We start from the raw sequence: 85,698 nt of genomic DNA on the forward strand, positions 1-85,698 counted from the left end.
ACACTGTCATTGTTCCGTTATCATTGAGTGTTATTTCTTCTGGAATTTGCTGTGCAAATGCTTCGTTCATTACTTCAACAGGCATTGTTACTACACCTGATTCAGTATTCACACTCATATCTGTTGGAGGTGTAATGGTAACTGAACCCTCTGCATCTGTGCTGGCGAAATCAACATTCTGAAAAGTTGCAGATTCATTAACCGCAGATGCTGTTGCCGTTGATTCAATATTTGGATTAACAGTTGTAGAACTTGCAGAATCAGCAGAACTCGAAGCTGTCGGCGTCGACGATGGTGTCGGCGTACTGGTATCCGCTGCAGGCGTTGCACTTGCAAAACTTGGCGTACTTACAGTTCCTGCACTGGCTCCTGGAATACTAAATCTTCCAGTTGATGAATAAAGATGACGATCGGGACGCGAACTAAAATCTGATCGCGTATGATGTCCGTTATCACGAAGATTGTATCGTGAACTTGTTTGACTTTGTTCAGTTTGAGAATAGTTATTTGAACTTACAAAATTAGCTGAAGGTGCAGGAACCGTAAAACTTCCATTGCTGTGATACTGAGTACCTGCAGGCAATGTTACAGTTAGATGCCCTGATGGTTGTACTTGAAGCATTGGTGGTAAAATTTGATTAACAACATTATTTTCAAGACGAACATTACCAGTCGTTGCATCAAAAGACATACCGGGTTGCAAAACTACTATGACCGTACCATTCTCAGTTATTCCAGCTTGAATTCCAGAGGGAATTTCATAGAGGTGCACAGATCCAGGAGGCATTTGAATTGTATTTGTTGCCGCATCAAAAACTGTTCCCTCAGGAGTCGCGATAGACGCACTTCCATCAATATTTAAAGTTAAATTTTCAGGAATAAGTTCTGCAAACTCTGCATTAACAGTTGCTAGTGGTATTGTTGCAGTACCCGCTTCTGGGTCAACGACTACTTCTGCCGGCGGCTCAACTGTTATTGAACCAGCAGCATCGCTTGTGATCCATTCTGGTCCATTGAGAACGTAGTCTGGTTCTGGTGAATTTATAAAATCAGCATCTGCTGTTGGTATCGTAAAACTACCATCGCTATAAAATTGCGTAGTCGCAGGCATATCTACAAGAACTTGTCCGTCAGTAGTCACATAAACACTAGGAGGAACAAATTCATTGACCCAATAGTTATCTACTTGAATGGTTCCAGTGTTTGCATCAAAGGTCATTCCATCCGGTAAATACGCAGTAGCTGTGCCATCGGGGTTTAAATAAACCTCTACTTGAGAAGGTAATTCACTAATATTTATAGACGCTGCTGAAAAAGTAAGTGCATTTTCATTTGCGTCAAAAGTTGTACCCTGAGGAACAACTATCTCCATAGTGCCATCATCTTTAAATTCTACTTCGCCTAGAATTTGATCAGAAAATTCTGCTGACAAAACCTCAACAGACATCGTTACAATTCCAGTTTCAGCATTAACCTGAACACCTTGAAGTGGTTCAACAGTTACAGCACCATTAGCTTCAACAGTAACCCACTCTGGTCCGTTGACTGCATAATCTGGTTGAGGCTCTTCTAAAAATGTTGAAGATTCAGCTGAGATAATAAAACTTCCATCTGATTTAATTTCAGTATCACTTGGCAACGCAACCATAACTGAACCATCAGTTTGTACTTCAACTTGTGTGGGAATAAGTTCGTTTGTCCAGTAGTTATCAACTTCGATAACGCCAGTGTCTTCATTAAATGTCATTCCATTTTGCAAGTAGGCTGTGATTGTTCCATCTTCATTAAGTACTGGAGCAACTGCTTCTGGAACTTCTGCCATGTGCACACTTTCAGCAGGCAATGTAATAGAATTTTCTTCTTGGTTGAAAACTGATCCCTCAGGAACAGCAACAAGCATTGTTCCCTCATCACTTAAAGTTATATTTTCAGGTAGCGGTAATTGTTCTGGAACTGCTGAAGCTGAAAATTGCAACTGGCCATTTACAACTTCAACACCTTGAGGAGGCGTAACGGTGTATGAACCGTCTCCATTTGCAATTGCAAAGCTTGAATCATGTACATAATCAGGAGCAGAGATGTCTAAAAAAGTATTATACTCAGCAGCGATTGTTAATTCTTTACCATCTGCAGAAACTTGTGTCTCAGGAGGTAATTCCACGGCAACTGAACCATTGGGTTGAATCACAACCGCATCTGGTACAACTTCATTTGCCCAGTAATTATCAAGAGTCACTGTACTAGCTGCAGCATCATACGACATACCATCCGGCAATGTTACAGTAACACTTCCGTCGGGTGCTGTAATTGCAACAACACCTTGAGGAATTTCACCAAGTTTTATTTCTTCAGGTGGAATCGTCAATGCATTTGTCTCAGAATCATATGTTGTTCCTTCAGGAACTTTTACATCCATTGAGCCATCATTGTTAATTGTGACATTTTCTGGGAGTGCGAGCAGTCCGTCTACTCCTGCGTGAGGAACAACGGCAATGCCCTCATCAACAACAACTGCTGACGGAACTTCTAAACTTACTGAACCATCAGCATTTGCTGTTGCGAAATCTAGTTCAGATAATGATTCAGGTACTGGTGTATCAAGGTAGCCAAGAGATTCTGCTGGAATCACTAACTCACCTGAGTCTAAAACAACAGTTTCAGGTGGCAGAGTTACATCAACTGAACCATCGTCTTGAATTTCAACATATGAAGGCGCAATTTCATTTGCTAACTCATTATTGATAACCAAAGTATTTGACTGGGCATCAACAGTTACGCCATCAAACGGATACACAACACTTGTGGATCCATCAGGATTAACAAATGCATTAAATTCTACGGGAATCTGTTCAATCTTTACTGTATCGGGTGGAAGAATAACCGTATTTGATTCAGCTAAGATTTGTGTTCCTTCAGGAAGATCAACTTTTAATGAACCATCTTCTTGAATTTGTACAGCTTCAGGAAGTGGCAAAAAATCATTTGCTGCATCTACCGGGAAATTTGCAATACCTTCGTCTATAGTCATTCCCTCAGGTGGTTGAAGTTGAACACTTCCATTATCTAATGGTGTTGCCCACTCAGACTCTTTCCAAGACTGCACTTCTTGATCAACATAATCTTGACCACTTGTATCACTGATTGAATCTGCAGATTGATTAAGTCCCTGTGCTGCGGTTGCAACAGAGGGTTCTTGTGAATTGTTTTCAGGTGACGTAGCTACAGCTGTATCAACTTGTGAAAGTGTTTTTGCTGCAGATTTATCTGATTCTGTATCATCGGATGTTGAACCTGTATCAACTTTTTTATCAAAAAAATCTTTGGAGTGATCTTTGAATTGCCCTTTGTGTTCACCTTGATTATCGCGATCGCCACCATGTTGATGTGCGCCACCTTGGCCATGTTGCCCGCGCTGACTGTTATCATTTTTATCCCGTGAATCGTTGTCTTGCCCGTGTTGATTAGCACCACTGTGATCAAGCTTATCTATTTTTTGACCATCTAATGAAGTCTCAACAACTTTACCATGCTTTTGCGAACGATCATCATCATCACCCATGTCTTGCGCAGCACCTGGGTCAACAAGACCGCTGACCATACTGGGTGCAATTCGGTCTTCAAGTTTTACGACTTGTAGTTTGCGCACTGTCTTTTTCTTTTTTGCGGGTGAAGCTTTTGGTTCTTCTTTTTGACGACGATCTTTTTTCGAGCTGCTGGATTTTGACATTGTTGGGCCTTTCAATATGTTTATATTTTAAAAGTGATCACTAGAACTGTTTCGACATCATACTGAATTTCTTAATATATACCGCGCAGTAATCATGCATTTTAATTTTTAAAAAATAATTTAGATTTTTTTTCAATACGAAGGACTAGTCTACTTAACAATAATAGCGCTAATTACCATCAACGAATTTCAATTAAATGTCGATGAACTATCTATAGAGGAGTATTTTTTTAAAATGGCGTTATCGCTGAAGAAAAGAAATTTGAAGGTCGCGGGTTCTACTGAAGAAAATGCAACTGATGCAAAAGGCACTGATGCGGTAACTCAGCTTCAAACACAAGATGAATCACCTCAGCAAAATTCAATAGAGCCAACACATCAATCAGAGCCCCTTGAAGAGGGAATCGCAAATAAAAAAATACAAACTCTTCACCGCCTCAATCTTCTCTATCAAGAAAACAATATTGATATAGAAAAACTGATGCAAAAACTTTTAGTCCTTGTCGTTGAAAATATGGATGCTCAAGGCGGCTCACTATGGGTTTATAATAAAGAAAAAAATAATGTTACTTGTAAAGCAGCCACCGGCCCTGGCAGTGAAGGAGTTCTTAATGTTTCAATACAATCAGGAAAAGGAATTGTAGGTTGGGTGGCAGAACACCATAAACCCACAATCAGTAATGACACCGGCCAAGATCGACGTTTCAGCAGTAAGACGGATAATCAAACACACCATACCACGCAATCAATTCTAGCGAGCCCCTTAATATGTCGAGGTGAACTCGTAGGTGTTATTGAAATTGTTAATAAAACTAAAGGTGAAGCAGAATTTAACGAACAAGATCAAAACTTTCTTTTTGATATTTGCGTACCAGCAGCGATGCACATCATGAGCTCTATAGTCATGAAAAGACAAGATGACCTCATTAGAAAGCTTGATGTTTTACACGGACTTCAAGAGTTATTTGGTTCCACAATGGAGTATGAAAAACTTGTAAATCTGGTACTTCAAAAAGCTGTTGAATTATTAGAAACAGTTGCAGCCTCGGTGTGGCTCCTCGATGAAGCAGCTGAGAATGTTGTGTGCCTAACAGCTGAAGGGCCAACAAAAGATAAAGTTATTAAACTCGCAGTTAAAAAAGGCGATGGAATAGTAGGATGGGTTGTAGAAAATAAACAATCTTCGTTGGTAGAAGATTGTTCAAAAGACCCTCGGTTTTTAGCTTCTCTAGATGAAAAAACAAAATTCGTTACAGAGTCTATGGTATGCGTTCCTCTTACTGCAAAGGGTGAATGCATTGGCGCTATTCAACTTATTAATAAACGCACAAAAGGACAACTTTTTTCACAAGATGATCTTGAGTTCGCAGAAGTCTTTGCAGCCAATGCTGCAATGTTTATAAAAAATGCAAGTCTCTATGCTTCAGAAAAAAAGGCCAAAGAACTTTCTGCGCTTATTACAATTAGTAAAGAAATCACCGCCACTTTAGATATCAATGCTGTTTTAATGTCGATTGTAAATCTATCAGCCGACGTGATACCATATGATCAAGCAGCCATTTCACTTTTTCACCCCATCGAACAAAAATTTATCGTTAAAGCCATTAAGGGTTTAGAGTCCGTTGATCAAGATTTACCAGAAACACAAAGTTTAAATCGTATTCATAATTTGGTAGCTCAAGGCAAAGGTGAAGTTACTATTAATAGCCTAAAAGAGTACACAGACACTGCTGAATTTCAATCACCAGAAATGAATGGATACTTCAACAGCCAAAATCTCCAATCTTTTTGGGCTTACGCACTTAAAGATGACCAGGGCATTGTTGGTGTTTTGACTATGCAATCCAAAAAAATCAATATGATCTCTGCAAATAAAAAAGAATTACTTTCTCTACTTGTAAGTCAATGTACCGTTGCCTTACGTAATGCAGAGCTCTACACAACGATTCCAAATGCTAAGGTTTTTGAATCTCTCAAATCTGGCTTGCTTAAAAAATTCTTAATGTTTCGACAATGGCCAATTAGAAAGCAATGGCATTTTGTAGCAGCTGTAGCTGTGGTACTTTTATCTTTAGTATTTTTAAAAGTCCCATATCATGTATCAGCAAATCTTGAAGTGGTTCCAGTCTCTACAACATATTACTCAGAAGCCAATGGCATTATTGGTTCAATTTCAGTTAACGAAGGTGCGCGCGTTAAAGCAGGTGATCTTTTAATGCAACTTAATGTTTCTGACTTGATTATTCAAAAGGCAAGTAAAGAAAGTACCCGCTCAAAAGTTAAGTCTGAGATGATTAAACTTTTAGTCGAAGAAAACATCGCCGAATTTAAAATTAAAGAAAATGAAAAAATATCTATGGATTATGAAATTGAACGCTTGACCCTGCAAATTAAAAATGCCGAAGTTCGCGCCCAACACCCAGGCGTTGTAGTTACTGAGAAGCTGGGCGAACTCTTAGGCAAGCCAGTATCTTATGGTGATGAGCTCATCAGAATTGCACGCTCTGATGCAATTTATATAGAATTTGAAGTACCAGAAGAAGAAGTGGTTAATATACAGCCAGACCAAGAAGTTAAATTCAAAGTTTACGGCTTACCTGGTGTTAGCTTTTATAAAGGCTTAAAACTCGCCTCCGTTGGTGGAGAAGGAGTTCAATTAAATGAGGCTGATAAAAACAAGTACTTCATAGCACGAGCACAAGTAAAGAATGTTGAAAAAACTCAGCTACGCCCAGGCATGACAGGCCGTGGTCAAATTTATGCCGACAAGCAATCATTAGGATTTGTGATCTTCAATAAACCATTTCGCTTTTTATCAATGAAGTTCTTCTAAGCTCATTTGGCAATTAAATTTATTTGAAAAATATGAAATTGATTTATTTAGCCGTTATCGATTCAATCTTAAAATTCAAGATTTGCAATCATTCCGGGCTTTAGAAGATAGGTGCCATCTTCTGACTTTTTGACATTGCTGGCATCAAGCTTTACACGAACCGTTTCACTAGGCGAATCAATGACGGGACTTACGAAAGTTACAACTGCTTTGAATTTCACATCTTTTAACTCATCAACAGTAAACGTTAGTTCACTTCCCGTTTTAATTTTAATCGCATCAACTGATGAGATATAGGCCACCATAACGAGCTCGCCAATTTGTACAATTTGAAATGCGCGATCACCGGCTTGAGTTGTTTCACCGGCCTCAATATAGCGACGTGTGATCACACCATCAATGGGAGCGGCGATATGTGTATTGATTAAATTTATGTCACGAATTTCTAAAGCTGTTTTTTTGCTGTGATATGTATCTTCTTTTAGTCTTATCTCCTCACGAGATACGTATTTTTTAAGGCGTCTAGTTTTAACAAGGTCATCACTAGCTGTTTTAAATTCCATTGATGCAAGCTCACGCTCAGCGCGCGGTTGTTTATCATCAATAACAGCCAACTCTTGACCTACTTTTACTTCACCCCCCTCATCAACACCAACGCTTTTAATCTCACCAGAAGCTTTTGCTTTCACAAAAATTTCTTTTTTACCAAAGATAAGGGCCGTCGCTTTTGATTTCATTTTAATTTGTGGAACTGATACAGACTCAGGGACATGAGGTTCCAAGACTTTAGCTTCGGGCTCAGTGTACGCCACTGCTATGCCTGTGAAGAATGTCAGAATGTAGAAAATCCATTGCAAAGACATATTTATCTACTTACCTCAGTAAAAAAGATCTAATCTAAAAAACAGCATAAATTTTCGCACAACATAGCGAGCGACTGATACAGACTTTGTACCAACCTCAGCTACACCTGTCATACCCGGTCGCAAATCACCGGGATTCCTAAATAAGATTTCGGCACTATACTGCTTAGCTTTAGGATTTATTGTGTCAGGCCGACTAAGTGTACGAATACGAGCCACTTGCCCTACGTAAGTCTTGAAGGGCGAACTCAAAACCTTAAATTCAACAGTATCATTTTCAGCAACAAATCGAACTTGATCTTCTGGAATTTCAATCACAGCTTTTAGTTGCGCTACTCCATTAACTCGACAGAGCTCATCACCCGCTTTTATAAACGTATTGAGTTTTCGAATGATGTCATTACATGAAATAACGCCCTCTTCTTTTACTCCTTCAAATGTCAGTTTAAGTGCATTCACTTGGCGATCAAGTTCTTTGAATTCTGCCTGCTTGGCCACCATTTCACTTTCTAAGCCTGATTTATGAGTAAGATCATCACGCATCGCTTGTTTTACTCGAATTGACATTTTATCAACTGCTAAACTTTGAATAACGCGATCATAATGAAGCGAAGTATTTTCTAATTCTGCAACTACCTGCCCTGGTTTTACAACATACCCGTCATCAACTAATAATTTTCGTAAAAATCCGTCTGAGCCTGCACGAATTACTTGAGTAAACGTTGGCTCTAGTAAACAGTGACCATTGACTGTATAAGAAACAGGAATCAAAAATAGACTTAAAAAAAACAACAAACCGAATGCTGCTATTTTTCTACCTTTAGGACTTTGAAAAAAAACTTTGTGCGAGAGCAAAAATTGAATTAAAAAAACACCAGCTTTTTTCATATGACTCCCAAATAGTTTGTACGCAACCCACATTGAAACAACCACTCCAAAACCAAAATAATTCTCAGTCAAAAATGTTTTAGCTAAGAAAAATAAACCCAACGTCAAACTTGTGACCCACATTAAAGAAAGAACACCATAAGTGAAAAAAATTATTTTCTCTCTTCTTGTTCCTGGAATCTCTTCTGGCTTTTGAAAAAATATATAGCGACTTACAAAGTATTTAACATATGAAAATGACGAATCACGAAGATTTGGAATTTCTAAAAAATCAGCCAACAAATAATAACCATCTAGCTTCACCAACGGGTTGAAGTTAAAAAGTACTGTGGCTGCAGTACAAACACTTACAACTTGAAGACTAAGGGTGTTGAGCAATGTCTGTGGAGGAGAAATAAACCAAATATAAACAAATATTGTCCCCACAGCGAGCTCAATAAAACTCCCCGCCACTGTTACCATGATTTGTTTCCATTTTTGATCAAAGAGCCACGCATCGTTAACATTGCAATAAAGGCAGGGCTGGAAAAACAGCAATAAAACACCAATCTCATGAACTTCCCCACCATAATACTTACAAGTAAGACCATGACCAAGCTCATGAACACCGATGATGGCAAAAATTGTAATCCATAGTAAGAGCCAATTAAATGCCGACATTTCACTAAATGAAAATACCTGCCTAACCCCTTGCTCAAAACCATTCCAATCATAAAATATTAATGAGGCTGCAAGTATCATTGACCCAATTGCTAAGACAAAAAACTTTTTGGTCCAAAAAAATCCAATATGCGGAATAATTTTGTTAAAAAATTTATCAGGGTCTATCACAGGAAATCTTCTGTAAAGCAATGTTCCCTTTTGACTTAACAAACGGCTTTTGCGCATCTCTTTCATTTTTTCAATGAGCATGATATTTTGATCACGCTTGGATGATTCAAGAAGTTTCATCTCTTCGAGTTTTTGTTGATAGTCTTTTAGTGTGCTATGATCGATCTGTAATTTTGATTCCGTAGAATTGTAAGCAACAACCATTTCTTCTAAAGTGCGCGTGCCATCGAATAAAGATATTACCTTCCATTCTTCCTCATCAAAACGGAAGTACTGAGTTTTAAGCGTGTCTTTAATAACAAAGCTTACACGCTCACTCATCACTTGACGTGACACCTTAAGATCTGATCTTAAGGCCGGTGCTTTAGGCACAAGTTTCTCCCAGCGTAGATTCGGTACACATCAACTTATCGACCTAAAAACGGTCACACTCAAGGCCAGAAGTCTGGCTTTACCTCTCATCAGTATCTTGTCTTTAGGCCAATTTCTTTAGACTCGACCAGCAAGGTCATGCAGCAGAAGGGCTTTGTCTTTCATAATATAAAGATGAGGGAAATGTATTTTTTCATAATATGCATAAGTGTGTCATTCGCGACTTCTAATTCTTTTGGATCCTCCCTATCATTACGCCAAGCTCTTATTGAAAGTTTAAAGCACAACCTTAATATTAAAATCAGTAATCTTACTGCTGAAGAAAAAACAGCACTCGTCACAAAAGCTTTGGGTGAATTTGATCTCAACCTTAAACTTAGCTACACACAAGACCACAGTGACACACCCTCATCTTCAAGCCTTGATGGTGTCACTAGTTCGGTAATTAAAAACACCACAACTTACACAGGCGTATTATCTAAAAAAACAATTTGGGGCGGAGAGTTTACTCTCCCCTATGATTACGCAACTTCTAATTCCAATTCTACAAACACTCGCATACCACAAGATCATACAACCTCATTTGGCATCACATTATCACAACCCCTTATCAAACCCTTTTACTTCGGATATTTTTCTCGCAATCATGCGAGCGCAGAATACGATTGGGAAATTGCCCAGCACCAACGATATGAACAGATCATTGATTCATTGGTAAAAACTATGGGTCTTTACCTTGATACTTTAAGAGATTCTGAAGCTCTTTACATTAAAGTAAAAGCAAAAGATTTTTCTGAACAAACACTTGAATTTACAAAAGCTAAACTTCAGCTTGGTAAAGCTTCACATGTCGACAAACTTGTTGCTGAGAGTAAATGGCAAAAAGATTCTGAAGATTTACGTGCCGCGAAGACTTCACTGCAAAATAAAACTGAAGAACTGGTTTTAAATATTTATGGCACTACTGACACACAAATTCAATTAGCACAAAACCTCAAGGCCCTTGAAGTACCGCCACCCAACACCGAAATGGAAGTAGCCATCACTGAAGCCTTAAAAGCTCGTTCAGAATTGAGATCAGCAGAAATTGCTGTTAACAAAGCTGATGCAGCAGCAGGTGCAGCATCGATTGAAAGATTACCTTCAGTCACGGCAGACGGCAAAGTGATCTATAAAGGTTTAGCTTCAAATTTTGATGACTCTCAGTCACAAGTCAAACAAGGGCTACGCCCGTCTTATACAGCGGGTGTTAAAATCGAGCAGCCCCTTTTAATGTATACATCTCGAGGGGAGTATCAATCAAAGTCACTTCAACTTTCACAAGAAGAACTAAAACGACTTCAGATTCGTCGTAATATCACTCTTGAAGTACGTAAACACATGCGCCAACTTCATACAAATTGGTCACGCTTAGAAGTACTCAGAGCCGTTGTCAAAGCTGAGAACTATAAACACGAAGGTCAAATACAACGTTATCAGCTAGGTAAGATTTCACTTTTTGAGTATTACCAAGCCCATCAAGATCTGGTGCAGGCCGAGTTTGAGTTAATAGATGCCCAAACTTCTTATATTAGATCTCTATACTCACATTTTAAGTCTCGAGGTCGCCTTCTCAAAGAACTTGGACTTTCAATTAATTCAAATTAGCAAAAACTCTAGTATTTTTAGCACTCTTGATATTCACTAATAGTGTGCAAAATTCACTTTTCACAATTCAAAGTAACCCTTCAAAGAGGTGTTATGAAGCTTAGACACTTAAGTATGCTTTTGTGCATTTGTTATTCAATTACTGCGGCAACTGACCCTGTGACTCCACCAGATAATTCTCACTTAAGCAATTATACGATCCCTCTTTTTTTTGATTTTGCACAAAATGGAGGTGAATTATCGGGCTATGAATTTCACTATGTCCTTAAGGGTTCTGACGCTATTGAGATAGCGGATATTTCAATAGCAGATAATTCTATTTCGTTTGAACTAAAACAAGATACCAATGATAAAGAATCTTATATTGCTCAGTTCACATGGCCAACAACTTTAATTACACACGGTGATATTGAACTCATACATGAGGCTAAAGCTTTTTATACCCAAAAAGTTCCATTAACATCAGATCAAGTTTCTTTTTCGTCGAAAATAAAATCAGACGAGTTAAAATCATGGCCACAAAATTTTCCATTTAAATTTTGCATGAAGAATTTTGTAGATGAATATAAAAGATCTTTTTGTTCTAAGAATTATATCTTAGTTAACAACAAAGACATTTATGCGATAAAGACTCCATCAGGTTTTAAAAAACAACCTCAAAAAATATTAATCAATGATCAACCCGCAAGCATTCACGGCCCTATTGTTGCCAAAGAAGAAACTAATAAGATTAATTTTAAAGCCTACTCATCAAATGGTGAGGAGTATGAATTCGATACTGCCCCACCCAGTCAATCTCCAGAATATTTTGATGTGATTCAATCTCCTGATCAAAAAACCATTTCTATTCGAGGTAGAGGCACACGCCCCATTGAACCACTAGCTGATAATAACGATCACGACTGGCGCGCCGTCATTGATGCAAACAAACGACATCTTCGCTTTCGAGGCCTTGGCGAATTTTCTTGGCGTCAATCTCTAAAGCCCACACGTGTATTACCAAAAGAAGAGCACCGTATTTTTTTACAAACAAAATCACGTAAGAGCACTTATAGTAGTCAAGTTTTACTTCAAGGGGCATTTCTTAATAAAGAAATCAGCGACATCACATCTCTAGAACACCAAGCCTCAATAACCGCTGATAAAACATTTGATTGGAATTATTCATCTCCCAAAAAAGCTAGTGTTAATCGCGCAAAAATTAAAATTCTAACTAAAAACAAAGAAGAATTTGGCAGCTATTTTGATATTTACAGAGGTTTACCCTATGAGGCGATTTTACGATTTACAGGCCTTAAAACAAGTTCATCTCAAGTATTACTAGCAGGAGAACTAGCAACCAATGCGTGGCTTGAGCAAATTTTCGGTTGGAAAAACTCATGGTTAAGCGTTCAAAGATGGGGCGCATCTGCAAGATATTTTTCAGGCCTAAATACGGCAACAGATAGTTTTGAAAAAGCTGTAAAATTTAACACGCTCAATTTTGATTTGAAATACAACTGGAAACCAGGTGTTTGGAATCATGATCTTATTTACGGAACCCACTTCAGTTATCAAAGTGTCAACTTCACCGCTACTTCAGCTTCAATGCTAGGTCTTGGCGCATATTATGGTATGCTGCTACCGAAATTTATTGATAAATTATTGCCATTTAAGCATCCAAAATGGATCAATGCGCAATTTGACTATTATCTGATGCCCGCAACTTCTGCAGCCACACTGAATAGAAATTTTAATCTCTCGAGTCACTTAAAAATTTATTTCACACCATTTCAATTTATTGAAATGGGGCTTGCCTACCGCTCTTTTGATTTTAAAAATAATGTCACAAAACTATTCACACAAACATCCGTTGGATCAGCATCCCTAGGTTACGGTTTAAACTTTTAATAATAAAAGAGACTCATAAATGTCAGGGCCTGAAATTACTTACCGAAAAGCGAATCTCAGTGATTCTGCGATGATTAAAACATTTCAACTTGCCATGGCATGGGAAACTGAAAAACTAAAGCTTGATGAAGCAATACTCATGCAAGGTGTTTTGGCAGTTTTTAATTCACCAGAATTAGGGCAATACTTTGTGTGCTCGCAAGGCGATAATTTAGTAGGTGTGTTGATGGTTACAAAAGAATGGAGCGACTGGAGAAATGGCAACGTATGGTGGATCCAAAGCGTCTATTTTAAACCAGAATTTCGCGGCAAGGGTTTATTTTCAAAAATGTATTCGTATATCCAGAATTTAGCAAAATCAGACGAATCCGCTCGTGGCATTAGACTTTACGTAGATCACTCAAACAAAAACGCCCAATTAATTTATGCAAAAATTGGAATGAATGGTGATCACTATCGGCTATTTGAATGGATGAAGACATAACCCCCGCCATAATAAACATAATTATATCAAGTATTTATCTATCAAAATTAGAATCAAGTTAAACGATTATAAAAGCAGACTTAAATCGAGAATTATAACTTTAAATTGTCGCAGTCAAACTTCTCTCTCTATAATAAAACAATGGAAAATAACCCAACCAAGATTCAAAGTTCTTTATCTAAAAACCATCTCACATGCCTTTGTGGCGAACTCAATTCAACTCCTTACTATAATGCCGGCGAAATCAGCGAATTATTTAAAGGCTATCAACTTGTCAGTTGTCATTCATGTGGTCTTGTAAGAACTGATCCAAGCCCTATTTCACAAAAGCAAGATGCGGAAAACCTTTACGACGACCCGCTTTATTACGCTCAAGCGATGAATGAAAAAGATTTTTGGATCGGCAAAGCCCGTCTTGTTTTGAAAGACCTCAAAGGAATTTCACCCAATTCAACTTTGTTAGAAGTGGGTTGCGGAACCGGGTGGATTGTTAAAGCGGCCAGTGAACTAGGCTTTAAAGCTAAAGGGATAGATATAAATCGCCATGCCATAGAATTAGGGCGTGAACATTTTAAGATAAACTTGGAAAGAAAATTTTTAAATGAAGTAAAAGAAAAGTTTGACGTTATCGTGGTCAATCATGTGCTTGAACATATTCTTGATCCAAAACAATTTCTAATTGACGCCCATGAACGTTTAAACCTTGGGGGTTATTTATTTTTTGGTCTACCAAACCTCAACGGAGGTATCCCGACTACACTGCGCCTACTTAATAAACTTCCTGCAGGCCCAGGCTCGAATTGGCTTTGGATTGGTTACCAACCCAATCAGCATATATGGCATTTTACTCCCAAGACAATCCGTGATTTTTTAGAACGTGAAGGTTGGCAAGTGACAAAAACTCGCACCAATTTGAATAATGCCTACGCATCTGTACCCGTGACAAAGCTTCGCCACCGCTTTATTCAAAAAATATGGAAGGTCTATGAAAAATTTCATTGGGCCGATGAAATGGGAATTCTTTGTCAAAAAAAATAACCTCATGAGAAATTCTCAATGAAAATATTTGTTCATTCAGCTTCAGATAATTTAACTGACTGGCAATCTCATGGTGAAGGGCTCATCTGCTTTTCAATTCTCAACGGCTTAGCTGAGCGAGGCCACGAAATTCATGCTTATGCCCCCCACTCCGCAGTTAAAGAAAAATCTCAGTCACTTAAAATTTATAATTCCAAAATTAAAACTTCTTTTGGTTTTACTCAATTTTGGCAACGTGGTTATGAAGCCAATCAACTTTTTGATCAACTTTCAAAGACCCATCGATTTGATCTTGTTTGGCGTATGAATCCTTTGGGAAATCACTGCCCGGTTGTCCCAAAGCACGGGCAATTACCTCTAGTTCTCGGCCCCTTTTATTACCCATGGCTTGACAATCAGAAACTAAAATCACGTTTTGGCTTTTCACTTTTTGAATTAGCAAAGCCCCTGGCACTTTGGGGTTGGAAAAACGTTATAGATGAAGCAGATTTCGTTTTCGCAGCCACAAAACCGCACGCGCTCGAAATTAAAAAAACTTATTCAAAAGAAAATGTCGATGAGCTTCCGTTGATTATCAACATCCCAAGTCAGGTGAAAAAATATTCTCTTTCTCCAAATCAGGAGATCTGTCTATCTTTTGTGGGAAATCTCGTTCCCAATAAACGACCTGATGTATTTATCAAAATAATTAAAGCTATACGTGAAAAAGCAATACCGGCTCGTGCCAAGCTGATAGGCAATGGCGTCATGATGCCAGAACTTCGAGAGCTAGCGAAAAAACTTAAAATTGATCAATGGATTGAATTTATGGGGCAAGTTCAAAACGCAGAGGTACCAAAGCTTCTTCAGAGCACAGATATTTTCATCTCAACAGCCATGGGCGAGCCCTATGGCCGCAATATCGTCGAAGCCATGAGTGGAGGTCTTGTTGTAATTTGCCATAAAAGCGGAGGAGCAGCAGACTTTATTCGCCATAATGTTGATGGAATGTTAGTAACAGACTCTGATGAAAATGCATTTGCTCAATGCGTAGAACTTATTCTTAAAAATGAAAGTCTTCCTCAAACTCTAGGCACTAACGCCGCCACCAAATCAAAAAACTGGACAAAAGAAAACGTACTATCAGCTCTAGAAAAAACTCTTACAAATTTGATAGGGCAAGTTAAGTGAATCGAATTGGCACAAGGTCAGTTGGATGCTTATAACAAGCGCAACTTAGAAACTTTTTTAAAGTACTACAGCCCTAATGTCGAAATATTCGATTTTCCGAACGCTCAAGCGCGTGTGACTGGAATTAGTGAAATAAGAAAAATCTACGAAAAGCTTTTTGCAGAAAATCCTGAACTTCATTGTGAGCTTGTAAATCGGATGGCACTTGGGTCTGTTGTTATTGATCATGAGAGTGTAACTGGACTCGTGGGCCGCCCGCCAATCAAAGCCATTGCCATCTATGAAATCAAAGACAATTTAATACAGACTGTTAGATTCATTAAATAAGTTTATTCTAAAAAACATTTTAAATTGACATCATCACCGTCCTTAGAAAAAATAAAAAAATTCGTGATGTCATTAGCACATTTGTTCATTTTGCACTATTAGCGGACGCATGTTTTCTTTACTCGTTGATTTGGTTTCTTCTTTTATAAATGCCCTGTAAAAATCAAAAGCGATATTATTTTTTCACAGAAGTACTCTACAAATTGTTTTGCCATTTTATTTTCATCAGCCGCATTTAAATCAGTTGCCTTTTTTGCATCCAAGTTTTGCCATCTAACCCATTCTTCAGCCATTTCTGATAAGCTTATTTTAGCTTCTCGTGTTAAGAAGCGAATTGCTTTTGAAATGCCAACTACATTCATTGCAGAGATGAGTTGATGGCCATGTTTAAAATCTTCTTGAGATAATGAGGGGCTAGAACGTAAAAAATAAAAAGGTTCTTTATCATAAACTAATTTTAATGCGCCAGCTTTTCGCCATAGTTCTGTGCCGGGCAAAATCATAAGTGGGAATACTACTATCTTATAGGGGTTTAATGATGCTGCAAAATCAATTGAGTTTCTAAACGATTCAAGTGTTTCGCCCGGCAAACCAAAAATGAGTTGAACTTCAATCCTGAGATTAAATTTTGTAAGATTTTGTATGCCGCGAATAAATGGTTCTGTTCTCAGTTTTCTCTCTACAGTTGTTAGTGCATTTTCGTCAGTGGTTTGAAGCCCCACTTCTATAAAAGTAAAATTTGCCTCTGAGAAAAGACTTGCCATTTCTTCGTCAACAAATTCTGCCCAGATCTCTGTGTGAAATTGAACTTTGTTAGTGTTATGCTCAATAATAAAACGTAATATTTCTTTGGCTCGCTCGCCATGCAAATTAAAAATTGGATCCATCAGATATATTTGTGACACATCTTTTTTGAGCCAATATAAAATTTCAGCTTTTACTCGTGTCAGATCAAATCTTCTATTTCGAATTGAATAATCTTTATTGTAAAAACAAAAACTACATTTAAACACACACCCACGCTGTGTTTCTAAACAAATAAACCGCTTATCGAAAGTTCCGTATTTGTCATTGTGTGGAGAAGGGAGAGAGTTTAAATCTGACATAATGATGGCATTCATATTTTCATGTAATTCATCACCATCACGATATGAAATACCTTTCACTAAACTTAAATCATCAGAGCATTTAAAGACCTCAATGATTTCGCTCAACGGAACTTCCCCCTCACTTTTTACTATGGCATCGATGTAGGGGTGCTTTTTTAGAACATCAAGTGAGATGGATCCAACTTCTGGACCACCTAATATTATTTTTAATTCAGGATCTGCTTTTTTAAGAAGACAACTTGCATTCATTAAAGTTTTTATGTTCCAGATATAACAAGATAAACCCACTACCTTGGGTTTTGTTTTTAAAATATCACTGACAAATTCATCAACGGATGTGGCTGGATGGCATTCTAAAATCGAGACGTCTGATTCTAAATGGCCTTTTTTTTCTACCAGATATGCTTTTAAATAGAGAAGTGCTAGTGGAGTAAAATCAGGATTACAGTGAATTGTTGCTAATGTGATTTTCACCGATCTATCTCGATGTGAGCTTTTCAGTGTTGATAAGAGATTTCATAGCCATGATTCATCTTCGCGAGTGTGATATTTCATAGCAAGACTATTTAGTAGCTGAGGCGCGTTAGAGAGTCTTTTTACTCACGAAGATCTTGTTGCGAAATGTTACGAAAATAACCCTCTCAAATTGTTCAAATATCCGCGACTGATATGCGGCCTACGGTGGTGTTTATGTGGTGACAGCAATTATTGTATTTGGTCCTCGCGCATAATTTAATTATGTTCGTGCGCTGCGTGTTAATATTAACTTACCCAAACCTATTTCAGTTTCTTTTTCTTTTGAACACAATCTAGAATGAATGCAACATGGAAAAGTGCCTGTTTGTTCTCGCCATTTTAACTTTTTTGCAATCACCCAATGCCCTGGGCGAATCTGAAACCCAAACCCAAACATGGTTTATTATCAGCGCCCCTCAGAGTGCTCCAACTTGGAAGTTACAAGCCATCAAAGAAACAACTTTAACTTATCTTTCAGATATTAAGTCGATTCATATTCTCGAAAATACCGCGCAGGCAAGTTGTAATGGCCAGACTGAATGTATTTTGAATACAGCTGAATCACAAAGTGTGAGTCTTGTTATCTTTGGCGAACTCATCAGTAACAAACTACTACTTAAAAGCTATGCCTCTCAGAATCATGCTCTCATCCAAGAAACTGAAATACCCCTCGGACAAAATTTAAGTCTTGAGGAGTTTCACCACAAACTCTCACAGTTTACCAAGTCCTTTAGTCAGATTCCAAATAAACCCAACAAAAATCAAAATCAGCCCTGGCCACTTATATTTTTCTTAATTGGTGTTTCGGCCGCAGCAATCGTCATTAAAAGCATAAGTTTAATTATAGATAAGATTTATCCTCTCTTTAAACAAAGAGGTAGAATTGCCCTTGTCACCTTGGGCCTAGCTGTTGGCATTTTACTTGTGAGTGGATTGGTTACCAGTATTAAAAAATCTATCGGGTACCACCCGATTTACTTAAAACGTATAAGTCATTTGAAAAGCGCAATAGAAATACAACGAAATCAGAGGAGAACTCATGGCACAAGCAAGTATTAAATTTCATCCAGGTGGATCCGGTGCGGGTTTAACTGGTCTTCTCGGATGTACCATCTTTTTTGGATTAAGTACCCTTCTCTTTATCACTGAGAATTATTTTGCTTCTTTGTTGTTTGTTTCTTTTGCCCTACTTTTCTACGTGACAGGCCGAGATATTACAAAAGTTATTTTATCTTCATTTACAATCTTTTTCTCGAACAAGCATCTTATTCCAAATGCCAATTATCTTGAAGAGACTGTAAATGCATTAACCGATACCCTTCAATTTACGAGAGACTCAAAAGGTGAAATAAAAGTGGGCCCATTGAATCAGGGTCAAAAAATTACTCTTCCAAATAATCCACTCGTTAACGATATTCAAAAACTTCTCAGTGAAGGCAAAGGTGTTGATTATGTGGAGTATGTGGCTCACTCTTACTACATCGAATGTCATGAGCTCTATGATTTTACCAGCGCTAACCTCGATTTTGCAGCAGTATCGATGCCGATTTTTGGTCTCATCGGTACAATTATCGGTCTTATATCGATGTTCGATAATCTAGGAAGTGTAATCACCATTGAGGCTTTATCACCTCAATTGGCTATGGCCCTAAAGACCACTCTTTACGGCGCATTTTTCTCAGCAGTTTACAAAATTATGGGTTCACGTTTTGAAAGACGCATCAGAACTCTTGATTATGATTACGAAACATTTTTCCGTGCTATTGAAGTACTTTTAGAAAACAAAGTCGAAATCGAGATCGGAAAATGAAAGTATACTCAAAAGCCTCACGCATCAGAAAAAGCAGTGAGACTTGGCAGGTAGTCTATATTGATCTTATGACTAATATGATGGTGATTTTCATCATTCTTTGGGCCTTGAATCAAGTAAAGCCACAGAAAGCCTCGAGCAGAATAGGTGATACCACTAGCCATATGGTTAACTTAGCAGGAGATGTTATTTTTGCGCCTAAGAGATCTTCTCTTTCTACAGAGGGAATATCCATTTTCAAAAACCTCTTTGGCAAAACAGATGATAACCCTGTGCTTAATTTCAACACTGGTGAATTTACTAAGCGCTATCTTGTTATCCACGGTCACACTGATGGTGATGGTGATAAAGACAAGAATTTTCAACTAGGATTCGACAGGGCGTTAGAAACCTATCATCAAATGAGACTCTATAACAACGAGGCCTCAGATCATGTAATTCTTTGTTCTCATGCTGACAACTCACCTCTTCAAGAAATCAACTCGTCGAAGTCCGCTCCGACTCGATTTTCGCCTGTGGAATTACGAGCCATCAAGGCTAAAAATCGCCGCATCACCATCGAAGATAAAATCGACAGCCGAGTACAAATTCAGTGAAGATGACTATGAAGACCTCATCACTTTTGTTTTTTATAACTGTACTTACCCTTGCCTCGTTTCATCAGGGGCGACTTGATATTAAATACTTATTAGATTTATCAACACAGACAACACTGTTTATCGGTTTTCTCACAACTTTCATGGGATTTGGCCTCATCGTGCTTTTTGATTTAGACAAGCCTAACAACTCTTATATTCGTAGTACTCTTTCTTTTTTTCTTTGTTTTAATATAAGCCTCATCTGTTTCAACAATCACACGACGACACTTCTGCTTGCGGCACCACAAAAACTTACTCACGGTGGACCCTACTGCCAAACAGAAAGTAAATTAGTTGCAAAAAAAAATGACAAAGTGGCGCCCGGTTGCGGACTCATCAAGCGCGCCTTTGATTTAGGACTTACTAAAGACATGGGTTCTTGTGGCGACAACATTAATCAAGAAGCGCTCACTATCTGCGAATTACAACAACCTGACGAACCTTGGTTACACTTTTCAGCTCGTCGCTTCAACGAATTTATGAGCGGCACCGGCAGCAACTGGTTGCGCTTTAGCTTTTGGAACAAAACTTTCGACATTTTTTTAGAGCAAGTAGCCCATACCCGATTTCTCTTAGGGAATATTGGTCATGTTGTTGAAGGATCTCCAAAAGCCTCACATCATATATTCACCAATCTCCCCGCACCAGAAGGTAGTGATAATGATAATTGCTTAAGCGCTTACCGCGAACTTTCTTATGCAGTGAAAACAAATCTTCGCGACAAAGATATCAACAGTCGCATTCTCGAGCATATTTATGGGCAAATGCTATTTGATCCGCACTTTGAAACAGCAGTTGGTTTTTGTAAAGAATATGCCATACACTGGGATTCTCCCATTGACAGCTGCGCTCGTCTTGCTCAACAGCCAGAGGTTTTTTTAAAATCTCAAGGTATCGATCAACAGATTATAACTGTTTTTAATCGCGCCGCCGAGAGACTTGATTCCCTCAGGTTGAAAGTAAGTATCAAATCAATCGTGAGCGGTGAAAGACCTCTACCTCCTCCTCCGAAGTCTGGTATTTCCTCTACAGACAGAAGACCAACTGCCTACCCCAAAGAAGAATCAGTGATGAGCTTTCAATGTTTTATAAAATCCGAAGCAGGCAGTAAATCAGCAACAGACAAAGCTCAAGATTTTCCTTTTCGACTTTATAAACACAAATTTATAGCTAAAGAGACTAGATTTATTCCCGAAATAGATCCTCATAAAACACAAGTTGTGATGTACAGGTTACTAGCTCAAATGTTAGCTGAAGATTTTCATTACAATAACCCTATCGTTGCCGATAAAGTGGAGGTCGATCCACTTTTTTTTGATAAAACCAAATATCCACTTATGAGCCTTGAGCTACTTAAATACACAGATATTTTCATTGGCAACGATTGGCTTCATGATCGTGCGGATTTACTTGAGGTGTATCCGTACTATCATCATCTAAACTATTTCATTGATCAATTTCGCGAAGAATACAGTACTCAAAGGACGCGATTATGAGACTGGCTATAATAATTGCCTTTTTTGCATGTACTGTACAAGGCGCTCAAAACTACACACAAACCGCTAGAGAGTCTTTTCTTAACCAATCCCTTGAGGCTTTTAGCAAAGCAACTTTAAAAAATACTCAAGATCTCTTGGCGGTTCTTGATTTCAACGAGAAACAAAAATGTCGCTCTTTTTTTGGATCCACGACTTTGAAGTGTCTTCAAAAAGTAGCTGAAAGCTATTGTCAGACTGGCACGCCTGATTGTCGTTTAATTTGGGATTTAGCTGCTACCAATAAAATTAATGAAAACTCATTCACTACGCGTGAAGAAAGATTTCATATTTCTGAAAACACGGACAACTACCCTGTGGCCCTAGCAAAAGCCCTACGACTTAAATACGCACAACTCACCACAAGATTTCTTTTAGCTACAAAAAAAACATGTAACGAAAATGACAACTCTTGTTTAGCTCAACAGATTAATCAGTACTGTACTAAGAATGCTGACAATTTGAGATTGCCATGGCAGGCCTGTACTTCAGCTATTATTTGGTATCGAGGGATAAGCGCTGCAAAATAAACAAGGAATTCGATTCGAAAACGTCTCATCCTTGGGTATGACGCTAAGCTAACGAAAAAGGTACCGGGTACCGGAAATGGTGGAGCTGATCGGGATTGAACCGACGACCTCTTGCATGCCATGCAAGCGCTCTCCCAGCTGAGCTACAGCCCCACATTTGTGAGAGAACTGTTTCTAACCCTGATGCTGCGCGTTGAGCAAGTAAAAACTCACTTGAGAAATTACGGGTTTAGGTACGATACTATTGTTATCAAACTTTGACAGAGGACACACATCATGAATTGCAGAGAAAATAAATTCATCAAAATCCTAATCATCATTATGGCAATTAGTTTTAGCACCACCTCACAAGCCAAAGACATGACAAGCAGATTAGGCATTGGTTACTCTGATTCCTTTAGCGTAAGTACACTACCAAGTATTGCTGTTAAATATTATCCATCACAAGATCTTGCCCTTTCTGCTGCCTTGGGAATCGACACCAACTCAACAAACTCAGCCACAGGCAATTCAAATTTTGGGGCAGGCGTTAAACTTTATAAAACAATTTTTCCAGAAGACAATATGAACTTCTACATGGGCGCAGGCGCAGGCCTTGTTAGTATCAGCCCCACTGCAGGCGGTTCAGGCACAACAAATTCTGGTTTTGAAATGAGTGGTTTTTTTGGAGCTGAATTTTTTATTCCAGGCATTGATAGTTTGGGGATCAATTTTCAAGCTGGCATTGGGGTGACATCTCTTTCAACGGGAGTTCGTTTTCGAACAATCGGAGAACACCCTCTCAAAGCTGGGATGTACTTTTACTTCTAAAAACTACCGTCTAATTAAGCGACATCTGCCAAAGGGCTAGTCGTAGGTCGTGTCTTAAAGTGGTCTTTGGTCCTTTCCTCTTGGCTTTTGGTTTGCTTTATTAAAGGATTAATAAAGGGGGTTTAATCATTTGCGCGCTTTAGTTCATTCATTCATCATAGCCATTCTTCTGCAAGCCCCACAGGCTTTTGCTCAAGGAGATTTCGTTCAAGATCAACCCTCTTCACAGGGTGAAGGTGGTGATACAAATTTTGATCCTTTCAGTGACTATGCCGAATTTGAAGAAGGAAGCGAAGAAGAAGCCGATGTTAACTTTTTTCATAATGGCCGCTTTTTCACATTAGGAATTTTAGCAGGGCATCAATCATTCACAGATGTTTTAGGTGAACTTTATAAACCCACATTCACATACGGTGTTTTTGTCAGCTATTTCTTTGATCTGCGTTTTGCCCTTCAAGCAGGTTATATCACAGCGGATCACCCCTTAAGTATTCTCGATGGCCGTACTCAACGAGAATACAAAGGAAAAGTAGGGCTTTCTCGAATGCAATTTGATTTTAAGTATTATCTCAACACACAAAATGTGACTCGAGGCCTTGCGGCATTAAATCCGTATTTACTAGTGGGTGTTGCAAACTACTCACGCACTTACACGTTTGAAGGTGTGAGTGGCTACGTTCGTGATGCGTGTTGGGGTGTTCAAGGTGGTGCGGGTATTGAAATCCCCGTCTTACATAACAAGATGTTCTTTGGAGCTCAGTTCACTTATCACTATATAAGTTTTCCTGATAAAGGAGCGCCCATTGTCATCAATGGCAATCAATCAAATATTACACCCACAGGAGATGCTCTGAATATTTTAGGAATCATTGGGGCAAATTTTTAAACCAGGATTTTTTAAATCACGTTTTTCAATTACACTTTATAAAAATGCGATTATCACCTGCACCAAAAATAAAATTACAAGAAGTACAGGAACAAGATATTTCACAGCACTAAGCCAAGTTAGGTAGAGCCTTACAGTGACAAGACTTGTTTCATCTACAAATTCTTTTTTCTTCACATCTTCTGGAACTTTGGTGGCTACAAATAGAATTATTCCAAGTGTAACTACTGGGAGCATCCAATTAATGATTACTTGATCAATAATCTCGAGCAACCCTCTTTCGCCGATTCTAATATTCTTAAATGACGAACCTGAAAATGCAGAGATAAGCGCTAATATAAAAGATACTCCAGAAACAACTCCGGCTGCTTGGGGCCTCTTAAGATTTCTTTGATCCATAAGATACGCAACTAAACCTTCAAAGAGCGCAATACTAGAACTTAATGCCGCAAAATAAAGACATACAAAAAATGCAAGTCCCACCCAGTAACCTAAAGGAAGAGTACCAAAAATGACAGGCATGGTTTTAAATAAAAGTGCTGGCCCCGTACCTGAATCAACACCTGCAGTAAAAACAATAGGAAATATAATTACACCTGTACAAAGTGCTAAGACTGTATCGATACCTGCTACAAGAACAGCTTCACTGGGTAATTTCACTTCAGCTCGCAGATAACTTCCGTAGGCGATCATCGCGCCAAAACCTAAACTTAATGTGAAAAGCGCATGACCTAAGGCTTCAATAACTGCAGAGCCAGTGAGTTTTGCAAAATCAGGATAAAACAAAAATCTTAAAGCCTCAGGTGCGCCAGGCAAAAACAAAGAGTGTACGAGTAAAAAAATCATAATGACAAATAAGATGGGCATAAATATGCGTGATGTTTTTTCAATACCGTTTTGTACACCACGAGCTACAATGCTTGTTGTAATTATCAAATGAACACTTGCAAGTAATACTTGTAAATAACCACGCACCGTTAGTTGATCAATGATATTTCCGGGCTGAGAATTTGGCTCTGTAAAGCGCCCCATAATTCCTTGAATAACAAAATGTATCACCCAACCACTAACCACAGTGTAATAGCTCAACACCACAAAGCTGGCAATAATACCAAGAAGGCCAAACCAGGACCATTTTTTTTCTGTGCCCACCCAAGGTTTGTATTTAAAAGCACCGACAATATTAAATCGTGTGAGTTTTCCGAGCATGAGTTCGCATATCAGGGCGGGTAAACCAATGGCTGCTACAAAAAAAATGTATAAAAGTACAAAAGCGCCACCACCGTTAACACCGGTGACGTACGGAAATCGCCAAAGTGTACCCAAACCCACAGCTGAACCAATTGCAGCCATGTAAAAACCAAATCGGCTTTGAAATGCTGCGCGTTGTCTCACAAGTTTTTCTTATCTCCGTAATGAGTATTTTGAGACTTAGAAGTACCTGAGCGAGTTTTCTTTGGATAAATACGAATTGGAATTCCGACAAGATTATAATTTTTCTTAATCTGCCCAATAATAAATCTTTTATAAGAATTGGTGATTCCACGAGGTTCATTAACAAACGCCATAAAAGATGGAGGGCGTTGTTTTGTCTGTGTAATGTAATAAAACTTAATATCATTACCTCTCCAACTCGGAGAAGGTGCTTGACGAATGACCTGAAAAAAGAAATCATTAATATCTCGAGTAGATATCTTTTTATTGAGTTGTTGCCATACAGCTTCAATTTTTGTGAAAAGACCATCAACACCCCGTTTAGTTTTTGCACTAATGTATTCAACGGGAATGTCGCGATAAAAATGAAATGTGTCTTCAACGTGTTGACGAAGTTTTTCTCTAAATTTTGGAATTTGTCTCTCAGCCAAATCAATTTTATTAACGACTAAAATAACGGCTCGATGATGCTTAAAAGCCATCTCAACAATTCGAGCATCTTGAACCGACGGGCCAAGCAGACCATCAACAACGACTAATAAAATATCAGCTTCAATAACACTTTCTTCTGCCTTATAAGCTGAAACCATTTCTACATGATCAAGTCGTTTTGCATGACGTCTAAGCCCTGCTGTATCTACGAGAACAAATTCTTGATTATTACGAATAAAAGGAACCTCAATACTATCAATAGTGGTACCCGCCACAGGGCTCACGACAACACGCTCTTCGCCTAATATTGAATTTACCAATGTGCTCTTACCGGCATTGGGTTTACCAACGACTGCGAGCCTGATAGTTTTTGATTCTTCTTCTTCTTCTGGTTGTGGAGTTTGACCTTCGACAACCCAATCTAATAATTCATCAGTTCCAAATTTATGCTCAAAACTTGCAGCTATCATTGTCTCAAAACCAAGTTCAAAAAATTCACTTAGTGTCATATCGTTTTTAGTCGGATTATCAACCTTATTCACCACAGCGATAAATGGTTTATTAAGTCTCATAACAAATTGAGAAAGATCTTTATCTTCTGGGTTTAAACCATATTTTCCATCTAGCACCAAAATAATTTTATCTGCAGCTTGAGCAGCTTCTAATGCTTTTTTACGAATCTCACTGCTCCAAGCTTTATCCCCGCCCTGACTAACACCCGCTGTATCATAAATAAAAAATGAAACGCTACGCCATTCAGCAACACCACGATGTACGTCGCGAGTAACTCCTGGTTGATCTTTTACAACAGCTTTACGAGTACCCGTAAGTTGATTAAAAAGTGTGCTCTTACCGACATTTGGTCTTCCGATAACAGCCACCTTCAGCTTTGCAATAATGGGTGCATGCACAGCTGTAGGTAAAGGTGTCATTATAGGTTCATCATTTTGTTGCGACATAACCGAGTTCCTCAAGCCAATTTCTATCTTTGAGCCACTGTGGCTTAACAATGACATGGAGTTTTAAGAATATTTTATGGCCAAATATTTTTTCTAATTCATAGCGTGCACGGGTTCCGATTTGTTTTAGTGTTTGCCCACCCGCACCAATGACCATTCCTTTATGACTATCTTTTGAGAGCATAATATCGGCTTCAATTTTAAATAATTTCTTTTCTTCAAATGATCTTAAAACCACAGCTAGACCATAAGGGATTTCTTGATGAAGCTGTTCAAAACAGTGTTTACGAATAGTTTCTGCTGCTAATTCGCGCATGCTTTGAGGGGTGAAAATATCTGTGTCGTAGTACTGAGGGCCTTCAGGTAAGTGTGAATAAATAAGATCTTTTAATTCTTCTAAGCCCTGCTCACGAACTGAACTTATTAACTTAAGTGGAGCGCTTGGGATCCATTGAGGCCAGAGCGTATCTCGTTTATTAATCATATCGGCAGTGACGTACTTATCAGATTGAGTTGCAATGTAGATCACTGGTTTATTAATACCTTGAGCAATTTGCACAGCCCAAGGTTTTTCTTCTTTATTAAATTCCCAAGGTGCAATTGCCGCGATGACAACATCGACATGCCCCAAAGATGCTTGAAGCTCTTGCTTTAAAAATGGGTTTAAACCCGCATCTGAATCGATGATTCCTGGGGTATCAACAAATACCATTTGGAATTGATTGGGTTGAGTCAAAATTCCAAGTGTTCGTTTTCGCGTTGTTTGCGGTTTTGCGGTTACAATACTAACAGATTCTTTCACTAGTGCATTTACGAGTGAACTTTTACCAGCATTAGGAACTCCAATGATAGTGATGTAACCAGACCTAAAATTTCTCATATACTTTTATCCTCAAGAACAATGCGTGCGGCTTCTTGTTCAGCCTCTTTACGGCTTCGCCCAATGCCTTCACCTAATTTTTTCTCACCTAAATGTACAGCCACTTGAAATGTTTTTTGATGTTCAGGCCCAGAAGTTGTTACGATTTTGTAGTTGGGTACTACTTTATGCTTACTTTGAATTATCTCTTGAAGCCTGGTTTTATAATCTTTGAAAAACGGTTTACCCATTGAAAGTTCTTCGATACGTGTGGCAAACAATTTTGCTACAACGTGAGTTGAGGCTTTGAGATCCGAATCAAGATAAACAGCACCTAAAATCGCCTCTAATGCTGAAGCAAGAATTGAATTTTTCTCTCCACCTTTTGAGGCAATTTCTCCATGCCCCAAGACTATAAAATCACTGAGTTTCATTTCTCGCGCGACCTCGGCTAAGGTGGCTTCGTTAACTAGTGAGGCCCTTCTTTTAGAAAGCTCCCCTTCAGAGGCGTGAAAATCACGATCCATTAAGAGACTGCTGATAGCTAAATCCAAGACAGCATCACCCAAAAATTCAAGTCGCTCATTATGAGCGAACATCTCTTGAGATGATGTTTTTTCATGTGCAAATGACTTATGAGTCAGAGCTTCTTGAAGAAGACGTGGAGTCTTAAACGTGTAAACTAATTTTTCTTGTAAGGTAGTCAAGGGTTTCAAAATGAATTCCCTAATTTAAAGTTAATCAAAATTAAAATTGTTTTAGCACAGTTTTTAGGTATTTGCGACTATACCGGTGAGAATTTGCTCAGAATTTTTTAGTGGTGAAAGACCTGTAATTTCTACCTTGAGTTCACGATTTATGTACTGAGAATGATCAAATTCCGCTATTTGCACAGGCCAATAATCACGAGAAAGCCCTTGAGCCCCATGACTTGGATTTTCTAAGATCAATACATCTTTTATGAGCCCAACTTGTTTTTTTGCTGATTCTTTTTGACGCTGTAAACTTAATGCCCTTAAACGTTTTGCTCGCACATGAATTTCATTTGATTTCAAATGATCAACACGTTTTGAAGCCGTGGTTCCGGGTCTTATGCTGTAAGGAAAAACATGAATGCGTGTCCATGGTTGTTTTTCTAAAAAAGAATACGTGTCGTTAAAATCATCGTCTGTTTCACCAGGAAATCCAACAATGACATCCATGCCGATGAATCCATGGGGCATGACACTCTTAAACTCAGTAAAAAACTGTGCGATATCAGCTTGTGTGTATTTTCTTTTCATATTTGAAAGCACTGCTGAGTTTGCACTTTGAAGACTCACATGTATATGGGGGCAAAGCCTTGGATTACTCTTAAATAGGCTCCATAACTTTGGTGTGACTTCAATTGGTTCAAGACTTGAGAGTCGCAATCTGGGAATTTTAGTTTCGTTTAATACAGCCTCAACTAAATCTGAATAATTAAGCACACCATCTTCATAATCACCGCAATGCACACCTGTGAGTACAACCTCTTGGAATCCTCGCAAATGTAAATCACGTACGCGATGAATCAAGTGATCTTTAGTAAGACTACGTGATTTTCCACGTGCAAAAGGAATAATACAAAAGCTACAAAAACTATTACACCCATCTTGAATTTTTAAAAATGCCCGAGTGCGAGAACTTTCTATACCCCCACCCTCATCAAGCTCATCTTTTTTAAAAATATTGCTGTGAAATACACGCTCACTGCTTTTGCCACTGAGATGATCTTTTACGATTTGTTCAAATTCAGTTTTGTGCGAGTTTCCGATTATTAAATCAGCACCAGTCAAAGTCTTTAACCGATCAACATCCACTTGGGCAACACAACCAGTGATCACAACCGTTGTGCCAGGATGCAGCGCCTTTATTTTTTTTACGTAACGATGGGTTTCAAGACTACTTTTTTCTGTGACAGCACAGCTATTGATAATATGAACTTGGGGGTTCTCACCACTTGCTTTGAATCCAGATCTCTCTAATTTCTGCTCTAAAAGACTTGTGTCGTAGGTGTTAACCTTACAACCCATCGTGACAATATTAAAAGTTGTTTGAGTGTCAGTCATTTGAAGTTATGAAGCAATCCATCCGCCGCCTACAACGGTATCGTCTTTATAAAAGACAGCTGCTTGGCCAGGGGTTATGGCTCGTTGACCTTCGTGAAAATCAACCCATATTTCACCATCATCTGCTTTTCTTAAGCGAGCTTTTGCGCCTTCATGTCTGTGTCTGATTTTTACAACATACTCATTTTCAAAATGCGGCTCTTGCATCCAATTGAGCTTTCGAACTTTCATGCTCTTAGAAAATAAAAGATCTTCAGGCCCCACATATACAGTGCCCGACTTTGCATCTATTTTTACTACATACAAAGGTTTACTGTGATCAAAACCAAGACCACGCCTTTGCCCTACTGTAAAACCATGAATGCCAGTGTGAGTGCCGATTTTAACATTCTCTGGAAGCATCATGATATCACCTTGACTTAAAAGATCAGAACTCACTCGTGATTCAATGAATTTTGCGTAACCAAGTTTTGATACAAAACAAATCTCTTGGCTGTCTTTTTTCTTTGCATTTAATAAATCAAATCTCTGCGCATGCATTCGCACTTCATCTTTTGTCATATCACCAACGGGAAATAAAAGATGTTTAAGTAATTCTTTATTGAGCGTAAAAAGAAAATAACTTTGATCTTTTAACGGATCTCGTCCTTTAACCAAAACGTGTTGGGAATCACCTGTTTCTTGAACTTCTCCGAGTTGAACATAATGACCCGTCGCAAGATAATCACAGCCCAACTCTTTCATCTTCACAAAGAGATGATCAAACTTTAAAAACGTATTACAGTTTACACAGGGGTTGGGTGTACGACCTTCAAGATACTCATGAACAAAATTATCAATTACATAGGCTTGAAATTTACTTTCACAATTCATAACGTAAAAAGGAATATCTAATCGATCAGCAACACTTCTTGCATCTTGTACATCGATTGATGAGCAACAAGTACCATTTTTTGCAGGCTGAGTGATGTCACATTCATTCTCTGAATAATCCCAAACTTGCATCGTAATGCCTATGACGTCATAACCTTGTTCACGAAGAAGTGCTGCAACAACAGAGCTGTCAACACCACCACTCATGGCGACTAATACTTTTTTTCCATTTTTTTTAACATTATCAAGATTTACCACGCCATTTCCTTATCTTCTCTTTCAACTAATTGCAAATTTGCTTCGCGCATCTTTGTTATCGCTTTTATTAATGCTTCGTAAAAACTTGAAACTTCTTCTTGAGTTGTTAACCATCCAAGACTGATGCGTAAACTTTGTGATGCTTCTTCACTTGTCAAACCCATCGCCGTTAATACGGGGCTTGGTTCTTGGCTTCCCGAACTACATGCAGCACCACTACTTACTGCAAAACCTTGTGTGTCTAAGTTAATGAGTAAAGTCTCACCATCTGTGTTTGAAAAAGTAACATTGATGGTGTTGGCTACTCTTAATGACTTGTCACCTGTGATAAAACAATCAGAAATATTTGTTTTAATTTTTTCTTCTAACTGATCTCTGAATTGCTTAAGGCGCTCACTTGTTTCGTTAATACGCGGACCCAATATCTTCACAGCCTCACCTAGACTTGAAATAGCGAGCGTGTTCTCAGTACCCGCACGACGTGATCTCTCTTGCCCACCACCATGAATAAGTGATTCAAGGCGTTTTCCTGATTTTACATACAAAAAACCAGAACCTTTAAGTGAGTAAAACTTGTGTCCTGCAAAGCTTGCGAAATCAACTCCAAGATCTTTTAAATCAATTGGAATTTTACCTAGGGCCTGCACCATATCAGAATGAACCAGGGCACCCACACTATGGGCACGACTTGTAATTTCTTTAAGTGGAAAAATATTTCCTGTTTCGTTATTCACAAGCTGAATAGTTACAAGACCCGTCTGAGGAGTGAGCAAAGTATCAAGTTGAGTGAGATCAACAGAGCCGTCTTTTGAAACTTTGAGCCATTTAATTATAAAGCCCTTTTTTTTCAAATAATCCATCGTCTTAAGCACAGATGGATGCTCAACGGTTGAAGAAATTATTTCTCGACGCGTCTCAGCCAAAATTCCAATGGCTCCCTTAAGCACAAGGTTATTGGCTTCACTTCCGCCGGCTGTAAATACAATCTCTAGGGGATCAATGTTGAGAAATTTTGAGATATTTTCACGAGCCATTGAGATAGCTTTTTTTGATTCTCGACCTGCCCAATGCACACTGCTGGGATTTCCAAATTTTGCAATAGCTTGAGTCACCGCCAAAACAAGTTCGGGGTGTAGAGGTGTTGTTGCGTTGTAATCAAGATAAATACGGGAATTCATTGTCATCTCGCATGCTAAATAAAGAAACCTAGATACCACAAGACAAGCCTTTGTGTCGAGCTTGGACATTGATAACTCACTTTAAGAGAGATCCCTAAGTATTTGAATTTAAATGAATTACGCGGGCTTCTTAATAATTATAAGAGGTACAGGGCTTCGAACGAGCGGAGCATTTGGGTCACGGCGATTAAATCCAGGCACCTGATGTAAATAGCACCACCTTAACATGCCCGATTTCCAGCAATAAGTTGTACGAGTGATATTTCCAGAATCAACAGCATCGCGCAGCTGATCTACCCTGTAAGGACCATAGGTTTTTGTATCTGTTCCGTAGATATACCATTCATCTAATGTGGCAACGGCTTGTAAATCATCCGATGGCATTTCAGCGTTGATGGCTTTATCAGGATTATGCACGCGTCTTGTGAATAGAGGCATTTGCGCCAAGGGCGTCATTTGAGCATCGCCATGTTTGAAAACAAAAGCTTCGTTAAAAGGAAACCCAGGTTGAGCAACCAAAACTTTGATTTGCGCAACAGTAAATGGGCCATCTTGCTCTTTACTTAAAGGATCCTTTGCCACATACCATTTGTCATGGGTGTTTGACATAGTTGGAATAGGTGGCTGCTCTTTAGCCATGCGTAACGGCCCTTTGGGATCTAGTTTTGTTGGAAATTGTTCGGAGGGCAATTTCGCCTCAGGTACAAACAAATTTGAACCTTGAGTTTCAAATTCCTGAACTAGTGGCGAGGGTTGATGATTCACGTCTTGAGTAATTTCTGCGTATGAAACATCTAATACTACAGTTTTTAATTGTTCAGGCTGTTCTTGATTCGAGATGGGGGCAGATATTTGCGCTTCTTGAACTGGTGGTGAGATGATATCAAATTCAAGTTCAGGCAAAGGTTGTTTTGCTTGAGCAACGGCCGTTGGTGGTGGTTGACCTTGTGATGACATAGGAATGGGTGCTGCTAATGACGATGATGTCGATGCCGATCCCGCTGGCATACTGAGTCCCATGGATGCTGAGTTAAAAAATGGATCATCCGCAGCTGGAGGTTGAACCGCATAGCCTGGCTGTATTGATACTTGGGATTGTCCACGTGGAGGATCTTGCACAGGCGGTGCATATTGCACGGATGGTTCAGGTTGCACAGGTGGTGCGTGTTGCACTGGCGGTGCGTGTTGCACTTGATGTTGTGGTTGCGCAATATATGTCGGCGCTGCATGGGTGTTGTATTGTGCCGCTACATTTAACCTTGGCGATGATTCCTCTATTTCAATGTCATCGCTTTCATCTTCTTCATGACGAGATTTTAAATGTTTTTTACGATGACTTGCAACTTTGTGCTTTTTCTTTAATTTAGGTTTCGGCTTTGGTGTGGGCTCATCATATTCATCGTCAAAAACTTCACTTTGCACCCAGTCTTTGATAGTTGATTGTTGCTCAGCATTCAAAACAGTTTCAAGTACACCGTCTGCATTTTTAATTCCAATGACTTGATAAACGCTAAGATTATCAGCCTTACCTTTAACTTTGATAGACATTAATGGTCCAACTACCACGCCCTTACTCTTAACAAGTGCGTAAGTGGCATCGCTGATAAGAAGATCACTTGCGTGTTCTTTATTTGCTGACTCAATACGACTGGCTTGATTTATAGTATCGCCAATAACTGTGTATTCTAAGCGTTGATCAGAGCCGATATTCCCAGCTAAAACTTCTCCTGTGTGAATCCCCATTCCGATTTTAATTTCAGGTTGGCTACGGGACTTTCTTTTTTTGTTCAGAGCAATCATCGCTTTACGCATTTCAACAGCTGCCGCTACGGCATCAAAAGCATCTTGTGTACCAGAATTTGGAACACCCCAAAGAGCCATAATCGCATCGCCGACATATTTATCTACGACCCCGTGATGTTTATAGATAATGGTTACCATTTCAGTCATGTACTCATTAAGCATGCGAACAACTTCATCAGGCGTCATAGATTCGCTTAACGGTGTAAACCCTCTGATGTCGCTGAAAAATATCGTGGCGATTTTTCTCTCTCCGCCTAACTTAATTTCTCCTGATAATATTTTTTGGGCTATTTCTTTTGAATGAAATTTACTAAATGTGCTTTTTAATTTATCTCGCTCTTGCAAACCAACAGTCATTTTCTTAAAAGCTGTCGTAAGCGCGCCAATTTCGTCATTACTCTTTGGCTCAAGATTAACATTAAAATCTCCTTGAGCAATTTTTTCTGTAGCCCAATAAAGATAACTCAACGGACTTGTCATCGACTGTGAGAATACAAAATTAAAAATAAATGCCAGGCCCACAACAATGCACGTAACAAGTAATGCTCTGTACTGAACGCGCATTACTGCAGCAAGGGCTTGCTCTCTTTTTACTTGAGCGACAACACCTGCACCACCAATACCCAAAGTTTTGTAAGCACCGATATAGGCTTCGCCATGAGTGTCTTCAAATTCCATTTGGTGATTGTTTAATTTGCCTTCGCGCATTTTTTGTACAATCGGATAAGTAGAGACGTTGTAATTTTGAACAATCATCTTTGGGTCTGAATGCACAAGTAAATTACCGCCTGCATCGACGAGGTAAGCCGTTAAAAATGATTTCCCTGCAAATAGTTTAATAAGTGCTTCTTGACGAAGTTCGCAGCGCACAAGCAAGCGCTCTTTACTTTGTGCACTTTCTTTTGTCAAAAAGGCTATTGTCAAAATCGGTTTTTTAAGTAACGGAGAAGTATTTAAAAGCGAAATAGTATCGGGGCGCTTTGCAACTGCATTTGCAATCACCGAAACAGGGCGACTTTTAAGATCTTCAAGAGTAAGATCAAATTCTGCAAGTACTTCGTCTTTGGTTGCAAAATAAATTTCATGATACCCGCCTTGCGAAGCCGGTCGATAAACACCGAATGATAAAATTTCATCGTTTGATCGCAAAACATTTTGAATTAACTGCTGTGATTCTGGAGTAAGACTCTGACCTTTTGCTTGGGCCACTGTTTGAGTCATGAGGTTCATTTTGTCGGTTGAGTCTTTAAGAATAACAAAAGCTTGGTTTGCTAGTGATTCAGCTGTGTCTTTATTCATTTCTTGGACACGTGTGAGTGATTCTTCACGAAAAAGATCCGTTGCGATGTACACAACTACACCAATGGCGATAACAACAATGAGTGTTACCATAAAAATCAGTTTCGTAGATATTCCAAGACGTATCTTCACATCATGTAAATCGGATATATTTTAAAAAACCTTTAAGAATCTCGCACATTTTGTCGATCAGTGATCGCATCACTTTGTGGAGAAAACAACCTTGGATAGTTGGACTAAGAATATTACAGTGTTATTACCAGTGCTGATCGGCATTGGAATAGCTGGATATTATCTTTTTCAAGACTATCATCCAGCTAACGAAGAGGTTGAGGGTGAAATACAACGTGAAGTAGTCGGTGAAATTCTTTTCTCAGAGAATAATGTCAAACGTCAATTCGGAAACGACGTTATGTGGGACGCCATTGCTACAAAAACAAGTGTCTATAACAAAGACTCCATTCGAACAGGCAAAGATAGCACAACAGCGATTAAGCTCACCGACAACAGCGTTATTGAACTAGGTGAAAATAGTCTTATTGTTTTAGATAAATCTCAACAAAGTTTAGGAATTAATTTTAAAGCAGGAGATATTTTAGCAAAAAGCTCAAGCACTGGCCTTGATATCAAAATTAAAGATTCAGTTTTGAGAGGAGCAGGCTCAGAATTAAAAATTAAAGCAGGAGCAGATTCACAATCAAGTATTGAAGTAGCACGCGGTAGAGTAATTCTTACTGATAAAAATAAAAAGCAAACTGAACTTAATCAGACAGAACAAGCTGGGCTCAGCACAGATGGTCTTGGTGCGATTAGTAAAATCTCAGTGGTACTTAAAAACCCTGAACACAAAACGCAAGTACAATCAAATCGTGATGAATTAAGACACCCCTTTACGTGGGAAGTCTTAAGAGCAGAACTAAAAGAAGAACAATTTGAAATTTCAAAAACAAAATTATTTAAACCTGAATCTACAAAAATATTTAAAGCCCACCAAGCAATTAACGCCACACTTACACAAGGTGTGCAATTTTGGCGCGTTGGTTGGAAAGACAAGGGCCAAATGTATTTTACTGAAACAAGACAAATCACCGTCGGTCACGATAAGCGTTTAGAACTAACATACCCTGAAAATGAAACTCGATTTGATCTAGAGCCTGAAGAAAACCAATTAGAAATGCAGTGGCGAAGTCAGATTCCGGTTAAAATTTATGTACTAGAGATTGCAGCCTCTAGTGATTTTAAAAGCATCGCCCTCACACGCTCGCTTGCAGATACAAAAGCTTTTGTTAAAGATCTCCCCCCTCAAGTTTATTATTGGCGCGTTAGAGCATTTGGAGATAAAAACGCAGAGCTTGCCGTTTCGCCAGTATCAAGCTTTACTTTAAAGGTACGACTCCCAAAGCTTCCTGAGCTGATTAAACCTGTTCATGAACAAGATTGGGAAACTTCAGAGCCCATAGAGTTTAACTGGAAGAAAATGGAGAATGCTTCTGAATATCGAATATCAATTACCAGAGATTTCGAACAACGAGAAATAGTAAAAACAAAAGTGGTTTCTGCTAACAGCTTTTCTTGGTCCTGGACAACTCCAAGTCATTACTATTGGAGCGTTAAAGCCATAGGTACAAAACAATCAACAATTGCAGCTAGTGAAATTAGACGCGTCAATATTAAACCAAAAGCGCGTGCCTCTGCATTTATGTTGATATATCCAAAACTAAAAGGTGAAGTAATTCGAGATCAGTCAGAAAACCCTGAACCGATTTTATTTCAATGGCAAATCACTCGACCACTGCCAGGCCCAACTACAATCATACTTTCAAAAAATATAGAATTTAAAGATGCTGTTAAACAAGATAATCTCACCAAACTTTCTGTTCCGATCAGATTAAAATCATTAGGTATATATTACTGGAAACTCACAAGCTCCCAGGCAAAAGATGCAGGTAAAACCGCAGAGCAATCAAAAGATTTAAAAGAAGAATCAAGTGAAGTTGGAACATTTACCCTTAAATTATCGAGTAACTCACTTGCACCAGTTTTAATTGAGCCTGTTAATAAAGCAAATGTTGAGTATGAAGAAAAAGATGTAGCAGTAAAGTTTGTGTGGAAACCTTTAGTACCTTCATCGCAATACCACATTGTAGTTGAGCGCGTGGATATAAAATCTGGTCAGCGTGTAACTGTAGTTGATCGTGTAGTTAAAGAGCTTACTTTTTTATCACCACCGCTAGCTGAAGGCACTTACGTATGGTCAGTATCTGGAATGGATGAGCAAGGGCTTGAAACATCAACAAGTAGAGCAAGTGAATTTAATATTATTCCTCAAGTACTCATGGAACCCCCAAAGCTTAATGCTCCGGTGATCAAATGAAGATCATATATTTCTTAAGCATTTTGGCATTACAGCTCACACTTTTGTTAGGCATTTCAGCCCATGCACGTGATGTGGAATTAAGCTGGGATCCAATGACGGGTGCCGCTAAATATGAAATACAAATTTCTGATACCACGATATTTGAAAAACCATTAAGCACCACTCAATTAGATAAACCATCTTATCAAACACAATTAAATATTGGTCAATATTACTACCGTGTACGCGTGATTGACATCAAAGGCAAAGGTGGAAAATGGTCACCACCTACCCCATTAAATGTAACACCCTACGCACCAGAGCTCATTGAACTGCCAAACGGTTTTGAAACTGCATTTTATGAAGTGCCTCCTGAGCTTTCATTTAGTTGGAAAAAAGTTGAAGGAGACCCTGAATATGAAATTCTTATTTATAAATCAACCGGCCAAAAAGTTTTAGAAGAACCCGTAAAAGGTGAAAATTTTAAAACAAGTAAAGTGACTGAAGGTGAATACTTATGGAAGGTGCGAAGTATTGTTAACAAAACACTTGTTTCACCTTACTGTGAACCTAGGCACTTCACAATTTCACGTAAAACGCTTACACCTCCTGAACTAATTACTCCCGTAAAAGATGGAACGTCTCCAGCATATAGAGAAGTAAAATTCACTTGGAAGCAAGATCCTGCTGCTAAATATTCTGATCTCTATTTTGAAAAGATTTCTGGAAAAGATGGAGCCAAACCTTTTAAGCGAAAAATCTCTAATCTCACAGAATCAGCTTACACTGCCGATTATGAAGAACCCGGAAAATACAAATGGACTGTTACAACAAAGCAAGACAAAGAAACTCCTGGTGTCTCAGCACCCTTTCAAGATTTTGAAGTACGCAATGATGTTATGAGTAAAGGTAACTATGAGTTTGAATTTAGCTTAAGCCCGGTGAGTGATCTCTATGCCATAACTTCTGCGCGTCAAACCAGGGGTGTTACTGGAATCGCACAAGAGTCAAAAAGTAATGGTCTATTTTATGGTTTCTTAGGTGGTTACTATTTCACTGAAGTAGCTGGACTCTTTTTTAGTACACGCACTGGAAGTCAGACCGTAGAAAACATAACAGCCTATGCACAAGAATCAGATTTAAGTTTTAGAGCAAGATTTGGAAGCAAAGGTTTTAATCAAGAATTTTGGTTTGGGTATCGCATGATGGATATCATTTCAGCAGAAAATACACCCACTACACTACTCACAAATTTTACGACATTTGGCGGCCTTGTAGGCACACGCATCAATGCAACTGTCTATGATGGCTGGCGCGCTTCACTCTCAGGATTTTATTATAAGCCCACAGGTAACATTGAAGGCTTTGATGGTTTAGTGGCTGACGTATATGGCGCTTCACTGGGAGTAAAGTGGAACTTCATGTATCAATTTTGGCTTGGCTATAAATATTCATTTGAACGAGTTGCAGCAACATTCACAAGTGTGAATCAAGCATCATCTGTGAACTCAACTTGGACAATGTATAGAAGTGAGCCTTTTTTCTTATCGATTAGTTTTGAACATTGATTTAGTGAATCCTTTAAACTCACCTTCGTTAACCACTTAATTTTATTAAAATTTATCAGATTCTTTAGTTTTTATGCAATTAAGCCGTTAGTCTAGGTAGCGGCATTACATGCTAAATAATGCGAAACGTTTGTAGAAAAAGGAGACTCACATGTCTGCAAAAATGCTTAGTCCCGAAGAGGCAATGGTACTTTACAAAAATGTACGTCGTGCACCAAAAGTAGAAATCAATAAATTCTACGCTGGAATCAAAAATATAAATGAAAGAGAACTTACTAAAGCTGTTTTTCAAATTGCTCGAAGTGCATCACAACTTGAATTTATAGCACTCGTGACAGAAGGAAAACTTCCACAACTCAGAATGCCTACAGACCAAGCAAAACTCTTGACCAATAATACTGATTATTCTTATCAAGGCCCTTTAAGCCACGCTTATAAATGGGTTGATAATAATATTGGTGAGTGGCTCAAAGAATCGCTTGCTGCTTAAATAAAAATTATCTCTTAGAAAAGATCAAATGGCATTTCAGCACCCACGCTGAAAAAAAATGGCAATGGGATAAATGATTTATTGGCTAGCCCATTAGATGAATAGGGTGCTGCCATAAAAAGCATACTTCTGAGACTCATAAGCCCTGTGATCTTTGGTGTAAACGTGCGTTTAATACCCACACCACCTGATAATGCGAACCCTGAATTAGTGGTTTGAGATGTATCTGTAATTCCTTGATCAACACTACGTGATACGGTGACATTAGCGCCGCCGCCAAAAGCATAACCTAAGAGTGCTTCCCAAAATAATATTTGCCCGTGCCCTTGAAATCTGCCTTCTGCACCAAAACTAAGGAGTGTCCAATTTTGGACCATAGATTTCAAATGAGAATCTGGATATGCGTAATTCGTTCTGATTTTTTGTACCGCCTCTTCGCGTAAAGACACAGTCTCTAAACGCATTTTTCCACCAATGGGTCGTTCATTCCACATGGTCAAAAATAACGAACCTTGATAGCCCGCACCTACACCAAAGGCCTGAAGACTAGGATCTGAAAACATGAACGTAGCATTTCCACCTAAATCTAAACCAGCTGCAGATTTTATAGGGCTAGCAGAGGCAAATACACCGTTTATGCAAATAGCCGCCACAGTTGAAATGAAAATTTGAAATCGCATAATTTACGCTAGCAGACCCACGACTGACGGTTCAAGGTAAAAACAGAATTTTAAGTCATTGGTCGAGTCACAGAGTATTAAATCTTACGACACTGAATGCCGATAGTTCAAATACAGGGAGAGTATTGTTTGTCACAAACACAATCGCAAAAGCCTGAGTGGGCTCAACAATTTAAGATTGACGATGATACTTGGACGACCTTGTGTTCCCAAGCTGCACGCCAAAAAAACACTCCCCTTGATGTTGCCTTAGATTCAGGTTTACTTAATGAGAATAAACTCATTGCATGGGATCGCAACCTCTCGGGTTTAGCATCTTTAAATACTTTATTTTTTAACGGTGAGCCACCCATTCATCTCTGGGAAAAACTAGATTACCACTGGTGCCGCGCACAAGCATGTTTACCTATTGGCGAATGGGACGGACATGTGTACTGGGCAAAATTATCAAGTGAGCATATAGAATTCCCAGTTCCAACCCCAAACGTTATTTGGGTTATTGCTCCTTGGACTGGTGTTAAGAAATGGTTTTCGCAGTGGGAAACAAATCAACTTGAAGCACCTCAGGCCTTAAAGATCGACACTGGTGCAATTCTACCAGCGGGCCTTGCTGAATTTAAAATGCCCGATGCAAATGCAGTTGATGCACCCGTTGGTTTATCAATGTCGACACCCCAAATCGTTTCGCTAACATTAGCGCCTACTCCACCTCCAGCACCAGCAGTTGCACAGGCAGCACCAATTCATATTCCGCCAACACCGCAACCAGTAATGCCACCCGCAACACCAATAGCACCTGTGGCGATTTCTGTTTCTACAAATATCGCAAATCTTCCCATTGAACAATTAGCAGGGCGACTCAAGATTACATCTAACCAAGAAGAACTTGCCGCAACACTTATGGGTTCTTGGCAAAATTATTTTACAAAAGTCATGATCTTATTATACCAAGGCAATAAACTAATAATTTGGCGTTGGAATGCTGGCTGGAAAGGCCAAATCAAAGTTGGTGATACAATTACCCTAGATACACCCTCTATATTTAAAATAGTAGCTGATACTGGAACACTTTATCATGGCTACGTAGTAGCAGGCCCTGTCAACGATCGGTTTTTTCATCAAACAGATGGTGGGCAATACCCAGATCATGTAACGGTTGCTCCAGTGATTGCACAAGGCAAAGTTGTTGCTATGCTTGTTGGAACTTGCACAAAAGATGTGGGTCGCAGTTTGATTTTAGGTAGACTTGAAGAACATGCCGGACTCTTTTCAACAGCATTGATGCGACTACTTAATCCTGTTCAAAAAGTAAGCTAATTCTACGCTCTGGCTCTGAGAGCAGATCGATTTTAATACTCAATACAGCTATTTCTTTTGGCCAACGAGGGGGCAGCATGTCTCCCCATTCTACGAGAATTATGTTTTTGCCCTGAAGTAAATCCCAAAAACCCACACTTTCTAAATCATCCTCACTCTTTAAGCGGTACAAATCGACATGATAGACAGGCTTTGATTTAGTTCCATAGAGATTTACAATTGAATATGTGGGTGAGGTTACAATAATTTTTGATTTCAAATAGGCCTTAACAAATCCCCTCACCCACTCTGATTTTCCAACACCCAATGCCCCGCTGAGTAAAATTAGGCATGGTCGTTTTTTTATTTTTTTTGCAATGGATGCAGCATGGGTATGTGTAGCCTTCACTGAATTTACAACCAGGTAATTTCTGGGTTTTACAATTACATTATTTTTCAGAGACGATCGTTTTTTCTTTGGCTTTGGCTTTTGTTTTTTCTTACTCACGACTTAGTTGACCTAATAATTCTGGGGTGTTCGTTAAAAGATCTCGAGGCATGAGACTTTTTATATCTTTGCCATATCTGAGCCATTCATCTGATAGACGCCCATGAAAATAAGCAGCCGTACCCGCTGCTTGAAGTGGCTGTACATCTTGAGCAAGCAGAGCCCCAATAAAACCACTTAAGACATCTCCCGTACCTGCTTTTGCTAGTGATGCGTTGCCTGACGTGATCACTGCTACGCGACCCTGATGATCAGCTAATACTGTTCGATATCCTTTAAATAAAACTAAGCATCCAAATTTTTGTGCAGCTAAACCCGCATGGTAAAAACGATCTTGCTCAATTTCTTCAACTGGTATTTTTAAAAGTTTAGATAATTCACCAGCATGAGGAGTCAATATCCATTGAGCTGGAAGTTTTACTGTACCCATTTCAGACAAAACAGTTAATCCATCAGCGTCAATTACGACTCTTTTAAAATTCTCAGCAATAAGTCGCTCTAATATTGAATTTAAGTTTTGATCAACTCCTGCACCAGGCCCAAGGACCACTGCATTTTTTTTCTCTAAGAGATCAGCCTCATCTCGCGTTTTGATTAAAACTTCGCTGCCGATATCTTTAATAAAAGATTTAAGTGCATCATCTCTATTTTCAACAGCCACAGTCACATATCCAACACCCATTCTATATGCTGCCTCACTGCAAAGTTGAGCTGCACCCCACATACCTGGTCTACCAGCAATTACCAAAAGATGACCGTTTTGCGCTTTATGTGAACGTGCTTTTCTAATGGGTAGCCAACGCCTTGCTAAATGTTCGTTAAATGCAAAATGCGTCGTGGCTTTTTCACGAAATAACCTTCGAGGAAACCCAATTTGTAAAATTCTAATTTTTCCACAGACTACAGTTCCTTCACCTGCAAGCATCCCAGGCTTAGCGAGTCCAAAACTGATGGTCATGGTTGCACGAACACAAGTCCCTAATATTTTTCCAGTTGTGGCACAAAGGCCTGAAGGAACATCAATACTTATCACCGAACTATTTGTAGCATTTAGGGTGTGAATAATCTGAGCGACACCGGCTTCAATTGGCCTGGAAAGCCCTATTCCATAAAGTGCATCGACAACAACATTATATTCTGAAAGTTCAATGACACGTGTGGGTTCATTTACAAGATCAACAATTGAGATGCCGTGTTTTTTTAAGCGATCAACTTGAGTTTTATAAAGTTTAGATTGAAGTTCTTTTGGGGCATGTGTGAAAACTTGCAGAGATAAAAATCCAATATTATACAGATGTCTTGCAACCACAAGACCATCGCCACCATTGTTACCAGGGCCACATATGATGGCAAGTTTTCCTCTACTCAACTCAGGTAAAAACGAAAGTTGTATCTCGCGAGCAGCAAGTGCACCTGCTGTCTCCATTAAAATTTCATCAGAAAGATCAAACTCAACTTGTGTAAGGCGTTCGATCTCACGCATTTGTTCTGGAGTACAAAGTCTCATTTGATCTCACCCATAATAATCACGATTGCCACAAGCCATTGGTCTTGATGACTCACAGAACATGAATAATTCCATTTTTTTGAATTTTTATTAAAACGCTGGCCGACATATTTAATTTTGGGTTGACCAAGTTTTGTATAAGTAATCTGAATATCTTGAAAGCTTAAATCCTGGCCTATTCCAGTACCCAATGCTTTTGAAAATGCCTCTTTTAAACCCCAATAAGCTGCGAATTTTTCAGCCTCGCGCTTTTGAAGTTTAAGAAATTTAATTTCATCAGTGGTACATACGCGTTTTAAAATAGTTGTTTTTTGCCGCGCTAAAACTTTTTTTATTTTATCAATGTTAACAAGATCAATGCCCGCATGAATCATCGACTTTTCTCAACAATATTTTTCATTTCACGAACGGCCTGAGCTAACCCCACCATTACGGCTCTACAGACGATGGAATGCCCGATATTCACTTCTTCAAGATAAGGTAGTGCCGCCACATTTTGCGTATTACGGTAATCAAGACCATGCCCAGCATGAACAGCTAATTTAAAACCGTGTGCGGCTTCAAAAGCTATTGATAAGCGCTTAAGCTGTTTTTCTTGCGTGAGACTTTTTGCCAATGCATATTTGCCTGTGTGAAATTCGACAGCATCTGCTCCTAATTCATGACTAGCTTTTATTTGATTCAGTGATGGCTCAATAAAGAGTGAGGTTTTGATTCCATTTTTTTTAAATTCTTTAATGCATGTTTGAATTTTTTTATAGTGCTTCACAACATCTAAGCCACCTTCAGTTGTTACTTCTTGACGTTTTTCTGGCACAAGACAAACAATATCTGGGCGCGCTTTAAGTGCAAATTTGAGCATTTCTTTGGTTGCAGCGAGCTCAAGATTAAGTGGGGCTAAACGCGCACGTGCAATTTCAAAAAGATCTTTTTCTTGTATGTGACGGCGATCACCTCTTAGATGTATTGTAATTTGATCAGCACCATTTTCGACAGCTACACGTGCTGCTTCAAGAATATTTGGATAGTCTACAAGCCCCGCACGCAATTGGCGTAACGTCGCCACATGATCAATATTAACACCTAGTCGTATCACGCCAACTCTCGGTGAATGATATGGGCTAACTCTTCTGCTGCGGTATTGATTTCTTCACGACTCGGCCCTTCTACCAAAATACGAACAACGGGCTCAGTACCTGAAAATCGCAAGAAAACGCGTCCCTTATCAGAAAGTTTTTCTTCAATTTTTTTAACCAAATCATCAAGACCCTTGATGTCATGCAAATCTTTGCGTTTAGAAACGCGAATATTACGTAACACTTGAGGAACATCTGTCATCAGTGAACGCAGTTCTGAAAGTTTTTTATTATTCTGAGCCATTACAGCTAACACACGAAGTGCAGCAACGAGACCGTCACCTGTTGTGCTGTTTTCTAAGAAGATAATATGTCCTGATTGTTCACCACCCAAGACATAACCACCTTGTCTCATTGCATCGACAACGTATTTATCTCCTACTTCTGTATGCAAAAGTTTTATCCCACGTTTTTTAAGGCATTGCTCTAAACCCACATTACTCATCTGAGTTGCAACTACAGTATTTTTTAGTAATTGTTTTTTATCAGCCATGTCGATTGCGCAAATTGCAAGCACATGATCACCATTTACAATTTGCCCACGTTCATCACTTAAAATCACTCGATCAGCGTCACCGTCAAGGCTAATACCAATGTCAGCCCGATACTCAACCACAGCACGTGAAACACTCTCAGGGTAAAGGGCACCACATTTATCATTGATATTCATACCATCAGGTGAAACGCCAAGCTTTATAACTTCAGCGCCTAGTTCTTCAAAAACCCACGGTGCAACTTTGTAAGCAGCACCATTTGCACAATCAAGAACAATACGTAACCCTTGTAGTGTTAGAGCTTGGGGAAAAGTATTTTTAACGTAAACCACATAGCGACCAATAGCATCGTCGATACGCACGGTTTTACCAACACCTTCGGCCGTAGGCATGTGATCACTCAGGTCTTGATTTAAAACCATATCTTCAATTTTATCTTCGTCACTGATTGGAAGTTTAAAACCATCTCGACCAAAAATTTTGATTCCGTTATCTTGAAAAAGATTATGACTTGCCGAAATTACAATACCCGCATCGGCTCTCATATTTTGCGTCAAAAATGCGATTCCAGGTGTGGGCAGTGGGCCAACAAGTAAAACGTTTACACCCATTGAACAAATTCCGCTGCTCAATGCTTGTTCAATCATGTACCCGCTGATGCGTGTATCTTTACCAATAAGAATTTTTGGCTTCTTATCCCGCGCACCTGTTTGTTCTGATTTTACTTTGTAGGCAATTGCTCTGCCCACCTGCATGGCAATTTCTGTAGTCATTGGAAATTGATTTGCAGTGCCGCGAATGCCATCAGTGCCAAATAATTTTTTACGTGTGCTCATTTATTTCACCACCAAGTCGATTTTCACTTTTGCTTCTTTTTTTTGCACAATATTTTGTTCATCAATAGCTAATGTTAATTCTTTAGTTGTAGATTCTTTAATTTCACTTAAATCTAAGGGTGTTGTCTTTAAAAATTTAATACCATCAATCACACTTCTAGCACCCCAGACCTCCCAGGCAGCCGGAGTTATGACTGTTGAAACAAGTTTTTTACCTTCGGGCAAGGTTCCTTTTGTCTGCAATTGCACGGGCACATCACGATGCACCACACGCTCAAGCTTAGGAGTTAAAGACGCAGGAGAAACACTAGTAATTCTTAAACCCGCTGGAACATTTATACTATCAGGATGAATACGAACAGTACTCACCCCTTCAACAGCAGAACTAAGATCTATACTCAGTGGTTCTGCAACTTCGGTGAAGCGCTTCAAAGCTAGCCTTGGGCCCGTCACACGAAATGCAACTTGATGTGGGACATTGTTAACAATCATCATGTCGCGAGGAAGTAGGTAATCAGCAGCAATCATTTTTACAATTGTAGCTTCTTTACTGCCAAGAATGATAACCCATAAAATGAGTGTGATAAGCAGTGCCACAATTTTATAACTAGTGTTTTCAGAAAGACTAAAACCCTGAGATTGTTTCATGCCTGATTTCGATCCTCTCTGTACTCACTTGAGAGACTAAAGAGATTATAAAGCGCTTTTCTCAAAGTCGGCATATCAAGATCAGCAGTAATCTGCCCACCCATAACTAAACTCATATTCATATTTTCTTCACTGACCACAACAACTACGGCATCAGTTTCTTCTGTGAGTCCGATGGCAGCTCTATGGCGCGTGCCAAGATTTCTATCTACATTTGGATTACGCGTTAGTGGCAAAAAACACCCTGCAGCTGAAATGCGGCCACCTCGAATAATTAAAGCACCATCATGAATTGGTGAGCTATTTACAAATATTGAATTAATCAACTCAGCATTTACCGTGCTGTCGATTCGGGTTCCGACTTCAATGTAGTCTTCAAGCCCAATTTCTCTTTCAATAACTATAAGTGCACCAATTTTTTTCTGCGCAAGTAAAACAGAAGCCTTTACCAATTCTTCAATGACAAGTGTTTCTTCATCAGCAGAGATGCTGGTGAAAAAAGGATTTCTTCCGATGTGAGCCAAACCTCTGCGAATTTCATGCTGAAATAAAACAACAATGATAATGAAAAGATTTGCGAAGAATTTCTCTAACAACCAATTAAGAGTGAAAAGCTCAAGCCAGATACTACTGATATAAGCGATGGCTAAAATGCCAAGACCAGAGAGCATCTGTACGGCACGTGTTCGCTTAATAAGTAATAACACGCGATAGATGACAAACCAGACTACCAGCATGTCGACAAAATCGAAAAGTCTGAAGCTAGAAAACAACAGACTTAAATTATTTACAAGGGTGCTCATCGTTTAAGCTTATGCCCTTACCGGCTTTGTTGCTACTTCTGCATTACTGGCAGTTTTTGCGTCTTCAATAGTGGCGTTTAAAGCAGCATCATTTTGCGCTTTAAGAATCTCATGTCGTTTTTTACGTTCTTCATCGATATCGGCTAAAGTCTTGCCCTCAACAATCATATCAACTTCATGACCATCTAAAACTTCTCTCTGCACTAATGCCTCTGCAAGTGCATGAAGGGTTTCTACTTTGTTTTTTAACAGCTCTTTAGCTTTTCCGTAATTGCGAGAAATAATGTCGCGAATCTCTTTATCAATAGCCTGAGCCGTTGATTCTGAATAATCTTGCGACTTAGAAATTTCTTTTCCTAAAAACACTTGCTCTTCGCGTTTGCCAAAAGTCATGGGCCCTAAGGTCGACATACCCCATTCGCAAACCATACGCCTTGCAATCTCAGTGGCGCGTTCAATATCATTACCGGCACCAGTAGTTGTGTTATTAAAAATTAACTCTTCGGCCACACGACCACCCATTAAAAATGCAATGTTGTTTTCAGCAGCATGATTAGTGAGATTTAATCGTTCTTTTTCAGGAAGAGTTTGAGTAAGACCCAGAGCCATACCGCGAGGAATAATTGTAACCTTATGAATGGGGTCTGTTCCAGGTGTGAATTTACCAACTAACGCATGCCCTGCTTCGTGGTAGGCAGTGATTCTTTTTTCTTCATCACTGATGACCATACTTTTTCTTTCAGCTCCCATGATTACTTTGTCTTTTGCTAATTCAAAATCATCTGTGTCTAATTTTTGCTTGTTTTTTCGCGCTGCTAATAAGGCTGCTTCATTTACTAAGCTCTCAAGATCTGCACCTGAAAAGCCAGGTGTGCCGCGAGCGATTTTGATAAGATCTACTTCTGTTGCCATGGGAGTTTTGCGTGTATGAACTCTTAAAATCATTTCACGGCCCTTAACATCAGGCTTACTCACAACAACACGACGATCAAAGCGACCTGGTCTTAAGAGTGCCGGATCAAGAACATCAGGCCTGTTAGTCGCTGCTATGAGAATAACTCCGACGTTGCCTTCAAAGCCGTCCATCTCAACAAGAAGTTGGTTAAGTGTTTGTTCACGCTCATCGTGACCTCCACCCAAACCTGCACCACGATGACGTCCTACTGCATCGATCTCGTCGATAAAGATGATACAAGGAGCATTTTTCTTACCTTGTTCAAAAAGATCACGCACACGACTTGCACCAACGCCTACGAACATTTCGACAAAGTCTGAACCGGAGATACTAAAAAATGGAACACCGGCTTCACCTGCAATGGCTCGAGCAAGTAATGTTTTACCAGTACCAGGAGGGCCCATGAGTAAAACACCCTTAGGGATACGGCCACCAAGGCGAGTGAACTTTTTTGGATCTTTTAAAAACTGAATAATCTCTTCGAGTTCTTCTTTTGCCTCGTTAATTCCAGCTACATCTTTGAATGTGACTTTATTTTTATTCTCAGTCAAAAGCCTTGCTTTAGATTTTCCAAAGCTCATGGCTTTCCCACCACCCGCTTGGATCTGGCGCATGAAAAGTAAAAACATTACAAAAATAAATACTAAGGGGAGCCAATTTACGAAAAGGGCATGCATAAAACTTGTGCGCTCAGTATTTTCGTAATTAGGAATCAAGCCTGCAGCCATGACGATTTTTAAAACCTCGTCACCCGTATTACCAACGATGTGAAATTGTTTGCCCTTATATTTTGTTTCAAAGGCAGGTTTAAGCTCACCAATGATTTCGCCATTATCGCGGAATGTTATGTTTTCGATTTCGCCTGATTGAACTGCTTTAATAAATTTTGAAAAATTGAATTCAGTAATCATGGTCGAAGCGCGGTTATCATAAAAATGATAAAGCATGACACCCAGTAGAACAAGTGTTGCCCAGAGTGCCAAAGTTTTTTGGGATTGGCGCATGAGAAAAATCCTTTCGGTATAAGAGGTTAACTACTTTTAAAGTTTACCATAGTAACCGTGTTTTTCAGGCCGAAAAATCTAGCCTTCCAACGGGTAGAGTCTCGACTTTCAAGTCTTATGTCAAGGGAAGGGAAAGATTAAATTTCAGTTTTTCAACACGAACTTAACGTGGCGCGACGGAGTCTAGGGATACCATCCAATTTACTCCAGCAAGTCGAAATACAAAGTGACGCTGTGGAGATCTTAATCGTTTCTTAAACTCGTTCACATGCCTGCTTGTTATTCGAGTTTGAGCATGATGACGCAAAAAGTTATAAAGCTTTTCATCAATTTTGGGCTCATCAAAAGTAAGTGCTATTTTTCGATCAAAAACTGAATCAAGAGTTACTGGGTTATTATTTTGAACAATGCGCTGAAGACTTTCAAAAAGATTATCGATGTACCCCGGATGTTCATTACGTAGGGGACGTAGCCATTTACGCCTGACCCAATTACGAAGTTTTGCCGTGTCTTCGTTGGTGGCGTCGTTTCGCCAACTTAAATCTTTTTTACGAGCATATTGTTCAATTTCAGATCTATTAATATCTAAAAATGGGCGCAGTAACCCTTCTTTACTTTGAATAACCATGGCTTTAAGACCATGAATGCCCGTACCTTGTAAGAGCCTTATTAGGCGCGTTTCTAATAGATCATCACGATGATGTGCAATAACAATAAACGAAGCTTTTAATTTTTTCTGAGCAGCAAAAAGAACTTCATAGCGCTTATCGCGAAGAAGCCCTTCTCCTGCATCAGATTTTATATTAGCGAGTTTTTTAATAGAGTTAAGTATTTTTAATTTTTTACACTGAGCTTTAACGAATGCCGCATCAGCATCAGAGTCAAAGCCTCGGACTCCATGATTCACATGAATGACATGTAGTGAATAACCAAGCCTTGTTGAAAGTGAACAAAAGACATTAAGAAGAACTATAGAATCAATACCCCCGCTGACTGCCACAATGAGTTTTTCACCTTCTAATTTTGGGCGTAGGGACTTAAGCTTTTGATAGATTTTTTTCTCTAACGGTTCAAGCGAAGTGCCTGTAGGACTAAGCTTACGATCGCGGTATTTATTCATAAGCGGTCTTATACCAGGGCAATAGGTGAATAGGCAAATCGAATTACCCCATCAAAAATGTGTGCGCGCTAGCATGCACGCACACACCACACATCAACATATTTAACTCACAGACTACAACTCTGAGCTCGAGATCCCCAAACATCAGTGACCCAGCCAAATCGAAAACAATCACCATTTTTGCAATAAGTTCGCGAGACACCATTTACTCTGCGGCTTTCCCAACCGAATCGGGCACAATCACCGTTGAGACATACTACATCTTGAATGCCCCAATTGGTTTGTATGCGCCAACCATTACGCAAACAATTTCCACCCCAGCAAAGACCTTGCTCATAATACGTCATACCATTTGTGAAAACTTGTCCGCTCCAACCTGCACGAAAACAACCACCCTGATAACAATGAACGCTGACTTGGTATCCAGCATTGTCATATGTCTGCCAACCACCTTGAGAACAACCGCCATTCACGCATTGAGTGTTACTTTGGTAATGACCACCCATTTGTTGAACGTTCCAGCCATACTGCATACAGCTATTTCCGTGACAATCAGAATTATAACGAGCTGCTTGTGAGCTCTGAGTAAAAAATATTCCAATAAATAAAAGACATAAGGTTAAGAGTTTCATTTCTGGTTCCTCCTTAAATGAAAACCATTGAATCAAAATTTATCCATAAACTACTTACGACTTAAGTGCAGCATACAGATCTACGGCTTACAAGCTTGATGTTGAATTTAAATGACAAACTTTTAAGCAATTTAAGAAACATTAACTAGCAGAAAGTCCTTAAGATTTTAGTCTAGCTACCGATTAATCTTATGTACGAGCTAATTGGAAATACTGTTCTTAACACAGTAACAAAAAGCTCACTTAAGCGGAGGTTGGTTATGAAAAAAATGAGTTTGGTTGTAGCAATTCTAGTTTTGATGACGACATCAAAGGCTCTTGCGACTAATAGCAAAATCGCTGAACTTGGTGAAAAATCATTTGAAGCTGAAATTGAGAACCTTGATATTCATGATCTTGAAGGCCAACGCGAACAGTCACTCAACGAAGCTCGTCATCAAACAATTCGAGCTAAAGAATTAGCAAAAGAACTATCAAATACTCGCAATCGAAAAAAAGTTGTAGAAAAACGTACAAGAATTTCAATGAACGATTCTGAATTTCGCCGCTCAAAAGCCGAAAAAGAACAACGTCGCGATAAAAAAGAAACAGCTTTCTTAGAAAGACAAATTCAAAAACTCGAAAAAGATTCAGAAAAAGCAGAAATTCAAGCACGCAAAGCTCAAGAACGCGCTGAAAAAGCAAAAATCGCTCACGAACAATCAAAGGTGAAAAAGACTCAAACAGCATTAAGAAAACAAACTGCAATTGACCAACGTGTTCAAAAAGAAAATGAAACCAAGCTCATTTTAGCTGAACGCAAGAAAACTTTAATTGAAGCAGCTCAACTTGAAAGAGAATCACTCACTTTAGAGAAAAAACTAGCAGTGGCAACACACATTGCTGAACGCGGAGTAAACGCTTTAGACATCGCTAAAGAAAAACGCGCACAAACTTTAGCAAAGCGAGATCAAGGCCGCATGGCACTTGCTACAGCACAAGCTGACATAAAAGCACTTGAGAATGAATATCGCAAAACTATCTCTGAGACTAAAAAGTTTGAAGAGATCGCTCGCTTAAATACCATCGAAATGGAAAAACGCCGAGCATTTGTTTCACATAAGCGTCAAGAACTCGCACTTGCAAAATCGCGAAACAAAACTGCACGCAATAGCATTGATCGCAGACCTGCCACATCACAGCAATAATAGTACTGGCCTTAAAACCAGCTACCAGCATGGCGTTAAAGAGCTATCCATAAGTCTAGTCTTTTATGCAATCGTTGATTCAAGTACTTTTGGCGTGCTAGCCTTTTTGAATATCAAGGCGAGACCATGGGGGGATCGCCTGAACGACTAAACAGTATTAAAAGCGCACCAGGGAGGGTCGATGAGAAATTTATTCATAATCAGTATGCTCGTGCTATTCGCACAAACCAGTTTTGCTGGTCAGTACATTGTTAAATTCAAAAATCCAATTAGCACAAAAAATTTGAACACCATAAAAGCCATTACCAATGGCGAGGTAGAATCGCTTATTCCTCAATTAAATATGGCTGTTATTTCTGGCCAACCCACTCAAATAAATACGCTTTCACTGAGTATGGGAAATGAAATTGAGTACATCGAAGTTAATCACAAACGTTATGCCATTGGTAAAAAAGGTCCGTCTTACCCAAGTGAAGTAAATATGTGGGGAATGCGCGCCATCAATGCTCTCCCCGCTTGGGCTATCACCAAAGGAAGTCGCAAAGTTATTATCGCAGTAAGCGATACCGGCACGTGGCTTGAGCATTCAGATCTTAAAAATAATCTTTGGAGAAACGCTGGCGAAACAGGCCTCGATGCAAACGGTAAAGATAAAACAAAAAATAAAATTGACGATGATGGCAATGGTTATATCGACGATGTTCATGGTTACAATTTTGAAACAAATGTTGGTAACCCCATGGAAAATCATTACCACGGCACACACGTAGCCGGATCCATCGGCGCAGTTGGAAATAACAGTGGAATCGCCGGAGTAAACTGGGAAACCAGTCTTATGACCGTGAAATTTATCGGCATGGATGGCAGCGGTACAGATGACGCTGCAATTAAATCTATTGTGTACGCTGCTGATAACGGAGCAAAGGTCATTAACGCTAGCTGGGGTGGAGATGAATTTGCCCAAGCACTTTATGATGCTATCGACTATGCTGGTAAAAAAGGTGTTCTCTTTGTTGCCGCATCAGGTAACGACGGTCAAAATGCAGATAAATATCCCATGTATCCAGCTGCATATGATCTAGATAGTATTATTTCCGTTGCATCAATCAGTGATGTAAAAGGAAAACTCTCTGGGTTTTCAAACTATGGTGCTAAATCAGTTGATATCGCAGCACCAGGTGAAAATATTTATAGCACCTGGAACCCAATGCAATCACCACTGCGACGAGTTTTGTATTACACAATCAGCGGAACATCTATGGCAGCACCACATGTAACAGGTGTTGTGGGACTCATGTACGCGGCCAACCCAAATTTAACTTCAAAACAAGTTAAATCGATTTTGATCGAAACAGCAAAACTCACACCCCATCTCACGGGTAAAGTTTTAGCTAACGGAATGGTTGATGCTGGTGCTGCTGTTAAAAAAGCAAAAGAACTAGCCGGATCAAACTAAATAAGTATTTCAACGGTTACCGAGGTCGCAATAATACCTTGGGGCCAAATTTTCGATGGAGCTCATCTTTAAGGTGCTCCAGTTTTTCGACCCTCTCTCGACGCTCGGGATTCTCAAACAAATTCATTTGTTGAGGACCCGAGCTTTTTTCATCTACAAGTTTTCTCACACTCACAACTTCATGGTCGTGCCCGAATAAAAGGCAGTCAATTAAAACCATTAGTCAATTTCATTTGCTAAAATTACTTCGTCCAATTTTCCACTCGTAGCTCAGGTACACGACGGAATTCACGTTCATTATTTGTTACAAGAATCACGTCTAAAGCTCTGGCTTGGGCTGCAATCATAAGATCAAAAATACCAATGATTTGCCCTTTTTTCTCGAGGTGAGCGCGGATTTTACCTAACTCTAAAGCTGCATCAGCATCAAATGAAGAAATAGTAAAGGGCTGCATGAAATTTTTTAGAGCACTATGGTTTTTCTCCCGCTGCTCGCTTTTTTCAACGCCATAAATCAGTTCTCCAATAGTCACAGATGAAATCAAAATCTGTTCTGGCAAAAGTAATTCGAGCTTGTTCAGGACTAAAGCGGACCGTTTTTTTATGATGTATATACAAATATCCGTGTCCAACATGTAGTGGATCACTTAAAACCCCTCACGCTTTTTTGGTAAAGGCTGAGAACGCTCACTTAGAAAGTCGTCTGAAAATTGATTTAAGCTTTCTTTTAACTTTTCCCAAGATTTTTTAATTGGAATTAAGATCACGTTGCTACCTTCGTGCTGGATGTAGACTTCGCTCCCTTCAAATCTGAATTCCTTCGGAAGTCGAACCGCCTGGCTTTGTCCATTTTGAAAGATTTTGGCTTTTTTCATATTACACCTCAATATATATTATTAGTATATACTATTTAATTAATTAAATATATAAGTAGTTTAATATTTAAAATTCTCTAATGTTTGATGGTACTTACGTACTTTATTGAGATTAAGTCCATCTGTCTAGCTTTCTTGCGAAAAGAATCGCTCTACTGAGACAAAAAATGAATCCATATCAACATGTGCTATCCACCGCATAATAAGGAAATAGCATAAAACAAATGTATATTGTAAGTGCCGATTTGACTGCGTCATGCGTTTTAATGTCACAAACGAGTCATGGCAACTTCACAAAAATTAATCACCACACAACTTTTAATGTTCAAAAACAATTTAACAGCTCTCTACACAAAATAATCACGCAACGCTTCAAGGTACAAAAATTGAATATGCATCTTGACGAGTAATGAATCTCAAATGACTTTTGAAAGGAGTTCAAAAATGAATTGGCTAGAAATTGAAGGTAAATGGGATCAAATCAAAGGAAAGATTAAAGAAAAATGGGGCAAATTTACTGATGACGATCTTAATCAGTACAAAGGAAACCGCGAGCATTTTGTAGGTGGCCTTACTGATCGTTACGGTTTTAGTAAAGAAGAAGCACAAAGACATGCAGATGAATTCGGTAGCTCCTTGAGATCAGAAGATTACCATTAAGTTTTGGTAACTTTCTCCTCTCTCAATGGTAGCAAATGGCGGTCTAAAAGGCCGCCATTTTACTTTTTTCAATTCAAGTGACAGTATTTGGCTTAACCTGTGGAAACTTCACATTAAATCTCACACATTGCACTGCGCATTGGCACTTTGATTGCTCTTATCACCCTTGATATGCGTGGAACGTCTTTTGTCATGAGGAGCATATTATCTCCTCTTATATTATTTATTTTAAGTATAACTCCTCAGAGTTTTGCTAGCTCCGAAGTACAGCCAATACAAGATCACTGTAATCGCATTCTTGAAGATTTACATGCCGGTGACCCACGCTACCTCATCAACCCCACTGATGATAGTTACGTTAAAAACCACATGCGTGGAAAATTTATTTTTGGAAAAGCTCAACTTGAAGCAACGCACTGGAAAGCATACAAAACAAGCCAAACTGTTAATGAAAATATTTACAAAATTCAACTCTCGGGCATTAAAAATCTTAATGAAGATATTTGGAATTATACTGGCACAGAAGGATTATTAGAAATTATTTACCTCAGTACGCATAGTTATCTTGATTCATTTCCAAGTCATGGCCGCATATTAGATACAAAATTTAAAGATATTTTTGTTCAAACTCATCTGAATAAAGCTGATTTTCATGAGTTAATCATAAAGCCTGTTATCAAAATTGTAGACGAGTGGCTTACAAAACGCGCTGAAACAAGTAAAACACTCACTCAACTTAAAAAAAGTGGATGGTCATGGACAAACTGGTTTAATAACAATCTTATTTTTGATTACGGCCCCACACCCGAACTTGCCCACTTTAAAACAAGACTTTTAATGGCCAAAAATATTTCTGATCCCAATATGAGTTATGAAACATGGCAAGCCCAAGCGCTTGAAAGAAGAAACAAGCTAGTTAAAATCACACAAGCTCTTCATGTTGACTGGAACCGCGTCATAGAAGCACTTCATAATTATGTTTCAAGAAATAATGGTGGAGAACAACAGTTTACACAGTGGTTCACTGAGCAAGCAAAAACAGACACCACAAAAATTACACCGAAATTTGTCTCATATTTAAATGATTTAAGTATCGGCGATTTTTTCCCGATGCCCGAGGGTAAAGGGATTTTTAAATATTCTAATTATCCTGACTTAATTCAATCCCGTGCACGAGATCCGCTAGGTGCTCCTAGAGGCCCGTGGCAAATGGAAAGTCGTATTGCCCTAGAAAATGGACGCAATGCTTATTATGTCATGCTTACTGATGTTGAAGGACTAGGATTTCAGGCGCGCCTTGCACAAGATCAATGGATAGCAAAAGGAGCAAAAATCACCGAGCTTCAAAACATCTACAAGCCCCTAACTAATCAGCTTAATAAAATGTCTAGAAGAATATTTAGGGGAATTAAGCGAATCATCGGACCTGATAAACTTTTAATTATTTATCAAGGTGGAGGAGATGAACTCAGCATATTGCTACCTGAAATTAATGCAAATATGAAACTTCATATCGAAAAATTTATGGTATCAATCAATAAGGTTTCACTTGTAGGAACAAGTTTTAAAATCCACACATCACCGATTGTTCATGTAGAAGAACCCGGAAAGTATGCATCACTTGTTGAGGCAAACCATAGAGCCAATGAAATAATGATACAAAGTAAAAAAAGGTTGAAAAAATAATCTAATCTACAACTTTATCAATCAGTTCATTAATTTTAAAAACTTTGATCCATAATTTTTCACTAAATATCATTAAGATTGATCCAAGGGATCCTAAAAATAAAACACCAGCTGTGAGTGCAGTAATTAAATGTATTTTTTCTAATGGAACTCCTGAAACCAAAAGCCCTGTGTGAACCATTATAAAAAAAGAAACAATTAAGGTTGTCGTGGCCATTAATAATCCAAATACACCAATAACTAAATGCCTTAAATCTTTAATCCGATGAATATAACTTTTAGCAGCTTCACTCGTAGCAAGTGTTACTAAAGACTCAGCGAGCTTTGGCATTTTTTCTCCCCTTTATTGAATCACGTCTTGCAATGATAAGACCTAATGAGATGACACACCCAAATGCTAGTGCGACTACCGGTACAGAGGTATGCTTCATTCGCGCAATAATATGCTCCAGTTTCATTGCATCTTTCACTTGTTCTGCACTGTCGTCTGCAGCACCTTCAAATATTCCAAGGGCCTCATTCATAGAATTGACATTTTTTCGATCTGATTTTTTATCAATGGCATTTGGACCAACCGTGGGCCTAATCATTTCTCTCGTTGGCGGCATGGGCTTAATAAGGGGTCTTTCTGCTCTTTGGGTCATATTTCCTCCTCTTAATGAAGTTAAAACCTCATCTACACGAATACCTCCGTAAGTAGCAAACCCTAGACCATGTGATTTAATGTTTTAAGAAGCTTCAGAATCTCTGATTGTTGTTTTAAATGAAATTGAGCCTTGGTTTTTTTTGAAACACCTACGCGTACTGTCAATACGCGATTTGATGATAATTTAAAGGCATCCTCATCAGTAATATCATCGCCAATATAAAGTGAAGTTGTACAAACCGACTTTTTTATTAATTTCTTTAAAGCTTCACCTTTATTTCCACTTTTTAATGGCAATAAATTTAATACAAATATTCCATCAATTACTCGAGCTCGAATTTCAAGTTTTTTAATAATTTCTAATAACTGCGCTCGTGTTTTTGATCTATTAATCGCATGTCGATAATGAATCGATAATGAATATTTTTTATTCTCAATATTAACTCCAGAATACTTCAATACTTGGGGTTTTAATTTTTCATTCCATTTTGCGACTTGATTGAAAATATTATTTTTCGTTTTTAAATTAATTTTTGAACCCTCAATGCCATGATTCCCCAAAACTTGAATTTTTTTAATCGGAATAAATTTAATTACATCACTTCGCTTGCGACCCGAAATAATAGCAACAGACTTTTTTAATGAAAGTTGTTTGAGAAGATTTAAAACTTGCTTTTTAACGACGACTTTTTTTGGGTCAGACACAATTGAAACAAGTGTTCCATCAAAGTCAAAGCCGATTAAACAAGACTCTTGAACTAATGTTTTTAATCGTTCTATGCCAGCCTTAGAAAAAAGCGGGCGCGTCACGACAGACTCCGTCTGAATATTCGTTAGAATATTTATGCACTCGCCGACTAAACATATTTCTTTTTCGAATACTTGCAGCATCTAAAAGCATACGACCTGCCCAGCGATATACATTATACTCACGAATAGAGCTTCGCATACTGCGCATACGTTCTCGCTGCTCACGCTCAGACATACCCAATGCTTGATTAAGAGCCTCTGCTGCTTGATCTATATTATACGGATTCACAATCAAAGCTTCAGGCAACTCTCGCGAAGCCCCAGTAAAAGAACTTAAAACCAAAACCCCTCTTTCATCCTCTCGTGAAGCAATAAACTCTTTAGCAACAAGGTTCATACCGTCGTGAAGACTGCTCACATAACAAATATCAGCCGCTCTAAAGAATTTATAAACTTGCGGCGATTCGAAATGCTGCATCTTTAAAATGATAGGTTTGTAATTTTCAGTTCCATGACGTTCATTTATCTCTTTGGCCACTGATATAACTTGGTCATAAAGCAATTTGTAACTAGGAATTGTCGTTCTACTGGGCGCAGCTATTTGAATAAAACTAAATCTTCCAATCCATTGAGGGTGAAGCTTTAAGAGCCTATCAACCGCCAACATTCTTTCTACGATTCCTTTAGTGTAATCTAATCTATCTACTCCAATGCCTACTTTTAATTCTTCAGGAAGTTCAAATTCCGCGCGTATATCTTCACGGCATTCTCGAATTGGCTTTTGATTTTTCAAAAGTTTAGGCGGCCATTCAATTGAAATCGGGTACGGCTTAACCCCGGTTAACACACCAGCATGAGAAATTGCCGACCCCTCACGATCAATGCGTGATTCTAAAAAGCGATCAACTGTTTCAAAAAAGTTATTACAGTGAAATTGAGTATGAAATCCTACAATACTACTTCCCAATAAACCCTCTAGAAGCTCTTCTCTCCAAGGACAAATTCCAAACACTTCTGGATTTGGCCACGGTATATGCCAAAACGTAATAATCACCGCCTTTGGAAGTTTCTCACGAATCATACTGGGCAATAACGCAAAATGATAATCTTGTATTAGAATTACGGGCTCTTCTGATTTTGCTTCTTCAATGACCGCTTGTGCAAACCGCGCATTTACTTTTTTGTATTGCTCATAATCTTCTGTTCTAAAAATCGGTCTGGTATGGGCTATATGACATAGTGGCCACATTCCTTCATTTGCGAATCCGTAATAATAGCCAGCTTCTTCTTCTTTACTTAACCAAATACGTCGAAGTGCATAAGTTGGCTTATCAGGTGGCACCATTACCTTATCATCACTATCAACTGATTCTTTATCAGCAGAACCACTCCCATGGGCGATCCAAACTCCTGAACAAGCTTCCATGATAGGTTCCATGGCAGTCACTAACCCACTTGCCGGATGTTGCACTTCGATAGTACCAGTAGCTGTACGATTATGAATAAAGGGCTCACGATTTGCGACAATGATAACTTGTTCGTCAGATAATTCTTCATGCAAAATTTCTTTAAGTAATTTCGGTGACCAAGTTTGTCTAGCGTCATCACGTGCAATTCTTCGAGACTCAAGATCACGCACAAGTTTTCTTAAATCTTTAACAATAGGTGTGTATTGTAAAAATGCTTGCGTGGGTGGCTCAACAAAACCGCGAAAGCCCCGAACAAGCATTCTCATCGCATGAAGCCAACCATTCCAACTTGCACGAGCAATAATTAAAGTCACAAGTAAACTAAATGCAGCAAATGCAATAAGCATGAATATAAAATATTTTCGAGTATCACTATTTCGCTTACTCATAAAACTCATATCATGAAATGTTGCGAGTTTTCCCATTCCCACTTCATTTAAAGATGTCACATAGCCATGAAATTTAAGGTCATCGATTTTCTTTACGTAAGACGATCCCGAAAGCTTGTTGTTAATTTCAGAACAGTCTATTTTGAAAGTTTGTGGAGCGGTCGAAAACTTGATTGTGTTGTTACTGGTACAAATTGCAATAAAGTGGGGCAGATCGTCCTGAAACTTTTGGGTCAAAATGGGACTTTTTGCACCACGCAGATTCTCAAGCACTAAATTTGCAATGAGCTCAGAGCGAGTGTTGAGATCTCTAGTAAACCAACGCTCTTGAACAGTATCAAGGTGGCGGATGCAAAAAAATATGAGAGAACTTATTAATATAAAAAGTGGAATCATGAACTTTAAAACTTGTTTCATTTTTCTACCTAACCTTTTGGAATAAGGAAATAAAATGTATCCTTACGGTGCAATTGGAAATTGTCATATCAACGCTCTCGTTAAAGATTGTGGTTCCATTGACTGGTTATGTTTGCCAAGACCTGACAGCCCACCAGTTTTTGGAAAAATATTAGACCCTCAAGGGGGTCATTTTTCCATTTTGTCACCAGATGGTGCAAAGGGCGTTCCACGCTATATTTCAAATACAAATATTCTTGAAACTCACTTCACCCAAAAAAACGGTGCTGAATATAAAATCATCGACTTTTGCCCACGCTTTGAACAATTCGGCAGAATATATCGTCCACCCACATTGATAAGAAAAGTTATTCCCATTAAAGGCTCACCGACAATTCAAGTGGATTGCAAACCTGTAGATGGATGGTCAAAAACTCCACTTGGAGTCACTCAAGGAAACAGTCATATTCGTTTTCAAAAAGGACAATCTGACGATTCAGCTTTAAGACTCACAACAAATATGCCCATGACATATTTGATTGATAATGTTTCATTTGCATTTCACGAACCGATTTATTTTGTATTAACTTGGGGATCCTCACTTGAAAGTGATATTCGACCCACTGTTGAAATGTTTCTTATTCAAACAACCGATTATTGGCGTACTTGGGTTAAACACTGTAATATTCCAACTTTATTTCAACAAGAAGTCATTCGCTCAGCCCTTGCCTTAAAACTTCATTGTTACGAAGACACAGGTGCAATTTTGGCTTCACTCACGTGTAGCTTACCAGAAGAAGTAGGACACGAAAGAAATTGGGATTACCGTTTTTGTTGGTTGCGAGATGCTTATTTTTCACTCTCCGCATTTCACAATCTAGGTCATTTTGAAGAGATGGAAGGATTCTTAAAATTCTTACTTCAAATCGCAGAAAATGCAAAACAAGATGGTCTGCACCCTGTTTATAAACTTGATTCCACATTACCACTACCTGAACTCAGCCATGATAACTGGACAGGTTTTGACGGTTCAAAACCTGTAAGATCTGGCAATGATGCGGCGACACACGTGCAAAATGATGTCTACGGTGAAATGATTCTTTGTTTAGCTCCTCTTTTCTTTGATGATAGATTTAGCAGTCATCGAACATCAGCACTTGAATCACTGATAGGAAAACTTGCCAATCAGTGCATTGCTACCTTGGGTGTAGTTGATGCAGGAGTTTGGGAATTTCGAAATGCATGGAAAGTACATTCTTTTTCGACATTATTGTGCTGGGCAGGTATTGAACGTGTTGAGCGATTGGTAAAACTGGGTAAATGTAATTTCGATTTAGAAAAGTTAACACAAGGAAAACTCAAAGCCGAAGCATTACTTAAAGGTTCAACGATCGCAGGCTCTGTACGAAATAGTTCTGATGACCCTTCATTTGATGCATCACTCTCACTTTTACCAATATTACGATACTCTGACAAAGAGCTCAGCCGTAAGACACTCTATGAGATTATGGAAAACTTAGGTATGAAAGAAGGCGATGAACCACCCGCCTTTTTTTATCGCTATATTAAAAAAGATGATTTCGGAAATCCAAAAACTCCATTTCTTGCAATTTCGTTTTGGATGGCCAGTGCTTTTGCTGCCATTGGTGATGTGAAAATGGCACATTCGATCATTGAAAAAACTAAAGTTTCGGCCAATTCTCTAGGTCTCTACTCTGAGCATTATAATTCTAAAACTAAGATGCAATTGGGCAATTTCCCTCAAGCCTATTCACACGTAGGGCTTATCAATTCAGCCTTTGCAGTTAGCCCCCCATGGGATCAAATTTTATAGTGGGTGTAATTTTGAAACTTCATCTTGCATGGGATAATAGTTCCAGCGACAATGTCTTATATGCATGCAAAACTTCTAAATGATATTCAAAGTAAGTGGGATTCATATTTTGAACAACTCCCTAAGCCCTACACCCCGCTTTCGTCGAACAGCTTTGATGTGAGATGGAATTCAAAAATGCGTTCACGTGCTGGTGTTTGTTATCCTTATAAAAACTTAATCGTGCTTAATCCTCATCTTTTAAAAACAGCTGATATACTTGAAGAAGTTTATATTCATGAACTGTGTCATCTTGTTGTATCCAAAAGGTGGCCCTTAGCCCTTGCTCATGGCGCAAAATGGCAAGGGCTAATGCGACTTTGTGGATTTGAACCCAAACGATGTCATGAACTCGTTGTTGAAAAAAAACATAAACAAAGACGTTGGCCTGTGACTTGTAATTGCAAAACACATTTGATAACTACTGTACTCTATAATCGCCTCACCCGCGGTACTCATTACAAATGTCTTAGTTGCAAAGGATTACTAAAACATGAACAAACTAAAAGCACTCAAGCTTCTTAAGAAAGCACAACGCCTCACTAGCGACAATAAAGATCAGTTTATCGATATTCAATCCGATCTGAATGTACTTTTCGAAATGGTTAAATCATGGACTACAGGTGGGTATAAAAAAATCCCATGGAAGACCATTGGTCTCATTGTCGCGGGTCTTGTCTATCTTGTAAATCCACTTGATGTACTTCCTGATTTTATACCACTGCTTGGTTTTTCTGATGATTTGACTTTTTTTGCATTTATCATCAGTTCGCTTAAATCTGACATTAAAGAATATAAAAAATCAAAATTTGATTTATAAGCCCTGATTTATTTTTGCTGCACCACGCTAAACTATACTGGCATTCTCTTTGCTATATCTAGCTCTCGTTATAGAAGGAGATAGATGTGCCTAAAAAATTAAAAAATAAAATCAGATACGCTGTTGTAGGTCTTGGTCATATTTCCCAAGTTGCAGTATTACCCGCATTTAAACACGCAAAAAACTCTGAACTCGTTGCACTCATCTCATCTGATCCTGTGAAATTAAAAAAACTCAGTAAAAAATATCACGTGAAACACACTTATTCTTACGAACAATATGATGATTGTTTAAGGAGTGGTGAAATAGATGCCATCTATATTGCGCTCCCCAATAATATGCACAGAGAATACACAGAACGTGCTGCTCAGGCAGGTATTCATGTGCTTTGCGAAAAACCCATGGCTGTTACTGAACAAGATAGCAAAGCCATGTTTGAATGTGCCCAAGAACACAATACAAAACTAATGATTGCCTATCGCCTTCACTTCGAAGAAGGCAATATGCAAGCCGTGAAAATCGCTCAGTCAGGTAAACTTGGTGAGCTACGACTTTTTAATTCAGTATTCACTATGCAAGTCAAAAATAAAAATAACATCAGGCTACAAGATCACTTAGGTGGCGGTACACTCTATGACATTGGTATTTATTGCATCAACGCTGCTCGCTACATATTTCAAGATGAGCCATTAGAAGTATTTGCATTTAGTGCTAATAACGGTGACACGCGTTTTGAACAGGTCGAAGAAATGGTAACAGCAGTTATGCGCTTTCCAAAAGAAAGATTAGCAACGTTTACTGCGAGTTTTGGGGCTGTCGGCACTTCAATGTATGAAATCGTAGGAACCAAAGGAAAATTGCGTGTTGAGCCTGCCTTTGAATACGCTGAAGCACTAAAACACGAGATAACAATTAATGGAAAAACGCTTAAGAAAAAATTTGCAAGACGCGATCAATTCGCAGCTGAGCTTCATTATTTTTCAAATTGTGTTTTAAAAAATGAAGATCCGCAACCCTCAGGATTAGAAGGGATGGCGGATGTACAAATCATCAGAGCCCTTTATGAATCAGCAAAAAGAGGACAACTTGTTAAGATTCATCCATCGCATCCAGAAAAACGTCCAAACTTAACACGAACAATTAGAAAACCACCAGTTCAAGAACCCACGCTAGTTAATACTTCGAGTACTACAAAAGATTAAGTGAAGAAGTAATCGAAGTATCTCATCGCCTAGTCTCACCTAACCCCGAATCGACAATAAAAGAGAGAGGACCTGCAATGGGTCTTCTCTCTTTAGTTTTATGTCACGTCATATTAACCCACCTTTGAGTAACAATGCCTCATAAATCTAATTTTAAGGCTATAGGGTTTTGGCAGCAAGATTGCAAATACAACACTGGAATATATTAACACGCAAAAAAAATGCGCGCATAACTGGAGAAAAAAATGGCTAATCAAAAAAGTACAGGTCAAAAAGAAAATAAAAGAAAAAATATTAGATCCCTTATTAGTGAAGGGTCATCAATGTTAAACAGCTCTGGTATTAAAGGAAGCATTCGCCGTGTCGCTGATCAAGCATGGGAAGCAGCACAACCTGAATTAGATAATGCATGGAGCGAAATCAGAAAAAGTCTTGAACTAGCTATGGATGATGTACGTCAAGGTATTGATAAAGCCCTTATGAGCATTCTTAAAGGTGTTGATAGTGCAAAAGACACCCTTATTAAAACAGGCATTGCTTCAACAGTAAGTGCTGCTGCATCTGCATCATCAAAATCAACTGGATCAAAATCTTCCAGTTCAAAATCATCAACTAACACACCATCAAATCAGCAGTAAAATTAATATTAACATTTAAGGAGAAACTAATGAAACAAGGTAACTTTTCAAGATCAGAAAATCGAAGTACAGCTAACCGTGGTGGAAACTTTGACATGGAAGGCGTTGAAAGCAAAGGCCGAGCTAGTCGTATGTTTAGCCAAGTATCAGAAAATATTCCCGATATGGAAGGTACACTTCGATATTTTGGTAATAACTGGAAATCCATAACTCAAGCAATTGCAGTTTTGGGTGTTCTTGGCGTTGCATCAGCATTCGCACGTCGAAGTGGTGGAAGCGCTAAAAGCAAAAAAGCTTCAAAAACTAGCTCACGCACTCGTCATTAATTAATTGCATTAGATACTAAAGAGCCCAAAGTCATTAAACTTTGGGCTCTTTATTTTTTTAGATCAGACAAGACAAAGATAATCCATCGACTAATTGAGACGCATAACCTGCTCTTTTATTTCCAGCTTTTGCGTCAATAAAAACTTTTTCTAAATCATCTAATGCAGGTCCACACAAAACTTCCCCTGTCGGGCTAAATCGACTACCATGACAAGGGCAATCCCAAGTTTTTTCTGCTTTATTCCAATGCACAATTCCGCCAAGGTGCGGACAAACAGGAGAAAATACATGCAAGTGCTTAGTATCATCGCGATATACAGCAATTTTATCACCCTGCCTATCAACTATTTTTCCTTCACCTGAAGCAACACAATCAACGGCATCGACTTGAGTATCATCATTAATCTCAGCATCGGTTTCAGCCATTCGATCAGAAACCATACGCCTAGCCACATTTGCATTCTCACGGGTAAACTTATTAAATGATGAAAAAAGTTTTACTCTTGAGGGGTCATACAGTTCTTTTAATTCATTTTCTTTATTTAAGATAAGATCACTCATAAGTTTTGCACTCATCGTAGCGTTAGTTAATCCAACTCCAGCAAAACCAGTTGCTGTGAAAGTATTTTTTGTAAAAGGAATTTTACCTACATACGGAAGACCATCGACAGATTCAAATACTTCATCTCCCCAATAGAATTGTATATCTTCAACTTCAAATCTTTGTTTGATATATTCTTCAAGTAGTAAGTAACGTTCATATGTATTAACTTCTTGACCTGTTTTATGATCGCATCCACCGATAATCCACAATTTATCGTCAGGGTTACCAACTTGTCGCATGTAAAAATAGGGATCATTCATATCCCAATAAAGACCAGGAGACGGCGGATTTTTTAGGCGTACTGCAAGTACATATGAAAAATATGGAGCCAATCTAGACTGCAGTGATATGTATCGACCAATGGGAGTATGTGTAGCCAAGATCAGCTGAGAACAAACAACTTCACCTCTGTTTGTTTGAAGACGACACTTTTCTCCATCATCAATCTTATGGACTCTGGTATTTTCAAATAGGTAACTTTCGTTACCAGTAATTTTATCTGCAATGCCATAAAGATACTTTAAAGCATGAAATTGTGCTTGCCCTTGAAATCGAATTGCACCCTCAAACGTAAACGGGAGGTTTAACTCACCAGTTAACTGACAATCAAAACCAAGTAGTTGTGCAATTTCAGCTTGATCAACAAGTTCCTCATTCTGTTTACTTGTTTCTGCAAATTGAAAACTATCTACGCGTTTAAATTCACAATTTATTTTATAACGCTGAGTTATATTTTCGATTTGATTTATAGCCTGAATTAACGAATTTACCGCCAATCGACTATTATCTTCACCAAAATGAGATACAAGAGTTTTTAATTTAATATCAGGTACAGCAGTAATATGCCCCGTAGTTGCACCACTTGTACCCGCTCCAACTTCATGCTCATCAAGTACTACAACACGTAACCCGGCTTCTTTAAGATAAAGAGCAGTCGTTAAACCAGTAATTCCCGCACCTACTACCACGACGTCACAATCAATATCTCGCTCAAGCGAAGGTTGAGGTTCGCGAGAAACATCTTTTTTCCAAACTGATTTATGAACACCAAATCTTTTCATCATATCTATGCATTTAAAATGCAATGCAGGTGCCAGCTCTTCAATCTGAATTGTTTAAATTTTTCTATTTCATGTTCTTAAAAGCTCAACGGATAGCTCAGTGAGTTACCGTCAAATCTAGTACACATATTGAGCCAAAATGTCTCACAACGGGTAACTCAGACACATTTACTTTTGCAAAAGAAGTACGAGTACTTTGTATCGCTCCTCAAGCTTGGCAAGTGATTTGCAATCTAAAAACATATAAGAATTTAGGGGTTTTAATTTATACAACTTATAGAGGGTATCAATGGAACAAGCACTGCTTTGTTTGCCCTTAATAATTCTATATCTCATCCCGCTTAGGTGATGAAAAGGGGAATAAAAATGATTTATGAATTAGTGATCGACGGTTTCAATGAAGATGATTTTAAGAAAAACTATGAGCGTCATTTAGATGATCTCTTAGAAAGTGCACCTTCTGACGCAAGTGCAAGTTCCAAAATTAGTAAAATTAAAAAAGGATATGAAGGCATTATCGACATCTGTTCTTCACAAGGGCACTTTGTAGCCAAAGCAATTTGTAAAGAACCCCAAGAAGTTGTACTCGCACTATTTGGACAAATCCAATCGCAATTACGCGACTGGCAAAATAATCGTCTTGTTGGCGCGTAATCAGGAGAAAATGATGTTTAAACAATTTAATTTTAAGAATTTTAAGCCAAGTAGCGAATTAGCAATTAAGGCAAATCTTGCACTTTTTGAATCAGTTGATAGCGTTCCGTACGGCTCACTTAAAGAAGCTGTAATGATTAAATTAAAAAATAAATACCACTGTTTTATTGAAGTGAAATCAAAAGAGTCGCCGTTTATTGTAAAAAGTATTTCTTCTAATCCTTACATGGCACTTTCGCGACTCTCGTTAAAAATCAAAGATAAAGTTGTACGTTGGCAGACTAAACGATTTGTTGAACCATTATTAAGTCTTGTTCAAACACAAGATTACGCAGTTCAAAAAGTCTAATCCCCCCAAGCCGCGGATGAAGTGGGGCGATCCCCCCCATAACAAGCCCCCTTCTCCGCTCCCCCCCTTTTTTAAATCAGAGTGAGAATTCAGCGCAGAGTGCAGTATGATCAGAGAGTTTACTCCAGGGACCTTCAGTTAAACATTGTGCTGCAGCAATATGAAGACCTCGAGTGTATATGCGATCAAGCTTGAGCACCGGGAACCAGCTTGGAAATGTTCGTGCATGTTCACCGTAAAGTTTCCAAAATACTTCTTGAAGATGAAGTCGTTCACTTAAGCGAATTGTGATTCTTTCGCGCCAATCATTAAAATCACCAGCTACAATAAGAGGTGCATCTTTAGGAACATTTGCTTCGATCTGTGTAATGAGGCGCTCGATTTGATTTTTTCTCCAAGATTCTAATAAGCCTAAATGAATACAAATGACATGAATCGCTTCTTTATGGTGTGGAATTTTAATAACCCCATGAAGAATACCTCGACGATCATAACGGTTACTTGAAATATCAATATTCTCAAACAAGGTGAATGGGTATTTACTTAAAATAGCATTGCCATGATGCCCCGACGAATAAACAGCATTTTTTCCGTAAGCAAAATGTGGCCAAAGAGAATCAGCCATGTACTCAAATTGTGAAGCTGTTTTCCAATCTGACATGCGGTGATCACGCTGATCATGATGACCCAGTACTTCTTGAAGAAAAACAAGATCAGCTTTTACAAGATGAATAGATTCTCGCATTTGCTTAAGAACAAATTTTCGCTTGTTCGTAGCAAAGCCTTTATGAATATTATAAGAGAGTACTCTAAATTCCATTGGTTGCATTCATTACATCCAATACTTTAGCATAGAAAGTGTTTTACTCGCAATCCTTTCAAATACGGGTTGTTTCTCCCAATCTTTGAAAGTGATTTCATGTGTCTTACGTAAATCCGAACGAAAATAACTCTCCAACTCATGTCTTGCCGCAGGCTTAGTCATTACAATATCAGCCTCTAAATCATGAATGAGACTTCGATGATTCATATTACTCGACCCAACTACAACCCAGTTATCAATCATAAGCATTTTTGCATGTAAAACACTTGGCAGGTATTCAAAAATGCGAACCCCCGCTTTAAGCAGACCATAGTAATAAGCTGACGTTACACTGTGTATAAAAAATACGTCAGAATTTCTTGGCACTATAATGCGCACATCAATTCCTTTTCGGGCTGCTCGGCAAAGTGCTCGAACTACAGCTGCAGATGGAACAAAGTAAGCGCTTATAAGCCATATTTTATTTTTTGCATTTCCTATTCGCGTGAGTAGATCTTTATAAAGTCTACGTCTTGAATTCCAATTGTTATTAATGCGCACTAAACGGTTTGTGCTTATTTTTTTCTTGGAGTGTTTATGTTTATGTATAAGTGTTGGATGCCTGTAATCCCATGCCTCATTCCATGCTTTGTTAAAAGCCTGGCTTAAATCTTGTACTCCAGGCCCCACTACTCTAACACCAATATCATGCCACGCTTTATTTCCATTTTGAGATTTGAGATGCACGCTATGAATATTCATGCTGCCTAGCCACGCGGTTTTTTTATCAATTACACAAATTTTTCGATGATTACGTCTATTGATAAAACTAAGAAGTTTCATAAAATGAGAAAGTGAAACATGTTTACGTAGCGGTTCTAATAATAAAACCCAAGGCGCTGGGTGAAATATACGAGCTTGCACTTTATTTTTTAAAAGCTTTGGAACAAAATTGGCGCACCAATGAGGTGAGCCAATTCCATCTGCCATAACTCGTACTTTCACACCCCGTGCGGCTGCTTGACTAAGTGTTGCAGTAATACGCCTGCCTAATTCATCATCTTCGTAGATATAGGTCTCAAGATCAATGCAATCCTTTGCGTGAGAAAGTTCGCCAATCAGGCGCTTAAAAAACACATCTCCGCTACGAAATATTTCTTCAGACTTCCAATTGGAAACACTTTTTAAGCTATTGCTCAAAGGTTAATTCCTATACCTGTGTTTAAGCTAAATGACGAATTCACTAAATCAGTTGCAGCGGCAATTGCCGTTAAACCCCTGATGTAATCAGCTTCTACAAATAAATCAAATGAAGGTGAAATCATGAATTTTCCACCAACACCTAAAACACCGCTGAGTTCAAAGGGTCGTGCATTAATATCAGGCACATCAAGTCTATCTACAGGGTAATCAATGTTAGAGGCTACAAGAACAGATGGAACCAACCCTGCTTTTATGTAGGTAGTTGTTGATGCATAGGCATCAAAGTAATATTTCGCAGAAACAGGAATAGACAAATATCGTAAATTTACATTTGTCGAACCCTGTGTGCTACTAACAGTTGCGCCAAGTTGTCGATAAAGTACTCCCGTTTCGATGACACCATTTCGGCGCCCAAAATCCATGAGAAGTCCTGCTTGCAAACCATTTTGACTGGTAAATTGCCCACTTTGATTTCCTTGAAAATCAGAAATAACAACTCCAGCAACCGGCATGACTCGACTCACTTCAATTTTATTCTGATATCTACGATCTTCTAATCTTCCGTACGAAGAACCATCTTGCGCATATGCGGTTGATGAAATGCAAATTAATGCAAAAACTTGTAATAAACTTTTCATAATAGCCCTCTCAAACTGCCAGAGCAGTTGTTATATTTGTGATTTAAATTCTTCATAGACTTTATACTTAGTTAATTTTGGAGCAGATACTAATTGTGAATGCTTTTGATCTTGAAATTTAATAGCCATTTCTTCACGCTCAACTAGGCTGAATTCTTTTTTAACAGCTTTAAACACTACTTTTTCTTCTTGGTGTAAGTGATGCTCAACAACTTCTTTTAAGACTTTCACACTTGCGTTCCAATTCTCCCAATCATCAATCGGCATGCCATATAGTTTAGATAATAAATATTCAGTCACATCATGCTCTTGAAGACCCTCGAGTGCATATTTGCGTGTTTCACCAACTTCTTCTATACGCGCATATAGAGAAAATTCTTCAGCTTTTGCATGATTAATGAGAGCACTGCGAAGTTCAGAAAAAGTATCTTCAACATCCGCTACATTGTCGTTATCCATATTTTCTAATTTTGCAAAGAGCTCTCGAATTTCATCATGGTCTTTTCTTAGTAATTTCAAAATATCCATTTGCCCTCCAAAACTTATGTTTTTAAATTCTATGATGTGTAGTGGGATGATTTGTGCTTGGCAATTTTGGAAAATAACCAGCGATAATAAGAAACACTCCGGCACCTACTACTGCCATTGCGATTGCTCCCCATAATCCATATTCTTGCATACTAAATACGTCGAATAAAATTCCGCCGATAAATGCACCAACGATACCCACGATGATATTGCCACCTGTACCAAACGCATGCCCTCTTACAGTTGCACTAGCAACCCACCCTGCAATCAAACCAACTAAAACGAATAATAGTAAGTTCATACGCTCTCCTTCTTTCAGAGATTGTAATTAGCAAGACCTTTGCCAGTCAGTTTTAGTGTGTAATCAATTGGAACTTGAATGGGGACATTTTGATTTAATAAACGGGTCAGCTTGTCTCAGCGCCCATGACAACATGTCTTAATGGGGCAATTTGACTATGCCCAACCAAAACTCACCGATCTTTTTTATTATGTCGATGTATTGATCTAATGAGAAAGGTTTTGTGACGTAGCAATTAGCATTTAGACTATAACTTTTGCGTATATCTTCTTCAGCACTTGAGGATGTGAATACAACAACAGGAATTTTACTATGTGCACCCTGTTTGAGATGTTTCAAAACTTCAAAACCATCGACTTTAGGTAGATTGAGATCGAGTAAAATTAGATCAGGTGCATCAGATAATTTGGAGTCATTAAAATAGGATATTGCTTCACTACCGTCTTTAACCACAGATAAATCAAAACGAATACCCCAAAGCCTTAGAGCTTCTTTGACGAGATCTACGTCACCTATATTATCTTCAACCAACAAAATCTTGGATGTGCTCTCAGTCATATACTATTGGTATAGGGCGATTTTTTTATTTTTACAATAATTCTTTTCTCAAAAAAGTAGCCGCCCACCTTCATTGACAGTTGTACACTCAATAGCGTAGACAATCTACATATGAGTGAAAGAACACGCATCCTTTTAGTTGAAGATAATCCTGCTGATGCGAGGCTGATTCAGGAGGGTTTAGATTCAAAAAAATATGATCTAAAAACTGTCGATAGATTAAGTAAAGCACTTGCTTATTTTCAAAATAACGAGGCTGATATTATTCTTGCCGATTTGTCATTACCAGACAGTGAATTTACCAATACTATATTTGAACTTCATTCACATGTACCCCATATTCCCATTATTGCACTAACTGGTTTAAGCGATAAAAAACTTGCACTCGAAGCACTCAAAGTCGGAGCCCAAGATTATTTAGTTAAAGGGGGGTTTGACACAAGTGAACTCGAACAAAGAATTGCATACTCCATCGAAAGAAAAAAAGCTGAAGAGACACAATCACAACAACGGTTTAAGATTGTTCAACAAGTAATCTCAAGTGCTAAGCAAGATATTCATAGAACAGACCCTAAGAATATTTTTTTCCGATGCGTAGAAGATTGTAACGAAGCCATAATGATATTAGATAATTTTACTAGGCTGATTTACGTCAACCCCATGTGGGAACGAATTTATGGCTACACCTCAAAAGAAATCATCGGCCAAACAACATCTTTTCTGCAGCCTCAAACTGAAGACTATTACCAAGCATTTCAAAATCAAATTGCTGAGGCAAAGGCAAAAAGATATTGGCGAGGCGAGGTTATTCACCGCGCAAAAGATGGCCGAGATATTTCAGTACTATTGACCATCGCACCTTCTGAAACTGTGACGGGTGAAAATATTGGTTTCATGGCAATTGCTCTCGATATGACAACTCAAAAAGAATTAGAAACAAAAATATTTAGACAAGAACATTTAGCCTCAATCGGAATACTTGCAAGCGGACTTGCACATGAAATAGGAACACCCCTTGGCGTTATACGTGGTCATGCTGAATTTTTAGAACCCATGGCAAAAGATCAAACACAACTACGCGAAGGTTTAGAAACAATTATTTCACAAATTGATAGAATAACCACACTCGTTAGTTCTCTACTTCAATTAAGCCGAGGTACTTCTGACATCACTTTAAGCGATATAAATATACGAGGTGTACTTAATGAAGTTATTCTTTTACTTCAGGGAAATTTTAATAAACTTTCAATTAAATTCACCATGGATATTCCAGAGCACATAAGTGCCTATTCAAATTCTCATAAGCTTCAACAGATTTTTATCAACCTACTTATTAACTCGATCCACGCGATTGAAGAAGTCGTTAAAACAGGGCGCAGAGAAAACCACACCATTAAGGTCGCAGCACAAACAGAAGATGGAAAAGTAAAAATATCTATCACTGACACAGGATGTGGAATTTCAAACGAAGTTCAAAAAAAGCTCTTCCAACCATTCTTCACAACCAAAGATATCGGTAAAGGCACAGGCCTTGGACTTGCGATTGTCTATAATGTAGTTGCTGAAATGGGTGGTGAAATTCGCGTCAATAGCCACGTCAACGAATTCACCACATTCTTGATTAGTTTAAAAGCCAACCGCTAATTACTGCTGGTAATTTAAATTGCCACCTTGAGTATTTAATATTGGATTCACCATACTGCCCACCGAAGGTGTAGCAGGCGGCACCTCAACGGTGGTTCTTGGGCAAAGACCGTACTCTCTTTCTTTACGATAGAGTGTTTTACGACTTATACCAAGAATCTGAGCTGCTTTTTCTTTTTTCCCGCCGGCTTTTTTCAATGCAAGTTCTAAGCAGCGTTTTTCCATTTCATTAAGGGTTAGACTACCTGACATATCTGGCTCTGCACTAGTAGTCTTAACTACACCATTTTTTTCTAACTCTGGGCTGACAACTTGTAAGAACGAGATATGGCTTTCATCAATAAGCGCGTCATCACAAAGAATTACAGCACGCTCAATTGTGTTTTCAAGCTGTCGAACGTTACCTTCCCAAGGAAGACAAATCAGACGTGACATTGCAGCTTTTGTGAAACCAGTTACTGGTGACCCATTAGCAGCTGCATATTTCTTAAGAAAGTAATCAGCAAACATAGGAATATCTTCTGCACGTTCTCGTAGTGGTGGAATCAAAATCGGGATAACACTTAATCGATAAAATAAATCTTCTCTAAAGAGACCTTCAGCGATTGAGCTTTTTAAGTCTTTATGAGTAGCTGCAATGATGCGCACATCAATACTCTTAAAAGTATTTTGCCCTACAGGCCTAACTTTTCTCTCTTGAATGACACGTAAAAGCTTAGCTTGAAGAGAAAAATCCATGTCTGCAATTTCATCTAAGAAAATTGTACCTCCATCAGCCTCTTCAAAGAGACCGCGCTTTTGATTAATCGCACCAGTAAAAGAACCTTTAGCATGACCAAAAAGTTCTGATTCCAATAAATTCTCAGGAATAGCTGCACAGTTAATAGCTACAAATGGTTTTTTAGCACGGGGGCCATCATTATGAATAGCGCGAGCTACCATTTCTTTACCTGTACCACTTTCAGCAAGAATTAAAACGTTTGCAGTAACTTTTGAAACACGCTTAATGACATCAAATACACTTTGCATTTGTTGGCTCTTGCCAATCATATCACCGAGTGTCCATGAACGTTTTACTTCTTTACGTAAAATAGAATTTTCTTTTTCAAGTTTTCTATAATTCAATGTTCGATTAATCGTTGCGCGAATGTCGGCAAGTTTAAATGGCTTTGTAACGTAATCGTGTGCACCACGTCTCATGGCATCTACCGCTGATTCAATTGTACCAAACGCTGTAATCATAATTACTGGAATCTCAGGACGTGATTCTTTAACGGACTTTAAAAGTGAATGGCCATTCATTTCAGGCATGTTCACGTCAGTAAGAATTAAATCAATATCACTTTCAGATGATGCTTCAACAATGTGACTATTGGGTTCAATAAATGTCAACGCTTCTGCGGCAGAGGAACAAGTAGTTACAAGATGACCTTCTGCTGAAAGAAACTTTTTAAGGAACATCTGCATATTTGTATCGTCATCAACCACAAGAATGTGTCCGGTGGTTTGTTTTGTCGTGTCTATCATGAAACTCTCTCCTTCGTTCATGTACTTTAAAAACTCTGAGTGAGTCAAATTAGGGCAACTATGTTGTCATTCTGACTCTGAGTCAACTCTATTATGCTTTTTTTTACATTCGTCATTGGCATCTCATATGCAATAGCACAGCCAAGTAAATGATTAACAACGGAGGAGGAGTAATGAGTCAAACAGCACGCGAATCAAAATCGCAGAATACCAATAATAGACGGATTTATCTGACTTTACTCAAGGGGGGAGCGCTAAAAGACAATGGTCGTCTTTCGCGTACATGTGAGTTGTGCAAACACAAATTTCACCCAAGTTCACGATTTTCTTTATTCTGTGATCGATGCAAACATAACGACAGATACCGTTATGCTGAGTGGTTGCCATCATCAGATGATGTGTAAATCAAGTCATATTGACGCAATCAATGGTAATAATGGGGCAAATCAGGGCATTAAGTCCCATTATTACCATCGATTTTTTTTAAGCTTAGAGGTCTGCCCACTCAATCTAAATAATTTCAGCAAACGAAAATATCTTTTAAGCGAACTACGAATTTTTTTGTGAGGCATATCAATCAGATATTTTTCTGCTTTCTCAACATTCCTATTAGAATCTCGCCACGAACAATTCATTTCATCAAGATTAGCGATTCCATAGCCTGTGAGTTTTCCGGTTTCATCAATAAATGAATCATAATAGCTTAAGGCCAATGCACGAAGACTCAAAAAAACTGGGGCTCGCCCATGTAGACCGTCTTCGCGGGAACGACTAATTGCTCCCCATTTTCCTTTTTCACGAAAAATAAAAAGCACATGATCTAGCCCATCTTTACTCTCTAAACTCATAACAAGTGGGGGATAACCTCTATGCTCAAGAATTGCTGCGGCTAAAAATGAAGCCTCTAAACAATGAGCACGTTTTAACTTCCAAGTACTTAATGCAGATCTTACCGATGGCCCTGACTTTTCTTGATTATACGCAAATGTGCGAATGAGTTTTTGAACGGCTTGTGGTGTTGAGTAACGACGGCTAAGATTTTTGAATAAAAGTAAAGAGCCCATAACTTCATTCTAGAAAGCTATGGGCTCAACTAATACTGGGCTTACGACGAGATTTAGGTCGCTTTTTCGTAATAATCGCGAACTTTATAGCGAGAAGCCATAAATACGAATACCAACGATAAAACACCCATTAATGCGGCAAAGAAGAAGAAAAACGTAGCCCCTTCAAACACATTAATTTTTGATACGTAAGCCGTGATCAAATTACCTGCAAAAATCGTCAAAAACCAAAAGCTCATGATCGTACTTTTCATCGAACGGGGTGCTTGGCTGTAAGCAAATTCTAATCCCGTAATTGAAATTAAAACCTCAGACATGGTGATAATCAAATAAGGAATGAATTGCCATGCCACTGAAATTTTTTGACCTTGATCTAAAGGAATTTGCAAAATGCCAACAAAAACAAATGAGAAAGCCGCAAGGATCATTCCCAGTGACATTCTTCTTAAAGGGGTCATTTTGATTTTAAATACTTTTTCAATCAGTGGATTAACCACATAAGCAAAAAATGGAATGAGCAGCATAACCATTATTGGGTTAAGTGCAGAAATTTGTGAGGCTTCAAATTGAATTCCCAATACATTAAGATCCATTTGTTGAGCCTGAAGTACCCAACTGGAACCATGCTGGTCAAAAAGTGCCCAAAAAGCCGTACAACTAGCAAATACTTTAAAGATATTGATAGCCGCTTTTGCTCCAGCTACTTGCTCTTCAGTATATTTGTTTTTTGCGACATCAAGATAACTTTCGCCTGTTTTACGCTTTGCTTGATTTTTCATTGCATAAAACACGATAGGCATGAGGCCCACATCACCCGTTTTTCCAGTTGGAGGAACAATTACATATTGTTTTCGTCCAAGCCAAAAAACGAAAGTTGCTATGGCCATTAATATTCCAGGAATACCAAAAGCCCAACCTGAACCATATCTAGGTAAAACCCAGGGAATCATCAATGTCGAAAAGAAAGAACCAAAGTTAATAGAAAAATAGAAAATATCAAAAACACCCTTCACCAGATGTTTATTTTTCTCATTAAATTGATCACCCACATGGGCTGAAACGCATGGCTTGATACCACCAGCACCTAGAGCTATGAGAGCCAAACCTGCATAAAGACCCTGTTTTGTTTCCCACATAGCCAAAACTCCATGGCCTACGCAGTAAAGAAGGGAAATATACATAATAGTCTTATATTTGCCCCAAAACCGATCAGATATGTAAGCGCCCAGTAATGGAGTAAGATAACAAGCGCTGACAAATAAATGGTAGGTGGCTTTGGCATCAGCTGCTACGAACATGAGCTGATTGATCATAAAAACAGTAAGAATACTGCGCATTCCATAGAAACTAAAACGCTCTGCAGCTTCGTTTCCGATAATATACTTAATCTGTGGTGGTAGTTTGTCTTGTGTGGCTACGGTTCCCATGGCCCCTCCTCAATGAATACAACAATTCGACACCCCTCAAATGGGGGAATCTCTAGTAAAAGAAGTTTGTGGCTAATGGAACTATATAAAAAAGTCAAAGATTTAAGCTACTTTGTGTTTTACCATTCATAAAAAATACTATATATCAGTACCCATCTAACATTAATTTAAACGCATAATTATCGGGCACCTGTCCCCTCTTTGAACAAGAAAAATTAGGTAAGAGAAAGAAGCAAAAACATGGCTGATAAGATTTCACTTGAGCACGTACGTAATATCGGAATTTCCGCACACATCGACTCTGGAAAGACCACTCTTTCAGAGCGTATTTTGTATTACACCGGAAAAATTCATAAAATTGAAGAAGTTCGAGGAAAATCAGGCGTTGGCGCCAAGATGGATTCCATGGATCTCGAAAGAGAAAAAGGGATTACCATTCAATCAGCCGCTACATATTGTGAGTGGAAAAATACCATCATTAATTTGATCGATACCCCGGGGCACGTTGACTTCACTATCGAAGTTGAGCGAGCGCTTCGCGTTTTAGACGGAGCCATTCTTGTTCTTTGTTCTGTTTCAGGCGTTCAATCTCAATCAATCACCGTTGATCGTCAAATGAAACGCTATAAGGTTCCCCGCATTGCATTTGTTAACAAAATGGACAGAGCCGGTGCAAATCCGTTTCGTGTTACTCAACAACTACGTGAAAAACTAGGCCATAACGCACACATGATCACATTACCAATCGGCGCTGAAGATCAATTTGCGGGCATCATTGATCTTGTTGATATGAAAGCTAATTATTATGATGGCGACAACGGAGAAAATATCCGTATTGAATCCATTCCCGCTGATTATCTTGAACAAGCAATGAAAATGCGAGACGAACTTGTTGCCGAAATGGGAAACTTCGATGACCTTGTAGCCGATAAATATCTCAATGGCCAAGCAGTAACAACTGATGAACTCAAAAAAGCGATTCGAACTGCAACATTAAGCTTAAAATTCATTCCTGTAATGACAGGCTCTGCTTATAAAAATAAAGGTGTTCAACTTTTACTTGATGCTATTACAGCTTTTTTACCTAACCCCACTGAAGTAGTTAATGAAGGTTTAGATCAAAATAACAAAGAAGAAAAAGTTGTAATTAAAAATGATCCTGATGGCCCCTTTATTGGTTTGGCATTCAAACTCGAAGACGGTCGTTATGGTCAATTAACATATATGCGTATTTATAGCGGAACCATTAATAAGGGTGATTTTATTTACAATCGCTTTAATCAAGATCGTAAAGTGAAAATTCCACGTCTTGTACGAATGCATTCTGATGAAATGAATGACATCGAATCTGCAAGTGCTGGTGATATCGTAGCTATGTTCGGTGTTGAGTGTGCGTCTGGTGACACGTTTTGTGATGAAGACACACACATTACAATGACTTCTATGTTTATTCCTAATGCCGTTATCTCGCTCGCTGTTTCACCTAAAGATAAAGCCGGGCAAACAAACTTCTCAAAAGCGCTTAATCGTTTTACAAAAGAAGATCCTACACTGCGCGTACATCGCGATGAAGAATCAGCTCAGACTATTATTTCTGGTATGGGTGAACTCCATCTTGAGATTTACATTGAGCGCATTAAGCGTGAGTACAATTGCGAAGTGGTTGCTGGTAAGCCACAAGTTGCTTTCAGAGAAACCATTACCGCGGTTGGTGAATTTGATTACACCCACAGAAAACAAACTGGGGGTTCTGGTCAATTTGCTAAAGTTTGCGGATTCATTGAACCACTCCCATCAGATGCGGTTGAAACTTATGAATTTGTCGATGAAATCGTAGGCGGAGCAATTCCTCGAGAATTTATCCCCGCTTGTGACAAAGGATTTAAAGAACAAATTAAAAAAGGTCCTTTGATTGGGTTTCCAGTTGTTGGTGTTCGAGTAACCATCAATGACGGTTCATACCATGATGTCGACTCATCAGAGATGGCATTTAAGATTGCCGCAATGGCTGCGTTTAGAGAAGCATTCCCTATTGCAAAGCCCATTGTTTTAGAACCAATCATGAAGCTTCAAGTTCAAGTGCCTGAAGAATTTCAAGGTGCTATCATGGGTCAAATCAACCAACGCCGCGGTATGATTATTGGTTCAGCTAACCTTGAAAACTACACGGTTATTGACTCTGAAGTTCCGTTGACAGAAATGTTTGGATATTCAACTGATCTTCGTTCTGCCACACAAGGTAAAGGTGAATTTACCATGGAATTTGCTCGATATGCCGCTGTTCCTCGCAACGTACAAGAAGAGATGGTTGCGACTTATGCGAAAAAACGTGCCGAGGCGAATAAGTAATAAAACCTTAATTTCAAAAGCATGAGGAGATTCAGATGTCAGTAAAACTAAAAGCCGGTGATTTAGCTCCGAGTTTTACACTTAAATCGCAAGATGGACGCACCTACTCACTGTCTGATTACAAGGGCCGCTGGGTAGTTCTCTATTTTTATCCAAAAGATGATACTCCCGGATGCACCAAACAAGCTTGTAGCTTTCGCGATAACTTTGAGAGCTATAAAAAAATGGGGATTCAAGTTTTTGGCATTAGCGTTGACGATGAAACATCACATGATGCTTTTGCCAAAAAATTTCATCTCCAGTTTCCACTTTTGGCTGACACTGAGAAAAAAACAAGCAAAGCTTATGGTGCTTTTTCAAATGAGAAGTACTCAGACCGTTTTACTTTTGTGATTAAGCCTGATCAAACTATTGGGCATATCTTTGAAAAAGTAAACGTAGAGGCTCACGCATCAGAAGTTATGGAAGCCATCGAAAAAGCTAAATAAAAAATCAATGTAGTTGTGATGATGAATTGGATTTGTTTTTTTGATTTGCATCACTTGCATGTGCCAAATTTAAAGTGACTTGTGATTTATCATGAATAGCTTGCTCAGCACTTACTTCTTTTTTAATAGGCAATGTGAAGTGAAATGTCGCGCCCTTACCTATAGTTGATTCTACCCAAATCTTACCTGCATGGCCTTCAACAATTTTCTTACAAATGGCTAATCCGATGCCGCTACCTGGATACTGAGTTCTTGTATGCAGACGTTTGAAAATCTCAAAAATACGATTTGAGTGTTGAGGCTCAATGCCCATTCCATTATCGCTTACTGAAAATGTCCAGAAATCCCCATCTTTGTTGGCAGAAATTTTAATAATAGGATTATCACTACTTCGAAATTTCAGAGCATTTGCCACTAGATTTTGAAACAACTGAAGATACTGAGTTGAATCACCACGAAGTATAGGCAAATCACCAAGTATGATTTTAGCCCCCGTTTCTTCAATGGTCACGGAGAGATTTCTTTTAACTTTCGAAAGTATCTCATTAAAGTCGACCGTATCAGGATCACTAGGTCTACTTGTCACACGTGAAAAGGTGAGCAAATCACTAACGAGCTGTTGCATGCGCTGGGCACCTTCAACCGCAAAACCAATAAAATCTTTTGCATCTTTATCTAGTTTGTCACCATAACGTCGCTCGAGTAATTGAACATAACTAGAAACCATACGCAAAGGCTCTTGAAGATCATGAGAGGCCACATAGGCAAACTGCTCAAGCTCACGATTACTTCTCTCTAATGTCGCGTGTGCTGTGACCACCTCTTGATAGAGCAGAGCATTTTCTACGGCACGTGAAGTTCTATAGGCAATATCTTGAGCTAATATTAAATCATCTTGTTCATAGGCACGATCACTTGAGAAAAAACTTAGAACACCCCATGGTATGCCTCGAACAAAAAGTGAGGCCCCAATATATGATTTAATTTGGAGTTTCTTGAGTAGATCTAGATGCTCCTGATTTTTTGCATTCGCTTCTAAAAGTTGAGTTGTAATTTCTGAAATAAATTGCGAGTTACCAGAGCGAATAACCTCAGCTGATCCAATAGGTGAAGTCATATCTACGGGGTATTTAGTAATAAATTCTTGGACCAAAGAAAGCTTGGAGGGATCTTTGTGAGCCACTGTCACAGGCTCAAGATTGCCATTTTTAAGTGTGAGAACAGAACAAAAATTACTCAGTTTATTAACGGAAAGTTCTGCTACTTTTTTAAGTGTTTCTACAGGGTCTAATGAATTCATTAGATGAGTACTGAGTTCATCTAGAAATTTTCTTTTCTCTTCTACTTGTTTTTGAACTTCGATTTCAGTAGCGGTACCAAACCAGCGAATTAAGTCACCCATTTCATCTTTTACAGCAATGGCTCGACCTAAAAACCAATAGTATTGATTTGTTTTTGATTTCAAACGAAATTCGATCTCAACATCTGATTTATTCTTAACCGCCTCAGTCATTTTTTCTATAAATTGCGGTCTATCAGTCGGGTGCACATTTTCAACCAAAAACTGAGCATTTGATTTTGCTACAGCTCCTGTGAATTGACCCCACTTCTCATTACAAAATTCAATTTCTCCAGATGGTTTTACAATCCATACGATGTGTGGAATTGAGTCAGCAACTTTTTTAAACCGCCTAAGCTCTTCAATTTCAAGTCGAGCTCGTTCATGAATTCTTAACTGTTCTGATTGTTCTAAGATCAATTTATTTTTGCGGTAAAGATCAATAAAGACTGCAACCTTTGAACGTAAGATATGCGGGTCAAAAGGCTTAAGAATATAATCTACACCGCCTGCCTCATAACCTTGATAAATATAATTGATATCTTTATTAATGGCGGTGACAAAAATAATTGGAATGTCTTTAGACTTCTCTCTTTTCTTAATAAGAGATGCTACTTCAAAACCATCCATGCCTGGCATTTGAACATCGAGTAAAATAACCGCACATTCATTAGCTAAAAGATAAGACAGTGCTGCACGACCTGATTGCACTTTAATTAAATTATACTCTGGATCTTTTAAGACGGCCTCTAATGCTAAAAGACCATCCTCTCGGTCGTCGACCAAGAGGATGTTTATTTTCTCAAGTTTTTGTTTAGCAATCAGCTCACTCATGTGAGTGAAGCCGTTTCAGACTTCATGATCCACATGTGAATCATAGCCAAAAGTTTTTCAGGATCAACAGGTTTTGTAATATAATCTGAAGCTCCCGCCTCAATACATTTTTCTCTGTCGCCCTTCATGGCTTTAGCCGTTAGTGCTAAAATAGGTAATTCTTTAAATTGCTCAATATTTCGAATGGCTGCAGTTGCTTGGAGTCCGTCCATTTCAGGCATCATCATATCCATTAATATGAGTTCTACACTTGGGTCTTTTTTAAGTAGGTCTATTCCTTTTTTACCATTTTCAGCAAAGCTCACAATAACACCTTGAGATTCAAGGATAGTAGTTATGGCAAAAATATTTCTCACGTCGTCATCCATGATAAGAATTTTCCTACCGGTGAAATCTGCATTCTTAGGAAGTAGAGGAATAACCACTTCTAGCTCTCTGGTATCAAGAGGTGCTGTCATATCACCGCCAGTGTAATTTTGAGGTAAGTACAATGTGAATGTACTTCCTTTGCCAGGGATACTTTCAACATGAATCACACCGCCAAGAAGCCTTGCAATCTCACGACTGATAGTAAGACCCAGACCTGTTCCGCCGTATTTACGACTCGTGGTTCCGTCAGCTTGTTGAAATGCTTCAAAGATAAGTTTTTGTTTCTCCATGGGGATACCAATACCTGTATCGGTAACAGAGAAGGCTATTACACGACCTGCGCGGGAGAGTGAATCAATACCTAATTGTAGGCTTTTTTCTGCAATACCAATCTTTAAGTCTACACTTCCATGCTCAGTAAACTTATAGGCATTTGAGAGCAGGTTCTTAAGAATTTGATGCAGACGATTGACGTCTGTAAACATTTTCTTAGGAACAGAATCACCAATATGAAAGTTAAACTGTAATCCTTTGTGCTCAGCAACGGGCCTAAAAGTTTGCTCAAGATGTTCTTGAATATCACCCATGAACACATCGCGAGGATCAATTGGCATTTTGCCAGCTTCAACTTTGGAGAGATCTAAAATTTCATTAATAAGAGCTAAGAGATCGCGTCCTGCTGAATATACAGTACTTGCATATTTAACTTGGTCAGCTGTTAGGTTCTTATCTTTATTTTCGGCTAGCATTTTAGAGAGAATCAACAAGCTATTAAGTGGTGTTCTGAGTTCATGAGACATATTGGCCAAGAATTCAGACTTATACTTAGAAATGAGTGACAACTGCTCTGCTTTTTCTTCAAGGGAGCGTGATGCCAACTCGACCTCTTGATTTTTAAGCTCAAGAAGTTTTGCTTTTTCTTCTAACTCTTCAGCTTGTGCTTCAAGCTCAGCATTTGATTTTTTGAGCTCTTGGAGTAGTTCTTCAGTTCTCATACTTGATGCGATCATGTTTAAGATAACACCGATGCTATCCATGAGCTGATCAAGGAAGTTTAGATAGTTAGGGGTAAATGCTTCAAGTGAAGCTAGCTCAATAACAGCTTTAAGTTCACCTTCAAAGAGTACGGGTAAAACTATGATATTATGAGGTTTTGCCTCGCCCAAACTTGAAGACACCTGAACATAATCACTGGGCACTTGGGAGAGTAAAATCTTTTTCTTCTCAAACGCACACTGACCAACTAAACCCTCTTTTAGTCTATATTTACCGCCAACATTCTTACGCTCTGAATAGGCATAACTAGCACTTAATACTAATGAGGTTTCGCCATCTTCCTCACTTTCATTCATAAAGAATGTTCCGTGTTGAGCCTTAATGAGCGGTGTTAATTCAGACATAATAAGTTGAGCAACTGAGGTGATACTTCTTTGACCTTGCATCATACCTGAGAACATAGCGAGATTAGTTTTTAGCCAATCTTGCTCTTGGTTTTTCTGAGTCGTCTCTTTAAGATTACCGATCATCTGGTTAATATTATTCTTAAGAGCCGCAACCTCACCTTCAGCTTCAACTGTAATTGATCGGGTTAAATCCCCTTTTGTAACGGCAGTAGAAACCTCAGCGATAGCTCGAACCTGGGTAGTAAGATTTCCTGCCAGCTGGTTAACGTTATCAGTTAAGTCTTTCCATGTTCCAGAAGCACCAGGAACCTTAGCTTGTCCGCCCAAGATACCCTCAACACCAACCTCACGGGCAACACCCGTAACTTGAGCTGCGAATGTTCTTAGCGTGTCAGTCATTGAGTTAATCGTTTCGGCGAGCGCTGCAACCTCACCCTTTGCTTCGAGTACGAATTTTTGTGAAAGATCACCATCAGCAACCGCTGTAATAACCTTAATAATACCTCGAACTTGTTTTGTGAGGTTTGAGGCCATGAAGTTAACGTTATCTGTTAAGTCTTTCCAAGTACCAGAAGCACCAGGAACTCGCGCTTGACCTCCGAGTTTTCCTTCAACACCAACCTCTCGAGCAACTGTTGTAACCTGATCGGCAAATGTACGAAGTGTGTCAGTCATTGAGTTAATCGTTTCAGCAAGGGCTGCAACCTCACCCTTTGCTTCAAGTACGAATTTTTGATTTAAATCACCATTCGCAACCGCCGTAACAACTTTAATAATACCTCGCACTTGTTTTGTGAGATTTAAGGCCATGAAATTAACGTTATCTGTTAAGTCTTTCCAAGTACCTGAAACCCCTTTAACATCAGCTTGTCCGCCTAGTTTTCCTTCAGTACCAACCTCTTTAGCAACTCGAGTAACCTCAGCCGCAAATGAATTGAGCTGATCCACCATTGTGTTAATTGTGTTTTTAAGTTCAGAGATCTCACCCTTAGCATCAACTGTAATTTTTTGTGATAAGTCACCTTTAGCAACCGCTGTTGTAACTTTTGCGATGTTACGA

The 85,698-nt window shown here is 38.8% G+C and carries 74 protein-coding genes and 1 tRNA gene; 33 read left to right on the plus strand and 42 right to left on the minus strand.

Translation table 11 applies throughout. The features are described from left to right. A partial coding sequence (locus SGI74_13355) for a hypothetical protein (GenBank protein MDZ4678479.1) occupies positions 1-3,727 on the minus strand: 3,727 nt, incomplete at its 3' end. Positions 3,728-3,962: 235 nt separating this feature from the next. On the opposite strand from SGI74_13355, the gene SGI74_13360 reads away from it, so the two are divergent. After that, positions 3,963-6,560: a GAF domain-containing protein gene (locus tag SGI74_13360; protein MDZ4678480.1), complete on the plus strand. Its 2,598-nt coding sequence runs from the start codon at positions 3,963-3,965 to the stop codon at positions 6,558-6,560. A gap of 68 nt (positions 6,561-6,628) precedes the next feature. Here the strand turns inward: SGI74_13360 and SGI74_13365 are convergent, their stop codons facing one another. Further along, positions 6,629-7,423: an efflux RND transporter periplasmic adaptor subunit gene (locus SGI74_13365; GenBank protein MDZ4678481.1), complete on the minus strand. Its 795-nt coding sequence runs from the start codon at positions 7,421-7,423 to the stop codon at positions 6,629-6,631. Between the two features lie 15 nt (positions 7,424-7,438). Beyond that, the gene (locus tag SGI74_13370) at positions 7,439-9,514 is read right to left on the minus strand and encodes an HlyD family efflux transporter periplasmic adaptor subunit (protein MDZ4678482.1); all 2,076 of its coding nucleotides are present in this window, start codon (positions 9,512-9,514) and stop codon (positions 7,439-7,441) included. Between the two features lie 210 nt (positions 9,515-9,724). On the opposite strand from SGI74_13370, the gene SGI74_13375 reads away from it, so the two are divergent. From SGI74_13375 to SGI74_13400, 6 genes are all read left to right on the plus strand, one after another. After that, entirely contained in the window at positions 9,725-11,161 is a 1,437-nt protein-coding gene (locus SGI74_13375; GenBank protein MDZ4678483.1) for a TolC family protein, read from the plus strand. 93 nt (positions 11,162-11,254) lie between these two features. Next, entirely contained in the window at positions 11,255-13,051 is a 1,797-nt protein-coding gene (locus SGI74_13380; protein ID MDZ4678484.1) for a hypothetical protein, read from the plus strand. A 19-nt stretch (positions 13,052-13,070) separates the two neighbouring features. Then, positions 13,071-13,535 carry a GNAT family N-acetyltransferase gene (locus SGI74_13385; protein ID MDZ4678485.1) on the plus strand — a complete coding sequence of 155 codons (465 nt, stop codon included), beginning with the start codon at positions 13,071-13,073 and terminating at the stop codon, positions 13,533-13,535. A gap of 141 nt (positions 13,536-13,676) precedes the next feature. Beyond that, positions 13,677-14,573 carry a class I SAM-dependent methyltransferase gene (locus SGI74_13390; protein MDZ4678486.1) on the plus strand — a complete coding sequence of 299 codons (897 nt, stop codon included), beginning with the start codon at positions 13,677-13,679 and terminating at the stop codon, positions 14,571-14,573. A gap of 18 nt (positions 14,574-14,591) precedes the next feature. Beyond that, entirely contained in the window at positions 14,592-15,743 is a 1,152-nt protein-coding gene (locus SGI74_13395) for a glycosyltransferase (protein MDZ4678487.1), read from the plus strand. A gap of 6 nt (positions 15,744-15,749) precedes the next feature. Further along, on the plus strand, positions 15,750-16,070 hold the full coding sequence (locus SGI74_13400) for a nuclear transport factor 2 family protein (protein MDZ4678488.1): 321 nt from the start codon (positions 15,750-15,752) through the stop codon (positions 16,068-16,070). A gap of 143 nt (positions 16,071-16,213) precedes the next feature. Here the strand turns inward: SGI74_13400 and SGI74_13405 are convergent, their stop codons facing one another. Continuing rightward, on the minus strand, positions 16,214-17,653 hold the full coding sequence (locus SGI74_13405; protein MDZ4678489.1) for a radical SAM protein: 1,440 nt from the start codon (positions 17,651-17,653) through the stop codon (positions 16,214-16,216). A gap of 351 nt (positions 17,654-18,004) precedes the next feature. On the opposite strand from SGI74_13405, the gene SGI74_13410 reads away from it, so the two are divergent. Genes SGI74_13410 through SGI74_13430 form a run of 5 tightly spaced genes read left to right on the plus strand, consistent with a single transcriptional unit; the run spans position 18,005 to position 22,208 of the window. Next, positions 18,005-18,754 (plus strand): hypothetical protein, encoded by a 750-nt coding sequence (locus tag SGI74_13410; protein MDZ4678490.1) that lies wholly within the window; start codon positions 18,005-18,007, stop codon positions 18,752-18,754. Further along, positions 18,735-19,505 (plus strand): MotA/TolQ/ExbB proton channel family protein, encoded by a 771-nt coding sequence (locus SGI74_13415; protein MDZ4678491.1) that lies wholly within the window; start codon positions 18,735-18,737, stop codon positions 19,503-19,505. Before SGI74_13410 ends, SGI74_13415 begins: the two co-directional genes overlap by 20 nt. After that, on the plus strand, positions 19,502-20,101 hold the full coding sequence (locus SGI74_13420; GenBank protein MDZ4678492.1) for a flagellar motor protein MotB: 600 nt from the start codon (positions 19,502-19,504) through the stop codon (positions 20,099-20,101). Before SGI74_13415 ends, SGI74_13420 begins: the two co-directional genes overlap by 4 nt. Positions 20,102-20,109: 8 nt before the next feature. Then, on the plus strand, positions 20,110-21,639 hold the full coding sequence (locus tag SGI74_13425) for a hypothetical protein (protein ID MDZ4678493.1): 1,530 nt from the start codon (positions 20,110-20,112) through the stop codon (positions 21,637-21,639). Continuing rightward, positions 21,636-22,208, plus strand: a complete 573-nt coding sequence (locus tag SGI74_13430; protein MDZ4678494.1) for a hypothetical protein — start codon at positions 21,636-21,638, stop codon at positions 22,206-22,208. Before SGI74_13425 ends, SGI74_13430 begins: the two co-directional genes overlap by 4 nt. A 77-nt stretch (positions 22,209-22,285) precedes the next feature. Here the strand turns inward: SGI74_13430 and SGI74_13435 are convergent. Beyond that, positions 22,286-22,361, minus strand: a tRNA-Ala gene (locus SGI74_13435). 123 nt (positions 22,362-22,484) lie between these two features. Here SGI74_13435 and SGI74_13440 point away from each other — a divergent pair. Together SGI74_13440 and SGI74_13445 are read left to right on the plus strand one after the other, a co-directional pair. Then, positions 22,485-23,018 (plus strand): hypothetical protein, encoded by a 534-nt coding sequence (locus tag SGI74_13440; protein MDZ4678495.1) that lies wholly within the window; start codon positions 22,485-22,487, stop codon positions 23,016-23,018. 130 nt (positions 23,019-23,148) lie between these two features. Continuing rightward, positions 23,149-23,904 carry an outer membrane beta-barrel protein gene (locus SGI74_13445; protein ID MDZ4678496.1) on the plus strand — a complete coding sequence of 252 codons (756 nt, stop codon included), beginning with the start codon at positions 23,149-23,151 and terminating at the stop codon, positions 23,902-23,904. 36 nt (positions 23,905-23,940) lie between these two features. Here SGI74_13445 and SGI74_13450 read toward each other — a convergent pair whose 3' ends face one another. The 8 genes from SGI74_13450 to SGI74_13485 all read right to left on the minus strand — a co-directional run bounded on the left by SGI74_13450 (position 23,941) and on the right by SGI74_13485 (position 35,182). Next, positions 23,941-25,299: a sodium-dependent transporter gene (locus SGI74_13450; protein ID MDZ4678497.1), complete on the minus strand. Its 1,359-nt coding sequence runs from the start codon at positions 25,297-25,299 to the stop codon at positions 23,941-23,943. Next, the gene (der, locus tag SGI74_13455; GenBank protein ID MDZ4678498.1) at positions 25,296-26,729 is read right to left on the minus strand and encodes a ribosome biogenesis GTPase Der; all 1,434 of its coding nucleotides are present in this window, start codon (positions 26,727-26,729) and stop codon (positions 25,296-25,298) included. The genes SGI74_13450 and der overlap by 4 nt, the downstream gene beginning before the upstream one ends. Next, positions 26,713-27,609 (minus strand): GTPase Era, encoded by an 897-nt coding sequence (gene era / locus SGI74_13460; protein MDZ4678499.1) that lies wholly within the window; start codon positions 27,607-27,609, stop codon positions 26,713-26,715. Before era ends, der begins: the two co-directional genes overlap by 17 nt. Continuing rightward, the gene (gene rnc / locus SGI74_13465) at positions 27,606-28,295 is read right to left on the minus strand and encodes a ribonuclease III (protein ID MDZ4678500.1); all 690 of its coding nucleotides are present in this window, start codon (positions 28,293-28,295) and stop codon (positions 27,606-27,608) included. The genes era and rnc overlap by 4 nt, the downstream gene beginning before the upstream one ends. Before the next feature lie 63 nt (positions 28,296-28,358). Beyond that, positions 28,359-29,678 (minus strand): tRNA (N(6)-L-threonylcarbamoyladenosine(37)-C(2))-methylthiotransferase MtaB, encoded by a 1,320-nt coding sequence (gene mtaB, locus SGI74_13470; GenBank protein ID MDZ4678501.1) that lies wholly within the window; start codon positions 29,676-29,678, stop codon positions 28,359-28,361. Positions 29,679-29,684: 6 nt separating this feature from the next. Next, on the minus strand, positions 29,685-30,809 hold the full coding sequence (gene mnmA, locus SGI74_13475; protein ID MDZ4678502.1) for a tRNA 2-thiouridine(34) synthase MnmA: 1,125 nt from the start codon (positions 30,807-30,809) through the stop codon (positions 29,685-29,687). Continuing rightward, complete coding sequence (locus SGI74_13480; protein MDZ4678503.1) at positions 30,803-31,987, minus strand: cysteine desulfurase family protein; 1,185 nt, start codon at positions 31,985-31,987, stop codon at positions 30,803-30,805. Before SGI74_13480 ends, mnmA begins: the two co-directional genes overlap by 7 nt. A 117-nt stretch (positions 31,988-32,104) precedes the next feature. After that, positions 32,105-35,182 carry an adenylate/guanylate cyclase domain-containing protein gene (locus SGI74_13485; protein MDZ4678504.1) on the minus strand — a complete coding sequence of 1,026 codons (3,078 nt, stop codon included), beginning with the start codon at positions 35,180-35,182 and terminating at the stop codon, positions 32,105-32,107. A gap of 130 nt (positions 35,183-35,312) precedes the next feature. Between SGI74_13485 and SGI74_13490 the strand changes: the two genes are divergently transcribed. From SGI74_13490 to SGI74_13500, 3 genes are all read left to right on the plus strand, one after another. After that, positions 35,313-37,463 carry a FecR family protein gene (locus SGI74_13490; GenBank protein ID MDZ4678505.1) on the plus strand — a complete coding sequence of 717 codons (2,151 nt, stop codon included), beginning with the start codon at positions 35,313-35,315 and terminating at the stop codon, positions 37,461-37,463. Further along, positions 37,460-39,013, plus strand: a complete 1,554-nt coding sequence (locus SGI74_13495) for a hypothetical protein (GenBank protein MDZ4678506.1) — start codon at positions 37,460-37,462, stop codon at positions 39,011-39,013. The genes SGI74_13490 and SGI74_13495 overlap by 4 nt, the downstream gene beginning before the upstream one ends. Before the next feature lie 151 nt (positions 39,014-39,164). Then, complete coding sequence (locus SGI74_13500; protein ID MDZ4678507.1) at positions 39,165-39,503, plus strand: hypothetical protein; 339 nt, start codon at positions 39,165-39,167, stop codon at positions 39,501-39,503. Between the two features lie 14 nt (positions 39,504-39,517). Here the strand turns inward: SGI74_13500 and SGI74_13505 are convergent, their stop codons facing one another. Continuing rightward, positions 39,518-40,183 carry a hypothetical protein gene (locus SGI74_13505; GenBank protein ID MDZ4678508.1) on the minus strand — a complete coding sequence of 222 codons (666 nt, stop codon included), beginning with the start codon at positions 40,181-40,183 and terminating at the stop codon, positions 39,518-39,520. A 129-nt stretch (positions 40,184-40,312) separates the two neighbouring features. Here SGI74_13505 and SGI74_13510 point away from each other — a divergent pair, with 129 nt between their 5' ends. Further along, positions 40,313-41,500 (plus strand): hypothetical protein, encoded by a 1,188-nt coding sequence (locus tag SGI74_13510; protein ID MDZ4678509.1) that lies wholly within the window; start codon positions 40,313-40,315, stop codon positions 41,498-41,500. On the opposite strand, the gene tsaE is transcribed toward SGI74_13510, so the two are convergent. The 10 genes from tsaE to SGI74_13560 all read right to left on the minus strand — a co-directional run bounded on the left by tsaE (position 41,475) and on the right by SGI74_13560 (position 51,122). Further along, positions 41,475-41,987 carry a tRNA (adenosine(37)-N6)-threonylcarbamoyltransferase complex ATPase subunit type 1 TsaE gene (tsaE, locus tag SGI74_13515; protein ID MDZ4678510.1) on the minus strand — a complete coding sequence of 171 codons (513 nt, stop codon included), beginning with the start codon at positions 41,985-41,987 and terminating at the stop codon, positions 41,475-41,477. The genes SGI74_13510 and tsaE overlap by 26 nt on opposite strands. Beyond that, complete coding sequence (locus SGI74_13520; protein MDZ4678511.1) at positions 41,980-43,494, minus strand: NAD(P)H-hydrate dehydratase; 1,515 nt, start codon at positions 43,492-43,494, stop codon at positions 41,980-41,982. Before SGI74_13520 ends, tsaE begins: the two co-directional genes overlap by 8 nt. Beyond that, a complete protein-coding gene (acpS, locus tag SGI74_13525) occupies positions 43,491-43,868 on the minus strand; it encodes a holo-ACP synthase (GenBank protein MDZ4678512.1) in 378 nt (125 codons plus the stop codon). The genes SGI74_13520 and acpS overlap by 4 nt, the downstream gene beginning before the upstream one ends. After that, positions 43,865-44,590, minus strand: coding sequence for a pyridoxine 5'-phosphate synthase (locus tag SGI74_13530; protein ID MDZ4678513.1), 726 nt, complete (start codon positions 44,588-44,590; stop codon positions 43,865-43,867). Before SGI74_13530 ends, acpS begins: the two co-directional genes overlap by 4 nt. Next, the gene (glmM, locus tag SGI74_13535) at positions 44,587-45,960 is read right to left on the minus strand and encodes a phosphoglucosamine mutase (GenBank protein MDZ4678514.1); all 1,374 of its coding nucleotides are present in this window, start codon (positions 45,958-45,960) and stop codon (positions 44,587-44,589) included. The genes SGI74_13530 and glmM overlap by 4 nt, the downstream gene beginning before the upstream one ends. Beyond that, positions 45,961-46,608 (minus strand): CdaR family protein, encoded by a 648-nt coding sequence (locus tag SGI74_13540; GenBank protein ID MDZ4678515.1) that lies wholly within the window; start codon positions 46,606-46,608, stop codon positions 45,961-45,963. Further along, the gene (gene cdaA / locus SGI74_13545) at positions 46,605-47,411 is read right to left on the minus strand and encodes a diadenylate cyclase CdaA (GenBank protein ID MDZ4678516.1); all 807 of its coding nucleotides are present in this window, start codon (positions 47,409-47,411) and stop codon (positions 46,605-46,607) included. The genes SGI74_13540 and cdaA overlap by 4 nt, the downstream gene beginning before the upstream one ends. A gap of 9 nt (positions 47,412-47,420) precedes the next feature. Then, a complete protein-coding gene (gene ftsH, locus SGI74_13550; protein ID MDZ4678517.1) occupies positions 47,421-49,370 on the minus strand; it encodes an ATP-dependent zinc metalloprotease FtsH in 1,950 nt (649 codons plus the stop codon). A gap of 163 nt (positions 49,371-49,533) precedes the next feature. Next, complete coding sequence (tilS, locus tag SGI74_13555; protein ID MDZ4678518.1) at positions 49,534-50,490, minus strand: tRNA lysidine(34) synthetase TilS; 957 nt, start codon at positions 50,488-50,490, stop codon at positions 49,534-49,536. Between the two features lie 107 nt (positions 50,491-50,597). After that, positions 50,598-51,122, minus strand: a complete 525-nt coding sequence (locus SGI74_13560) for a hypothetical protein (protein ID MDZ4678519.1) — start codon at positions 51,120-51,122, stop codon at positions 50,598-50,600. Positions 51,123-51,382: 260 nt separating this feature from the next. On the opposite strand from SGI74_13560, the gene SGI74_13565 reads away from it, so the two are divergent. Next, complete coding sequence (locus SGI74_13565) at positions 51,383-52,309, plus strand: hypothetical protein (GenBank protein ID MDZ4678520.1); 927 nt, start codon at positions 51,383-51,385, stop codon at positions 52,307-52,309. A 181-nt stretch (positions 52,310-52,490) separates the two neighbouring features. Further along, positions 52,491-53,765: a S8 family peptidase gene (locus tag SGI74_13570; protein ID MDZ4678521.1), complete on the plus strand. Its 1,275-nt coding sequence runs from the start codon at positions 52,491-52,493 to the stop codon at positions 53,763-53,765. A 242-nt stretch (positions 53,766-54,007) separates the two neighbouring features. On the opposite strand, the gene SGI74_13575 is transcribed toward SGI74_13570, so the two are convergent. Beyond that, entirely contained in the window at positions 54,008-54,412 is a 405-nt protein-coding gene (locus SGI74_13575) for a type II toxin-antitoxin system VapC family toxin (protein ID MDZ4678522.1), read from the minus strand. After that, positions 54,413-54,640 (minus strand): type II toxin-antitoxin system VapB family antitoxin, encoded by a 228-nt coding sequence (gene vapB / locus SGI74_13580; protein ID MDZ4678523.1) that lies wholly within the window; start codon positions 54,638-54,640, stop codon positions 54,413-54,415. It abuts the gene before it with no gap. Between the two features lie 444 nt (positions 54,641-55,084). Between vapB and SGI74_13585 the strand changes: the two genes are divergently transcribed. Together SGI74_13585 and SGI74_13590 are read left to right on the plus strand one after the other, a co-directional pair. Further along, positions 55,085-55,300, plus strand: a complete 216-nt coding sequence (locus tag SGI74_13585) for a CsbD family protein (GenBank protein MDZ4678524.1) — start codon at positions 55,085-55,087, stop codon at positions 55,298-55,300. A 192-nt stretch (positions 55,301-55,492) separates the two neighbouring features. Continuing rightward, the gene (locus tag SGI74_13590; GenBank protein ID MDZ4678525.1) at positions 55,493-56,986 is read left to right on the plus strand and encodes a hypothetical protein; all 1,494 of its coding nucleotides are present in this window, start codon (positions 55,493-55,495) and stop codon (positions 56,984-56,986) included. Between the two features lies 1 nt (position 56,987). Here SGI74_13590 and SGI74_13595 read toward each other — a convergent pair whose 3' ends face one another. The 4 genes from SGI74_13595 to SGI74_13610 form a co-directional block, all read right to left on the minus strand. Next, positions 56,988-57,317: a hypothetical protein gene (locus tag SGI74_13595; GenBank protein MDZ4678526.1), complete on the minus strand. Its 330-nt coding sequence runs from the start codon at positions 57,315-57,317 to the stop codon at positions 56,988-56,990. Then, on the minus strand, positions 57,301-57,630 hold the full coding sequence (locus SGI74_13600; GenBank protein ID MDZ4678527.1) for a hypothetical protein: 330 nt from the start codon (positions 57,628-57,630) through the stop codon (positions 57,301-57,303). Before SGI74_13600 ends, SGI74_13595 begins: the two co-directional genes overlap by 17 nt. Positions 57,631-57,692: 62 nt before the next feature. Next, on the minus strand, positions 57,693-58,442 hold the full coding sequence (otsB, locus tag SGI74_13605) for a trehalose-phosphatase (protein MDZ4678528.1): 750 nt from the start codon (positions 58,440-58,442) through the stop codon (positions 57,693-57,695). Next, a complete protein-coding gene (locus tag SGI74_13610) occupies positions 58,420-60,657 on the minus strand; it encodes a trehalose-6-phosphate synthase (GenBank protein MDZ4678529.1) in 2,238 nt (745 codons plus the stop codon). Before SGI74_13610 ends, otsB begins: the two co-directional genes overlap by 23 nt. 34 nt (positions 60,658-60,691) lie before the next feature. Here SGI74_13610 and SGI74_13615 point away from each other — a divergent pair, with 34 nt between their 5' ends. The 6 genes from SGI74_13615 (at position 60,692) to SGI74_13640 (ending at position 65,495) form a co-directional block, all read left to right on the plus strand. Continuing rightward, positions 60,692-62,470: a glycoside hydrolase family 15 protein gene (locus SGI74_13615; GenBank protein ID MDZ4678530.1), complete on the plus strand. Its 1,779-nt coding sequence runs from the start codon at positions 60,692-60,694 to the stop codon at positions 62,468-62,470. Between the two features lie 60 nt (positions 62,471-62,530). Beyond that, a complete protein-coding gene (locus SGI74_13620) occupies positions 62,531-63,034 on the plus strand; it encodes a SprT-like domain-containing protein (GenBank protein MDZ4678531.1) in 504 nt (167 codons plus the stop codon). Further along, positions 63,003-63,329 carry a DUF1232 domain-containing protein gene (locus SGI74_13625; GenBank protein ID MDZ4678532.1) on the plus strand — a complete coding sequence of 109 codons (327 nt, stop codon included), beginning with the start codon at positions 63,003-63,005 and terminating at the stop codon, positions 63,327-63,329. The genes SGI74_13620 and SGI74_13625 overlap by 32 nt, the downstream gene beginning before the upstream one ends. An 86-nt stretch (positions 63,330-63,415) precedes the next feature. Further along, the gene (locus SGI74_13630; GenBank protein MDZ4678533.1) at positions 63,416-64,531 is read left to right on the plus strand and encodes a Gfo/Idh/MocA family oxidoreductase; all 1,116 of its coding nucleotides are present in this window, start codon (positions 63,416-63,418) and stop codon (positions 64,529-64,531) included. Positions 64,532-64,776: 245 nt separating this feature from the next. Then, complete coding sequence (locus SGI74_13635) at positions 64,777-65,169, plus strand: hypothetical protein (protein MDZ4678534.1); 393 nt, start codon at positions 64,777-64,779, stop codon at positions 65,167-65,169. A gap of 29 nt (positions 65,170-65,198) precedes the next feature. Continuing rightward, positions 65,199-65,495 (plus strand): hypothetical protein, encoded by a 297-nt coding sequence (locus tag SGI74_13640; GenBank protein ID MDZ4678535.1) that lies wholly within the window; start codon positions 65,199-65,201, stop codon positions 65,493-65,495. Between the two features lie 58 nt (positions 65,496-65,553). Here SGI74_13640 and SGI74_13645 read toward each other — a convergent pair whose 3' ends face one another. Next, entirely contained in the window at positions 65,554-67,164 is a 1,611-nt protein-coding gene (locus SGI74_13645; protein ID MDZ4678536.1) for an FAD-dependent oxidoreductase, read from the minus strand. Between the two features lie 363 nt (positions 67,165-67,527). Here SGI74_13645 and SGI74_13650 point away from each other — a divergent pair, with 363 nt between their 5' ends. Together SGI74_13650 and SGI74_13655 are read left to right on the plus strand one after the other, a co-directional pair. Next, a complete protein-coding gene (locus tag SGI74_13650) occupies positions 67,528-67,815 on the plus strand; it encodes a hypothetical protein (GenBank protein ID MDZ4678537.1) in 288 nt (95 codons plus the stop codon). A 13-nt stretch (positions 67,816-67,828) separates the two neighbouring features. Then, a complete protein-coding gene (locus tag SGI74_13655) occupies positions 67,829-68,164 on the plus strand; it encodes a hypothetical protein (protein MDZ4678538.1) in 336 nt (111 codons plus the stop codon). A 76-nt stretch (positions 68,165-68,240) separates the two neighbouring features. Here the strand turns inward: SGI74_13655 and SGI74_13660 are convergent, their stop codons facing one another. The 6 genes from SGI74_13660 to SGI74_13685 all read right to left on the minus strand — a co-directional run bounded on the left by SGI74_13660 (position 68,241) and on the right by SGI74_13685 (position 72,194). Beyond that, complete coding sequence (locus SGI74_13660) at positions 68,241-68,984, minus strand: endonuclease/exonuclease/phosphatase family protein (GenBank protein ID MDZ4678539.1); 744 nt, start codon at positions 68,982-68,984, stop codon at positions 68,241-68,243. Between the two features lie 12 nt (positions 68,985-68,996). Then, complete coding sequence (locus SGI74_13665) at positions 68,997-70,166, minus strand: phosphatidylserine/phosphatidylglycerophosphate/cardiolipin synthase family protein (GenBank protein ID MDZ4678540.1); 1,170 nt, start codon at positions 70,164-70,166, stop codon at positions 68,997-68,999. Beyond that, entirely contained in the window at positions 70,163-70,807 is a 645-nt protein-coding gene (locus SGI74_13670) for an outer membrane beta-barrel protein (protein ID MDZ4678541.1), read from the minus strand. Before SGI74_13670 ends, SGI74_13665 begins: the two co-directional genes overlap by 4 nt. Positions 70,808-70,837: 30 nt before the next feature. Beyond that, positions 70,838-71,335 carry a hemerythrin domain-containing protein gene (locus SGI74_13675; protein ID MDZ4678542.1) on the minus strand — a complete coding sequence of 166 codons (498 nt, stop codon included), beginning with the start codon at positions 71,333-71,335 and terminating at the stop codon, positions 70,838-70,840. A 22-nt stretch (positions 71,336-71,357) separates the two neighbouring features. After that, positions 71,358-71,636: a GlsB/YeaQ/YmgE family stress response membrane protein gene (locus SGI74_13680; GenBank protein ID MDZ4678543.1), complete on the minus strand. Its 279-nt coding sequence runs from the start codon at positions 71,634-71,636 to the stop codon at positions 71,358-71,360. A 138-nt stretch (positions 71,637-71,774) separates the two neighbouring features. Further along, on the minus strand, positions 71,775-72,194 hold the full coding sequence (locus SGI74_13685; protein MDZ4678544.1) for a response regulator: 420 nt from the start codon (positions 72,192-72,194) through the stop codon (positions 71,775-71,777). A 111-nt stretch (positions 72,195-72,305) separates the two neighbouring features. Here SGI74_13685 and SGI74_13690 point away from each other — a divergent pair, with 111 nt between their 5' ends. Beyond that, a complete protein-coding gene (locus SGI74_13690; GenBank protein MDZ4678545.1) occupies positions 72,306-73,838 on the plus strand; it encodes an ATP-binding protein in 1,533 nt (510 codons plus the stop codon). Here SGI74_13690 and SGI74_13695 read toward each other — a convergent pair whose 3' ends face one another. The 3 genes from SGI74_13695 to SGI74_13705 all read right to left on the minus strand — a co-directional run bounded on the left by SGI74_13695 (position 73,839) and on the right by SGI74_13705 (position 77,856). After that, positions 73,839-75,365, minus strand: coding sequence for a sigma-54 dependent transcriptional regulator (locus tag SGI74_13695; protein ID MDZ4678546.1), 1,527 nt, complete (start codon positions 75,363-75,365; stop codon positions 73,839-73,841). A gap of 467 nt (positions 75,366-75,832) precedes the next feature. After that, positions 75,833-76,429 carry a hypothetical protein gene (locus tag SGI74_13700; protein ID MDZ4678547.1) on the minus strand — a complete coding sequence of 199 codons (597 nt, stop codon included), beginning with the start codon at positions 76,427-76,429 and terminating at the stop codon, positions 75,833-75,835. A 53-nt stretch (positions 76,430-76,482) separates the two neighbouring features. Beyond that, complete coding sequence (locus SGI74_13705) at positions 76,483-77,856, minus strand: POT family MFS transporter (protein ID MDZ4678548.1); 1,374 nt, start codon at positions 77,854-77,856, stop codon at positions 76,483-76,485. A gap of 240 nt (positions 77,857-78,096) precedes the next feature. On the opposite strand from SGI74_13705, the gene fusA reads away from it, so the two are divergent. Both fusA and SGI74_13715 read left to right on the plus strand, forming a co-directional pair. Then, positions 78,097-80,205, plus strand: coding sequence for an elongation factor G (fusA, locus tag SGI74_13710; protein MDZ4678549.1), 2,109 nt, complete (start codon positions 78,097-78,099; stop codon positions 80,203-80,205). Between the two features lie 35 nt (positions 80,206-80,240). After that, entirely contained in the window at positions 80,241-80,693 is a 453-nt protein-coding gene (locus SGI74_13715; protein MDZ4678550.1) for a peroxiredoxin, read from the plus strand. 4 nt (positions 80,694-80,697) lie between these two features. Here the strand turns inward: SGI74_13715 and SGI74_13720 are convergent, their stop codons facing one another. Together SGI74_13720 and SGI74_13725 are read right to left on the minus strand one after the other, a co-directional pair. Further along, entirely contained in the window at positions 80,698-82,866 is a 2,169-nt protein-coding gene (locus SGI74_13720) for an ATP-binding protein (GenBank protein ID MDZ4678551.1), read from the minus strand. Further along, positions 82,863-85,698, minus strand: a 2,836-nt coding sequence (locus SGI74_13725; protein MDZ4678552.1) for a HAMP domain-containing protein, incomplete at its 5' end; no start/stop codon positions are given. The genes SGI74_13720 and SGI74_13725, both read right to left, overlap by 4 nt.

Source organism: Oligoflexia bacterium (genome assembly GCA_034439615.1).
Classification (GTDB): domain Bacteria; phylum Bdellovibrionota; class Bdellovibrionia; order JABDDW01; family JABDDW01; genus JAWXAT01.

Coding starts and splice junctions, on each gene's coding strand:
- SGI74_13500 (MDZ4678507.1), top strand. CDS start 39,165: ATGTCTGCAAAAATGCTTAGTCCCGAAGAGGCAATGGTACTTTACAAA.
- SGI74_13560 (MDZ4678519.1), bottom strand. CDS start 51,122: ATGAAACTCTTAACCTTATGTCTTTTATTTATTGGAATATTTTTTACT.
- SGI74_13520 (MDZ4678511.1), bottom strand. CDS start 43,494: ATGAGACTTTGTACTCCAGAACAAATGCGTGAGATCGAACGCCTTACA.
- SGI74_13410 (MDZ4678490.1), top strand. CDS start 18,005: ATGGAAAAGTGCCTGTTTGTTCTCGCCATTTTAACTTTTTTGCAATCA.
- SGI74_13645 (MDZ4678536.1), bottom strand. CDS start 67,164: ATGATGAAAAGATTTGGTGTTCATAAATCAGTTTGGAAAAAAGATGTT.
- SGI74_13675 (MDZ4678542.1), bottom strand. CDS start 71,335: ATGGATATTTTGAAATTACTAAGAAAAGACCATGATGAAATTCGAGAG.
- SGI74_13495 (MDZ4678506.1), top strand. CDS start 37,460: ATGAAGATCATATATTTCTTAAGCATTTTGGCATTACAGCTCACACTT.
- SGI74_13700 (MDZ4678547.1), bottom strand. CDS start 76,429: ATGGGCTCTTTACTTTTATTCAAAAATCTTAGCCGTCGTTACTCAACA.
- cdaA (MDZ4678516.1), bottom strand. CDS start 47,411: ATGAGCACCCTTGTAAATAATTTAAGTCTGTTGTTTTCTAGCTTCAGA.
- SGI74_13540 (MDZ4678515.1), bottom strand. CDS start 46,608: ATGAAACAATCTCAGGGTTTTAGTCTTTCTGAAAACACTAGTTATAAA.
- SGI74_13680 (MDZ4678543.1), bottom strand. CDS start 71,636: ATGAACTTACTATTATTCGTTTTAGTTGGTTTGATTGCAGGGTGGGTT.
- SGI74_13640 (MDZ4678535.1), top strand. CDS start 65,199: ATGAAACAAGGTAACTTTTCAAGATCAGAAAATCGAAGTACAGCTAAC.
- SGI74_13610 (MDZ4678529.1), bottom strand. CDS start 60,657: ATGAAACAAGTTTTAAAGTTCATGATTCCACTTTTTATATTAATAAGT.
- SGI74_13360 (MDZ4678480.1), top strand. CDS start 3,963: ATGGCGTTATCGCTGAAGAAAAGAAATTTGAAGGTCGCGGGTTCTACT.
- SGI74_13420 (MDZ4678492.1), top strand. CDS start 19,502: ATGAAAGTATACTCAAAAGCCTCACGCATCAGAAAAAGCAGTGAGACT.
- SGI74_13570 (MDZ4678521.1), top strand. CDS start 52,491: ATGAGAAATTTATTCATAATCAGTATGCTCGTGCTATTCGCACAAACC.
- acpS (MDZ4678512.1), bottom strand. CDS start 43,868: ATGATTCATGCGGGCATTGATCTTGTTAACATTGATAAAATAAAAAAA.
- SGI74_13595 (MDZ4678526.1), bottom strand. CDS start 57,317: ATGCCAAAGCTCGCTGAGTCTTTAGTAACACTTGCTACGAGTGAAGCT.
- SGI74_13655 (MDZ4678538.1), top strand. CDS start 67,829: ATGTTTAAACAATTTAATTTTAAGAATTTTAAGCCAAGTAGCGAATTA.
- der (MDZ4678498.1), bottom strand. CDS start 26,729: ATGTCGCAACAAAATGATGAACCTATAATGACACCTTTACCTACAGCT.
- SGI74_13650 (MDZ4678537.1), top strand. CDS start 67,528: ATGATTTATGAATTAGTGATCGACGGTTTCAATGAAGATGATTTTAAG.
- SGI74_13625 (MDZ4678532.1), top strand. CDS start 63,003: ATGAACAAACTAAAAGCACTCAAGCTTCTTAAGAAAGCACAACGCCTC.
- SGI74_13720 (MDZ4678551.1), bottom strand. CDS start 82,866: ATGAGTGAGCTGATTGCTAAACAAAAACTTGAGAAAATAAACATCCTC.
- fusA (MDZ4678549.1), top strand. CDS start 78,097: ATGGCTGATAAGATTTCACTTGAGCACGTACGTAATATCGGAATTTCC.
- SGI74_13380 (MDZ4678484.1), top strand. CDS start 11,255: ATGAAGCTTAGACACTTAAGTATGCTTTTGTGCATTTGTTATTCAATT.
- tilS (MDZ4678518.1), bottom strand. CDS start 50,490: ATGAATAAATACCGCGATCGTAAGCTTAGTCCTACAGGCACTTCGCTT.
- ftsH (MDZ4678517.1), bottom strand. CDS start 49,370: ATGCGCCAATCCCAAAAAACTTTGGCACTCTGGGCAACACTTGTTCTA.
- mtaB (MDZ4678501.1), bottom strand. CDS start 29,678: ATGACTGACACTCAAACAACTTTTAATATTGTCACGATGGGTTGTAAG.
- SGI74_13425 (MDZ4678493.1), top strand. CDS start 20,110: ATGAAGACCTCATCACTTTTGTTTTTTATAACTGTACTTACCCTTGCC.
- SGI74_13395 (MDZ4678487.1), top strand. CDS start 14,592: ATGAAAATATTTGTTCATTCAGCTTCAGATAATTTAACTGACTGGCAA.
- SGI74_13505 (MDZ4678508.1), bottom strand. CDS start 40,183: ATGCGATTTCAAATTTTCATTTCAACTGTGGCGGCTATTTGCATAAAC.
- SGI74_13615 (MDZ4678530.1), top strand. CDS start 60,692: ATGTATCCTTACGGTGCAATTGGAAATTGTCATATCAACGCTCTCGTT.
- SGI74_13635 (MDZ4678534.1), top strand. CDS start 64,777: ATGGCTAATCAAAAAAGTACAGGTCAAAAAGAAAATAAAAGAAAAAAT.
- SGI74_13690 (MDZ4678545.1), top strand. CDS start 72,306: ATGAGTGAAAGAACACGCATCCTTTTAGTTGAAGATAATCCTGCTGAT.
- SGI74_13590 (MDZ4678525.1), top strand. CDS start 55,493: ATGAGGAGCATATTATCTCCTCTTATATTATTTATTTTAAGTATAACT.
- SGI74_13485 (MDZ4678504.1), bottom strand. CDS start 35,182: ATGGTAACACTCATTGTTGTTATCGCCATTGGTGTAGTTGTGTACATC.
- SGI74_13715 (MDZ4678550.1), top strand. CDS start 80,241: ATGTCAGTAAAACTAAAAGCCGGTGATTTAGCTCCGAGTTTTACACTT.
- SGI74_13415 (MDZ4678491.1), top strand. CDS start 18,735: ATGGCACAAGCAAGTATTAAATTTCATCCAGGTGGATCCGGTGCGGGT.
- SGI74_13620 (MDZ4678531.1), top strand. CDS start 62,531: ATGCATGCAAAACTTCTAAATGATATTCAAAGTAAGTGGGATTCATAT.
- SGI74_13660 (MDZ4678539.1), bottom strand. CDS start 68,984: ATGGAATTTAGAGTACTCTCTTATAATATTCATAAAGGCTTTGCTACG.
- SGI74_13480 (MDZ4678503.1), bottom strand. CDS start 31,987: ATGAATTCCCGTATTTATCTTGATTACAACGCAACAACACCTCTACAC.
- glmM (MDZ4678514.1), bottom strand. CDS start 45,960: ATGAGCACACGTAAAAAATTATTTGGCACTGATGGCATTCGCGGCACT.
- SGI74_13565 (MDZ4678520.1), top strand. CDS start 51,383: ATGAAAAAAATGAGTTTGGTTGTAGCAATTCTAGTTTTGATGACGACA.
- era (MDZ4678499.1), bottom strand. CDS start 27,609: ATGAGAAATTTTAGGTCTGGTTACATCACTATCATTGGAGTTCCTAAT.
- SGI74_13670 (MDZ4678541.1), bottom strand. CDS start 70,807: ATGAAAAGTTTATTACAAGTTTTTGCATTAATTTGCATTTCATCAACC.
- SGI74_13685 (MDZ4678544.1), bottom strand. CDS start 72,194: ATGACTGAGAGCACATCCAAGATTTTGTTGGTTGAAGATAATATAGGT.
- SGI74_13430 (MDZ4678494.1), top strand. CDS start 21,636: ATGAGACTGGCTATAATAATTGCCTTTTTTGCATGTACTGTACAAGGC.
- SGI74_13440 (MDZ4678495.1), top strand. CDS start 22,485: ATGAATTGCAGAGAAAATAAATTCATCAAAATCCTAATCATCATTATG.
- SGI74_13600 (MDZ4678527.1), bottom strand. CDS start 57,630: ATGACCCAAAGAGCAGAAAGACCCCTTATTAAGCCCATGCCGCCAACG.
- SGI74_13385 (MDZ4678485.1), top strand. CDS start 13,071: ATGTCAGGGCCTGAAATTACTTACCGAAAAGCGAATCTCAGTGATTCT.
- SGI74_13705 (MDZ4678548.1), bottom strand. CDS start 77,856: ATGGGAACCGTAGCCACACAAGACAAACTACCACCACAGATTAAGTAT.
- SGI74_13585 (MDZ4678524.1), top strand. CDS start 55,085: ATGAATTGGCTAGAAATTGAAGGTAAATGGGATCAAATCAAAGGAAAG.
- vapB (MDZ4678523.1), bottom strand. CDS start 54,640: ATGAAAAAAGCCAAAATCTTTCAAAATGGACAAAGCCAGGCGGTTCGA.
- SGI74_13390 (MDZ4678486.1), top strand. CDS start 13,677: ATGGAAAATAACCCAACCAAGATTCAAAGTTCTTTATCTAAAAACCAT.
- SGI74_13695 (MDZ4678546.1), bottom strand. CDS start 75,365: ATGATAGACACGACAAAACAAACCACCGGACACATTCTTGTGGTTGAT.
- SGI74_13365 (MDZ4678481.1), bottom strand. CDS start 7,423: ATGTCTTTGCAATGGATTTTCTACATTCTGACATTCTTCACAGGCATA.